Below are 115,343 nucleotides of genomic sequence, written 5' to 3'. Positions count from 1 at the left end.
CATAAAATCACCTCTTCACTCGACATAAATCGTTCTGTATTTTCTTCCCCAAACTAATTAATGTTAGGGAATTCAATCAATTAATTAAATAATTAATCGTGGGAGGAGATCATTAGCATCATTGTGTTAATATTGTGTCCAAATCATGGCTTTGAAGATTAAAGACATACAAGCACCCGTCGCAAATGAGATGACTGAATTCGAAAAGAGGTTCAGACAATCCATGAAAAGCAACGTGATGTTATTAGACAAAATCATGTCTTACATCGTCAAGCGGAAGGGCAAACAGATGCGTCCGATGTTCGTTTTTTTGACGGCCTCTACGGTCGGTCAGGTTCAGGACTCCACCTATCGCGGCGCTTCTCTCATCGAGCTCCTCCATACTGCCACCCTCGTACACGATGATGTAGTGGATGAGTCAACTTATCGCCGAGGTTTTTTCTCTGTCAACGCACTGTGGAAAAACAAAATAGCTGTCTTGGTTGGGGACTTTCTACTCTCTCGTGGCATGCTACTCTCCATCGATAACGAAGATTTTGATTTGCTCAAAATCGTCTCAGAAGCCATCCGTGAGATGAGTGAAGGAGAGATCCTACAAATGGAAAAAGCCAAACGCTTAGATATCACCGAAGAGGTCTACTACGAAATCATCCGACAAAAAACAGCCAGCCTCATCACGGCATGCTGCAAAGTCGGCGCGGCATCCACAGGGGCAGACAGCGATACCGTCCGCGCCATGGGTGAATTTGGTGAGAAAGTCGGTATGGCGTTTCAAATCAAGGATGACCTCTTCGACTATGGGACACAAGAAATCGGCAAACCTCTCGGGATCGACATCCGTGAAAAGAAAATGACTCTACCACTGATCCATGCTCTCAATCAGTCTAACTGGTCCGAGAAAAGACGCATCATCAATACCATCAAGAAGCACAACGAAAACACCAAAAAAGTCAATGAAGTCATTCGATTTGTAATCGAAAAAGGTGGACTCGAATATGCAGAAGGAGTCATGAATCGCTACCGTCAGGAAGCAATAGATATCTTACACACTTTCCCTGATTCTGAGGCGCGTCAGTCTTTGGAACAACTCGTGCAGTTCACCATCGAGCGCAACAAGTAATCATCCCGCCGCAGGTACGAGCTCTACCTGCAAGTCATCACTCACAAACACGATTCCATCATCCATCATCTTGCGAAGTGCCTCAGCAAACACAAACTCGTTGTACCCATAAGTTTGGCCCTTGAGTACCTTTACCATTTGAGGACCTGACTCTAAACTAGCCATAATCGCCCGTTTGACTTTGTCCAATTCTCCCTCAAAACCCTGCTCCTTTTTAGCACGGATGCAGACATCACACACACCGCAGTTGAGGTAGGCATGCTCGTCAAAGTACTCCTGAAAAATCCTCGTACGACAGAGTTTATTGTTATTGACATAATCAACCATCGCCTCAGTCTTCTCCTTGATCACGGCTTGCCGAGGTTCGGTCAGTCGATGATAACGCTTGAGAGCGGACTGCTCAAGTCGCGGTAGCAAATAGGTCAGTTGAGGCTTGGTTTTCATGGCATCATATACTACCAAATCGTGCTGCTCCAAAAAATGGAGTTTCTTGATCACTTCACTCTTGGCATCTTGACTCAGCTTGGCCAATTCGAACTCTGAGATGCTAAAAAAATCGTTGTACATTCCTCCGCCATACAAGCGAAGCATGGCCTTGATCAGTGGTTCGTATTTGGCATGCGAAATACTGAATTTATACACTTCACTCGGACTAGCGCTGATTTTGAGACTACTGGACTTGCTCGTATTTTCAGTTAGCAGAAGTAAACCCATCTCCTGCAGCTTTTTGATGGCATGATGCACCTCCATAGCTTGGAGCTTGTATTGATACGAGAACTCCTTGAGATCAAAATCAAAGCTCTGCCATTCGCTACTCCCGGTAGCGAGCTTGTAGTAATTGGCCAAAGCTTGATAGATCCGTTCGAGATACGTCAAAGTCGGGTTGCGCATCTCTTCGCTCCGCTGGAGGTTATAGATATCTGTCGACCCATAGAGCAATACGGCAAAGGCATTGCGCTCATCACGTCCTGCTCGTCCAGCTTCCTGATAGTAGGACTCTAGCGAATCAGGGAGATCCAGATGGATGACACAGCGTACATCAGGCTTGTCGATCCCCATCCCAAAAGCATTGGTACACACCATGACACGCCGTAGGTTGTTGATCCAATCGGCCTGTTTGCGCGACCGCACTTCAGGAGCTAGCCCTGCATGATAAAAATCCGAAGAGATATTGTGCTGATAAAGGAAGCGTGCGACGTTTTCGGTTTCTTTTCTCGAACGGACATAAACGATCGCACTTCCTTTCACATTCGTGAGGATTTCCAGCATCTTAGGTCCTTTATTCTCGAGTTGAAATACCGAGTACGACAAATTCCTTCGTGCAAAACTCTTCTGAAAAACCGCTACCTCCTTGAATGCTAACTTATCACAAATATCTACTTTGACCGCATGCGTAGCAGTAGCCGTCAAAGCAATCCGTTTGACATTCGGAAGCCACTCGTAAACTTGGTTTATTTCCGCATAGGAGGGACGAAAATCATAGCCCCACTGTGAGATACAATGCGCTTCGTCTATGGCGAGCAGACTGACATTCATCTGCTTGACACGTGCCACAAACAGCTCTGATCCGAGACGCTCTGGTGCAACGTAGAGAAATTTAACCTGCCCTTGCACACAATTGTCCAAAAGAATATCAATCTCACGATGTGGCATACCCGAGTACAAAGCAGCAGCCTTGATTCCACGCTTTTTCAACTGATAAACCTGATCATTCATCAGCGCCACAAGTGGGGAGACCACTAGGCACATCCCGTCTAGCATCAAGGCAGGAACTTGGAAACATATGGATTTTCCTCCACCTGTAGGGAGGAGTGCTAGCGTATCTTGTCCTGCCATCACCGAATCGATAATATCCAGCTGCATGGGACGAAAATCCTCATAGCCCCAATATTGATTCAGTATGTCATGCGCTGTAGCCAAGTGTCAAAAATAAATGTTTTGGATCAAGGCCAAACCTCTTAGAGCCCCAATGCATGGATCTTTTTGGCCAAAACCCGATTGATATTTTCATAGGACTCTATCGTCCAGCCACCTATGTGTGGAGAAAACAACACTTGCTCCATCTCAAAGAGTTCTGCATAGACCTGCTGCTGCTCGGTGGTGAGCGTTGCAAATTTTTCGTTTTCCAAGACGTCCAAGCCAGCATGCGTCACCTTGCCAGATTTGAGTGCGGCGAGAAGGTCTTTGGTACAGATCACCTCTCCTCTAGCACCATTGAGTAGAACAATTCTTTTCTTGAATTGATTCAGAAAACTAGCATCGACCAACTGGCGCGTTTCATCGGTCAGCGGGGTATGAAGACTAAAAATATCGGCTTGTGCAAAAACATCCTCAAGCCCCACTTCCTCCACGTAGAGATCCGAAAAATTGGTCTTGTACTTGTCATAGGCAATCACACGACAACCAAAGCCCGAAAGCTTCTCCGCGACTGCACTCCCCATATAGCCATAGCCTAGAAGTGCGACGGTCTTGCCACTCACTTCAAATCCACGATTGCCTTCACGATCCCAGACATAGCTACGTACCTCTCGATCTGCCTTACGCAGGTTATTGGATAGGCTGAGCAACATGCCAAGCATATGCTCTCCCAGCGCATCCCTGTTGCCTTCCGGAGCATTAACTATCATGATGGATTTTTCGTCCAAATAATCTACGTCCAGCTGGTCGATACCTGCTCCAGCTCTGGCAATAAATTTCAAACTGGGCTTAGAAGACAGCAGGTCTTGATCGATCGTAGTTTTGCTACGGACTATCATACCGATGTACTCATCTGCCGCGTCGATGATCTCCTGTCTCGAGATCTGCGGGAGATAGTCCGATTCGTACCCGATTTGGGTGAGTCGCTCGCCGATACTGGCGTGCATTTCATCTATGATGAGTATTTTTTTCATGTATATAATAGACTACAATCCGTACAGTTGATGCGCTACAAAAAAGTACACCCCTAGTCCCAACAAGTCGTTGGCGGTAGTAATGAAGGGTCCCGACGCAATCGCAGGATTGACACCAAATCGATTCAATAGAAGAGGTGTGACGGTACCCATGAAGGAAGCCAAAAGCACCACGCTAAAGAGTGCTACACTCACGGTGGTCGCAATCGCTTGGTCAGAAGTAGAAAAAATCACGATACCAAACACAATCAAAGCGAGAATCACACCATTGACAGCCGCTACCATGATCATTTTTATCAATTTTTTCCAAATAGAGTCACTGAAAACACTCGAATTGGCCAACCCCTGCACAATTATAGTCGAAGACTGTATCCCTACATTGCCACCGGTCGCGGTGATCAGTGGGATGAAAAATGCCATCGCAGGTACAATGGCGATATCCGCTTCAAACAAGCTGATGAACCGCGCACCTAGCAACCCGCCCACAAGTCCTATGACCAACCACGGCAAACGTGCCTTAGAGATGATCCATACACTGTCATCATCCTCTACGTCCGCGGAGATACCTGACATCCGCTGGATGTCTTCTTCGGCATTTTCGGTGATGACATCTAGGACGTCATCAATGGTGATTCGTCCTACGAGATTACCTCTTACATTCACTACAGGTAGAGCTTCCAAATCGTACTTCTGCATGATCTGGACCACCTCCTCTTCTTCGACATAAGTCTCGACAGACACGATATCTTCGTCGTAGATATCAGCAATCTTGGCATTGTCTTCGGACAAAATGATTTTTTTAAGAGACACCTTGCCCAGTAGTTTTTCATTGTCATCTACTACGTAGACTGAGTAGATTTTTTTTACATCTTCGGCTTGTTTTCGGATCTCCTCGATGCAACGCTGGATCGTCCAATTGTGGTTGGCCTTGATAAGCTCCTTGCCCATGAGTCCACCCGCTACATCATCCGCATAGCGCATGAGATCCAAGATATGGCCTGCCTTTTCTTCGTTTTCTACCTGAGCGATGACCTCTTCTCGCTTGGTGATCGGCAAGATATTGAGGATATTGACACCATCATCCGAATCCAAGTTATCGATATACTTAGCCGTCTCTTCGGACGAAAAATTCTCTAAAAACCGGCTCTGTATATCCTCCTCCAACTCGACAATCACACGAGCCCCAACTTGAGGATCCAGCAATTCCAAGACATACTTGGATTCCTCTGCATCAAACTCCTCTAGCAATTCGGTGATATCTGCAGGGTTAACACCCTCCAGAGTACCTTGGATAAAACTCTCCTCTTGATTTTCCACCGCCACGGTGAATCGCTCTAAAAACTCTTTAGACAGTTCGAAATCCATGATCTCAGACATTACTTTCAATCAATTTGGTGAGGACTATAAAATCTTGGACCGACAGCTGCTCGGCACGCTTGTCAAACACCGCTTGCTCTCTGATCGTATCCGGTAAATTTAGTGGTTTTAAGGCGTTGCGCAAGGTCTTTCGACGCATTTGAAACCCCGCTTTCACCACTCTTTTGAAGAGCTTTTCGTCACAACCAAGATTCGTCACCTTGTTTCTACGGAGCCTGATGACGCCTGAATTGACCTTTGGAGGAGGGGTAAACACATTGGGCGGTACCGAAAACAAATACTCAATATCATAGTATGCCTGCAGCAACACACTAAGGATACCGTAATCCTTGTTGCCTTCTTTGGAGGCAATGCGCTCAGCCACTTCCTTTTGGAGCATCCCTACGACCTCATCCACGTGATCCTTGATCTCCAATACTTTGAAAAAAATCTGCGACGAAATGTTGTAAGGGAAATTGCCAATGATGCTAAAACTCTTTTGTCCCATGAGCGTCATGAGGTCTTGCTTCAAAAAATCCGCATAGAGTATATCTACATTTTTTCCGTCGTACTTTTGATGGAGGTATTCGATGGATTCCTTGTCCAGATCCATCAACAACAAAGAGTCCACACCTTCATGATCGACCATAAAATCCGAAAGCACACCCATCCCAGGCCCTACTTCGAGCACGTTAGGATTGTGATCGGAATCAAGCAATGCCCCCACGATTTTTTCTGCAATAGACAGATCGTTGAGAAAGTGCTGGCCTAAGCTTTTTTTCGGCTTTACATGCGCCATAGAGTTATTGTTTTTATTTTAAATTGCAAGCCAATGCTGTGCCTCGGGCACAAACTGCATTGATCTAAATGTAACCACAAAAACATGGAGAAAGACAATAAGAACCAAATAAGAAAACCAATCATCGGTATTTCTATTGGGGACATCAACGGTATCGGTCCCGAAGTAATCATCAAGGCGTTGGGCAACAACAAAATGACCAAATTCTTTACTCCTGTCATCTATGGTTCGGCAAAAGTACTTTCATTTTATAGAAAGTCACTCAATCAAAACAATTTCAATTTCACACCGATATCTGACATCAAAGATGCCTACCACAAAAAGGTCAATGTGCTCAACTGCTGGGAGGAAGATGAAGACATCACTCCAGGAGTGAGCAACGAAACAGGTGGGCGCTACGCCTTTCTGGCCCTCGAAAAAGCCACCGAAGATCTCCGAGCAGGCCGCATCCAAGCGCTGGTGACAGCTCCAATCAACAAACTCAACATCCAAAACGACGAGTTCCAGTTCCCAGGCCATACGGAATACCTAGCCGAAAAAGCAGAGGTCAAAGATAGTTTGATGTTTATGATATCTGACACTCTCCGTGTAGGCGTACTCACTGGGCACGTCCCTCTCAAAGACGTAGCAGCGGGCATCACTAAGGACAAACTCGAAAAGAAACTCAAGATGATGGTTGGCTCGCTCAAAAAAGATTTTGGGATTCAAAAACCTAAGATTGCCGTACTCGGGCTCAACCCTCATGCAGGCGAAGACGGTCTCTTAGGATCAGAAGAAATAGAGATCATCAAGCCGGTCATCGACAGTCTTAAAGACAAAGGTCAAATCATCCTTGGCCCTTTTCCTGCAGACGGATTCTTTGGCAATGGCATGCAGCACAAATTTGACGCAGTACTCGCAATGTACCATGACCAAGGGTTGATCCCTTTCAAAAGCCTGACCTTCTCCAATGGCGTCAACTTCACCGCAGGGTTGCCCTTCGTCCGTACCTCACCAGATCACGGTACAGCTTACAGTCTAGCTGACAAAAATGAAGCAGACGAAAGCTCCATGCGTACAGCAATATTTGCTGCACTGGACATCTCCAATCACCGCCTGGACAACCCGTAGAATGATCAAGAAGCAAATCAAAGTATCCAACAAAATCATGCTTGGCATCTGGGAAATCAACGAGCCACTCGATCGACTAGAAGCCCAGTATCACGCCAAAGAACTGGAGCGCATCGCGCACTATCACCCTACCAAAAAGGCCGAACACATCGCTTCTCGCCAACTCATCGAGTCGATGTGCCAGGGATTGGACATTCCCTTTCATGGCATCTGCAAAGACGACCATGGCAAACCTCACCTGATCGACTCACCCTACCACATCTCTATCTCTCATAGCTACCCTAAAATCGTCGCTCTCATCAACCTAGAGAGGCCTGCAGGGATCGATATCGAAAAACCCCGCGAACAACTCCTGCGTGTAAAACGAAAATTCCTCAATGAGGAAGAGCTCGCTGCATGCAATGACAACCTCGACAAACTGTGTAGCTACTGGTGCGCCAAAGAATCAATCTACAAAATCCACGGTCGCAAGAACCTGAGTTTTGTACAGAACATCAAAATCCAAAAAATAAAAGACAGCCAAGTACTCTGTACCGTACATCGCGACGGGCAGCAGGAAGACATCATCCTCAATTTGCAAAAGGAGGATGAGTACATCATCACCTACAATTTGTAAATTGACCCTGTCACAAGACCTGCTCGATCCGACACCATGAAAAAACTACTCTTCTTTCTAAGCATCAGTCTTATTGCTCCTGCACTACAGGGACAAGACATAGACATGAATTTTCTCAAACTTTGGGACGTAGAAAAAGAAGATATCGTCACCTTACCGCTCCAACAATCCGTCAGCGTCTTGATATTCACCAGTAGCTCTTGCCCATACGATCAACTCTACGACGAGAGGATCCGTGCACTCCATACCCAATACAAAGACCGAGTAGACTTCATCCTCATCAATGCCTACACTCCTCGACAAGGCAAAGAACTAGCGTCCAAAACCAAAGCACAAGCTAAACAATTTGACATGCCCTACTTCATCGACCTCAATCAAGATGCAGCGAATCTGTTTCAAATCGAAAAAAGTCCAGAAGTAGCTATACTGGCAAAACCTCAAGGAAAATACACACTAGAGTACCATGGCGCCATCGACGACAGCCCTCAATCCGCCAGCAATAGCAAGCATCACTATGTAGAAGATGTGCTCAATAATTTGCTTCAAAACAAGCCGTCTCCGCACAGGTTCGTCAGACCTGCGGGATGTAGAATACGCTAGAACAATTAGCGTTTCGTATGATCCAATACCTGAAGAAGCACCTTCACATCGTCAGCCTTCTTGTACTCTCCAAGTTTCTCAAAAGAAGCGATGAGATTTCGTAGTGCTCGCATGACGATATCTAGATGCGAACACGGCTGATAGTACACCTCTAGTTTGGACAAATGCAACTGTTCAATGTAGTTATCTATATCCTCTTTGGTAAAGATGATCCCGTTGTTGAAAACGTTGATATAAAACTGAGTATCCTCTCTTTTGTATGTCAGAATGAACAGGTTAGGCAAATTGACTCCATAGATGGGCATCTTGAGTTTTTGGGCGATGAGCATATAGATCACACAGAGACTCAATGGGTTTCCCTTCTTGGACTCCATCACGAGATTGATCATCCCGTTAGACGGGGAATGGAAATTCTTGGAATTGGGACGAAACTTGAGCCGATTGTACATGATATCATTCAAAATCTTGACCTCCTGTATAGGCGTATACTCCCCATTAAACTCTTTCCACGCTTCGTAGTAAAACTGCTCCAGTTTGCGAGTCAAAAACTTCAGGTTGAGATCTGGGTATTGATAGTTGGCGACCAACATGAGTCCTTCGAGTAGGTCCTCAGCTCCATTGGTTTTCCACTCCAGAAGGCGTTCTTTGAGAAGCTCATATTGGAGGTCATGGATGATGTCCTCGATCTTGATACGCACATCTGGTATCAAACTATTTTTCATCCATTCCTTTTCCAAATAAGGAATAATGCTCGTCCCCAATGACATCAATTTCTCCTCCACATGATGTGTCACTTCGACATCCTCATCGTCGAGGAGCGATATGAGAGCGGTCAATTCCTTTTCGTTGATATCTATCGTATCCTCTGCCATTTATACTATTCCAATTGAGCTGCGAAGCTATCAAAGCCACGCTCCCATATCAATGAAGATAGGGATATTTGTTTCAAAAACATAGCGTACATACGCCAAAGACGACATCAGGTTTGGATCACTCCCACGTTGAATTTGTCCAATGGTGCATGATTGGCCGCCTCTATACCCGTCGAAATCACTCGTCTCGTATCCAATGGATCGATGATCCCGTCTATCCATAGACGCGCCGCTGCGTAGTAGGGGCTCAATTGTTCGTTGTACTGTGCTGTAATCTCCTTGAGAAACTCGGCTTTACTTTCTTCACTGACCTCTTCCCCCTTGCCCTTCATGGACGCCATCTTGATCTGTAGCAGCGTATTGGAAGCCGCCGCTCCACTCATCACGGCCATCTGTGCACTAGGCCAAGCATAGATCAGTCTCGGGTCATATGCTTTGCCACACATGGCATAATTGCCCGCACCGTAGGAGTTGCCCAGAATGAAGGTAAACTTGGGCACAACCGAATTGGCCATCGCGTTGACCATCTTTGCTCCGTCCTTGATGATACCGCCATGTTCCGCTTTGCTCCCCACCATGAATCCACTCACGTCATGCAAAAACACCAAAGGAATCTTACGCTGGTTGCAATTCATGATGAATCTCGCGGCTTTGTCTGCCGAGTCGGAGTAGATCACCCCTCCCATTTGCATCTCGCCTTTTTTGGTTTTTACCATCTTGCGCTGATTTGCTACGATCCCTACGGCCCAACCCTCGATACGCGCATGTCCACAAAGCAGCGTTTGCCCATAGTCTTTCTTGTATTCGTCAAATTCCGACCCATCGACCAATCTCTCAATCACCTCTCGCATGTCATAGGGTTTGACGCGATCTGTCGGAAACACCCCGTATAACTCCTCCTCGTCAAGCTTTGGAGTTTGGGCTGCTGCTCGGTCAAAACCTGCCACTTGAGGTTGGCCGATCTTGTCAAAAATCCGTTTGATCGCATCGAGACAGTCTTCATCCGAATCATACTTGTTGTCCGTCACACCCGATATCTCACAATGGGTCGTCGCACCTCCAAGGGTTTCATTGTCAACACTTTCGCCAATGGCCGCTTTGACCAAGTAACTCCCCGCCAAAAAAATAGAGCCTGTCTGATCCACAATCATTGCTTCGTCCGACATGATCGGCAAATAAGCCCCTCCCGCTACACAACTGCCCATGATCGCAGCGATCTGCACGATCCCCATAGCAGACATTTTGGCGTTGTTGCGAAACTGTCGACCAAAGTGCTCCTTGTCAGGAAATATCTCATCCTGCATTGGCAAGTATACACCTGCACTATCCACAAGGTAGATGATCGGTAGTTGATTTTCCATGGAGACCTCCTGTGCCCTCAGGTTCTTCTTGGCAGTGATGGGAAACCACGCTCCCGCTTTGACCGTCGCGTCATTAGCTACCAGGACACAAGTCCTACCCTGTACCTTGCCGATGCCCGTGACCACTCCGCCAGAGGGGCAGCCACCTTGTGCGATGTACATGCCTTCTCCAGCAAACAAACCTATTTCTACAAAATCGTTGGGGTCATCGAGCAAGTAGTCTATGCGCTCGCGTGCACTCAGTTTGCCTTTGGCATGTTGCGCTGCAATCTTCTTCTCTCCCCCTCCAAGCTTGACTTTTTTGGCTCGCTCGTGGAGTCTATAGATCATTTGCTTGTATTCGTCTTCATTTTTGTTGAATGCTATATTCATGCTATGCTGTTTTTGATTTCGAATGTCTCCATTCGTTGGGTTGTCGGACATAAGTTAAAAATTTAATTACTTGATCGACATGATTTGACATGAATTCTTGCACGACTCGCTGTGCTCTTCTCCTCGATTTTGACCAAGTTAATCACCGTCAACCCCACATTCCCAACACTTGAAGTCCTCCTAGCGCTACGCCTACAAATCCCCTCCAGCTCCACTCATTCCACTGATTTGATAGCGTATCAAAATCGCCACAGTGTACAAAATAGTATTAATTAATGTATAGATTGCAATAAATTCAGAACACCTAATCAACTCTATGTTTGAGTCTACAACACAAGTCAGAGTCCGCTATGGCGAAACCGACCAAATGGGCTATGTATACTATGGCAACTATGCCATGTACTACGAAGTGGGGCGTGTAGAATCCCTTCGATCACTTGGCTTGTCATACAAAGAGCTAGAAGATATGGGCGTCATGATGCCTGTCCTAGAGCACCGGTCCAAGTACATCGCTCCAGGCAAATACGACGAACTCCTCACAATCAAAGTCAAAATACCTAGCCTGCCTGGCGTGAGAATACGATTTGAATACGAGATATACAACGAACAAGATAAACTGATCAATATCGGTGAGACCACTTTGGTTTTTGTGGACATGCAAAGCAACAAGCCGTGCAGGATGCCGGAAGTAATGGAAAAACTACTAGCTCCTTATTTCAATGATTAGAACCTACGTCCATAAAAAATTCCTAGCGTACAATTGGTACAAGAGGTTTATCAAGCTACTCAAAACCACGCGACTCAACAAACGTCGCACCACCCTCTACAATGCCATCGTCATCTTCCTCGACAGCATCTTGGACAGCCGCCTGCTGACTATGGCCAGTGGTGTAGCTTTTAGCTTTACGTTGGCGATCTTTCCGTCGATCATATTCATCTTCACGCTGATCCCCTACATCCACAGTGTCTTGCCTCATATCGACGCAGATAGTATCATGAACTTCATGTCCAATGTCATGCCGGACAACATGTTTCGAGCAGCCACAGACACCATCGAAGATATCGTCAGCAACAAACGAGAAGGACTGCTCTCCTTTGGGGTACTCTTCGCACTCGTGCTCGCTACCAATGGCATGCACAGCTTGATGACTGCATTTAACAGCATCTACAAAACCGTCGATCGCCGGAGTTTTCTCAAAACACGATTGATCGCCACCGCACTCACACTGATGATGGCTTTTGTCCTCTTCCTATCCATTTTCTTGTTGGTCGTTGGCAAAGCTTTTCTCGCCCACCTCTCTGACACCTCTTTTTTCAGGGCCGAGTACATCTACCACCTCATCGTCCTGCTCAAGTATGGCATCATCGCTGCATCCTTCTTTATTGCCATCTCATTGATCTACTACTTCGCTCCAGCAATCAAGGATCGATGGACCTTTTTTTCTGCCGGCACTGTCTTTTCGGCAGGTTCATGTGTAGCAGCTTCCTACGCTTTTTCTTATTACATCAACAACTTCTCTACCTACAACAAATTCTACGGATCACTCGGGATGCTCATCGCATTGATGATCTGGCTCTACCTGCTATCGATCATTTTACTCGTCGGATTTGAGTACAATGCCAGTGTGGATCGAGCCGTCCATTCGGACAAAATAGAGGTGACTACCTCAGTGTTTGAATAATTTTTTACTTTTTTTCGTAGAGGATTTGACTAGATAAAATATTCTTCTACATTTGCACTCCCATTCAACGGAATGGCAATGTAAACGACCTAGAGAAGTGGCAGAGTGGTCGAATGCACCGGTCTTGAAAACCGGCGTACCGCGAGGTACCGGGGGTTCGAATCCCTCCTTCTCTGCAAAACTCCCTAGTACCAAAGTACTAGGGTTTTTTTATGCTCACTTTTTTCTCTCTACAAATACTAAAAAAATCATACTTTCGGATCGCTCTGTATTTCTAAGGAGATTGACCCAAGATCACTTCGTCATTCAAGGTTCATGAATCCATAATTCGTTACTGTTTTTTATATATGAATCTTTGAGGCAACATTTAGATGATTGGAATATCGAATGCACCATATAGAGCATTGATTTGCTCCCAAGTTTACAGACTGATCCATACTGATGATCATATATCAAACCTCCACCATCTGCTGAATTTCCGTTTCCAACTTCTGCATCCAGGCAGCCAACCTTGGTTCGTTCATGTCTCGCTGATTGTCTGAGTCCAACGGCAACCCGTAGAACAACCCGTCCTCAAACAACCCTTTGGACTCGTCAAAGTCATAATCTACATTAGGCCACATACCAATAATGTGTCCTCCATTGGCCAAGATCACCTCCCCCAAGATACCTAAACCATCGACAAAATACTGCGCATAGTCATATTGATCTCCCAAACCGAACATTGCAACTACTTTGCCTGAAAAATCAATGGTCTGAAATTGCTCAAAAAACCCCTCAAAATCACTTTGCAATTCGCCATCATACCAAGTAGACAAACCAATGATGATAAAATCAAAGCGAGCATAGTCTTCGACCGTCATACCCGATGCTTCTATTACATCCAGCTCCGATATGCTCCATGAATCTACGAACATTTTGACTACCTCTTCTGTATTTCCACTATCTGAGCCATAGAAAAGCCCAACCTCATTTTCTAAAAAAATCGACATGGTATTATTCGTTTTGTGTCCATAAAAAAACCTGTATTATATGAGTCATTCCTGCTTTTTGACACTGCATGTATCAAAAGCACATCATGAAGCAGTGCTTCATTAATTAGACTGATTCTAAATAAGGCAATTTTACATAGAAGTAATCCGGTATTCAATCGCTACTAGTAGCGAATTGTCAGTATTACACACTGATTGGGCATAAGAGTTCCTCATTGTCGCCGAAACGTCAGGCTAACTTGCACAATACTCCCTTTTACTCTACCACAAACTCATCGACCAATACATAGCCAGGAATCCCTTTGGATGAAGACCTTGTCGCGAAGAGCCCTGTCTTGGCACCTACCCATTTGCCCTCTCTGGCAGAAAACACCTCCCCCATCTCTCTGAATACTCTTCCATTGGTACTATAGGAAAACTGCACTTGAGCCCCTTCGGTCACCGTCAGTTTCAGCCACAATTCGGGCTCGCCCACTGACACACTGGTGAGTAGTTCTTCTGGGGTATTGCTTTCAGCTTCGATACATCGCTTGTAATTGACCTGATACCCCGTCATACTCCGCATGACCGATAGACTCCCATAATCCAAACCAAACACAACCAGCCCTGCTTCTTCTCCGTCTTTCAGCTGTTCCACATCCACTTTGACTGTGTTGCTAAACTCCTCTGCAGGAAACTTTTGCAAAAGCAGGTTAGGAGACATCCATAGGTTTGCAGCATGATCCGCTAATGGTTGTGCTGTCAATTGGAGTCGCCCTGGATGAGATTCCAGACTGTAGAAGCCCGGCTGAGGCGTGGCATTCCACTGCCATTGCAGTCCAAGTGCACTTCGCTCAAAATCATCTGTATCTACTGGATTATTTACTTCCTGCATCGGCAAATTGGGCTTGATATACTCAAGGTAAGGAAACCCTGTACCATCCCCGTCAGTATCTTCTCCAATGACTGGCCAGTCGTCTTGCCACGTGACCGGCTGTAGATGGACTACACGCCCATAAGGCCCCTTGTCTTGAAAATGCACAAACCAATCCTCACCATTGTCTAGCGAAACCCATCCCCCCTGATGCGGGCCGTTGATCGGAGTGTCTCCTTGTGCCAATACTATTTTCTCCTCATAGGGACCGTAGATATCCTTTGAGCGCAGCACCAGTTGCCATCCAGTCGGGACTCCTCCTGCTGGGGCAAAGATGTAATAATATCCATTGCGCTTATAGAACTTTGGCCCCTCGATGGTCGGATGCTCCTGATGTCCATCAAACACCACCACTCCCTTATCCAATATATATGCCCCGTCGGCTGATAGTTCTACCACCTGCAGCAAACTCTTGACACCAGCACGACTGTGCGCAAAAGCATGGACCAAATACACCTTACCGTCCTCATCCCACAGTGGGCTTGGATCGATATTTCCATAAGCTTTTTTGACGAGTATTGGCATAGACCATTCTCCTTTTGGATCCTCGGTCTGCACCATGAATATTCCCCGATCTGGGTCTCCCCAATAAATATAAAACAAACCATCATGGTAGCGAAGACAAGGGGCCCACACCCCATTGCCATGCTGAGGGATATCATAATAATCTCCAGGAAATGCAGGCACGGCATAGTTGATAAGCTCCCAATTGACCAAATCCTTGGAATGCAAAATTGGCAAGGCGGGAACCGAATTGAACGACGAAGAAGTCATGTAAAAATCCTCTCCTACCCGACATATGTCTGGATCAGAATAATCCGCATGAAGGATAGGATTGCGATAGGTCCCATTTCCTTGATCTGGAGACCAAGCTTGAGACACCCACGTAGTAGCCTGCCCATGAACCACTCCACTCATCGCCCCATTCCATACGAGGATACAGCATAAAATTTTAGATAAAAGTCTGCGACTTATCGATCCACACATTGAGCTTTTTATTTTCATAATTAAAGAATCTTTCCTCCCTACTCATAAAAATAACATAGCCACTCCTCACAGGACGTTTCATCTCCTATCCAATAAAACACAAATCCTATTCACCCCACCACTCTTCTACGACAAAGGCAGTCCCCACTCAAAACCCCATCTACATGATTACAAAGGGGTTAGACTCATTTTTTCTTTAAAAAATCAAATATTAACATAAAATTATCTTAATTTCATGGCTGCATGATTGGTCAACCATTCAATTGGGTATTCAATTAATTGATAACCAAATAATGGATTGATGATGAATTACTAAACATTAAAAGACTAAATTATTATGAAAACCATTCCCTCAACCTCAAGAGGACAGGCTTACTGTGTTCTTGTGTTTTTGTGGCTACTGTGCATGACCGTACCACAAACTTTTGCTGCAGACTACACGGTCAATTCAGCCAGTCAATTCAACGCTCTAAGTCTGTCTCCCGGCGATGTAGTCACATGGATCGACGGCACCTACAGCAACGACGCAAACATCACCTTCACTGCCAACGGCACAGCATCGAACCCTATCATTCTCAAAGCAGAAAGTCCAGGCGGTGTGGTATTTACAGGAGAAATGACCATGGACATCTCGGGTGACTATGTGATCGTCGATGGCTTCTACTGGAACGGCGGAGCAAGTGCCAACAACCATGTCGAATTCAGAAAAAGCAGTGCGTATGCCAACAATTCCACCATCCGCAACTGTGCCTTCAACAACTTGACCCCCAGCGGCACGGACAAACACCGCTGGATCGTATTCTATGGCACAAACAATACCGTAGAGAACTGTTCTTTCCTGAACAAAAATAGTCCGGGCGCATTGCTTTTGGTTGAGCTAGAATACAATGACTTCAGTCCCGTAGGGCATCAAATTCGCAACAACTATTTTTACAACTATGTCAAAAGAGACCCCAGTACGACTCACTCAGGAGATAGCGAAACCATCCGCGTGGGCACAAGTGAGTTTCAAGACAAAAGTGCAAGTGTGACCGTAGAGGGCAACTACTTCTACAAAGCAGATGGAGAAAACGAAATCATTACCAACAAAAGCGCAAACAACACCTACCGAAACAATACCTTCCGTAGATGCAGAGGTTCTCTAGTGATGCGTCACGGGGCAAGCGCTACAGTGGAAGGCAACTTCTTCCTTGGTGAAGGAGTCGAAGGCACAGGAGGCATCCGTATCACGGACAGCTACCACGTCATCACCAACAACTACTTCCAAGACCTAATCAGTACAGGTGACAAGTGGAACAACGGTATCACTCTTGTAGGGGGATCATCCACCTCTGGAGGCACAGACAATGGTTACCAAAAAGTAGACGATATCGTAATAGCATTCAATACGCTCTACAATGTCGAGTCCCCAATCTTCTACAACGACCGATCAAGCTATGACCCGACAGGAATACTCGCCTACAACCTCGTGTATTCTACACTATCAGACATCGTAGGGGGAGACATCTCCGGCACAGGGCAAGGCATGACCTATGAAGGAAACCTCTTCGGTGGTTCTACAATTGGCATATCCAACTCAGGCATCACCGAAGGCAATGCTAACTTCTCTGCCAGTGGCGAGATTTTCAAGCCCAACAGCTCCGGCCTAGCTGCCAACGCCGCAGGCAGCAGCTACAGCGCGACCGTCAACTTCGATATCGAAGGACGCACTCGTCCCAACTCCAACATGGACATAGGAGCACACGAAGTCTCTGGTGGCAGTGGCAGTGCCACATTTGCTCCGCACACCCACAATATGGTTGGTGTTTCAGTGGGTGCTTGTTTCTTGGATGCAACAGGTGGTTCGCTGAGTCAATGCGGAGTAGTGAGCGATTATTTGACAGTATCCACACTAGATGAATTCACCTCTGCAGCTGGAGACAAAACCGCCACCATCTCTGCCAATGTAAACTGGTCTGCGGTCACCAGCCAATCATGGATCACGATCAGCCCAAGTAATGGATCAAACAATGGCCATCTCACCGTATCCGTATCGGCCAACTCCTCTGCATCCCCGCGAACAGGCTCCGTAACTGTCTCAGGAACGGGAGTATCCGCCTCAACCATCCTCGTCAATCAGGCGGGGTATTCCGCTCCCATTGCAGTCACAGGAGTAAGCCTCTCACCAAGTACCGCTACGATAGGTATTGGCGGCACGCTGCAACTCTCGGCTGCTGTATCTCCAACCAACGCACTAAACCAACAAGTCAGCTACAGCAGTAGCAACACTTCCGTCGCTACAGTCAACAACGCCGGTGTGGTCGCTGCTGTATCGGTAGGGACTGCAACAATCACAGTCACGACCGATGATGGCTCCTACACGGACAATAGTACGGTCACTGTCACTGCTCCATCTACAAACACAAATCTCGCAGAAAGCAAACCAATATCAGGAACTGGCACGGCAGACGGATCCAATATCGTAGAAAACCTCGTCGATGGCTCTACAACTACAAGATGGTCCGTGTCCGGTTTTCCACAGACTGCCACCATTGACTTGGGGGCGATCTACAGCTTGGAAAGCACCGAGGTAACTTGCTACAATGACCGAGCGTACCAATACACTGTCTCCGTATCAACAGATGGGAGCAACTACTCCCAAGTGGTCGACCGCTCATCCAACAGTACTCCTGGTACCGACTCCAGTCCGATCATCGACAACTTCTCTGCCGTCAATGGTAGATACATCCAAGTGACCGTCACTGGCGCAGAGGTATACACAGGATCCTGGGTGAGTTTGACAGAGTTCAGGATATTTGGTGAAGCCGTGACAAATACTGTAGACGTATCTAGCGTGTCATTGTCCCCCTCTAGCGTCACGTTATTCGTAAACGATACACAGCAGCTGTCCGCAACAGTCAGCCCATACAACGCAAGCAACCAAGACATAAGCTACAGCAGCAGCAACACGGCTGTCGCAACCGTCAATGGCTCAGGTCTAGTCACCGCTCAAGGAACGGGGTCAGCAACGATCACCGTAACAACAGACGATGGAGGATACACAGCCAGCAGTACCATCACGGTAACTCCTGTCCAAACAAATTCTAACGTGGCACTATACAAGACCGCAACCTCCTCTAGCGAACAGTCACACAACCCCGCCTCCCACTTGGTAGATGGTGATCCAGACAGTAGATGGTCTGCACAGACCTACCCCCAATGGGTCGTAGTTGACCTAGGGTCAATACACACCATCAACGGCACAGAGGTCATCTGCTACAACGACAGGGCCTACCAATACACGATCGAAGCATCCTCGGATGGGAGCAACTATGCACAAATAGTCAACCGCAGCAGCAACACTACGGGCGGATCCAACTCCGCTCCAATCAGTGACTCATTTGCCAGTACCAATGCGCGATACATCCGTCTCTCCGTATCAGGTGCCAATGGCTACAGTGGAGATTGGGCGAGCATCGAAGAGTTGAGAGTATTCGGGTATTCTGCTGCACGAATCCTGTCCGACCATACAGAGTCCGTGAGCCTGGACTTGACCCCAAAGCTGAGCGCTTACCCAGTGCCTGCGACCAACGTACTCCACGTCGTACTCGCAACACCTGAGGACTTCCAAAAACTAGAAATATTAGACATGATGGGTAGGATTTTGCATGCGACCAAAGTCTCTAACGAAACAACCACGCTGGACGTCAGCAACCTACATCAAGGTATGTTCTTCGTCAGAGCATACAAAAACGACAACAGCATCGAAATACTAAGATTTTCAAAATAAGTCTTCTTATAATGATTGAGGGCGGGCGGATTCATTTCTGTCCGCTCTTATTATATTGAGTTTACACACTCCCATCTCTTCATGTTTTCTAGCAAAAAAGAAATCCAAGATTGATCATTCATTCGTTACTTTGCCGCACACTACACTTTGCGTCCAGCGAATATGAATCCTAAAAAGTCTAGAATATCTGTCAGCATTTTTTTCCTCATCCACGGTATCAACCTTGCCTCTTGGGCTTCTCGCATCCCAGACATCAAAGCAGCCATGGACATCAATGACGCTCAAATGGGCACACTACTCTTGGTCATGCCGATCAGTTCGCTACTCGGACTAGCCAGTGCAGGATGGATACTGAGGAGTTTTGACAACAAGGTTCCACTGATCTACGCCATGATTTCTCAGTGCATCGCTCTAGCTGCCATAGGTCTCAGTACAAACCTCATCGCCTTGGCTGCTTCATTATTTTTCATGGCTCTCTCCTTCCGAATTGGGGGCATAGCTATGAATACTCAAGCGGTCATCTTACAAAAATCCTATGCCAAACCCATCAACGGATCGTTTCATGCAATGTGGAGTTTTGGAGGCATATTGGCCGTTGGGCTTACCTCTCTGATGATTACTCTCCAGGTTCCTACTGCTTCTCACCTGACTTGGGCAGCCGTCGGCATGGGAGCGGTCTCATTGATTAGCTACCCATACTTACCCTCTGGAGACCGAGCTACTGAAGGATCAAAAATCAAAATGGGCAAACCAGACAAACCACTCTTTTTGCTGGGTATATTGATTCTCCTAGCTTCCTTTTGTGAAGGAGGTATGTTTGATTGGAGTGGTGTCTACTTCAAAGACGTTGTACACGTAGAAGTGTACACGGCAGGCTACTTCACCTTCATGGTTTGTATGACTATCGCCCGCCTGCTCTTGGATCAAATGATTGCAAGAGTCAATAAAAAAACCATCTATATCGTCAGTTCACTATCTATTGTGACAGGCATACTTCTGGCTGTACTCCTTCCATTCACTGTACCAGCTATGCTCGGCTTCTCTATTGTCGGGATGGGTACCGCAGTGGTGGTACCGACGACTTTCCTACTTGCAGGCGACTCCCCAAAATACTCTGCCGGCATGGCCATCTCGATCATCTCTAGCTACAGTATCGTCGGTATGCTCTTCGGACCGCCCTTGATAGGTTTCATGTCAGAAGCCTTTGGACTGCAATTCTCTTTTCTGTTCTTTGCTGCTATGGGGCTACTGATCCTACCTGTATCGCTACTCTACTTCTCGGCAGTACAAAAAGCAGGATCAGTCGCTTAGACGTATCATGTATTTGATCAAATCGGTTGTCGTCACGATACCCACGAGTTCATTGTGGTCCGTGACGGGCAATGCATGAAAATGCCCCTGCAAGAAAATATCTGCCGCCTGCTTGATCGTATGATGTACAGGTAGGGTCACTGGGTTGCCCTTCATCAATTGCTTCACAGTCATCACATCGAGAAGTGAGTCTACTTTGGAAAAATCCGTATCACTTGCATCCTGACTCAATCCAGCGATATCCGAATGACTAATAATACCCACCAAGGCGCGATCCTCCAACACCGGCACATGACGAATTTTGATCTGAGCAAAAACATTGAATACTTCGCGAATGGTATCTGACGCATCTACAGTGATGACATCTCGGGTCATGATGGTTGATATTGGCTCGTTTATGGACATAGCGTGTATTGAGTAGTGTTTAAACATGCTAAAACTAAAGCATTATGAATTGTCGCCTTTGATTTTTTGTACAAAAAATGAGTTTTCAGACCATAAGAACAGCCCTATTTATGAAAAAAAACGTCCCCCGCAAATACTAATGCGAGTGCTTCTCGGTCTTGACCTGCCTCCAACAAAGCTTGCACTTCGTGATGCATGGCCTTGAGTCTCGCCTCTCTAGTAGTGTGCTTTGCGAGCGCTGATTGTACTGATGCAGTACGCTGAGAATCCTCGATCTCCACTGCATTCGGGAGTCTCTCTTGGTTGCCCAGTCTCCCCAGATTGTTGCCGGTCAGCACCGTACTGTCCCGCGCACTGGCAGGCAATTGATCTACACCTATCCCCTGTCGCTGCAGTGGTTTGGGGATTTCGAAGAGCGCTTCTGGGATCATACGCCCGTACCAACTGCCTCCCATCCGAGCCACCAGATTCAATCTGGGGGTGTCAAGTTGACGGTTTTCATCCAAGTACTCTTCCCTTACATGCACATGTACCACTTCCGCAAAAACGAGGTTTCCAGCACCGGGACCATCACCCAGCGCCTTGACCTCCGTCACACGACACTCGAATGCCACAGGAGCCTCTCCCACTCTAGGCGGCTGGACCTGCACGCTAGGCCGCTGCGTCAACCCCGCCTTGACGAACTCATTGACTCCCTCGGCATACTCTGTGCTCGACAGAGACATCTGCTCCACGATGGGGTGATTGACAATATTGATCACTACCTCTGGTACAGCGAGTACATTCTCCAGCGTGTGCTTGGTCGTATTGTCTCGTCCTCTCCTAGACGGAGAAAAAATCATAACGGGCGGGTTGGAACTAAACACATTGAAAAAACTAAAAGGACTCAGATTGACTCGCCCCGTTGCATCTACCGTGCTGGCAAAACAGATCGGCCGTGGCGCCACGGCCGACAGCAAATAGTGGTGCAATTCGGCCTGTGACAAATCCTTAGGGTCAAAACTCAAATCAGCCATCTAATACGCTTTAGCAGGTAAAATCTGTGCAGACACTTCCCCAAAACCAACACGTACACCGTCCTTGTCCGCATATCCACGCATCGTGACGGTATCTCCATCCTCGATGAAACGACGCACCGTGCCGTCTCGCATTTCTATGGGTTTGGTTCCTGCCCATGCCAATTCCAACATGGATCCATAAGCATCTGGTGTAGGACCTGAGATCGTCCCAGACGCCATCATATCACCGACATGCACATCACAGCCATTCACCGTATGGTGCGCAAGCTGCTGCGCCATGTTCCAGTACATGTGTTTGAAATTGGATCGACTGACTACCTGCTCTTCGCTCCCTTCGGGGCTAATCGCCACTTCCAACTGGATATCGAAGTTGCGATCACCCGTCGCTTCAAGATACGGCAAAACTTTCGTTTCTTGCTTCGGTCCAGCCACCCGAAATGGCTCCAGTGCTTCCATCGTCACTACCCAAGGCGAAACAGACGACCCAAAATTCTTGGCCAAAAATGGCCCCAGCGGCACGTACTCCCATTTCTGTATGTCACGCGCCGACCAGTCGTTGAATAGCACCTTCCCAAAAATATACTCCTCTGCCTCAGCAGTCGACACCCGATCTCCCAGCGACGTATCTTTCCCGATGATGTAGCCCATCTCTAATTCAAAATCCACTCGTGACGATGCGGCAAACACCGGTTCGGTAGCATCCTTGGGCAGCACCTGCCCCATCGGTCTGTGGATCGGCACCCCGCTCACCACGATGGATGAGGCCCTGCCGTGATAGCCCACCGGGATGTGCTTCCAATTGGGCAGCAAAGCATGCTCAGGATCACGAAACATCACCCCGACATTGGTAGCATGTTCGATGCTAGAGTAGAAGTCCGTATAGTCACCTATGCGCACTGGCAAGTGCATCTGCACCTCCGATTGATCAATCAGCAACTCTGGAGATGCTCGCAATGGAGAGTCCTCCTCACACAGCAAGCGCTGTACATCAAGACGCACTTTCCTTGTTACGTTTTTTCCTAGTCGGATAAAATCGTTGAGATAGTCTTGCGCAAAAAAAGCAGACGCTACATCCAGCATCTGATTTTCGGACAGACCGAATAGGTTCACCACTTTGTCTCCTATGGCAACTCCTACATGCTTTTTTCCTCCTTTCTGAGAGTAGATCCCGAAAGGTAAATTGTATATACTAAAATCTGACTCTGCCGCTATCGGCAACCAGCTTTTCATTTCTATCATATGGTATTGTTGTTTTTCATTCGGGTTAAACCTAATAGCCTATCGGCTTCCGATTAAATGTTCATCTCGGGGATATCTCCTGTCACAATCAACTTGCCTGCTGTAGCAGCCTCGATCTCTGCGACTGTCACTCCAGGTGCTCGTTCGATCAGTACAAAGCCCGCTCCTGTCACCTCTAGCACCGCTAGGTTCGTCACGATTCGCTTCACACAACCTACTCCCGTGAGTGGCAGACTACACTGCGGCAAGAGTTTCGATTCCCCTGACTTACTCGTGTGCATCATCGCGACGATGATGTTTTCGGCCGATGCGACGAGATCCATCGCTCCACCCATCCCCTTGACCATCTTGCCGGGGATCTTCCAGTTGGCAATATCTCCCGTCTCGGACACCTCCATCGCACCTAGCACCGTCAACTGCACGTGTCTCCCGCGTATCATAGCAAAAGATGTCGCTGAGTCAAACAATACCGCTCCCGGCTTTAGCGTCACGGTTTGCTTGCCAGCATTGATGAGGTCGGCATCTTCTTCGCCCTCGTAGGGGAAATTACCCATCCCCAAGATTCCATTCTCGGACTGAAACTCCACCGCAATATCATCTGGCACATAGTTGGCGACTAACGTTGGGATACCGATCCCGAGATTGACATACCACCCGTCTTGCAGTTCTTGCGCGATGCGCTTGGCTATTCCATGTTTGTCTAGCATACCTATCGGGTTCTAATGGTTCGTTGTTCGATTCTTTTTTCATAGTCCTTGCCCTCAAATATCCGCTGCACGAATATCCCCGGCGTATGAATGTAATTAGGGTCTAGTTCGCCCGGCTCGACCAGATGTTCGACCTCTGCGATTGTGACCCGTCCAGCCATCGCCATTGGCGGATTGAAGTTTCGCGCTGTGCCTTTGTAGATCAGGTTGCCCAGTCTATCCCCCTTCCACGCCTTGACAATTGCAAAATCAGCCGTCAGTGCCGTCTCCAAGATATGCGGCTTCCCGTCGAAGACCCGGACTTCCTTGCCTCCTCCCACCTCTGTCCCATAGCCAGCGGGCGTATAAAATGCCGGTATGCCTGCTCCTCCTGCTCTACAGCGCTCGGCCAGCGAACCTTGAGGGATCAGGTCAACTTCGAGCTCTCCATTGAGAAGCTGTCGTTCGAATTCCGCATTTTCCCCGACGTAGGAGGAGATCATCTTTTTGATTTGTTTTTGCTGCAAAAGCAGCCCCAGGCCAAAGTCATCCACTCCAGCATTGTTGGAAATGCAGGTCAGCTCCTTGACTCCTGACTTCACCAGAGCGGCAATCGCATTTTCGGGTATCCCACACAGTCCAAACCCTCCCAGCATGAGCGTCATCCCGTCATGGATACCTGCTATGGCTTCCTGCGCATTGTTTACTATTTTATTCATCGTCTTTCGGTGTTCATCTGCTATTCTATCCAAGATTTATAATACTGCCTGTCATCGATACGCATAGCATTTTCGGTGAGCATCAGTGGGCGAAACGTATCGATCATGACTGCCAATTCTAGCGTTTCTTTTTGTCCGATACTCTTCTCGTAGGTACCCGGATGAGGCCCATGCGGTATCCCTGCAGGGTGCAGGCTGATGTTGCCTGGCGCGACTCCCGTACGACTCATGAAATCTCCATCCACATAGTAGAGCATCTCATCCGAGTCGATATTGGAGTGATTGTAAGGCGCAGGAATGGCCTGTGGGTGGTAGTCGTAGAGTCGCGGACAAAACGAGCACACCACAAAAGCCGAGGTCTCAAAAGTCTCATGCACGGGCGGGGGCTGATGCACCCGCCCCGTGATAGGCTCGAAGTTGTGAATCGAAAACCCGTACGGGTAATTGTAACCATCCCAACCTACCACATCGAATGGATGCGTTTGATAATGCAAGTGATGCAACATGCCCTGCTTTTTGATTTTGAGAAGGAAGTCTCCCGTCTCGTCATGTGTCTCCAGATCCTGTGGCAATTTGTAATCTCGCTCACAGTAGGGAGAGTGCTCCAGTAGCTGCCCAAACCAATTGCGGTATTTCTTCGGAGTATAAATCGGCGTGAAGGACTCAACGTAGAGCAGCCGGTTGTCGGTCGTATCAAATTCGATCTGATAGATCATTCCCCGAGGGATCACCAAATAATCCCCATACTCAAAAGGGATATTCCCTACGAGCGTATGCAGCGTACCCGATCCTCGGTGCACAAACAGCAGTTCGTCTGCCGAAGCATTCTTGTAGAAATAGTCACGCATCGACTGTTGTGGAGCAGCTACTCCGATGATCAAATCACCATTGACCATCAGTGGTTCGCGTGCCTCTAAATAGTCCCCTTTCGGAGCGACATCAAAAGTCAACAACTTTTTGGAATGAATGTTTTTGTCCACAGCGATCCGTGGACTTGCATCGATGGACTCAGCAATATCCGTCACCATCGTAGGTCGACGGTGGTGGTAGAGCAGCGAGGACATACCGTCAAATCCGATCGTTCCAAACAACTGCTCATAAAACAGCGAATCATCGGGCTTTCGAAATTGGGTATGCCGCTTAGGAGGTATCCTACCAAGTTTATGATAAATGGGCATATGTCTGTTGTTTTGGGTGTTGTAAGTCAAAGACTTCCTCTTCGAATCACTACCTAATTTTAATCATTTTTTAGCGAAAAAACTCAAGAATCTCTTCTCCAAAAACGTCCCGTTGTCTCTAGATACCAAGCCCCAAAACAGCAAAAGCCGTTCTCTCACAAGAACGGCTTTTTGTCTCATCTACTCACAAGCGAAAATTCGTCAGAACCTCACCATGAGTAAGTATATCTTATCGAATGCGGTCTGCGGACCTGACCAAACGCTCGTCTTTGCGAATGAAACGATTGGAAATCATATTGAACAACATCGCCGCTACGAACAGATAAAAACCAAAAAGGTAATTGCCCTGTACATTAGGCAAAAGTATATGCTGCCCTTCCATGATGAAGTACACAGACAGACCTAAAGCAATAGCCATAATCAAAGAGTTCAGTGCGTTCAATTTGATTTGCAACATTCGGTTGTTGAACTTCATCATAGAATACAACGCCAAACCAGCGGCCAAAAGAACCACAATAGCGATGTAATAGGTCGGTTGCTCCATGATCACCTGCTCTTCACCTGTATCGATATCCATCTTGGTATGCACCAGAGATAGGGCCGTCAAGGTTACTACTTCACTTTTCTCAACATCCACTTTATTCCAAAGCGGAAAAAACACGAGGGTAACTAAACTTGCTGCTACGAAAAACAGGAATACAGATTGAATGCGTTGTATCATAAGTTATTGACTTTCAAAATTTCGGCAAAGCTAAGAAAAGCCCTTGAATTATGCCTCGGTGATGGGTGTGATGTTCGAATTTGTTTCTTCTTCCTTGCTACTCGCCTTGCGTCGTTTGTCTGCCATAAAGTAGTCCGCGATTCGACTCTTGACTTCTTTGGTAGAGAGGTTGTGCTCAAATTCACCGTTGCGTGCAGAAGTAAGCTGACCCGTTTCTTCTGAAACGATCACCACCAGTGAATCCGTATTTTCGGACATTCCGAGGGCTGCTCTGTGACGCAATCCATACATCGCAGGTACATCATCGCGCTCGGACACCGGCAGGATGCAGCGTGCAGCTACGATTTTGTTACTGTTGACAATGATCGCTCCATCGTGTAGTGGTGACAGCTTGTTGAAAATCGCCAAAATGAGTCGCTTGGAAACCAAAGCTTCCAAGCGATCGCCCGAATCGGCAAAAAATTTCAACTCCGAATCTCTTGTAAACACAATAAGCGCACCTGTATTGGCTCCACTCATTGTCTTGATCGCATCTACAATAGGTGTCAATATGCTCAGATGATTCTCATCAAATTTTTCCTTCCAAAGGGATTTTACATTCTTAAAAATATTACCCTCCTCAAATATGGTCGTCTTGCCCAAAAGCAAGAGGAACTTGCGTATCTCCTGCTGAAACAGAATGATCACCGCGATGACTCCCACTCCCATAAACTGCCCCAAAATGATACTAACCAGCTCCATATCCGCGGCTTGCACGACCAAGTAGATCAAGTACAAAAACAAAAAGCCTAAAAAGATCTTGATCGCTACACTACCACGCATCAGCTTGTAGACTTGATACAACAGTACTGTCACGAAGAAAATATCAATTAGATCAACCCAACTGATCTCTAAAAAACCTATGTGAAATCCTAAAATCACGTTTATTTATCCTTTAATGCTTCAAACAATACGACAGCCTCTTTGGCTTCCTTGACGTCATGCACCCGAAGAATGGACGCCCCCTTCATCAAACTTACCATGTGCAACGCTGTGGTTCCATTGAGTGCCTCGCCTGGTCCACAATCCAGTGTCTTATAAATCATCGATTTGCGTGACACTCCACACAAGACCGGTACGTTGATCAACCGAAGGAGTTCCAATTTGCGCATCAATTCGAAGTTCTGCTCCGTTGTCTTGGCAAAACCAAAGCCTGGATCAATGATTACATCTCGGACCCCATTTTTCTGAAACAAATTGAGTTTTACGTTAAAATAATCAATAATATCTGAAACCAAATCTCCATAATCGGTCATTTGCTGCATGGTCTCAGGATTGCCCCGCATGTGCATCATGATATAGGGGACGTTTCGACTACTCACCAGTGCAAACATATTTTCATCCAGTTCACATCCTGATATGTCGTTGATCATGGCTGCTCCCTCTTCTAAACACGCCTCCACCACTGCGGCACGAAAGCTATCGATAGACACTACAGCTTCAGGAAACTCCTTCATGATACACCGCACCGCACTCACTGCACGTGCGCGCTCTCCCTCCATACTCACCTCTAGGGCACCGGGCCGACTCGAATAAGCTCCCACATCTAGGATATCTGCTCCCTGTTTGAGCATGTACTCCGTTTGCGTCAGTAAATCATGGTCAGATTGAATTTTGCCCCCATCATAGAACGAATCTTGAGTCACGTTGACAATCCCCATGATTTTGGGATGGGACAAATCCATCAGCTGACCCTTTACATTTATAAATTTAGGAGTAGGTGTTGCAATCAAAATGATTAATTTTAGCCGCTAAATGAACGTAGAAAATCACGGATAATTGGAAGAACAAACAGTAAGCGAATATAGAGAAGTTATCAAGGCTTGTAAAGATATTTTTGAAAAGAAAACCAAGGACTATGGTACGGCCTGGCGAATACTTCGCAGCTCCTCTCTGACCGACCAGATATTTATCAAAGCCAAAAGAATCCGATCGATTCAAGAAAAAGGTGAGCAGAAAATCCAAGAAGATATTCGAGGGGAGTTCATCGCCATCATCAACTACTGCATCATGGCAATCATCCAGCTCGACTCCCAGGACGAACAGCGCTTGGAGATCCCTTACGAAGAACTCGAACCACGCTACGACCAGATCGCCGACAGTACCATGCACTTGCTCATGAATAAAAACCACGACTATGGCGAAGCATGGCGCGACATGCGTGTCTCCTCCATGACCGACATCATTCTCATGAAAATCCTGCGTACCAAGCAAATCGAAGACAACCAAGGCAAAACCCTCATCTCTGAAGGCGTAGATGCCAACTACCAAGACATGATCAATTATTCAGTATTTTGCTTGATCCTGTTGGGCAAGTAGCTCAACACAAAGCACCTGAAAGCCGTACTAACACAGCACAACAATTCAAGCTATGAATCTAAAACACATCAATACCGTATTGAAATTCCTCGTCGGAGGGCTATTCATTTTTTCTGGTCTGATCAAAATCAACGACCCTGTGGGTACCTCCATCAAACTAGAAGAATACTTTGAAGTGTTCTCCGTGCAGTTTGCTGAATTCTTTCATCTGTTCGTGCCAATAGCCCTACCGCTAGCAGTAATCTTGGTCATATTAGAAGTCGTGTTAGGCATCGCACTCATCGTCAACTACCAACCGAAATTGACGCAATACACCATCCTTGGACTGATCATCTTCTTTACGTTTTTGACCGGATACTCTGCCATCACCAACACGGTGACAGATTGTGGCTGCTTCGGAGATGCTATCAAGCTCACTCCGTGGGAATCCTTCACCAAAGACATTGTGCTACTCCTGCTGATCGTCGGCATCATCGTACTGGACAGAGGCAACAAACGAAACGCTACCATGGCAGAACATGCAGCCATCGGATCAGCCAGTGTATTGATGCTACTCCTAGCAGTCATCGCCATCAACCACCTGCCCTTCATTGATTTTCGAGCCTACAAGATTGGTGACAACATCGCAACGAACATGAAACCTTCTGCGGATTTCATCTACGAGTATGTTGTAGAGAAAGACGGCAAGCAGTATACATTCAACGAATACCCCACAGACAAATCCTACACCTTTGTATCGATGACTCATGTCAATCCAGAAGCAGGGCCAAAGATTACGGATTTCGCCGTGTGGAACGATGAAGGAGACTACACGGAAGAAATATTGAAGGGCAACAAGCTTTTCATCATCCTCTACGATGTGAGCAAATCCAATGTGGAGTGTCTCAATGACATCAATACACTGGCCCAAGCTCTACATGGGAAAATAGACGTCTATGTCTTGACGGCCTCAGCGGCGGCTACCTACGACGCATTCGCAGCGGAGCACCATATAGACCTTCCGTATTACTACACAGATGCGACAGTATTGAAGACCATCACACGATCCAACCCCGGCCTCTGGCTACTCCAAAACGGTACGGTGAAAGGAAAATGGCACTACTATGACACCCCTAATTACTCAGAAGTGCTAGATTTGCTGAAACTATAAATCAAATTGTCATGAATTTTTCTACTCTAGTGCGTCATGCACTCCTACTGTGTACCCTTGCATCGGTACTAACCTCCTGTGACAAAAACAACAACATCTCCTTGTTTTCGGTAGCCAATGACCAAGAACTGGGCTTACAAGTTTCAGAACAAATCGCTGCGGATCCAGACAACTACCCTCTCCTCCCCGAAGAAGGCAATGAAGAGGCCTATGCCTACCTACGCGCCATGACTGACGAGATTTTGAACTCAGGCCAAGTGCAGTACAAAAGCGAGTTTGCTTGGGAAGTACACCTCATCGATCAAGATGTACTCAATGCCTTTTGTACACCAGGCGGATACATCTATGTCTACACAGGGCTGATCAAATATCTCGACAATATCGATGATCTCGCAGGTGTCATGGGGCACGAGATCGCACACGCTGATTTGAGGCACAGCAGTAGATCGCTACAAAAACAATATGGTGTAGGTATACTACTCAGTATCCTACTGGGCGATGAATCAAGCCAGCTGGCTGAAATAGCGGCTGGATATGCCAATGGGTTGGCTGCTTTGAAATTTTCTAGAAGTCATGAGTCAGAGTCCGACGATCGCTCTGTCGAATACCTCGCACACACTGACTATGCCTGCAACGGCGCAGCAGCATTTTTTGAAAAACTGCAAGAAGATGGCATGACCTCTGACAACTTGGAGTTTCTCAGCACACACCCGAGCCCAGACAACCGCATTGCCGACATCAACAGCAAAGCAAATGAGGAAGGCTGTGACACCCATCTCAGTGATGATAGCACTTATGGGATGACCTATGCAGAATTCAAGGCACTCTTCGAGACACCAGTGTCGACCCAATAATTAATCAATTTCGTCGATCTGCATATCTAAAAGACCCATCAAATCCCACGGCCCCTACTCAAGTCTAACCGTTGGATCAAGGGTAACCAAAGAACAAAACATCATGATTACTATCATCAGTGGCACCAATCGCAAAAACTCTGTCTCAAAAAAGATTGCACACATCTATCAGTCTATCCTGCAGGACAAAGGACAAAAAGCTGAAGTAATTTATTTGGAAGACCTGCCTGCGGACTTTGTCACCACAGCTCTCTACGAAAATTCAGGAAAAAATGAGCTTTTCAATCCGTTTAGAGAATTGATCATGCAGTCGCAAAAAATGATATTCGTCGTGCCTGAATACAACGGCTCTTTCCCAGGCGTGTTGAAGGCCTTCATTGACGGGATGCAATACCCTCATGCGTTTCGAGACAAAAAAGCCGCTCTAGTAGGTCTATCCTCTGGGGTTCAAGGCGCAGGATTGGCCCTTAGCCATCTCACTGACATCTTCAACTACTGTGGCATGCACGTCCTCGCTCAAAAACCCAAACTCGCCCGCATTGAGGACAATCTCAGTGAAAACAAACTCTCCAAACTCTACCATAGCCTCCTCGAAGAACAGGTAGAAAAGCTGTTGATATTCTAATCCATACGAGCCTAGTGCTCTACCATGATGAGGAGAGCTAAATCCTGAAAAAGGCACCGTCATGTCATGCATAGCGATTATATTGTATACTTGACTATGAATGCTCCGACTATGAAGAATCTCTTACTCATCCCACTCCTAGCTTTGCTTTTCCCCGCATGGGGTCAAACCACACCCCACGGCATACGTCGTGAAGAAGGTCTGCCCGTCGCAGCACTCCTCCTCAAAGAAAAATACAACGTAGATGTACTCAGAATCAACTACGGAGGAGAGGAGATACTCTCTGGATACTACGACTACAAACACAGCGGCAGACGATACCACGGCCTGTGGAGCATCCGGCTGGAGCATGGAGCAGAATTGGCTAGATTGGTTGATGTCCAGTATTATCAATCCAATAGTGGGCTCTGGAAAAATGTCATGGAAGAAGACCATAGTGCCAAAGAGCATCGCTTGGCCAACCATTTCATAGAAGAGCTCAAAAACGAGCTCTCTGATCCTAAAACCGTACAACGTGCGCAAGAATGGTTCTTTTATGGCGTAGAAACCAATGTCGTACTATACAATAACGCGACGGCTGCTATGGGCAAACAGTGGTTTGAAGACATCCTAAAAGGAAAGCAAATCAACTGGAAAATGAGTGTCCATGAAGTGAAAAAAGTAGACAATGGCTATGAAGTGGTATACATTCATCAACGCGCACCCAAGGAAAACACGATGAGTCACGAACTCATTCGTTTGTTCGTCACACAACTCACCGACAATCCAGATGTAGCCTACCACGCCATGGGACAGACCGTAGACCTACAGGGCACATGCCAATCCATTCGTTTCGAGTCAGGACTATTTGTCCTCAGCCTAGAGGCAGATGATTCGACAAAATAAGAAAATCTATCACGATAGTATCAGATGGATTTTCAACTATGGCGGGAAGTATGTGCTCGCTCAAAAGCCCAAACTATCCCGCATAGAAGAAAACTTGACAGAAAATAAACGTTCAGACCTATACCCAGCAGCTCGAAGAGCACGTGGATAAACTTCTGAAGTTTTAGGTTAAAAGCTCGAAGTGAAAGCACAGCAATCCTTAGATCACCAGCCACTTTTTACTTTTAGCTCCTAACGTTAGTCTACATTGTCATGCAAAAACTTGTTGCCACCTAGCTGGTGGTCTTCATTGAGGCTAAACTTGGAGACGAAACTTTCAGACGAAAGGGGCACATTCTTCAAATCAACTTGCTTACGCTGATACGCAGGCACCTCAAACTTCTCTTTGAACGAAGAGGTATCGACAGTCTCCTGATTGTCATTCAATCCGTTGAGTTTTTTGCGACGCTCTTCAGACTGCTCCATGAGTAGGATTTTGCGAGATGGTGGATGTGCCATCCCGTCGAGTTCCTCTAGAGGTTCATCTCCTGGATCTTGCTGAGCGATCTGCTTCGACTTCATAAACAACTCCCTCATCTCCATTTCAAAAGGATCTTCTTGCTTTGGTTGAGGAGATGGTTGCTCATTCGAACGATAAAATGTCTCTGGCTCTTCTCTACGCTCAGGCTTCTCAAATTGAAATGACTTCATTTTCAACTGAAAATCCTCTTCAAATCGGTCTTCACGACTTTGCTGTGCTCTCGTCTCTCCAGAAAACAACTCAAATTGCTGCTGTTGTTCGTCTCTCTCCAATTCGTATACTTTCTTCTCTGTCTCCTCAGGAGCAGCTTGAACTTGAGGCTGTGCGGGTGCTTGCGCTACGGGAGGTGCTGACTGTAGAGGCTGAGTAGTCTCCGTCGCAGTAGGTGCTGCTGCGGGGATTTCAATTTGACCATTCTTAGCTTGCTCGAATCCTGTCGCAATGATCGTCACACGAATGCTATCACCCAACGAAGCGTCGACACCATGACCAAAGATCACCTCTGCTTCATCTCCTGCGATGTCTTGCATAAAATCGGTAATCTCCGTCAATTCGTCCATCTTCAATTCGGCCTGATCACCAGAGATGATCGACAAGAGGATCTTATCAGCTCCTTCAATATTTTGGTTGTTGAGTAACGGGGAGTTGATGGCCTCCTCGATCGCACGGATCGCACGACTCTCTCCAGAGGTCTCTGCGGACCCCATGACCGCTCCTCCGCTGTCTTTCATGACTGTCTTTACGTCTTCGAAATCGACATTGACATACCCTGGTACAGTGATGATCTCTGCGATCCCTTTGGCCGCAGTAGTCAAGACATTGTCAGCTTGTGCAAATGCCTGATTGAGTGATAGATTACCAAACGCTTCGAGCAACTTGTCATTGAGTATGACCAGTACAGTGTCACAATTGGCTTTGAGTGAGTTGACCCCTTCCATCGCCTGACGCATTTTTTTCTTTCCTTCGAACTTGAATGGCACTGTCACGATACCTACGGTGAGTATACCGAGCTCTTTGGATACCTGAGCGATGACAGGCGCAGCACCTGTACCAGTACCTCCACCCATACCTGCCGTGATGAATACCATCTTGGTATCCTCATTGAGCATATTTCTAATTTCTTCTTTGTTCTCCAATGCAGCGTGCTTCCCCTTTTCAGGGTTGGCTCCTGCTCCAAGTCCCTCGGTGAGGTTGACTCCTATTTGGAGTTTGTTTGGAATTGGACTCACATTGAGCGCTTGTGAATCCGTATTGCACACGATGAATTCTACACCTGTGATGCCTTGGTTATGCATATGGTTGACGGCATTGCTACCGCCTCCGCCTACACCAATCACCTTGATGATCGATTTGTGGTGTGTAGGCAAATCAAATTTAAAACTTCCTTCTGTCATGTTTTTAAAGTTTAATTCTGTCAATTGATTTAAGTAGTCAGCTGATGGATAACACTGCATTGTTGAGCCTTGCAATGTCCAGCTGTATTATTTTCTTTCTTCGAAATCATCAATGAGGATACCTTTGGTTTTCTCCAATATCTTCTTGAAAATATTGTCAGATCCTGGCTCTCCTTGTTTTCTACGCTCATAGCTCTTGATAGCTGTGTCATCGAGCATGATGAATCGGTTGTCTCGGTCATCTAGTGCCTTGAAACCACACAACACCAATCCCACTGAAGTCGCGTACATTGGCGTCTTGATACTCTCGATTTTACTCTTGCCTAGGTGCTCGTTTGGAAATCCGATCCTCGCATCTAGTCCTGTCATGTATTCAAACAACTGCTTGATCGACACCAACTGCGAACCACCACCGGTGATCACAATCCCTCCAGCGAGTTTGTTTTCATAACCACTGGTGATCACTTTGGTATGGACCATCTCAATGATCTCTTCCATTCTCGCTTCGATAATTCGAGCAAGGTTCTTTACAGAGATCTCTTTAGGGTCACGGTTTTTCAACCCAGGGATAGATACGACTTCATTGTCGTTGGCCATCTCAGAAAGTGCCTGACCAAATTTGGTCTTCAATATTTCAGCCTGATGATTGAGTACATTGCACCCGTCTTTGATGTCTGATGTGATGATATTGCCTCCGAATGGTATCACAGAGGTATGACGAATGATGCTTTCGTGGAATATCGCGATGTCTGTAGTACCGCCTCCAATATCCACCAAACATACTCCGGCTTCTTTTTCTTCTTCACTGAGTACAGATAGGCTAGATGCTAGAGGTTCCAACACGAGGTTGTCAATCTCCAGCCCTGCCCGTCTCACACACTTGTTGATGTTTTGAATCGCATTGGTTTGTGCCGTGATCACATGAAAATCTGCCTCTAAACGCACGCCTGACATACCGACTGGATCTTTGATCCCTGCCTCATAGTCTACGATATAGTCCTGTGGCATCACATGGATAATCTCACTCCCTGGAGGAATCACAATCTTGTACATGTCATTGGTCAGTCGACTCACGTCCTCTATGGTAATCTCATCATCCGACGAATGTCTGATGATCGATCCATGATGTACCGAACTACGGATATGCTGTCCCGCGATACCGACGTTGACCACTCCGATATCAATGCCGGATTGCTCTTCAGCTTCAGACACTGCCTTTTTGATAGCATTGATGGTTTTATCGATGTTGGTCACGATACCACGGATGACACCATCCGATACCGCTTTCCCCATACCCAAAACTTCCAATTTGCCAAACTCATTTTTTCTACCGACGATGGCACAAATCTTCGTTGTACCTATGTCAAGACCTACGATAATGTCGTTGTTTTCCATACCATTTATTGTTTACAGACTATTTGATCCTTGTATTTCAGATTCACTGATTTATATGTATTCCAACCCTTATAGGGCAGAATCTTCTTGTAGAAGGTTTTCAACCTCCTGAACTTACTTTCTATTTCTTCGGCCTTGCCAAACTCAACCTCCTGTTTGGTGACCTGCGGATACAGCACGATATCTTGGTTCCTTTGGATTTTCATCCCAGCGATCTGCGTATTCCAAAACTCATCATGCACCAAGTACTCTAGTAGCCCAAACACCTGCTCTCCTCCTTTGGAATCCTTGATATTGAACTCCGACAACCAATATTCATCTTCTAGCTCTACAAGCAACACTCTCGCTGTATAGTGCTCCGATTCTGGCAGCACGTCTCCTTTGGTTCCAATGTAGTAGTCCTTGCCGCGTGGATTGATGATCCGTGCAATGGGTCGATTTTGCTTCACATCGATAGACAAATTGCCTCTGACATCCAGATATGCCTGTGCATCCTCGACGAACTGATGCGTCTCGATACGCTGCTCCAGTTCTTTGAGATCCAGAGCACCTATATCGCTATTGAGTAAGTAATCTCTCCCCGCAGCGTTGATCAGTGCCAAGACATCCTGCTGATCGATAAAATAATTTTCGTACTGATTGTCCACCGAGATCACCACATCGCTGATGTATCGGTCGCTATGTCTCGTACTCGTAAACCCAATAATCACCATCAAGCCGACGACAACCAAGCCATACCGAAACGGCTTCCCTATTTTGCTCAACGCTATGTTCATCGCATTCATCTCGCTTGCAGTTTATATTGAATGGGCTGTACCAATGTATCTATATCTCCAGCCCCTACCGTCAATACCAGTTCTGGGCTGTTTGTATCAAAGAATGCCATCACGTCCTCCTTCTGATAGGAGTACACGTTTTCCACGGTCAGTTTTTCCTTGATCACCGCTGAGGTGACCCCCTCAATCGGCAGTTCGCGTGCGGGGTAGATATCCAACAGCACCACTTGATCTGCCAACGACAAACTCTCTGCAAAACCATCCACAAAGTCCCGCGTTCGCGTAAAAAGATGCGGTTGAAAAATGACTGTCATCTGTTTGTCAGGATAGATCGCTCGTACTGACTCCAGCAATGCCTTGATCTCCTCAGGATGATGAGCATAATCATCAATAAACACACAATTTTCCGTCTTGATGATGTATTCAAATCTTCTCTTGACTCCTTGGTATGACGCGATCCCTGCTTGAATTTTGGCATTGGCTGAGTCAAACCCTGACACAGCAGACACAGCTGCCAATGCATTGGATACATTGTGAAAACCAGACATAGACAGCCTCAATCCTTGGATTGTGCGTCCTGCTGACTGATAATCAAAACAGAAGTCCCCGTCCTCAATGGTCAAATTTTCTGCATGAACTTCTCCATTTTTCAAACCATAGGTCACTACGGAAATATTGCTAAGCTGCTGCACTTCCAGATCAGCAGCTACTTTTTCCTCTACGAAGAGGATTCCTTGCTCTTTGATGTTTTTGATAAACTCCCGAAAGGAATCCTTGAGTGCATCTCTGTCGCCATAGATGTCCAAGTGATCTGCATCCGTCGCAGTGATGATGGCGATATCTGGGTGCAATGTCAAAAACGAACGATCGAACTCATCTGCCTCGACTACCATCACGTCATCATTTTTGCCAATGAGTAGATTCGAATCATAATTGGTCATGATCCCTCCGACAAATGCAGAACAATCCACACCTACCGATTTGAGCAAATGTGCCACCATCGATGATGTCGTGGTTTTGCCATGTGTCCCAGCCACAGCGATCGTAAACTTGGACTGGGTCAACATCCCCAACACCTGCGATCTCTTGTACAACTCATAGGAGTGATTTTGAAAATAATTCAACTCCTGCAAATCCTTAGGTATAGCGGGGGTATAAATGATCAAACTGCCCTTTTGGTCCTCTAGGACGCGTGCGGGGATCTGTGCGACATCATCAGTATAATGAATCGCAATCCCCTCGGCTTCTAGACGCTGAGTCAACACCGTAGTAGTCTTGTCATAGCCAGACACAGCGAATCCATTGGCATGAAACCATCGTGCGATGGCACTCATACCGATCCCTCCAATTCCGAGAAAATAAACGCTATGTACTTCTTCTAACTTCATTTTTTGATCAAATCAATGATTTCGTTTGCGATATCTATGGCTGCATTGGGCTTACCCAAGGGTTTCAAGTTTTCGGTCAATAGTTTCTGTCTCGACTCATCTTTGAGCAGTGAGATTGCTTCTTTGACTAGGTGCGCAGGTGCTTCGTCATCTGAGACGTGCTCCGCAGCCTCTTTGGAGACCATGGCCAAAGCATTTTTAGTCTGATGGTCTTCGGCGACATTGGGTGATGGCACAAATATCACTGGCTTAGCAACTAGACACAACTCGGAGATAGACGAGGCTCCTGCCCGTGAGATGATCACATCTGCTACCGCATAGGCCAAATCCATTTCTTTGATGAAAGGCAATACCTTCAAACCGTCGGACCCCTGCTCGGCAGTTCGTCTCTCCATTTCATTGATATAGAGTTTGCCAGTCTGCCATAATACCTGGAACCCTTCGTCCAACAACTGCTGCGTACCTTCTGCGATGGCATTGTTGATGGTGCGTGCCCCCAGGCTACCACCAATGATCAACAGCGTCTTTTTCGCAGCATCCAATCCAAAGTGAGCCATGCCTGCAGCTCTTTTGGAATTCACTTCGAGGATATCATTTCGTACTGGATTACCCGTTTCGATGATTCGATCCTTTGGAAAAAAGCGCGACATTCCTTCATAGGCTACACAAATCTTATTTGCACGCTTGGCAAGTAGCTTGTTGGTCAATCCTGCATAGCCGTTTTGCTCCTGGATCAGTGTCGGTATCCCCTTTTTGGCTGCCGCAAACAATAGCGGTCCGCTGGCATATCCTCCCACTCCCACCACTACATCTGGCTTGAATTTTCGCAACAGCGAGAATGACTTCCAAATACTCACAAGAACCTTCAAGGGGAACATAAGGTTGCTCAGGCGCAAGCTACGCTGCAAACCGCTGATCCACAGACCAACGATCGCATACCCTGCCTCCGGCACTTTCTCCATCTCCATGCGGCCCTTTGCTCCTACGAAGAGAAACTCTGTGCCAGGGTGCTGTGCTTTCAATGCATTGGCAATAGAAATCGCAGGATAGATGTGTCCACCTGTCCCTCCTCCACTGATCATGATGCGGTATGTTCTTTCCTCTGACATTAAGCTAATTCTAAATTTCCTTTTCTCACTTGATTGCCCGCTGGTGCACTGCTATTCGTCTCTTCGAGCTCTCCTCTACTCACGCTCAGGATGATCCCTATCGCCACTCCGACAAACAGCTGCGAAGTACCTCCCATACTGACCAATGGCAAGGTCAACCCTGTGATCGGTACCAAACCGACAGCTACAGCCATATTGACCAAAGCCTGTACGACCAGCGCAAAACTCAGTCCAGCAGCCAACAAGCCTCCGTACGTTTTTTCACTCAACGACACCATCCTCATCCCTCGATACAGCAGCGCGAGGTATAAAAACAAAACCACAGCGCCTCCAAGCATACCGTATTCTTCGATGATGATCGCGTAGATAAAATCCGAATACGGATGCGGTAAAAAATTCTTCTGCTGACTCTTGCCCGGTGCAAAGCGTACCAAGCCTCCGTTGGCAATCGCGATGTAGGACTGCTCAGCCTGAAAAGGAATATCGTCTTCTGACAAAAAGGACTCGATACGACTCACCGCTGTCCCAGCTCTCTGTCCGAGTGCCAAAGCTGTAGCTCCTGCAATCACTCCGATCAGTACAAGCATCGCTAGGTACTTGACAGGCACACGTCCAATGAACATCACGAGCATGCAGGTCACGAAAATCAAGGCTGCACTTGACAAATTGGTCATCGCTATCAAACCACAAATCACCCCGATCCACAGTAGCATAGGGACGAGTGATTCCTTGAAATTATCAATATTTTCTTGGCGCTTGGCCAACATGGAAGCCAGTGTCACAATCAAAGCAAACTTGGCCAAATCAGACGGTTGGAATGCTTGATTGATGAAAGGCACTGTAATCCAACGCGATGCATCATTGATATTCATCCCAAACTTCCAAGTAACAAAAAGTAACGGAACAGAAATCCACAATGCCAACCTTGAGAGTTTGGAATAGTACCTATAGTCAATCTTGTGTGCAAACCACATGGCTACCCAGCTCAGCATCACCAATAGCGAATGCTTGATCAAGTAGTGCTCTGTATTACCTTCCATACGATTGTACGCGAGGGTACCCGTCGCACTGTACACCACCAAAATACTCAGTACTGAAAGCACGATCACGATCAACCAAATCACGGGATCCCCTTTTATATGTTTATCGGTCCATTCCTTTATCAATGTCATGCCTTTATTCGTTTGGATTGAACTTCTTTCAGCTGCAAAACCGCCGCCTTGAACTGATCTCCTCGATCTTCATAGTTTTTGAACAGGTCAAAACTTGCACAAGCAGGTGACAGCAAAACAGTATCTCCCGCCCGAGCCATGTCAAAAGCTCGTGCGACAGCCTCCGATGCAGACTGTACCTCTGTCACCGCAGCTACCTCTGAAAATTCGTCGGTCAAATGCACGTTATCTTTTCCCATACAGACGAGGCCTTTGACCTTGTCTTTTACCAAATCACTGATCTGTTTGTAATCGTTTCCTTTGTTGACTCCCCCAGCGATCCAGATGACGGATGATTCCATGGCATCTAGCGCATAATACACTGCATCCACATTCGTCGCTTTGGAGTCGTTGATAAAAGTCACTCCCTCTACAGTCGCCACCTTCTCGAGTCGGTGAGGAGCATTGACGAAAGTCCTCAAACCTCCTAGCAAGTCACCAAAGGGCACCCCCATCTCAATAGCTACCAATACAGCCATCATCTGGTTGTAGTGGTTGTGTTTTCCTATCAGTGGCAATTCATCCGCAGGAATGATCTCAATATCCTTTTCGGTATCAAATATGAGGTGATCCATATCAAAATAAGCCCCTCCATACACACGCTCTTGGAGCGAGACGGGCTGGATTCGGCTGCTCACCTGCGTGAGACCTTGAACGACCAATGCATCGTCCGTATTGGCAATCACCAGTCCCTCGTCGGTCATGTTTTCAAACAAGCGATACTTGGCCGCTGCATAGCGTGCCATGTCGTACTGGTAGCGATCTAGATGATCAGGCGTCACATTGAGCAATACAGCAATATCGGGTTGGAATGTCACGATATCATCCAATTGGAAACTGCTCAACTCGAGTACAATCACCGCTGGACTGTGCTCCATCACAAGCTCCGAAAAGCTGTTGCCTACATTGCCAGCCGACTGTACGTCTATCCCTGCATGTCTCAACAAATGAGTCGTCAAGAGTGTCGTGGTAGTCTTGCCGTTGGAACCTGTGATGCCGACGATTTTGGCTGTGGTGTACCGGCTCGCAAATTCAATTTCAGAAATGACAGGAACACCAGCTTCCCGAACCCCTAAAATCACCGCAGCAGTCGTCGGGATACCTGGACTCTTGATCACCTCCACACACACACAGAGCGTATCGAGTGTATGCCCACCTTCTTCGAAGGCCACACTCAATGCAGCGAGTTCGATCTTTTTCTCTTCCGCGATAGCACCACCATCGGACAGAAATACAGACAAGCCTTGCTTCACAGCCAGGCGCACTGCACCCATGCCGCTTTCGCCGCTTCCCAATATTGCTACGTTATATATGCTACGCTTACTCAATTATCTCAATTTCAATGTCGCCAAAGTCAAAATCGCCAACAGGATACCTGTGGTCCAGAATCGGGTCACAATTTTCGTCTCGTGAATGCCCTTTTTCTGATAATGGTGGTGGAGAGGAGCCATCAAAAAGATCCTTCTACCCTCACCGTATTTCTTTTTCGTATATCGGAAATAGGTCACCTGTATGATGACCGATAAGTTTTCTATCACGAAGATCCCGCACAATACCGGTATCAACAGTTCCTTTCGGATGATGAAGGCCATCACAGCGATCACACCACCAAGAGACAAACTCCCCGTGTCTCCCATAAACACCTGAGCTGGATAGGAGTTGTACCACAAAAATCCTACACAAGCCCCTACAAAAGCCAGAGCAAACACCACAGTCTCTCCTGACCCTGGGATGTACATGATATTGAGGTAGTCAGCAAAAATCACGTTGCCCGACACGTAGGCCAGGATCGCCAATGCGATACCAATGATCGCCGAAGTCCCAGCAGCCAGACCATCGAGCCCGTCGGTGATATTGGCCCCATTGGACACGGCTGTCACAATGAATATCACGACCAGTACGTACAGTACATCTGTGTAAGGGTCTAAAAAGTCTGGCAAAAGCCACTCGTAATCGAACTCATTGTTCTTCACAAAAGGAATCGTCGTAATCGTACTCGCCTGATCCTCATAATCCGAAAAACGCTCCTCAAATTTCATCGTCGTATCTGCAGCGTTAGGAAAGTTCCTAACCCCAATATCCTCGTGCAACACCATCGTCAACCCTACGATCAAACCAATGGCGACTTGCCCAATGATTTTAAACTTTCCCGAAAGGCCTTCTTTATTTTTCTTTTTGATCTTGAGATAGTCATCCAAAAAGCCAATCAGTCCCATCCATAAAGCCGTCACTATCAATAGAATCACGTAGATATTGTCCAGCTTGGCCACTAGCAAAGTCGGGATCACTATTGCAGAGATGATCATGATACCTCCCATGGTAGGTGTACCTTTCTTCTCCAGCTGCCCTTGTAGACCAAGGTCACGTATTGTCTCTCCCATTTGCTGTCTTTGAAGCATCTCGATGATTTTCTTACCGAAGAAGATCGTGATCAGAAGAGATAGTGCTATCGCCAAGCCCGCTCTGAACGAGATGTACTGAAACACCCCTGCTCCGGCCAGGTTAAATTCGTTTTCGAGATAATCAAATAGATAGTACAGCATCCTCTAATCTTTGAATAATTCTAACATTTCCTTCACTATCGCTCGGTCGTCAAACGCATGTCTGACTCCTCCTATTTCTTGGTAGTTCTCATGCCCCTTGCCTGCTACCAAAATAATATCTTCACTGTTCGCCATCGAACAAGCGGTCTTGATTGCTTCTTTCCTATCGCGGATGACGAGAGTTTTCTTGATAAAACTCGGCCCAATCCCCCCCAACATATCTTTGATGATTTTGTCCGGGTTTTCGCTGCGTGGATTATCATCAGTAAAAATCACCTTGTCACTCCACTTGGCAGCTATGGATGCCATCACTGGACGTTTCTCTTTGTCACGATCTCCACCGCACCCCACTACTGTGATCACTTTTTCATTGCCAGACCGGAGACTATCGATCGTTTGGAGAACGTTTTCTAATGCATCCGGTGTGTGGGCATAATCGACAATCGCACGCACGGTACTCTCGGTATGCACTGCTTCGAATCTGCCCGGAGCGGTATCTATTCCCGAGAGCATCATCAGCACCTCACTAGATTCCTCCTCTAGGATATCTGCTACAGCATAGGCGGCTAGCAAATTGTATGCGTTGAATTTGCCAATCAAACGAAACCACACACTGTGCCCGTTGATATCTAGCTCCAAGCCCTGGTAGCTATTGGTGATGATCTTGGCCTTGTAATCCGTCATGAACTTCAAACCAAAAGCAAACTGTCTTGCTTTGGTATTTTGAAGCATGATTTGACCTCTCTTGTCGTCGAGGTTGACCAAAGCAAAAGCCGACGAAGGCAAGAAATCAAACAATTTCTTTTTGGTTTGGATGTAGTTATCGAAGGTCTTGTGGTAGTCTAAGTGATCATGACTGATATTCATAAATACTGCACCTGCATACTCCAGCCCTGCAATACGACCTTGGTCTATGGCATGCGAACTCACCTCCATAAAAGCCACTTGACACTTCTTTTCTACCATCTCACGAAGAAGTCTATTGAGTGACACCTGATCGGGAGTAGTGTGACTCGCCTGGATTACTTGCTCGTTGATTTGATTCTGCACAGTAGAGAGCAAACCCACATCATACCCTAGAGATCTGAAAAGCTTGAAAAGCAAGGTCACCGTAGTAGTCTTGCCGTTCGTCCCTGTGACACCAATCAACTTCAGCTTCTTCGATGGATTGTCATAGAAGTTGGCTGCTACCACTCCCAAAGCGATATGTGTCTCTGCCGTCTCAACGTATGTCACCGTCGGATCAGGCAACAATGGCATGTCCTCACAGACTATCGCTACTGCTCCCTTTTGGATTGCAATATCGATGTATTGATGACCATCGACCTGTGTCCCTTTCACTGCCACGAACAGACTACCCGGCTGGACTTGCCTCGAGTCAAAGCATACATCCGTCACATCGATATTCATGTTACCAGATACCGAAGTGAGTTTCACGTTGTACAATATGTCTCTAAGTAGCTTCACTTAACCTAATTTTAATGCGATGTGTTGTTTGTCATCGATTCTGCTGCCCGGCAAGATGGACTGATCAGTCACTCTACCCAAACCGCTAAATTCTACTTCCAAATTCTTATTTTCTAGGATGTACAAAGCATCCTTGAGTGTCATTCCTCGTACGTCAGGCACTATATTGTCGCTTACCTCCAAAGGTTTCCAAGCGATGGCATTGTTGGAAATTCGTGCTTTGGTCCAAGTAGCCTCACCCTCGAGGTGATTAGAAATCCCAAATTCATTGCAGATGTTTTTGAGTTCCTCTTGGTTGCCTGCTCGGATCACAGGAAATATACCGGCCATGACCTCTTGACCCTCAAACGGGTTGTTGAGCTCCATATCTATGGCGTAAATCTTGTCTGCGATGTTTTTGAACACTGGCGCAGCTACATCACTACCATATATCCTGTAGCCCTTAGGGTTGTCTATCACCACGATGGCACTATACTTGGGCTTATCCGCAGGAAAATACCCAGCGAATGAGGTGTAATACTTACTGGTATAGCGACCATTGACGACATGCTTTGCCGTACCCGTTTTGCCCGCGATCTGGTAGTACGAATCACTGATATTGTTGGCGGTCCCTTTCTGCACCACACCTTCCAGCATTTCTTTGACCTTGACCAGAGTGATGTCAGAGCAAATCTTCGGATTGATCACCTTTGACTCAAACTCTTCGACCACCTTGTCGGCCGTTTTGACCTGCTTGACAATCAAAGGCTGAATCATCTTCCCTTGGTTAGCGACTGCATTATATAATGTGAGTGTGTGCAAAGGTGTCATGGTCAACTCATAGCCATGAGACATCCAGGGCAAAGACACGCCTGACCAAGTCGAATCCTCAGGCGTCTTGATGTAAGGCTTGCCTTCTCCGATCATCTGAAAACCAAGTGGCTTGGTCAAACCCATACGCCCAAGCAGATCAGTAAATCTCTTCGGGTTGTCCCCAAACTCCTCCACTATCAACTTAGCAGTACCGATATTGGACGACTTCTCAAACACCTCCTTGACAGATAGCATTCCATACCCTCCTGGCTTGTGATCCTTCATCACTTGGTCGTAAAAAGCCATCTCACCGTCTCCGGTATCCACAGAATCCAACAGACCAATACGCGACTCTTCAAACAAAGCAATCATACTAGCCAACTTGAACGTCGACCCAGGCTCTCTTGACCCTTGACCTCCTACGGCATAATTGTAGTTTTCCCAATACTCTCCTCTGCTGTTTTTGCTGAGGTTGGACATGGCTTTGATCTCACCCGTCTCAACTTCCATCACTACCACACAGCCGTAATCTGCGTCGTTGGCGTAGAGAGCCTTGACGAGAGCTGATTCCGCTACGTCTTGCAAATCGACATTGATCGTAGAGACGATATCCAATCCATTTTGAGGCTTGACCTCTGTCCCGTCAAATACAGGCTTCCAGCTACCTCCCGAAAACTTCTGATACAGCGCCTTTCCATTGCGCCCCATGAGGTATTTATTGAAACTATACTCCAACCCCACCACGCCACGATTGTCCTCGTCAGTCGTCCCGATGGTCCTATAGCCCAAATACGAAAAAGGGTGAAATCTTTCATCCACCTTCTCAAACAACACCCCGCCTTTCATTCGCCCTTCCCTGAAGATGGGCCAATCTGCCATTTCTTTTTTAGCGAGGTAATTTATTTTTTGGCGACTGAGCCAGAGATACCTCCTTCCCTCAATTCGCGCATCATTGATTTTTCGCTTGTATTCCCTTGCCGACTGATCTTTGAAGTGTCGAGCGAGCAGATATGCTAGACTGTCTATGCCCGACTTGTATACTTTATCCTCAGCAATAGACGGATCCAAAGCCAATCGATAAAATGGCAAAGAGGTCGCGAGCAAACTCTCGTTGTCCGAATAGATATTACCTCTAGTTGATTTGACATTGCGGTACTGCAGCCCGATAGACTCTGCTTTTTTCTTCCACTTGCCCCCATCTACGGTCTGTATGCGCGCGATCTTGTACAAGATCCCTCCAGAGAAAAGAAGTACGACCAAGTAGGCCAACCTTACGCGTAGCAATATGGTTTTCCTATTAGTCATTGGCATGCAATACGATTTTGTATGGAGGATCGATACTTTCAGCCAAACCAATCTTCTCAGCCTTTTTTGCGACTTCAGATTGCTTGCTGGTGAACATGTAATCAGCCTTGAGCGTAGTATAATCTGCTCGTAAGTCTTCGACTTCTACACGTAGTTTTGAAATTTTCCGGATGTTTTTTTCGGCAAAATGAAGATTGCCAATATAAAAAATGCAAAGAACCGTCACATAAAGCAAAGGCATCAAAAACTGAATAGGCAGACCATTATCAAAGAGTTTCTCGACATTGATAAAACTCTCAAGCAGCGAAAAAAAACTTCTCTTACCAGTGGATCTGGTAGAGGCGGGGTTTTTGTAGGTGTTGGAAGCCATTTCTAGATTTTTTCTGCTATTCTTAATTTGGCACTGCGTGCCCGGTTGTTTTCATTTATTTCATTTTCACTTGCTATGACTGGTTTTCTAGTGATCGAGCGAAGGGGTTTGAGTTGATTCCCAAACAGATCCTTCTCTACCTCACCATAAAACTTCCCTTTATTTATATAGTTTTTCACCATCCTGTCTTCCAACGAGTGGTAGGACATGACGACTAATCTTCCATTCTCTTTGAGGACTTCGGTACTCTGTACCAAAAACTCCTCCAACGCCTTCAGTTCTTCGTTGACCTCTATACGGATCGCCTGAAAAACCTGTGCGAAGTACTTGTTTTCTCTTCCTCGTGGAGCCAATTTTCGAATCGCATCCAGAAACTCACCGATCGTATCAATCGAACGTTGACCTCTGGCATTGACGATGGCATTCGCCAAAGTCTTCGCGTTTTTCACTTCGCCATACTGTCCGAATATCTTATGAAGAGAAGACTCCTCGTATTCGTTGAGGACCTCTTTGGCAGACAAATCCTGCGATGTATCCATTCTCATGTCCAAAGGCCCATCAAATCGGGTAGAAAAACCACGACCAGGCGTATTGAACTGATGCGACGACACTCCTAGATCTGCCAGTATGCCATCTACCTGAGTAATCCCGTGTAGCTTGAGGTATTTTCTGAGATACCTAAAATTGGCTTGCACAAATGTGAAAGAACGATTCTCTATTTGATCGGCATTTGCTTTGGCATCATCATCTTGATCAAAACCAAACAACTGTCCGTTGGCACTCAAATTTTTAAGAATCTCTTGGCTATGACCTCCTCCACCGAAGGTGACATCTACATAAACTCCATCCGATTTGATATCCAACCCCTCGATACATTCACTCAGCATTACAGGGTTATGATACTCACTCATTCATCAAGGAATTTTTTAGCCAAATCCGAAAACTCCTCACTGTCGGCAATCAGATAATCGTCATACAGGTCGGGATTCCAGATCTCCACTGTGCTACCCATTCCAATGATCGTAACGTTCTTCTCCAGTTTGGCATGATCTATCCATGCTTTCGGAATCAATATACGTCCGGCACTGTCTAATTCTACGGGAGCAACACTGCGGAAAAAGTTTCTTTTCAATCTTCTCTGGGCGGCATCAAAATCACTCAATGCAGCGAACTTGCTCTGAATTTTTTTAAACTCAAGCATGGTGTACACCACCAAGTTCGGGTCAAAACCCTTCATCACAACGAGCTCATTGCCAGACACCTCGGGTAGGTTTGCCTTAATCTTTGCAGGTAAGGCCAACCTACCCTTAGCATCCAACTTACACTCATATTCGCTTGTAAAAAAAGCCATAGAGTTATAGAAAAATATAAACCACCACTACAAACCTAAAACATTTTCTACACAATTCACCACATTACTCCACTTTTTACCACAAGACTACAAAAATCACCCAAAACAAGAATATTTCGACCAAAAAACAACACTCCATACACACACGACATGTAGCCCTATCGAGAAAAAACGTAGAAAATCACGAAAAACAAGGAAAAGTGGAGAGATGTGGGATGATTGACCAAACCAGAAACAAATTGACTGAAATAGTGAAGATTTCTAGCGTTAACAAGGCCCTTTTCCTCCTGATTTGAGAAGTCATTTACTACATTAGAAACATGAAAAACAGCTCTATTTATTTACTATTTTCCACCGCCTTCTGGCTGTTCGGCATTTTACTAATCACGGAGTATAGGGTATGGAGCACAATATCAGTTCACAGTTCCTCCGTACTGTACATCTTCTTCCTTTTCCTCTACCTCAGACAAAAACCTAATAAAAACATCCCGGAAAAAGTGTCATTTTGGAACAAGTCAGCCCCCTCTCTGCATGGACTATTCGTTGGACGTACTCTTCGCAATCAGCTGTTGGTATTTCTCACGCCCATTGTTATTTGGTCAAACTGGTGGCCCTACACCTCTTCTCTTTCTCATCACAACTGGGGCCAACACGAACTAGAAGCCAAAAACTACCTCTCTGAAACCATGGGGGAGGGGGGGGGGGGGGGATACTCTGTACGCTCTCTCTACTACTCTGGAATCCTGACTTTGACCATCAACAAACAGGACTCTTTGCTCCAAATGAAATGGAAGAAATTTTGACCGAAAACCCCATATTGAGTCTGAGACTATTCCAGAGACAACAAGCCCCCTTTTCTACATGTAACCTAAGCTTTACCATGAATAACATTGAAAACATCACTTATCACACCCCGTCTTGAAAGATAAAGGGTCGGTAAAATTCTATGACAAACGTTTCGGTTTGTGACAAAGCCTCCAATTCTAGAGTAATTGGAATGTTCTTCGTTCGAATAAATTTCACGCAAATAAATACTCGTATCATCATCACTATAATGCGCCAAAATAAAATCAGAAACTGGGGTGTTCAATTGATCTTTCGAAACGTCCTCGTGACACGACAGCAACGAAAACACCGCCCATACTACTAGTATATTTTTCATAGAGACTCTCATTAATCAACTATTAAGAAAAACACACCAAAAAAAACTCCTGACAAACCCAAATATCAAGCTCGCATTAAAATCAAGCTGTGCTGCTTGGCCTTGTAGTGATTGTAAATGAGAATGTACTTGGGAGGTGTGTGCTGTCCCGCATACACCATCTCCGCGGGGACTTCACTGCGATTCAACAACTGTACAGCGAGCCAAACGGCAAAAGCAGTCGCGGTGGGATACTCGCCCACGAGATTTTTGAAACTATAGGTGGTCTGACTTGGAAACATCGCCGATTGAACCTCACGATACCATCCGTCATGGCGATTGTCCCCATTGAGTCCCAACATCAGCGCTACTTCAGACGCTTCAACCCCCTCCTGGTCCAACAATGATTGAATACTTCCTTGCAGCTGCACTGAATCCACAAAACTATACTGCTCCACCGCCATAATTTGCGCCAAAGCACCTTTTGGATCCATGTCCACGACCAACATTGTACTTCCTTCTCCTTTGACAGTGCCCTCTGTATCGCCATCCAATAAGTCAGCAGATGAGCTTTCGCTCATCTTGAACCAACCAGCTTGCTGATCCATGTTGTAGTTGTGATCAGAGATCTCCTCAAGTGCACCTACGAGTAGCGATTGAGCCTTTCCCTCCTCGAACAGCATCATAGCATCCAGCAATGCCATCTCAAAAGCCAACCCATAATGCACATGGGTATTGTTGTACCCAGTGTTTTTGGACATCATCGCAAGACTACCTGCCACGGCATTGGGGGTGCTCTGCACGAAGTTGGTAGGCGTCAAGGTCCCTTCGTCGTACTGGAGTATCTGCTGGAGAAACTTAAAACTATCGTCAATCCCTCCATTGGCCGTACCGAGGATCACCCCATCCTGGCTCATTCGGTCCTTGAGAGTCATCAGACCCGCCCCTACTCCCATCCGTACAGCCTTGTTCATTCGTCGTAGCAATGCCTTGGGGATCATCTCTACATAACTCGGTTCGGCAGCAAAATATTTGTTCCCCTCCAAAACACGTACCCGGCCTTCGAAAAGGCCTGTATCAGTAGTCAATTGTGGGGATATCGCGGTGACAGCTTTGATGTACATTTTATTTCACTTTGGTAAACACCACAGAGGTGCAGTTGCCGCCAAATCCAAAGGAATTGGAAAGAACAGCATTGATTTCTTGTTGAGACTGGTAGTTTGCAATCGGCAACTGCCCCACAGGCGCGATCGGCTCCTGACAGTGCAACCCAGGGTACAACTCCCCATGACTGATACTAAGCAAACTGTACACGGCTTCTATTCCTCCAGCGGCTGCCAAAGTATGCCCTGTATAGCACTTGGTCGAATTGAAAGGTGGTAGCTGTGCAAACAACTTGTCAAACCCTGTAATCTCAGTCAGGTCATTGTTGCCCGTAGCTGTACCATGAGCATTGATATAGTCTATCTGATCAGGAGCTAAGCCTGCTTCCACGAGTGCAGCCTCCATGGCGGCCAATACGCCTACCGCATCTTCGGACAAGGATGAGGCATGATAGGCATCATTGCTATTGCCATAGCCGGCTACTTCACCATAGATCCTCTTGCCAGCTGCGAGCTCTGCCGATTCGAGTACGAGGTAGGCTGCTCCTTCCCCTAGGTTCAGACCTTTTCGATTTTCATCAAAAGGCTGACACAATTCATCAGACAGTATCTGTAGCGAATTGAACCCGTTGACTGTAAACTTGGCCAAACTATCCGTACCGCCGACAATCATCCGTTGAGCTCGTCCCGACCGGATCAATCGAGCTCCGAGCATGATGGCATTGGCCGACGAAGAACAGGCCGTATTGATGGTATCTGTCACTCCCTGTATCTGATAGGACTCTATCAGTCGCAGTGTATGCGAGCAGTAGTCGTATGACTCCAAAAACTCCTTGGATTGTGCACGCAAACTGCCATCTTCGAAGACTTGATCAGTAAGCACCATGCCTCCCACTGTACTCCCCGAAATCAAACCAGTCTTAGGGTTGGACCACTCTTTGGCAGTCAAGCCAGCGTCATGAATCGCCTCCTCAAATGCCCTAAAAGCCAGCAAGTCAGTGCGTGTCAATCCATGAGTATCGTGAGTGGTGAGACTGCTACGCAGCGCATCATCCGAGAGTCTGACTTCCCCGAAAGGGTGGCTCTCCGTGTACTTTGAAGAAAAATATTGTGCGTTTTTGCAGAGACCCGTCTTGCCCTCGATCAAGCTTTGGCGATTTTCCGCGACATTGTTGCCAATCGCCGAAACCACCCCCATACCGGTCACATACACTTTGGTCATATTTTGGTCGAGTTGGCTAAGATATAATCGGCCATCACGTTGACATCCACCAATATCTTTCTGCCCTCTGTCGGGTTATTGATTTTGATACCATATTCTCTTTCGAGCAACACGACCATCTCGATAGAGTCAATTGAATCCAACCCTAATTCAGGACCAAAAAGTGGTTCATCATCCTTGATATCCTCAGGCTTCATGTCCATCAAATTGAGGTACTGAATTATCTTTTCTTTCAACTCTATTTTGAGTGTATCCTTATCCATGACTAATAATTTAGAGTAATTTCTCCGTTCGTAATCTGCTCAACATGATGCCTTGACACACCAGTACGAATACAGATATGTATACAATAATAGGAAATAGTTCTTTCCAACTCCCTCCTTTTAAAAATAAAATGTAGAAGCCCTCTAAGCACCAATGCAGGGGTGAAATCGCCGTAAGGGCCTGCATATAACCAGGCATCACGAAGGTCGGCACCCAGATCCCTCCGATCGCACCAAAGATGATCACCGATATCGCTCCCATCCCGATACACTGCTCCAGCGTCTGTGCCAACGTACCGATCATCAATGAGAAACTCACAGCTGCCATGCTCGATAAGAGCACAACTACAAAAAACGCCCCCATCGCGTCGGGCATGACCAGCTGCGGCAAATCCAACCACGGGAAGACCAACATGCTCACCCCAAAGATCATTGCAATCTGCAGCATCGCGACCCCTACGTAAACCAGCATCTTGCCCATCAGTACCATCAAAAAACTAGTCGGCATGGTTTTTAGACGCATAAAACTACCATTGATACGTTCTTTGACTACATTAGTCCCTAATGATACTACCATGAAAAACATGGCGAATAGCGTCCATGCTGGAACATTGTGCTGAGTCGAATTCGGCAATATTTCTTTGTCTGAGAGCGAAGCGGTATGTCGCTCAATCTCGATGGGATTGGCCTGCATCTCACTCATCAGCGCTTCCTCATCAAAATCCTGTTCCATCAATACATAGACCGACTCTATCATCAATTTGTTTTCGATGAGCTTGAGATAGGATGACAACATCCGAGAAATAGATGCAGAAAATGTCTCTTGTAGGATCGGGTCGATATACAATGCGATCTTGGGAGCAGTCACCTGTACGACACGGTCATACTCCATGACCCCCAGCTGGGACATCATTGTACTGCTGACATGATTTGCTTTGCCCTTCATGCTTTCGCTAAATGCCTTCGGGATATATAGAGCCGTCAATTTGTCATCGCTCATTAGACTTGCCTTCAAGGCGTCTTGCTCTAACGCATCGTTTTGCTCGACCATGAAGAAACCCGATTCGACCAACAGCTGGACCAATTCTCCCCCTTGCTCTCCTTCATCCTGATTGGAAACGAGGATACTCACCTTGTTTTCGTTGACAATCTTGTAAGCACTATCCTGAATGATCGTAATGATAAATACGAGCAACATCGGCATCACAAACATGACCGTCAAGCCGAGTTTGTCACTGAGCAAAATGATCAGTTCCTTTTTTATAGAAATTAAAAATTTGAACATATTAGTTGCGATACTCCTCTCCCGTCAATTCGATAAACATGGAATGCAAATCCTCTGCCTTGTGCTTGTCTAGCAACTCTGTGGTTTTTCCTTGAGCAACGATACTCCCATGATCTATCAGCACCAGCTCGTCACAAAACTCCTGTGCCTCATTCATGTGATGCGAGGTATAGATGATCGTTGTTCCTTGGTTGTTCAATTCATTCAAAAAGCGAATGATCGCATGTTTGCTCTGCACATCTACCCCTACTGTAGGCTCATCCAAAAACAAGATAGCAGGATCATGAATGATTCCAATGGCCAAATTGACTCGACGCTTCATCCCTCCCGAAAAATCCCGGGTAGGTTTCTTGGCGACTTCTGACAACCCGAGTACCTCTAGCAGTTCTCTACTCCGCCGACGAATATGCTCCGATGACATTCCATAGAGCGCACCGAAATACTCTAAATTTTGTAATGGAGTGAGTTCCCCATACATCGCATATTCCTGTGGCACAAACCCAATCATAGTCTTTAGTTCTTTGCCAAGTACAGCACCTCCATCCTGAGTACGGTAGATCACCTCACCACTTGTCGGCTCCAAAAACCCACACATGATCGAAATCAAAGTCGTTTTACCCGCACCATTGGGCCCAAGCAAACCGTACTTCATTCCTGCATCGATATGAATAGATACACGCTTGAGACTCTCCTCCATTGCACGAGGATATCGCTTGCTCATCTCGGAGATATTGATGTGTGCTATCGCGGGCATTACTTGAGTTTGATCTTGCCTAGCTTGGCAAAGGTTTCCTTTTCTTTGTGGTAGATATCGATCATCATGTCAGCAGTCTGATCAAAATCCTTTTGTTCGGTGATGCGGCCTTTGTAGATACCCGCCATCTGCACAGCAGTATTTCTCCACATGTCTCCTGCTGCTGTGATGTCTTCAGAGATACCCATCAGCTGATCGTTTTGCAGGATCTCCGCCGCTTGCTCCAAGAAGGCTCCGTAGATGAATCGAAAACCACCTCCTCCTGTACCGATCTCCTCCTGCATACGCACGATCTGCCCAAGGTACAGCCCTGCCTTGCGCACGCCGAGTTTGTCTCTCCACTTGCGTACTTTACCAGCAGTATACTTGATCCCTGATACCCCGGCAATATTGCCCGGAATCCGAAGCATATCTCTTACATTTCGTTTGATACCTGTAGCGACAGCTTTGCGCAGCATTTCGTCCGTCACCGTACCTATTGCTTCAGGGTAGTACAAGTGCCCGTTTGGGGCAAGAGCACCTTTCGCAAAACGCACTTTATTCAGTTCTTCAGTAGTCAACCGATTGGTCCCTTCCATGACTGGATCACTTACCAAGTACTCACCGTTTTCATAACCGTAGATGATCAGATTGTGCGCATTGAAGTGAAAGCGGTATTCCTTAGGAAAATACGGCAAATGAAACACCCCCACCTGACATCCTACAGGCTTGCCCTCATCGATCAATTTCTTCAAATAATCATCCGCGGCTTCTTCGGATCTAAATTTTTTGCGCTTCACCTTGACGTTGAGTGCTTTGGCTGTACGCTGAAATATCGCTCCCGGCATGGTACGAAACGACAGTGCTGGTCCTCCATTCACCTGCATGAAAGGGATATGGATATAGAAGAGACCTGAGCCGATTCCAAATGCCAAAGGTTCATTGATGAAATCAATGCCATGGTGTTTGAACAGGCTAGTCGTCACTCCGTTTTCACAGTGTGCAGATTGGATATGATTGAATTCGTTGATCACGATAGGTCAGGGGATTTTAATTCTTCGATAGTGACATCAAAAGCCTTGGCATACTTTGCCAATTTGGCCTCACTTAATTTATTGAACACACTCGGTTTGAAATGCCGCTTGACTGTGATAGCCCAAAAACCAGTGTACCCAGTGATTGTTGGCATATCCATCAGCGTTTTTTCTTTGTAGTAATATACTGGGCTTTTCTCCCCATTGAGGACTGCCTGCTTGGCCTCCTCTATTTTTTCGTTGACATCATCCCAAGCATTGTCAAGTGCATCCTTCTTCACGTCCCAGCCCTGACTCAGGGCGGAGGTGTACTTTCCTTCTTCGTCCTTGGCATAGACCACTTCTCTCAACACATTCTTGAGAGGGCCTTCATCTTGGGGGATATCTTCTTTTTTCATCGTTTAGGTGAGTTTAGTATGCATTTAGCAGACCGTCAGATAGCAAAACACATAAGAAAATCGAGAACTCTCAGGCACTGCCAAGAGTATCTTCTGTCCTTTCTTAAGTTTGCCACTCTGGATCAGTTCGTCCACCATGAGGTAAATCGACCCTGCCCCTACGTTCCCTTTCTTGTCCAAGTTGGTGAACCACTTTTCCTTTGGGATCCCCATACCATTAGACTCCAAGATATCTGCTATTTTATCTTCGAAGAAGAAGCTCGACAAGTGAGGCAAAAAGTAATCTACCTCATTTACATCTTGATTCTTTTCTTTCAGTATTTTAATCAAATGATTGAATCCCAAAGCCACAATATTCTTATCCAGCAAACGAGTATCCTGCTTGATCGTCAAGACAGACTCGTGCATGATATCCTCTGGTGCATAGTCCATGTAGCTCTTGAGTGTGCCGTCCTCCTTTTTCTCAGAAGCCATATACATACAAGCTTCTTCCTGGTTGGCATAGGATATCCCGTCGATCCATTCGATGCGCAAGCTCGTCCCATCCTCGCTAGGTTGATCCTCTAGTAGAAACGTAGCTGCACCATCCGAGAGCATCCAACGTAGAAAATCCTTTTGGAATGCTACAATGGGGTTTTGTTCCAGCTCCACAAGATGCTTCACTTCATCTTCAAACTGCTCAGACCTCAATACACGAGACAAACGCTCCGACCCTGTCGTGATCGCTTTTTTCTTATCCCCTATTTTGATGGCCATGTAGGCGTACTTGAGTGCATGCATTCCCGAACAGCACACACCTGACGGAGACACCACTTCGATCGAATCCATCTCTGGTAGCCACCCATGCACCATCACCGCGTGTGAAGGCATCATCTGATCGGGTGTAGAGGTTCCACAAGAGAGAAGGTCTACCTCCTTTATTTCTTCTGGATTTCTCTCAAACAACCTTTTGATGGCCAAAGAGACCATCTCCGAATTCGTATGTGTCGCTACTCCATCCTTGGTGATCGCATAGTATCTCCCCTTGATCTTATTGTTTCGCAATACAATGGCTTTTGATCTTGATTTTGCGCCATTGACATAGCCCAAATAATCTTCCATCTCTTCATTGCTGATCAGATCATTGGGCAAAAAACTTGACGTTCTCGTAATATAAACTTCCGGCATCTTTCTTGTCAGTTAACCCCGCAATAATACTCTTTTTTCCGTTTAATGGAACCGAGCTCAAAGGGTCTTAAAAATAAATTAAAAATCACAAGTACTATAGGTGACACTACAAATAGTGCAAAAATCAAATAGTACTTGAACCCTACCAACCACCTCTTTCTCTTTGCTACAGTTGTTCCTTTTTTCTTGATGATACGTGCCCATATCCGAAAGAGCTTTTTGGCTCTCATTTCTATGAACAAAATATTGGTAGGAATTCGAATTTCATCGAGCGACAATACGTCACGCTGAAGATCGTCATACTCACCTGTTTCTAACGCTTTTTTAGCGAAAGCGCCATAGCGATCCGCTTGCCAAATATCCTCATCACTCACTCCCGGCTTGGGAAATATCCCCATCGGCCGGGTCTTTTTGCCATTGAGCATCCAATGCAATATAGAAACAGCACTGGTCAAGTTATTGGATCGATCAATCAAGGGTATATTGGCTACTTGTCTCGCACCTGCTGCGGAGAGCAAAGCCCGGATACTGTCCTGTGCATTGAGCCACATGTTGCGCGCGCCGATGACTGTGACTACTGGTTTCCCTTGTATCACTGCTTTGAATTTCTCATGCTTGAGCAAAGAAGTAGTCGGTATGGAGGGGGACAAAAACCATGGCTGATACCCCAATACGATCAAGTCGTACGCATCGTGTGTCAAGTCAAAATCCTGCAACTCGACGACCTCCTCCATGACTGATTCAGGCATGACTTCAAAAAACCGATCACTGTCCCAGGGGAAACCGTATGGCACTTTGAGCTGAATCTTGACTCTATCTACATCCACGCCAACCATCGGCGATAAAAATCGCTCCATGATTTCATCCAGTTGCCCGGTTTGGGAATAGTTGATGGCTAGTACTTTTTTCATTAAATCAATTGGGTTCTAATCAGCGAAGGTCATCCACAGTCAAATACTCCGACGTGGCAGCATAATGTTTGATTTGCTTGCGAAGTGTCGAAGGCAACTTAGAATAATAATCGACTATCATGGCCTTGTCCTCTTCTATGTTGTCTTTGTAGCCCAATATCGCTGGACTCTCCTCTTGTATCGCTAGTCGCAAAAACCTAAACTCTACCTGTGTTGGATCATTTTTTATCTCCGTCTCGAGCATCTCAGCTCCTGTCTTGAACGCCCGCACCTTGTCCCCTACACCTTTGAGCAATCCTGCTTCCTTGGCTGTCAGTGCACCGATGTAGGCTCGATTTTTAGGCGTATCGGGCTCCTGACCTAGCACCTTCAAAGCTGCCTGAATCTTCTCCATCGAATCTCCTTCCAATGCTTGGTATACCTGTTTGGCATCAAATCCAGGGCCGAAATTCATGGCGAAAAACATCGCCCAATACATGATCAAAAATTTCATCAGTTTGTTGTTTGCTCCTCCTTGTGCGCCTCATCCCGCACCTTAATAATAGGTAAGCTTCGGTAAATATTTGCAATATATTTAATTGAGATTCTAAAATTAAATGTGGGTGATCTTAATAGTTAAATTAAATTTAAGCCGTCCAAACAAGGAACAATCAAAACTTGAACAAACAAAACGCAATGACTAACGATCAATATGATGTAATCCTCATGGGAGGTGGCCTAGCTGGCTTGACACTTTCCTTGCAATTGAAACAAGAGAACCCCAACATATCCATATTGATACTCGAGCAGCGCAAAAACGAAGCTCCCAATGCTGCACACAAAGTCGGTGAATCCACCGTCGAACTAGGTACCTACTACCTGCGAGAAGTGCTCAATCTCAAGGACTATCTTGACGCAAAACAGCTCCCCAAGCACGGCCTGCGATTTTTCTTTTCGCCCCAGCACAAAGACAACCTCTCCAGAAGAGTAGAGCTCGGACCGAGAGAACGTCTCCCCGTCCCCAGTCACCAACTAGACCGAGGCAGTTTCGAAAACGAACTCATCCAACGCTCAAAAGCAGCTGGCAATGAATTGCAACTCGGGTGCCGTGTCAAATCGGTAGAATTTGGCACCCCATTGCATACGGTCACCTATACGATCGCTGGGCAAGAACATACCGTCCAAGCCAAATGGACCGTCGACTGTACCGGCCGAGGTGCTATCCTCAAACGACAGATGGGATTTCAAAAACCTGTCGATCACAACATCAATGCCGCATGGTTTCGCATCAAAGGCGAAATCGATGTACAGGAATGGGCCGCTGACTCTGCATGGTCCGCCACGCTAAAACCTGGACTAAGACGACTCGGTACGGTACACCTGATGGATACTGGCTACTGGCTATGGTTCATCCCACTCTCTTCAGGCAACACCAGTGTTGGGATCGTAGCAGACCCTCGCTTCCACGACTTTACAGAATACAACACCAAGGACAAGGCCTTCGAATGGATACGCAAAAATGAACCCCAAGCCTTCGAAAAGATTGGCCCACGCAAGGACGACGTACTTGACTTCTTGTTTCTCAAACACTACTCCCACCACAGCGGCAAACTCTACTCCGAAGATCGATGGGCTGTCACTGGAGACTCGGGCGTATTCTTGGACCCGCTATACTCTCCTGGTACAGATTTCATTTCTATGAACAACAGTTGGATCACCGACCTGATCACACGTGACTTAGCAGGTGAGCCAATATTCATCCATGCGGATGTCTATGAAAAAACACACTTCGGCATCTTCGAACATTGGATACCAACCTATCTGGACAAGTATCAGCTCATGGGCAACACCCAGATCATGGTTGCCAAGATATTTTGGGATTGGGCAGTCTATTGGTCCTTTTTTACCCTACTTTTCACCAACAAGGGCTACACCAACTTGCGCGTACTCAAAACACTGTTTGCCAACCCTGATAGTCTCGGTAGACAAGTAGGAATCCTCAATCAAAAAGTCCAAGACCTATTCATCGCTTGGAGGCCCCACGACACTCATCCAATTGCCGATCGCTATGTCGACCCCTTTGACTTGGCATGCTTGCGTGATTTTCACCATGGATTGGAAATACAGTATGAAACTCCAGAACTCCTCGACAAATTAACCAGCAATATTCGAGTCATCGAAAACTTCGCAGCGGAGCTATTTAGACACATAAGCCATGCAGTACATGGGACACCGATAGACATGCCTGTCGATCCCTATACCATGAATCTAAATCAAATAGATACGGCACCAGACAAAGGCCTATTGCCTGATCCTGCAATCAAAGCAGATATCGAAGCACTGTGGCTATACAACCTCTCCAATGCATAAGCTCTATCAATCATGCCTCTCAGCGACAAACTAAAAAAGCGACTCAAGGCCATAGTCATCCTGGCGTTGACCACATCTGGATTGGTGATAGTATGGCTGGCTTATTTTTTCATTGCCAACGAGGCGCCCATCTTACAGGGCGAAGTACTACACCATATCCAATATAGTGACACGCACAAATTGGACATCTATTTGCCTACAACTGTCGTACATGACGAGTCACCTGTCGTGGTATATTTTCATGGAGGAGCATGGGTCATGGGACGCAAAGAAGCACTGAATGTCAACCGCTACCATGGAGCCATCAACACCCTGCGCAATCGAGGCTATACAATCATCTCTCCTGACTATACACTAGCTGATGGTACACATTCACCTTTTCCAGGTTGTGTATTGGACGCTTATTCGGCACTGATATGGATACAGGAGCACGCAGACACCTATGGTTTGGACATGGACAATTTGGGATTGATGGGAGAATCAGCTGGGGCACACATCGCAATGATGGCTGCCTATGGGCAACCACAAGATTTTTCGTTGGAACTAGAAATACCACACATCAACTACGTAATCGACGTATACGGCCCCTCAGACCTGGAGCTTCTCTACCAATCACAAATGCTCGACAGTCTCCAGTCCTTGCTCGAAAAAGCCCCTACGGCTATTCGTTCAGAGCTGGACATTACGCGTCAGCTGTTTGGCTTTGATCCAAGGAGTGACAGTCTCAAAGCGGTCCAATTCATGCAAACCTACTCGCCGATGCAGTACATTACGGCACAAGCGCCACCGACGCTCATCATTCACGGCAACATCGACAAGATCGTCCCCTTCCCTCAATCTATCGCCTTGAAAGAAAGACTAGACACACTCGGTATCCCGTATGAATTTCATGAACTAGAGGGGACAGGCCACGCCTTTCGTCAAGCTACTCCAAGTCAAAAGGACAGCGTACAATTATGGCTGGTAGATTTCATCCAACGACACTACCTCCTCCAAAACTAGAAGCAATCAGGTAGAAGCAATCAGTAGAATCACAAATGCCCCTACCATCATCCAAAACTTGTACGTAACCAGGAAAGGGATAATGACGACATTGAGTTGCATGAGTACCATCAATAGGACGATGACGATGGCGATTAGTTTTAAAGTAGATCGTGTTTGACTGCTCATTTTTAGCTGATATAATTTGGGCTCAATATTACTGACAAATTAAGAAAATCCATATCCGAGTAGTTTTAATTCTAATTTAAAATTGACTCCTCCCCTTTACGAGCAAAATTAAATATCTTGGCGTCATGAATCTAGACGACAAAAAAACCATCAACGCATGGTGCTCTTATGACTGGGCCAATTCAGTGTACAACCTCATCGTCACTACGGCCATTTTTCCAATTTATTACACCAATGCCACCGAAGCTGCTTTTGGAGGTTCACTTGTCGAGTTCTTCGGTCTCCAAATCGAAAATTCTGTACTCTATTCCTATGCGATCTCTCTCTCCTTTTTGGTCGCGGTACTGCTCTACCCCGTCCTATCTGGGATCGCAGATTACCGAGGTGCCAAAAAATCCTACATGCGCTTCTTTACCTATCTCGGATCGGTGGCCTGCATGGGCTTGTTCTTTTTCGACGGGAGCAACATCGAGCTCGGCATCCTTCTAGCAATGACCGCTAGCATCGGCTATGCTTCTTCCGTAGTATTCTACAACGCTTTTTTACCTGAAATCGCCTCAGAATCAATGATGGACAAAGTCAGTGCTCGGGGATTCTCCATGGGATACATTGGCAGTGTCCTCTTGCTCATCGTGAGTTTGGTACTCGTCCAGATGCCTGAGACCTTTGGTTTTGACGGAGCAGGGAGTGCCACCAAATTCGTCTTTCTCATCGTCGGGCTGTGGTGGTTTGGCTTTGCTCATATCGCTTTCGCTAAACTCAAAGATCAACCGACCAAAAACAAAATCACCTCCGCAGTCCTCAGCTCAGGATTTCGAGAACTCCAAAAAGTCTTTAAAAATCTCAAACAAAACATTCATTCAATACGGTTCCTTTCGTCCTTCTTCTTCTACAGCATGGGGGTCCAATCCGTCATGCTCCTCGCTCCACTATTCGCTGCACAAGAGATCGGTATGGAATCCGTCGAGATGATTCTTGTCATCCTCATCATCCAACTGGTGGCCATAGCGGGGGCTTACCTCTTCTCGGGGATCTCCAGCAAAAAAGGAAACAAGACCTCAATCATCATCGCTGTAGTGATCTGGCTCAGCATCTGTGTGATTGCCTATTTGATCCACGACAAGACTGCCTTCTATGGCTTGGCAGCATTGCTTGGACTCGTCATGGGAGGGATCCAATCCATCTCTCGATCGACCTACTCCAAACTCATCCCAGAAGGCACCAGAGATACCGCGTCTTACTTTAGTTTCTACGACGTGACTGAAAAGCTCGCCACCGTACTGGGGACCTTCACCTACGGATACATCCTCAGCCTCACAGGCACGATGAGAAATTCTATCCTATTCATGACGATCTTCTTTGGTATAGGGCTTGTGACCTTGATCACTACCCAGCTCCAAGGCCCCACCAAACAAACTACAAATGACTAAAATATATCACAACCCCCGCTGCGGAAAAAGCAGAAACACCCTCTCCCTACTCCAAGAACACAACGAGGATATCGAAATCATCGAATATCTCAAAACCGTACCAAGCAAGGAGGAATTGTCAGAGGTCCTATCGCTGCTCGGTCTCACTCCTCTAGAGCTCATCCGAAAAGGTGAAAAAATATTCAAAGAGCAATATAAAAACCAAAAACACAACGACGAGGAATGGATCAATATCATGGTCCAAAACCCAATTTTGATCGAACGTCCGATTGTGATCAAAAATGGAAAAGCGATCATCGGACGACCACCTGAAAACGTACTCGAAATTTTGTAAGAACAGTAAAATCAACGGAATCAAAGGCTTATAAAATATTCTCTCTTTTTTTGGCCTATTTTTCAATTCCGCTTTGCAGTTCTCGAAATTGTTATGCTATATTTGCATCTCGTTTTTGAGAGGTACACAAAACTTCAAGGAAAACGAGGGAGATTATTGTCCCGGAGAGGTGGGTGAGTGGCTGAAACCACATGTTTGCTAAACATGCGAACGGGTTAAACCGTTCCGGGGGTTCGAATCCCCCTCTCTCCGCAAAAATGATCACGGTCTGCTAGCTCAACTGGATAGAGCAACTGCCTTCTAAGCAGTAGGTTTCAGGTTCGAGTCCTGAGCGGATCACAAAGATTGCCAACAATAACCGGTGGCAGTCGGTTTCGGGGCGTAGCGCAGTCCGGTTAGCGTACCTGGTTTGGGACCAGGGGGTCGCAGGTTCGAATCCTGCCGCCCCGACTTTGAAAGCCACTCTCTAGAGTGGCTTTTTCTTTTTCATTTCGCTTGTAGATTAGCCTTCGATCACTATAAATTTACAGCCTCATGAAAAGAACCTTTTCATAGTTTCGGGATGTGGCTCAGTCCGGTAGAGTACTCGCCTGGGGGGCGAGGGGTCGCAGGTTCAAATCCTGTCATCCCGACAAACAAAAAAGCTCGGCATGTGCCGAGCTTTTTTGTTTGTCGCTTTGTGAATCGACCGCCACATAGGATCACTCTGTATTTCTGAGAGATTGATCCAAAATCACTGCGAGATTCATGGCCCAAAATTCGTCAATGCTTTTGTGATGTAGCGACCCCTCACATCTTTCTAAAACAGGATCTAAACGGTCGGAATAAGGAATATCAAAAAGCAATTTCGACATCCCTTATTCCCTCATGAAATCCACAGGAAAAACATGGGGATCAATACCCCAAACATGAGGAAGCAGAAAGTAAACAAACAGGGTAATCAACAAAACAGACAGTAAATTGAGCCAGATGCCCGCTCGCAGCATATCTTTGATCTGTAGATATCCTGCCCCAAACACTACGGCATTGGGTGGGGTAGCCACGGGCAACATGAAGGCACAAGATGCGGCGATCGTCACAGGCACCATGATCATCAATGGATGCAGGTCAAACGCCAGCGCCATCGGTGCAAGCACAGGCAGGAGCATCGCAGTAGTAGCTAGATTAGAAGTCACCTCTGTGAGGAAGTTGACCATCGTCACAAGGATCAGTATCAGCACCAACAAAGAAACCCCGTCTAGCTGAGTCATTTGCGCAGCGATCCATTGAGCAAGTCCCGTCACAGCAAACCCCTTGGCCAACGCCATGCCTCCCCCAAAGAGTAAAATAATACCCCAAGGCAACTTCACCGCTTCTTCCCACACAATCAATCTTCGGTTCTCACTACCAGCGGGAATCACAAACAGCACCAAAGCAGCTATCATCGCGATGATCGTATCATCGAGTGCCGGAACCCATCGCTGCAACAGCGAACGAAACATCCACGCCGAAGCGGTCAACACAAACACCACGAGTACGCGCTTTTCTTCGGTACTCATCCTGCCCAGGGCACCACGCATACGGTTGACTTCCTCTCTACCTCCTGGAAATGATTTTTGCGAAAAGCGAAAAGCATGATGAGTCAAATAACACCAACAGATTACCAACAGCAATACCGATATCGGTAACCCAAGCTGCAACCACTGAAAAAAGCTCAGCTTCACACCATAGGTTTGTTCGAGCACACCAGCTAGCACTAGATTGGGCGGTGTACCGATCAGAGTAGCCACTCCTCCTATCGATGCACTGTATGCGATCGCCAGCATGAGTACCTTGCCAAAGCGCTGGGTATCGGGATGATCTTCACCGGCATTGTGTTTGAACTGCGACACAATCGCCATACCAATAGGCAGCATCATCACAGAGGTGGCCGTATTGGAGATCCACATAGACAAAAAAGCCGTCGCAACCATAAACCCCAATACTATACCTTGTACATTGGTCCCAATCAAATGGATCAAAAACAAAGCGACGCGACGGTGTAGCCCCCAGCGTTCGATGGCAATAGCCAACACAAAACCTCCCAAATACAAGAAGACATATTTGTGTCCAAACGCAGCAGTCGTCGATGCAATATCCATCGCTCCAGTCATTGGAAACAAAACAATAGGCAGCAGGGCTGTCACAGCAATCGGTACAGCTTCGGTCACCCACCAACTCGCCATCCACACCGTCACACACAGCACCGCAAAAGCCTCTTCGGTCATGGTCTCTGGCCGACCCATTACCCACAAAACCAGTACAGCGCCTGGTCCCAACAAAAGATATATGACCTGTCTAATTCTCATCTCCATAGTCTGTCAGTTTGACGCCTAGCGCCTCCTCAAACCAACAAGCTACTAAGACTTTACAAATTTTTCTAATTCGCTGACCGTGATATGATCACGAATATGTCCCCCGTAGTGAGCAGTATGAAGCATTTGTTTTTCATCGATCAAAAAGTCTGCAGGAATCAAAGTCATACTCGCTTTATCTTTGGTCTGTGCCACCTCTATCGTTGCACCATCTTTCATGGCCGATATCGCACCAGTTTGAAAAAACGTCTTCATCATCTTGAGCGCTGATGATTCGACACCATACTGCGCATAGATGGCCTTGTCAGGATCTCCTACCAAAGGTATCGGAGAAGCCTTCTGATGCAAAAGACTGTTGGTCAATACCTCCGCCGAGCTCTCAAAAAAGAAAATCATCTGAAGCCCCTCTGCCTCCAGTTGCTCACGCCGATTGGAGAGATCTCGCACCCTCAAATTACAAAAAGGACAACTCACATCCCTAAAGAAACTCAAGAGCACCTTCTTCCCCTTAAAATCCGACAGTCGCACTGTCTTGCCATAAATATCTTGTACGTTAAAATCAGGTGCTTTTTGTCCTTGCTCTACTTTCATCGTGTTTATTTGGATTGAATTATAGTTTTTATCAATGTGCGACTTGCGCAAATCACTGTTTCAACCCCGTCGTAGCGAGAATAGTTCCATATGACTGATCAACATATGACAGCTTCCCTTTATCCTTCTTTTTAGAAACTTTGAAAACGATACTTTATATTCGACACGATATATCACAAAACAGAGCCTAGCAACATTTACCCCCTTCATGCCCCTACGACTACTACATATCAGCCAATCCATAGGCGAAGAAGCCAAAGCACTACTCGCCCAAAATCGAATCGGTACGCCCAATGAATCTCCTGTCTACCAGCAATTGTCCACACGTGACAAACTCAGCCATATCACTCGACCACACCTGCTATCCCTCTCCAAATCACACCGCACCTTGGGCGTTTGCTGCTTTTGTGAGCGCAGCAGCAGACTCGACCAACAGCCCGTCACTAGTTTCTACGTACGCTATTTCTCTTTTTTGGACCAGCTGCGTGTCAATCACCGCAAAACGACCGTCCACTCCAAAAAAAACAGCATCAAAACAGAAGTGCACAGCGTGCTGTCTGGGCAAGAAATCATGCCAAATCCATCCCATCCCAATTACTTCTATGCCTATGTCGACCCCAACAATGTCCGATCCGCCCTCTTGTGCGAAGAATTTGGCTTTGAAAAAATTCGAAGTTTCAACACACACATGCTTGGTCGCCTCTTCCCAAAGGAGCGGCTCAACTGCCAGCGAATCGACTCCATCGATCACGAAGAGGTAAAAAAACTCTTACATACCTACTACGCCCGCTACTCTTCCTACTCTACTGAGAATCTATTTTACCGAGAGCAATACTACGTCGTCCGTGACGCATCAGGACAAATCCTCGCAGGCGCACAAGCCAACCCTGAATCTTGGATCGTACACAGTCTTCCCGCCCTTTCGGGCAAAATACTCCTAAACATCCTCGGCAAACTCCCCCTCTTTAATCGACTGATCTGCCGCAACTATCGCTTCCTTGCTCTAGACTACCTCTACATACGACCTGGTCATGAGCATATTCTTGCACCATGGATTGAGACCCTTCTGGCCAAAACAGGAACCTACACCGCGATGATTCTAGCGGACAAAAAATCCCCACTTCGCACACTCCTATCCAGCGTTCGACCTGGCCTTATCGGTCGTGCCAAAAAACCTCTTTCGATCGATATCATCATCAAAGACAACCATTTGACCCCAAATCAGAAAAAAGAACTAAAAAATCACCCCTTTTTCTTGTCTTCTTTCGATACTACTTAGTCTATTGGCCTTGATTTTTTTATTCGACCATTATATTTGTGCTATCTATAATGCCACGACCGATTGAAGTATGAGACTGAGTTCCCTAGCAAGAAAAATAAAACTAACGCCCAAGCAACTTTCCAAGTTCCTAACCGAAAAAGGGATTGATGTATCCAAAGGGAGCAACTCCAAATTATCCGAAGAAACAGTGGCACTCGTTCAGGAAGCCTTTCAGTTTGCCAAAGAGGAAACACCCGTAATCGATGGGCAGGACATCCCCGTCACTGAAACTGTAGCTACCAACCCCGCGATTGACGAACAGCACGTCGCTGCTACAGCAGCCCCCCTACCCATAGAAGACAGCCCTACGGTAGACCCCACTGCTAACGAAAACCCTCCCATACCTGAAGAAACACACCCCTCCCAAGAAATCGAAGAAGGCCTGGATTCTATAATACAAGAGCAAGAGCCTGAGGAAACAGAGGAGACATTCGCTGGATCCGATACACAAGATACCACAACTCAAAACGAAGAGGAACCCAAAGAATACGAGCCAATAGAGCAAGAAGACGGCACATTCATCGAAGCACGTGCAGAATTGGCCGCACACGACGAGTCCGTACAACTGATCCGAGCGGCCAAAGCCAAACCGCTACAAGGCTTGACGATCAAAGGAAAAATAGAATTGCCTAAACCCAAGACCCCAGAAGAAATCGCCAAGAAAAAGGCAGAAGCAAAAAACAAACCTCTCGATCCAGACACCATCCTCTACACAAGTGGTCCCTCACGTGAAAGCTCTCGCAAACCGCGACGCAACAACCGAACAAAGAACCAACAAAGGAAAAAACCGCAAATCAACAGCGTAGAAGCAGAACGCAGACGAAAAGAACAGGCAGAAAAAAAACAACTCGCCCACAAGCTCAAAAAGGAAAAAGAGGCCAAGACACAATACTACCAATCCAAGGTGTCCACTGCTCCCAAAAGCCAGGTCGTCAAAAAAAAGAAAGCCACCCCTAAAACATCCAGCCAAAAAAAACCAAAGAGCGCCAACATCGTACAAAAATTTTGGCATTGGCTCAATACCTAAAATCACCCAACCCCCAGATATTTGATCATTTAGCAAACAACATGAACTAGAACATCCCCACCATTCACCAAACCACACCAAAATGGCATAATTTTTTCTTAGTAGTGCTTCGAAAAAAACATACTCACGAAGCAAAACATTTTTGTACCGAAAGACTCATGATAAAATTTAGATTACTCGCATTAATCAACCTGTTATTTTTATCGAATTTCCTGTCCGCTCAAAGCAACGATAGCCTCAAACTCATTCTCGAGAACAACTTCATCGTCACACAGGCAGGCCGAACGGTACAATTTCAAATCCAAAAAACTACACAAGCCGGCACAGTCAGCATGCAAAATGCACCCGAAGGAGCTACTCTTGACGATCAACTTCGCTTCTCTTGGGCCGTCCCAGCCTACTACAACCAACCCAACACAGCCATTACATTCTACCTCTATGTAGATGACACCATGGTCGATGCTCAATCCCTATTCGTCATGCTGCAGCAGCCCAACACTGCGCCGGTCATTGACATCAAAAGCAGTGCTACCTTACAAAATGGAGTCTACCGCATCAACCCCACCATGGACTTCCACCTAGATGTTCGTGCTCACAGTACCCTGACCAACGACTCTTCAGACGTCACACTAGACTACTACTTCAACGAAAACATTGACCTCAAGTCACTGCATAACGTCAAACTGGACACGACCAAAAACAGTCTCAAACTGAAATGGTCTCCCAATCAGGATCAAATCAATGAAAAATACTATCGTTTGACGCTTGTCGCGAAAAACAAAAACAACATCAAAACACAGAAAGTACTACTCTTTGCGCTCAGCAGCAACAACCACCTGCCCTACTTCAAGTTTCCCGTGCTCGACGAGTACTACATCAGTGATGGTGAGCAACTCTCCATCGACCTCTCTGCCCAGGATATGGATCATGATTCACTCCTATACAGACTCATCATCCCCAGCAAAATAGGAAACCCAAGACTCTCCGAAAAGGGCCTATTCACCTGGAAAGTCAACAGTGACGAAATCCACCGCCTACGCAGCTACTTCCCTATGGAAGTCACCGTGGAGGTGACCGAGCGAGGGCCCGAAAACCCAAACACCATTTCCAAGACTTTTTTGGTCCGAAAAAGCATCCGAAACGAACCTCCAAAAATCCTCAACCTACAAAATGAAAAATTGTACGAAGGCATCACCTTGGACAAAAAAGTATTCATTCAAGATGGAAACGACCAATTCTCCGACCTAGAAGTAGACATCATCGGAGCACCCGAAGGCATGGTATGGGACTTTCAAAACAATCTCCTATCCATCCACTGGACTCCCAGTTTTGATATCGTAGGAATAGAAATGCAGCCTCGCAAGTTTGACATGCTCCTCGTCGTACGAGACCCACATGGCTATGTCGATCAAAAAGCCTTCACCATCACCGTAGAACACCGCGAAAACACAGAAGTCACCTACGAGACCTACCTCGACTACCGCAATGATGCTGTCCACCTCATCGAGCTGCTGTCTCAGATCCATACACAGATGGAAGACCGAGAAAACAAAGTACAAAGTCTCAAAAAAGGTCTCTCCGTGACCTCCATGTTTTTGGCCGTATATACAGCCAGTGGCAATGTCTTTGAGGACGGTTCGACGGCCAGCGAACTGGTACCTTTCGTCGGTATCATGGCAGCCATCACTACCGGTATCAACGCCTTTGGTTTCAACGACCTAGGCAAGTTTGGCTCGATTCGAGAACAAACCTTCATCCTTCAGCAAAAGCTCATGTACATCCTAGCCATCCTCAACGAGTACAAAATCGAATCCCCCAACAGTCCCAATTTGGAAAACAAGGAATTCAGAGACAACCTCGCTACCTACGAACAATGGATGGTACAAGACAAGCTCAATTTCAAGAGCTACTACAGCAAGTATAAGAGCTTGAACTTCATCAAAAAAAGAACGCAAAAAGCCAAAAAGAAAGCCCAAAAAGCGGGAGTCGAACCCACAGGAATACTGTTTCTCAATCTCACCGAGATCTAGTCGTCTGCGGTATATTGACGAATGCTAAAATTTGTTAAATAGGACGCTGCAATTGGGTCTTGGCGCTTGGCTATTTATATTTGTTTGGTTCTAAAATTGGCAACAGCATATGGTATGGACAGGTACACTCGGTACCCTCGAATTGATCTTCATTGCGCTCTTTGCGCTATTCTATTTGGCCTATTTGGCCCGTACCATTCGTGCGGCTAGAGCGTTGCGTTCTGGGTACCGCCGTGTCTTCTACAAAATCCTATTGAGAAGCACCTATTTTGGACTATTCATTGCTGCGCTCATGGGGCCTTCTTTTGGCCAAACCAAGAAAGAAGTCAAGTCCATCGGCAAGGACATCTTCATGTGTGTGGATCTCTCCGAATCCATGAACGCCTTTGACGTGCAGCCCAGCCGACTAGAAAAAATCAAATTCGAACTCAAGGAGATCGTCGAAGCGTTCAACTCTGACCGCATTGGGTTGATTATGTTTTCCAATGAGGCATACATCCAGTGCCCATTGACCTACGACAAAAGCGCCCTCAACCTGTTCATTGAGACACTCAATACCAACCTTGTCCCCAACACGGGCACGGACTTTGGCCCTCCACTCGGCCTAGCTTTAGAAAAAATCACCGACGAAGAAAGCTCTGTCACGCGTCAAAAATCCAAGATCATCATACTCATCAGTGATGGAGAAGATTTCGGTGAAAACACCGAGTCCATCGCCAAAAAAATAGAAGACAAAGGCATCAAGCTATTTACCCTCGGCATAGGCACCTCTCACGGCAGCAAAATCATGACACGCAATGGCTTCAAGAAAAACAACCAAGGACAAGATGTCATATCGAAACTCAACCCTGTATCTCTCAAACAACTCGCTACAGCGACAGACGGAAGTTATTTTGAAATCAATGACAAGCGAAACGATGTAGAAAGACTCATCAACACCATCGGAGACATCGAGGGCGAACTCAGAGATGCCAAACAAGTAGACGTCTCAGCCAACAAGTACTACTACTTCCTCGCACTAGCCCTCCTACTCCTACTCATTGATCTATTGGTAAAAACAAAAACACTAACAGTATGATGAATTGGCTATTGGTACTTTTGGTTTGGGTCAGTATCGGAGATCAAGATATCGCTAAGATCAACTCCCTCAAAAAGGAAGGAGAAAAAGCCTACCTCAAAGGAGACTTCCCATTGGCCGCTGAGAAATTCTCCTACCTCATCGATTCTATGCACATCGAAGATGAAAAAGTAGTGCTCAACCTCGGGCATAGCTACTTGCAGATGGATGACAAAGAAAATGCGCAAAACCAATACCTCAAGCTGATCTTGTCCAAGGACAAACACTTGAAATCAGTCGCTTATCAACAACTCGGCATATTGTCAAATGACCCAAAAACACTTGAAAAGGCACTGAACTTTTTCAAGTCCTCCTTGAAGGCAGACCCTACCAACGATGATTCTCGCTACAACTACGAGCTGCTCAAGAAAAAACTGGAAGAACAAAAAGACCAAGAACAAGAGAACCCTGACAACCAAAACCAGGACGAGCAAAACCAAGATCAAGAAAATCAAGATCAAAAAGAAGACGAAAAGAAAGACGGAGACCAAAACGAGTCTGAACAAGAAGACTCCGAAGAAAAAGAGAACGAAGACGGAGAAAAAAGTGAATCAGAGAAAGAGAACTCTGAGAACCAAGAACAAGAAAATCAAGATTCAGAGCAAGGCGAACCCAACGACGAAGAGAATCCTCAAGACCAACAGCAAGAGCCGCAAAATGAAGACGGAAAAGAAGGCGATGAAGAGGAGCAGCAAACTCAACCTCAGGAAGGTGAGGAAGGCGAAGACCAAGAAGGTCAGACACCTCCCAAACCAAGTACTGCAGACAAACTCCAAGAAATGAATATCTCCGAAGAGAAAGCCAAAATGATTTTGGAAGCTCTCAAAAATGGTGAGATACAATACATTCAACAAAACCAAAGACGTCCTACCAAACAGCAGGACGATGGCAAACCGGATTGGTAGTCTAGCGAAGTGCTAGACTCTTGTCTCGCATACGCAAAATAGAAGCTTCTCCATCTACATAGCTTTCCAGTTCGGTTAGAGGTATCCACGCCAGCTCATTGGACTCTTCGTTTTTGAGGAGCTGATCGGGCTGACGTGCCACGAAAGCAAAACGTACATCATAATGCTCATGTGCTGGATCCGCCTTGCGTGCAGGTATCCTATGAATGTCCAAATCAAAAATCCCTTCTCTCAACCAATCGACATCTGTCAGTCCTGTTTCCTCTTCCAGCTCCTTCAAGGCGACACGCACCACATCTTCATCTCCATCGGCATGCCCACCAGGCTGTAGCCATCGATTCAGTTTCTTGTGATGCAGTAGCACTACGGATTCCTCCTCTGGGTGCAGCACCCAAGCAGACGCTGTGATGTGTCCATGAGACAAGCTTCGCTCAAAACAATCTACATGAAAAAGGAGGTCCAAAAACCTCCTTTTATACTCCAATTCCTCTACATGTGTCGAGTCATAACTTATGATCTCAGCCACCAATTTTTCTCTATTCAATGATCGTATTTACTTTATTGATTCGGCCTTCGAGGAGTTCTGATGTCAAAACTCCCGCACCGATGTTGCTTTTATCTTCTTTGATAGCGTGGATATAATACTGCTTTGGATCCAATTTTTTGAACACCACACGTCCATCTTCGTCCGTCGTATCTGTCGGCGCAATCGGATTGAGCTCGGCTCTGTAATCTTCTTTGGAGCCGTATAGAGTCACTGCAGTACCAGGCGAGGGATTTCCCAATTCATTCAAAACTGTGATTTTCAACGAAGTTGGCAAAAACTTCAACTGAGCCGGCTGAAAAGAAGCCGAAAGCATCAGTACCGAAATCCATAAAACACTTTTCGAAAAATACTTTTCCATAAAACTATTCAATTGTTGCTCCCCCCAAACAATCATTTACCATGCCAAACCCATAACACTCTGAAAAATAATCATTTAACGAACAATCATGACCCCTCCACGCTGTACTATCTTGCCGCGCTCAGGCTGGAGAGAACTCTCAAAGGTCATCACATAAGCATAAGTACCCATCTGAAGCAGTTGCCCTCGGTAGTAGCCATCCCAATGAAAATTGAGATCTGATGACTGATACACCAACTCCCCCCATCTCGAATAGATTTTGATCTCAAAATCACTTACATAATCATTCGGATAGACAAAGAAAGTGTCATTGACACCATTCGGAGCAAAGGCGTTGGGTGCATGGATGATCGGCGCACAATTATCAAACACTTCCACTACATCACGTATACACGTAAAGCCATTGCCTAAGGTCACTTCATATATCCCAGCATCACTCGTGATGTAGATACGGTCGGTACTCAGGATTTGCGTATCGTTGATGACCGTCCATTCGTACGAACTAAAAAAGCCTGGGTCCAAGTAAGCTTGGTTGTTTTGTGGGTCGGCATCTTCACTACAAAATGAGGCATTGGGCGAGAGCAACAGCTGATCCTCCTCAATCGGAATCACTGATACATCGATACTCGCATCGGCCTCACAAGCACTCACATCAGAGACTACATGCACCGAATAATTGCCACTTTCCGCTATAGATATCTCCGCACTCGTTGTTGGAAGTACTGCCCCACTTAGATCGGTCCAAGTGAATGTCACATCCTCCGTGATGTTCGCATATGCACTCAAAAACACCTCCGCATTGTCGTCACAGTTGGGATCAGCCACTACGAACACCGTCAAATCATCGTAGACCGATACGTCTCTACTTGTACTGCTCGTACACCCCGTACCTTGATCCAGTACCGTCACCGTGTAGGTGTCCGTCGCACTGACAGAGATCTGAGAGGTTAGGCTACCTGTACTCCACTCATAGGCTGGATTCCCTACTAGGGTATTCGTAATGTCCGCCTGCAAGATCAGCGAACCGTCACATTCATTGCCTTGGACATTGATGGCTACCGTAGGCAGAGCATTTTGAGTCACGACGACTTCTTGGGTATAATCACAATACCCAGTCCCCGATGAAGTCACAAAATAACTTCCCGCAGTAGCTACGACGATAGAGTCGCCTTGGGCAGAGCCTATTATACTCGGACCTGTCCATGTATATAGGATAGGGTCTGCCGCATTGACAGTCACTGGGAGAATCCCAATTTGACCTTCAGTCCCACAGATATATTGCGCATCGACGAGGAAGTCCGCACGCTCATTGCCGTCCAACTGGATATCATCCAACGTCCCCGTACAGGTATTCACTCCGTCAAAACCTTCCACTACCAAAGCGTAGGTTCCCGAATCTAGGTTCGTAATCGAAAATTGATTCAACGCATCCAAAGTCGCCGTAGAAGCAAAAATAGACACCCCAGCTTGGTCAAAAAGCTCATAATCTACACCCGCAGAAATAGGTGCATTGACAGTCACATCGAGGGTTCCATCTCCTGGACACCCTGGTACTGGTGTGACTCCCAGTGTAAAAGTCCCTCCATCTGCGACTGTAGCCACTTCAGGATTGTCACAGCCACTGACCGTATTGGTGACATTGATGGTATAGGCTCCTCCGCTTAGGGCATTGGACAACTGTGTATCTCCAGATGGTCCTGCGATAGCGGTCGATGGGATCGAAACTGGTCCCGCCAAACTATAAGTAAAACTCCCTGCATCAGTGATATCGATATGAATCGCTCCATCCGTGGCACCACACCCCGTAGTTGCAACCGTCCCATAAGAATAGCTCGGTCCCGCCTGAACCGTCAGCTCTATGTCATCCACCGTGCTACAATTGAACAAGTCTACAACCTCTACCTCATACACGTAGGTCCCTGGCACACTCGTATCTACATCCAGTGTACTCAGTCCGTTGCCCACAGGTGCTCCATTGAGCGTCCAAGTGTACTCTGAGCCTGGGTTGGCTGCATCCAAAGGTCCAAACACCACGTCTTGACATATCAACTGGTCAGGACCAATATTGACAATAGGAGTCGTGTCATCCACAAAAGAATCTCTAGGGTCTGACTGACACCCCGTCGTATCGGTGATGAATACCGAAACAAAACTCGCCTCATCTACCGTGATCTCACGAGTCGTCTCTCCCGTCGACCAAGTATAAGTGAACGCCGCTGTATCTCTAGGCCATGCAGCCAATGTCACCGGCCCCTCGCAAAGTGTCGCCGCATCCAATACGGTAGGTGCACTTGGAATAGCAAAAACAGGAACCGCCGCTGTAAACGTCGTATCCAAACCACAGCGATTGACAACTTGCAAAGTCACGTTGTAGGTATCTGCCAAATTGTAGGTATGTACCGTATCTTCTACATCTGCCAAAGTGCCGTCATCAAAAGTCCACAAATAGGTATCAATAATGGATGTCCCCGTCCCATCAAACACCGTCTCCTGACCGAGACAAGCATTGGTATAGGCAATCCCAGGCTCCATCGCTACCAGTGGAACTGTCTGCGCAAAGTTGGGCAAACCCAAACGACTGGTTCGTCCCTCCAAATCAAAACCATCCTCCACAAAGCCTGCACTCATATCATCCGCAGCTGGACTATTGATCGTACCTACGGCTGTTTGTCCATCAATCGCCAAATAGATGATTCCATCTGCCCCCGTCTGAAGCGCCCCATATTGCAGCGTAGCATTCGCTCCCAGCTCAAATTTGCTCGCCATGATATCCGCCTCAGCAGTCGGGGCCTGGATGCTGTCCAGATCGTACTGCAAGAGTTTCGAACCATTCGAATTGGTACTCACGTAGAGTCGCTCTGTCCCAGACGAAAACTCTACGCCGTAAATCAGCGCAGGCACAGGCTCTTCAATGTCTATTTTAGCAATCTGCTCGACCCCTCCTGTCAGACTATCGATTTCGAAGAGTTCGATGAAATTCTCGGTTGTTTCTTGGACGGCCATGGCAATATAGTTGCCCGACTGAGCGACTTGCAATTCCGCTGTGGCATTCTTCTCCTCGTCAAAACGCAGCACACTCCCTGCCGAGGACGTGATCGGTTCGCCTATTCCGCTAGGCAACAGACGATACGACCGAAACTGATTGTTGCCATACTCGTGCGTGATCAACCAGGACATGTTTTGTCCCAAGCCCAGTCCGGTCATACGCTCCGAACTATTCGTGAAAAATGGCATATTCTTTTGTACGACAGCTCCACGCATCAAATCTCTCCGCATATCGACCACTGTATAACGCATGTCGTAGGTATTGTCCCCATACACAGGATCACTGGTGAAAATGTAAAAAGTCGTCGTATCCCCAGGCAGAGGCATGATCATCACGCCCTGCATCGAAGTATTGTCTCCACCTATATTGTCTCCATTGAGCATGACTTGATGTTCTTTGTTCCACACGGTCACCCCGTCGGTATAGAAGAGTAGTTCTCCGTTGAGATCAGAGACTGATGAGGCCCCTTGCGGAGAATTGATAAGGTTGGCATCCGTGATAGCCGAGGTACCTGCGGGATCATTGAAGTCGATACCTGCCATCTCTCCGAAGTACCATTGATTTCTAAACTGCGAAGCGTCCTCGTATGTCACCACTTGCACATAGCCATAGTTGAGGCAGCCTGCTGCCGTCTCCACCGCTACCGAAAACACCCCAGTCGTATCTACGTCGATGCTTTGCGTTGTTTCACCGGTATTCCAAGCATAACTAATGCCCCCATCGCCCGCATCATATGTAAACACCTCTCCCGGGCAGCGTACCGTATCCATCCCTAGATCGATGGTCATGTCGTTTTCGTTGATGGTCACCATCCGTGTATATGTCTCCTCTATGCCGTTGAGCGTCACGGTCAAGGAGACAGCGTAAGTCCCCGCCATATCAAAGGTATACACCGGTGCAGGCCCTCTCAATGAATCTCCCGTCCCAAAATCCCAACGGTAGCTCTCAGGAGTCGGTTGGACAACCGAAAAGAACTTAGTGCTTTGGCGTGTACAGGTATCCATAAACACAAAGCCCACAGAATCGAAACTTTCGAAATGTGGCGCAGCAAAAGTTGGAAACTGCCATCCATTGATCCCTGACGGGTCAAAAGCCAAACTGTCATAGCCCACGTTGAAAAAGGCACTGTCTGCATGATAGGTACTGTCTGCTTCGGTGATTCGCCCGAGTTCTATCGCATCGCTACTCGTCTGCTGATAGAGGTGGTAAATATTCTGATCTGGAGCGAGCTGTATACCATAGCTACGAAATACCGGTTGAAACAATATCGAATTGACCGTTTCTATTGGGTCATTGAAGTCAAACTGATACAAATCACCAAATTCACCAGCTCCTCCAAAACGTGAAATATACAATTGATCACCACTCGGAGACCACGCCACATCATAGACGGCCTCACCTGCTCCATCACTATTTCCTGTATTGAGAATCGAGCGATTGAAGCTCATGGTGCCAGTCACCACATCAAAATCAAAAACGTACACGTTGCGATTGGAAGCTCTAGGAGCAATGGCCAGACGCCCATGAATGGAATCATAGGCAAAACTCGCTGCTTCGTACGCGGGGTTGGTGACCGAGCCAATTGCAAAGGAGGTGGTTGTCCCCACTCCGGTTGTGCTATTGAGGGACGTAACTTGATAGGCTAGTGTGGCACTGTTTTGTGAGATCAGCCAGTAGTTGTCCAAATCTTGCTTGATGATCGCCATGGCCTCAGAGGGATCTACCAACCCTGTCGGGTTGTTGAGAGAGGCCACATCTCCGAGAGTAGGCTCCCCAGCTAGGGCATTGCCGGTCATCGTACGATCAACAATCGTGTATTGAATTTCGCTCACTCCTGCGGCACCCGAATTGGTAAAGACATAATACTGTCCAGTAGAATACGGCAGAGGAAAAACCACCGCTGACCGATTGATCGAAGGAGTTCCATTCAACAAGGGGTTGCCTGGCAGTGGGTCGTGATTGGCATCATAGATCCGCTCTCCATCGGTATAAAAGAGTAGGTCTCCAGTCACTGGATTCGAAATCACCGCTCCTCCACCAATCCCATAAGGTGTGACCTGTACCTGATCCAACTGTGCTCGGGCATCTGACTTGTTGAAAGTCATGGAAGTAACAGAATTGCCAAAGAACCAGTTGTACTCCGAATAATTTTGGTTTTGGGCAGAAATGGAGCCTGCACATAAGCACAGGGAAATCACGAACAATCCGTAACACACGCGTCCCATTCTTTGTACAAACGTTTCTATCATCACCGGTCTCAAAATGCGAATGAATTCAAATGTTTAAATAATCAAATTCCGCCTAAAAATAAGGCAATTCCTTGAAGTAACGAGAAAAAAAGACATTTCTATACCATAGATGTCAACAAAAAATAAAACCTTTCTTTATTGCTGCAATATTTTCTATTTTGCATCGATTCTATTAAAGCAGGTGTAGTCTCGAATAACAATTTTCAATGTTGAAAAAAATCTTCTTTTTGCTCTTCGTCGTAGCGCTATTCATTCCAGAGGATTCGTATGGGCAAGATCCGCAGTTTTCACAATACTATGCGGCTCCACTGTACCTCAACCCCGCTTTGGCAGGAATCAACCAGCAAGGTCGGGCAGGACTCAACTACCGGAGTCAGTGGCCTTCTATCGATGCTAGCTTCGAGACCTTTTCGGCTTATGCGGACAACAATTTCGACGAAAAAAACAGCAGTGTGGGGCTGTTGATCACTTCTGACAAAGAAGGAATCGCAGGCCTCACATCAACCGAAATCGCGCTACAGTATGCCTACCAAGTGGACGTCAATTACAAATGGACGTTTCGCCCTGCGATCGAAGCATCCTACACTTTTAGAGACCTCAACTTTAACCGCCTCACCTTTGGTGATCAAATCGACTCCAACGGCCCCAATGGAAACCCTACTGCCGAACAATTTGACAGTTCTGGAAAAATCCGATACTTCGACTTGGCCTTAGGCGGGCTCGTCTACTCCAAGCGTATCTGGCTCGGTGCAGCGATGCATCACCTCCGCGAACCAGACCAATCCTTCATCGGCAATGGCAGCCCTCTGCCACGCAAACTATCCATCCATGGCGGATACAAAATCCCCCTCAATACCCCCTACAAAAAAGGAGAAACAGCCAAAGGCATGGAAAGAAGTATCTCTCCAACCTTCAACTATCGCAATCAAGGGGAATTTGACCAACTGGATCTAGGCATGTACTTCACACTACAACCGGTGATTTTCGGAATGTGGTACCGTGGGATTCCACTCAAGACCCCCAAAGGAAGTGGCAGCAATTCTGAATCGCTCATTTTCATGTTTGGCGTCACCCAAAAGAAAGTCACCTTTGGCTATAGCTTTGACTACACTCTTTCCAGTCTCGGAATCAATAGCGGTGGAGCACACGAAGTATCGATCACTTACACCTTCAAATTGGGAGACCCCCGCAAACCCTCGCGTGACGTTCGCGAACTCAAATGCCCGGTGCCCTACATGTTTTAGACCTCCATGCCAACCCCACTCCGCAACGAGTTTTTCAAACCCATTGACAACAGCCCCATCGTCGTATTCAGAGTCCTGTTTGGACTACTGATGGCCGTCGAATCCTTCGGAGCGATCGCTACTGGCTGGGTCGGTCGAGTCTTCATTGAGCCTTCGATGCACTTCCCTTTCATCTGGACAAACTGGCTCTCCCCCCTTCCGGGTCATGGGATGTACTACTACTATGTGGTCATGGGTGTAGCAAGCTTGATGGTCGCAGCTGGATACCGCTACCGTTGGAGCTCACTGGTTTTGGCCCTTCTCTGGTCTGGATGCTACTTCATGCAGAAGACCAGCTACAACAACCACTACTATTTCGCCGTGCTTCTATGTTGGTTCATGGCGATGATCAACCCGCAGTACCGATTGTCACTGGACAGCCAGCGCACAGGGATCGTCCAAGAATACATGCCCAACTGGTACCGACTTTTCTTCGTTCTACAAGTTTTCATCGTGTTTACTTTTGCCTCTGTGGCCAAACTCTCCGACAGCTGGATCTCGGGAGACTTCATCCAGTACAAGTTTGCCAGCAAGGCCAGTTATCCCATCATCGGGGACCTACTCGTCACGCCTTGGTTTCAATACCTCATCACCTACTCAGGCATTGTCTTTGACGGACTGATCAGCCCGTTGCTGCTGTGGAAGCGTACACGAAAAATTGCATTTGCCGCACTGATTGGTTTCAACCTCTTCAACTCGGTTATTTTCCAAATCGGCATCTTCCCTTACATGATGGTGGCATTGGCGATCTTCTTTTTCGAGCCGGATCAGATACGAAAGTTCTTTTTCAAGAAAGGCCCCGACAAACAGCCCTCCCAAGTATCTACCCCCTCTTGGGTACTCTACCTCTTCACCGCATACTTTGCCTGGCAAATTTATCTCCCCCTACGTCATCACTGGATCGAGGGAGATGTACTCTGGACAGAAGAAGGCCACCGACTGAGCTGGCGCATGATGCTGCGTTCACGTTCAGGATCGGCATCTTTCAAGGTCGTCGATAGCCAAACAGGCCAAGAGTTTAGTGTCAGAAAAAAGGACTATCTCACGAGCAAACAATCCCACAAGGTCTCCGCTCACCCTGATTTTGCTTGGCAATTTGCCCAGTTTCTACACCAAGAATACCTCGCCAAAGGAGTCTCGGACCCACAGGTCTACTGCCAAAAGAGTCGTTTGCGCATCAACCAAGGCCCCTACAAAACACTGATTGACCCTAGCGTAGACCTAGCTCATGTCCCCTGGGACTACCTCGGACACAACGCTTGGGTACTGCTCGATGGAGAAAGGAAGCACTAGCTGCCGTTCTTTCTTTACTTTTGTACCAAATCACTCCGTATGAACAGCGACACGATACTCTACCTCATCCTTGGCATCACCCTTTTTGACTTTGTGTTTGCCAAGACCCTTGGCATCCTCAACAACCGCAGCAGAAAACAACCTATCCCTACAGCACTCGAAGGCATCTACGACAAACAGAAATACCAAGAATCGCAACGCTACCAAACGGCCGTCTTCAACTTCTCCTTGCTCAGCTCTACTGTGAGTTTTGTGGTCATGCTGGCACTACTCTGGTTTGGTGTCTTCGGATGGCTCGATGCACAAGTACGTGCCATCGCTCCCGTAGAATACCTCGCTTCACTCTACTTCTTTGGCATTTTGTACTTTGTCTCTGACTTGATGAGCATCCCTTTTGACCTGTACGGCACCTTCGTGATCGAACAAAAATTCGGTTTCAACAAAACCACGCCCAAAACTTTCGTCCTAGACAAACTCAAAAGCTGGCTCATGACTGTCCTCATCGGCGGACTGATTGTCAGCATCTTCATTGCGCTCGTCGCGCTATTCCCACAGACGTTCTGGCTCTATTTCTGGCTCGTGGCAGCCATACTGATGGTATTCCTCAACATGTTTTACACTTCTCTGATCATCCCGCTATTCAACAAGCTCACACCCCTGGGTGAAGGAAGCCTCAGAGACGCCATCACCGACTACAGCCAAAAAGTTGGTTTTTCACTCAACAGCATCTTTGTGATCGATGGCTCCAAACGCTCCTCCAAAGCCAATGCGTTCTTTAGCGGGCTAGGCAAAAAGAAAAAAGTAGTCCTCTACGACACACTCATCGATCAACACAGCGAAGAAGAACTAGTCGCCGTACTCGCCCACGAAGTAGGGCACTACAAGAAGAAACACATCGTCTGGTCTATGATCCTGAGTGTGGCTCAAATTGGTTTCATGCTATGGTTGCTCTCGCTGATGATCTCTAGCTCCGAAGTGTCCTGGGCGCTAGGAGCCAACTCCACCAGCATGCACATCAACGTACTGGCATTCGGCATGCTGTTCTCGCCAGTCTCAACCGTCATCGGTATCTTGATGAATCTACTGAGTAGAAAAAATGAGTACGAAGCAGACGAATATGCCGTACGCACCTACGACCGTCAACCACTCATCAGCGCCCTCAAAAAGCTCACCGCTACCAATCTAGGCAACCTGACTCCACACCCAGCCTATGTCTTCGTGAACTACTCGCACCCCAGCCTACAGCAGCGGATAGAAGCGATGGAAAAGGTAGCCTGATTTGAGGGTAAGGCTTACGGGAAAAACTCTGATCTTAGTCGACACTCAGACCAGAGGGGAGAGCACTTCATTATTCAAGATTCATAGCTCCTATCATTTGAATAATGAATACCGAATGTCCAATGTTGATTTGTAGCCCCCAAAATACCGACCAATCCATATCCACCACAGTAAATATCAGAAAGTATATTGCTTGTGTATTTATCTCCTTCCCCCTGCTTTTGAACGCATTGCAAATGCTCTACTACAGCATCCTCGTCTGTGACGAGGATGATTGGGGTATTGAAACATTAGCGACAGCTTGCTCTTCTATAACTTGGTCAAATTGAACAACTATGGTCGTTGTGTAAGGATCAATATTATCAGACCCTATACTTTGTGAACTTGTAGTTCCATCGAAAACAGGGGCGTTAGCAAATAAATTTGCAATCGTTAACAATTGAAAACTACATATTAGAATAATATCTATTGTAAACAGTATTTCTTCTCTCAGAATTTACCTCGACCATAGCTGAACTTAATTTTATAACTATTCCTTCACTAACCGGGTGGACATGTAGGCTTCTTTATTCAGTTTTCTATCAAAAAGCACGTCATTATCTGCCTGTATATTAAAGTAATTGGCCTCTAACTCATCAATTTCTGTGATTGTCCAATGATAGGCATCAGTATCTTTTCCTAGAAATAATTCTTCATAATATGCTCCCCCCTGAACTGCATTAAAGCCACTTGTACCTCCTGGGTTCAGCTTTTCACCTGGGTTAGCCCCAATTTCAGTCTCTAAGGTTTCTACATCGATTTTAGTGCAAACCCTCCATCCCTCTGGGGCGAAATCATCTTCTATTACCATTGCCCAAGTGTATAGTTTGCCGTATTCCTCACAATTGGCTGCATCGTCATCGTAGCATAGCGATCCGGTGTAGTCGTAGTTGAAGTTTTCTGCGAGCCAGGTCTGTGTGCCGATGGTGACGATTTGGTATCTCTGTCCGTCTCGGGTATCGAGTAGGGACGTCAAGTCGTCTGCGCTCACTGTAGTCTCTGTGGTACAGAAGTCTGCATCGGTGAGTACGAGGGTGGCGTCTTCGGACTGATCCGCAGTGATCGTCGCGCTCTCGTCTGTGAACTGTCCCTCCTGTGTGCTGCCTCCTGCATAGGTGATCACATAGGTGTAGGGAGTGGTACCCTCTGCTACAGTGAGTGTGATCTCCCCGTCCGAAGCTACTGCAGTAGCGGTGAGTGCACAGGCGGCTAGCTCAGCGGTCGCGCTGCAGTCTGTCTCGTCGGTGACGGTGATGGATTGTGCCTCTGCGGTCTCTGTGAGAGCGATGGTGACGGGTGATTGGCTGGTCTCTCCGTCCTGAGTCGCCCCTCCCTGGTAGGTGACGGTGTAGGCATAGGGAGCTGATCCCTCAGTGATGGTCAGTTGGATTTCATTGGCAGCTGTACGTACTGCGCTGGCTGAGAAGTCGTCACACGAAGGGACTACATCGTCTCCATCGCTATCGTCATCACCGCCACAGGCGACCATGAGAGTAGTCATGATAGCGAGCAGCAGGAGTTGAGAGGTCTTTGTCATGAGTTCATAAAAATTTTGAGTAAGGCGCATAATCCTAGTGTTTATTGTGGTTGAAAATGAAAATGTTTGGTAGTAGAGAATGGGATGGTTAGGTGGTTGATTTTGGTTGGTTATGGTTGATTCTAAAGCAAGAGGGCTGTGTTCGCTCTTGCATACCGTGAAAGTAATTTATTCAAGTATAAATATTGATATTCCAAGCGAAAAATATTCGCATTAGAGGCAGAGTTTCGTGAGGGGACTCGAACCAAACACAGGGAGAGCACTTCATTATTCAAGATTCATAGTTCCTATCATTTGAATAATGAATACCGAATGTTCAATGTCGAATGTTGATTTGTAGCCCCCAAAATACCGACCAATCCTTTGGTCTTGGTGGGCACTAAGGGAAGAGCAAAGAGATCAACATTGAGAGCTAAAAGTTGCGGATGAACCGACTACAAGTACTCGTCAAAACAAACACGTGTGTTTGACCGTCGAAGCACGTGTGTTTGGCGCTCGAAACACGTGTGTTTGATCGATCAAACACACGTGTTTCAAAAAGAAGGATAAAAACCCTCTCCAGGCGTCCTAAACGGCACTTTTGAGAAGGGATTGCTACGCTCTCCTCTATTTGTAAATAACACCGTCCCACAACCTTTTACTCTCTAAATCATCAAAGAGAATTACCCCATTGTATTCCAAATAATAAATTTCAGGCCAAGCGTTTCGCTCTCTTGTTTTAGCAACTATAGTATCAACATCGATGGCACTTAATTGAAGGTAGTAACTAACATCTCCAACATTCCCATTCAAACTTGCGTCAAGATAAACCCAGTACCATTGTGAACCTGATGTTTCTGGAGGTATAACAAAGTCCCTATCCCCTGTAAATTGTGTAGTAATATCCTGTGACCTTTCTGGGTCCAAATAAACTCTGACCTGCTCATGAGAATAATATCCATCAGTATTAGGATTCAATAAATCTGCTTCTTCCTTGTTTCTGAAAGAAAATTCGAACGTTGAATCAGGGCCTGTAGCTTGAGAGTCACTTTCTAAAGCACTCTCAGAATCACAACTTACAACCAAAATAAAGCACACAAATAAAATAACAAGTTTTCTCATCTTAGTACGGTCTACTATTTGTAATATATCTTCTATAGTTGTTGGCCAATCAGGCATTATTTACCAATTGTACTTATTCGAAGGGTACTCATGATATCTCGCTATTTGAGCAATAGCAGTTGCTATACAGCCCTGTCGATCAGATAATCCTACGCCACACCACACCTAGCAGACGCTACGACTCAAATAAAATCAATCTCCGCACGAAACGGAAACTTCATAAAGTAGGTGTGTGATTCGGCCATTGTCATCTTGCCGTGGATGATTTTGTGCAGGGTCTCTGTGATGGGCACTCGAATATTGAGGCTGTCGGCCAATTGCTTGATGATGATCGTCGTATTGATACCTTCGGCGACCTCTTCCATCGAGGCTTTGATCTCATCGATGGTCTCTCCTTTGGCCAATCGATAGCCTACCGTATAGTTTCTACTCAAGCTAGAACTACAGGTCGCAATCAAATCTCCCACGCCCGCCAGCCCAATGAAAGCCTTGGTATTGCCTCCTAGGGCATTGCCGATGTGGATCATCTCTACCATGCCACGACTGATGAGCAGTGAACGCGTATTTTCTCCCAGGCCCATGCCACTGACGGCACCAGAACCGATCGCAATGATGTTTTTGAGCACGCCACAAAATTCGATTCCAATCAGGTCATTGCTCCCATAGACCATGAACCGGTCGTTTTTGAGCAACTTCTGTCCCTCATCAATCACTTCTTCGAAGTGGCTCGCGACGACAGTAGCAGCCGGTTGTCGTTCTTGAATTTCCCTGGCCAAGTTAGGCCCCGCCAGACACCCCACCCGCAGTACAGAGGTCTCTTCGAGTATGACCTCACTCATAGTTCGCACGTATTTGCGAGACAGCGGATTTTCCTTGCTGAGTACTTCTCCCTCGGGTATGTTTAGGTCCAATCCTTTGGTGCCATGGATCAATACGTGATACGGTTTGAGGTATGGAGCCAACTTTCGAATCATGGTTCGAAAATTAGCCGAAGGCACAATGGGAAATATAATCTCACAGCGATTGCCGATATCGGCGAGATTGGTGGTGATTTCTATGTTCTCTTCTATCTTTTGCGAGGAGCTCACTCTCGTGGTAGCGATCTCTTTGGCTTTGTTTTCATCCCGTACATAGAGCAATACATTGCTCTTTTCCGCAAGGATATTGGCGATGGCAGTACCAAAACTACCCGCCCCGATGACTCCTACCAGTTTCTTAGAAGAGGTTTTCGAGCTCATAGCCTAAGAGTTTGTTGTGGTAAAAATAGAGCAGATTCATGCTCTGCACTTCAATGTTCCCTTTTTTGTTTTTGACCACTGGGAGCGAGGCATGATACATCCCGACGTTTTTCAAACCATGGGTGATCACCTCATCCACGTCCATAAACAAATGATCTGCCAAGCCCACTTCTTGTTGCTTTTGCAATTTTTTGAGCGCATTGAGCACTACGACGAACTGTTTTTTGAAGTCCTCGTAGGGAATGATCAAATCTTCGTCTTGCAGTCTCAATAAGCCATAGAGGTCCAAGTGCTTGTGTATTCTCCCCAACATACGAAACGCTACATACGCCACCATGTGACTAGAAAACACCCGGTTGTGTTTGTGAAACTCTTTGACAATCTGCCTCCCTAGTATGCGATTGTATTCTTGTTCACGCTGATGGTTTTCGGTGACCTCCCCATTGGACTTGAAATAATCCTTGATATCAATCACCTGACCATTTTTGTCCAAGCTATTTCCTTTGGTATCGACACGGTTGCCCAGTACATCGAGCGCATCACCTATCGACACAGAGATATCCGACCCTTTGGTAAAGAACTTGAGCAAAAACTTAGAGATCTTGTAGGAGGTCGTGTATTCGTCGTTTTCCTCATAGTATCGCTGCTGCCCTTTGCGTTTGAGGTAATCATTGATCAAACTAGGAGCTTCGAGCACAAAGTGGTAATTGATCGTGACGGGCACGATAAACACTTTGTTTTGATCGTCCTCCTCGGACTGAAACACTTGGCGCTGTGCCTCAATAGCGGTACCAAGCAGACCTAGTTTCAATTGCTTCTCGATCTTGCCACTGCGCGAACGCGTCCCTCCAGGGAAAAACAAACTGTGGCAGCCTTCGCGAATCGCGATGGTCGAGTAGGACTTGAGCGTCTCCAGGTACAGTGGATTTTTCTTTCGTCGATCGACTTTGTATGCCCCCACACTGTTCATGAAGTAGGCGAATATTTTGAGATTGAAGAGATTGAGTCCCGCTCCATAGATGAATGGCGGTAGGCCCAAATGCTGGATCACCCAACCAATCAACACCGAATCCATGTTGCTATAGTGGGTCGGCACCATCACGACAGTGCCAATTTTAGCCAACTTGCGCAGTTCATCCGTGCGTCCCTTGATATGAATCTTGTCATCCAAGTCCAGCTGATTGCTAAAAATAGACCAAGGGCCTTTGACACGTGCAGCATTGAGCAATCGGCTAAAACCAATCGTCACCAAAGTCCGGGTCACGTTGTAATGTGAATGGATGAAATTACCAGCGATCTCGTTGCTGTAGCGGCTGACGATGTCTCGGAGAATACCTCGGAGCGCCCCATCTTTTTCCTCTTCGGGCAGGTTCTCCACCTGCATGAGTTTTTCGTGTTGTTCCTCCCAATACGCAAAATCATCGGCAGGGTCGACCTTCCAGGGGTTGTTTTTGACTCGCTGTTTTTCGCGAAAAATGGTCATTTCCAGCTCTTCGCGCAACGATTTGCCCCTTCTCAATTCGAGCAAATTATCGTAACTCTCCTCAGTCACCAACTGCACAAACTCCTTCCGCTTTTTTGCCATCTGCATCACCGGCCAGGTTTTGGCATTTTTCAGAATCGGTTTGTACTTTTTTTTGGTCTTTCTTTTTATTCCTAAGGACTTCATATAGTTACAATAGAAAAGGATGAATTATTCACTCATCCCTTTGAGAGCGCAAATTAACTAAATAAATAGGGAATAGAAGAAAGTGGATTTTAATAAATGAGAAAAGGTACGTCACCTATATATTTGCACAAAATTTAACACATGCAAAAACAGATTCAAATAGCCCCATCGATACTTTCTGCAGACTTTTCTCAGCTCGGCGCAGACATCCAATTGGTAGAAGCTGGTGGAGCCGACGTGATTCACTATGACGTGATGGACGGCCATTTCGTACCCAACATCACCATCGGACCCCTGGTACTCAACAGCATCCGAAAGTGCACCCAGCTGCCCATCGATGTGCATTTGATGATCGAAAACGCAGACCAATATATACCGGCCTTTGCTGAGGCAGGGGCAGATTGGATCAGTGTCCATGTCGAAGCATGTCCTCACTTGCACCGTAGCATCCAGCTCATCAAGAGCCTAGGCAAGCGAGCAGGAGTCGTCCTCAACCCACACACTGCACTGTCTGCGATCGAGGACATCCTACCCGATGTAGATTTTGTACTCATCATGTCTGTCAATCCAGGCTTTGGTGGACAAAGCTTGATCCCCTCGACCCTAGACAAAATCGCTCGTCTCAAAAATCTACTGATCCAAAAGCACCTTGAGCACATCGAGATCGAAATCGACGGTGGCGTCAAATTAGACAACATCAAACAAGTCATCGATGCGGGCACAGACATCATCGTATCGGGTTCAGGGATATACAACACTCCAGACCCAAAAGAAACCATCCGCCAGATGAAAAGCCTCTAAGGAGGAAGAACCACCTGACCCGAACGACATCAAGATTTTATTCTCTAAAATTGCGCTTTAATAAGTAAGCCTATGAGTACCGAAAAGGAACCGCTCAATTTCATTGAGCAAATGATCGAAAAAGACATCAAGGAAGGAAAAAACGAATCGCGTGTGCATACTCGTTTCCCTCCCGAACCCAATGGATATCTCCATATCGGACATGCCAAGTCTATCTGCTTGAATTTCGGTCTAGCCGAAAAATACAACGGACTTTGCAACCTACGATTCGACGACACCAACCCTGAAAAAGAGGACACCGAATACGTCGACTCGATCAAAGAAGACATCAAATGGCTCGGCTATGACTGGGGCGACAGAGAATACTACGCTTCGGACTATTTTGACCAGTTGTACGCCTATGCAGTCCAACTCATCCGAGAAGGCAAAGCCTACATCGACGACCAGTCCGCTGAGGAGATCAGTGCTCAACGAGGTACACCTAACCAACCGGGTCAACCGAGCCCCTTCAGAAGCAGATCAGTGGAAGAAAACCTCCAGATATTCGAAGACATGAAGGCCGGCAAATGTGACGAAGGGTCGCACGTACTCCGTGCCAATATCGACATGACTTCATCAATCATGCAGATGCGTGACCCAGTCATCTACCGCATCAAAAAAATGGCACACCACCGTACCGGTGACAAATGGTGCATCTACCCTACCTATGATTTTGCTCACGGGCAATCTGATTCGTTGGAGAAGATCACGCACTCACTCTGTACGCTGGAGTTTGCAGCACACAGGCCACTGTACGATTGGTTTATCGAAAACCTAGGCATATACAAATCTGAGCAGACGGAGTTTGCCCGACTCAACTTGGGCTACACCATCGTCAGCAAAAGAAAACTTCGCGAACTCGTAGAGGAAGGCCATGTAGATGGCTGGGACGATCCCCGCATGCCTACTATCTCGGGCATCCGCAGACGAGGGTACACTCCTGAGTCTATCCGCAGCTTCGCAGACAAGATCGGGGTAGCCAAGCGCAACGGCATCAGTGATGTGGCTTTGCTGGAATTCAGCGTGCGTGAGGACTTGAACAAGAAAGCCAACCGGGTACTCGGCGTATTGGATCCGATCAAACTGATCATCACCAACTACCCTGAGGGACAAACCGAAGAACTCGATGCAGTCAACAACCCAGAAGACGAATCAGCAGGCAAACGCAAGATCCCATTCTCACGTGAGATCTACATCGAGCGTGGCGATTTCATGGAAGAGCCCCCCAAGAAGTTTTTCCGTCTAGGACCAGACAGAGAGGTTCGCCTCAAATACGCTTACATCGTGAAGTGTACAGGATTCAAGAAAAATGAAGCTGGTGAGATCGAAGAAGTCTACTGTGAGTACGATCCCGCAACCAAAAGCGGACAAGATAATACAGGCAAAAAAGTCAAAGGAACACTCGGATGGGTGGATGCAGCCAAAGGGATACAAACAGAGGTTAGACTCTACGATCGATTGTTCATGACCGAAAACTTGAACACGATCGAGGACGACTACCGCAACCATCTGAACCCTGAGTCGCTGACCATCATGCCCAATGCCGTCGCTGAGCCATCGGTCCAAGACATGGCTCCAGGCACACAGTTTCAGTTTGAGCGCATGGGCTACTTCATCATCGACAAGGATTCCGAAGCAGGCAAACCTACAATCAACCGTACGGTGACACTACGAGACAACTGGGCCAAAAAGAACGGCTAAACACCAATAGTCAAAATACAGAAAAGGCGCACACTTGCAATGTGCGCCTTTTTATTTCATCTTAGCGAATGCAAATGCACAACCTATGACAACACTCTCCCACAAATGGATATTGATCACTGGAGCTTCCTCTGGTCTAGGATTGGAAATGGCCAAATACCTGGCGACTAAGCATCAAGCCAACCTCATCTTGGTTGCGCGGAGAGCGGACCGGTTGGCTGCACTTCAAGAAGAGATCCAAAACACATCAGGTGTCGAAGTATCTACAATCACAGCTGACCTGACACATCCCGAGGAGACACATCGGGTCGCAGAGCAATGCACTGCCAAGGAGGGGTTTCACGGTGCAATCCTCAATGCCGGCATGACCTACCTCGGTGAGCATGCCCAACTAGAAGAGTCACAAATCGCTCAAATCCTCAACCTCAACGTAATCAGTACGACCAAACTCGCCAGCCACTTTGTCCGGCACTTCGAACAGACACAAAAACCCGGCAAGATCATGGTCATCTCCAGCCTAGCAGCTCACTACCCTACACCCTACCAAGCGCTGTACTCTGGTACCAAAGGCTTCATCACCAATTTCATCAACAGTGTGGCCTTAGAAATCAAAAACCCTGAGCTAACCCTCAGTGTATTTAGTCCCGGTGGGATCGTCACTGACATGACTGCCAGTGAGGGGTTCAAAGATCTCCAAAAATGGCTCATGCCTGTACAGACCGCTACCCGAGAAGCCATACACTGCTTCGTCACTGGCAAGCACAACTACGTGCCTGGATTCATGAACCGAGTAGCCTTTGCCTTCATGAAAATCCTACCGCTCAAATTGATCACGACCATCCTCGGAAAGCAGTATCGCAAGTCACTGGGGTTGTAAAAATCATAGCCCCCAATTGCAGTCTTTGACAACACATAAATTCAACCCAATTTCGATTTTGACCTAACAAATTATGGAGGTAATAGCCCTTATATTATTGATTGTACTGGTAGTGATGGTATACAGCCTCAAGGGGCATGTAAAACAACTCGACCTAAAACTAGAAGAACTAAAGCGTGAATTGCAAGGCCATGGCTCTCCTGCTTTGGACAAGACTCTCAAGCCCCCGATCGATTCCAAAGACATCATAGCTAGCAGGGCACATGAGCACAAGCTCGCAAAACCTGTCCCTGAAGAAGCAAAACAAAAACCGCAAGAGATCCAAGAAAAGGTCCCTCCATTGGCAATCAAAAAGGAGGCCGTCACTGAAGTGGCCAAGCCCAAAACAGTCGAGCCTAAGAAAGCAGCTCAGCCCCCTAAACCGTCATTCATGGAGCGAAACCCTGACCTAGAGCGGTTCATTGGAGAAAATCTATTGAGCAAAATCGGTATTGTGATATTCGTGATAGGCATGGGCTTCCTTGTCAAACTAGGGATTGACAGTGGTGTCATCACCGAAGGGTTGAGAGTCGCCATTGGTGTATTGATCGGTGGAGCTATGATTGGGTTGGCTCATTATCTCAGGCACTCCTTCGCTAAATTCAGTTCCATACTCATTGGAGGTGCTTTGGCCGTCTTATATTTCACGATTGCCTTGGCATTTCATCAGTATGGCCTGCTGCCTCAGGCCGCTGCGTTTGTCATCATGGTACTGATCACCGCATTTGGCGTCCTACTTTCGGTCTCCTATGACCGCAAATCCCTGGCTGCATTGGCGCTCATTGGAGGTTTTGGCACTCCGTTTTTTATCAGCACAGGTTCGGGAGATATAGTCACGCTGTTCGCCTATATATTGATCCTTGATGTCGGCATGTTGACTTTGGTTTACTTCAAGAAATGGAACATCGTCAATTACCTCACCTATGGGTTTACTTATATTTTATTTTCGGGTGTTTATATCAATAATGAGCTCAACTACGTCACCACAGCAAACGGAGAACTATTCCTGTTTCTCACAGCCTTTTACCTGATCTTCTTTGTCATGAGCATTGTCTACAATGTGAAAAACAAAAGAGCATTCAAATGGCCTGAAATCGGAATGCTTTTGAGTAATTCCTCCATCTATTTTGGCTTTGGCCTTGCTCTCTCACAGGGCTACAAAGACGGATTGTACAGTGGACTATTCACAGGTCTGGTTGCGCTATTCAATTTTGGATTTGCCTATGCGCTATACAAGCGAAAAGACATAGACAAAAACCTCATCTATCTATTGATCGGACTTGTCCTCACATTTTTGACACTAGCCGCTCCAATCCAACTCAAAGGGAATTTCATCACCTTGTTTTGGGCACTCGAAAGTGTACTACTACTATGGCTCGCTCAGAAGTCCCAGATCAAACTCATGAACTTGGCCTCTGTCCTCATTTCTCTACTTATGGTAGTAAGCCTACTGATCGATTGGCAACAAGACTACATCATGTACTCAGACACGCCTTTGCGCCTATTTTTGAACAAGACCTTTGTCACTTCTTTCGTATCCATGGGAGCTCTTTTCGCCACGCTCCGCTTGATGAAAGGACAGCCCGATTTTGTAATCCCAAAAGTACAGCTGGTATGGAAACCCCTTTATGTCAAGGTACTTTTCATTTTGGTCGTATATGGTGGTCTATTTCTAGAGCTTGACTATCAGTTTTACAAATTCGAGATGGCACACTCACTTAGACTCATCCTGCTAGGTATATTCAACTATAGCTTTGTACTGGCTCTGATTGCCTATCAGCATTTCAAACCAAGCGACCTACAGCGCAAAGTAATAGCTGGCCTATCTGTGGCCATTGTGATTTCGTATTTGACCGCCTACCTACATCACATCTCCATGGCCAGAGATCATTATTTGGCTAGCCAAGGCGCGGCATCCACAGGGTACTTTGCACATTATGTTTTGCTCGTGCAATTCATCCTGATACTCATCCATCTCTACCGAGAGATTCATTTCGAATTCGGGTTCAAATCCAAAAACGGCACCATTGCACTTTGGATACTCGCATTCGTTTCTCTTTTCGTATGCTCAACAGAGATAGGACACCTCTCAGTCCTCAGCCAACACAACACGGGAGACACCGGAACCTCGATCGCCTATACACATGCGGTCAAGCATGCCTATCCTATCGTGTGGGCTCTTTCTGCTTTGGTACTGATGATTTTGGGTATGAAGTTTAAACTTAAAACACTCCGTTTGGCGTCTTTGGTTATATTCTCCATCACGACCCTCAAGTTGTTCTTCTACGATCTAGCGGGAAACTCTACAGGAAAAATCATATCATTTATACTCCTAGGAGTGATTCTATTGTTGGTCTCATTTCTATATCAAAAACTAAAATTCATAATTCAAGATGATGAAAAGAAAGATTAGTTGGGCAATCTGCATGCTATGTACCTCGGTGATCTATGCACAAGATTTCACGCATAGCGCAGAGGTAGCCCCTGTTTCGACCAGTGGGTTTCATAAACTCCTATTGTCGCCCGAGCTGCTCGGAAAAGCCAACAGTGACCTCACTGATTTGAGAATATATGATGAAAAAGGTGTACAACAGCCGTATTTGATCCAGCAAGAGGCCGCTCGTGCTTCTCATCGATCGTTCCATACCTATGACATCACGCAGCGCGAAAACCCAGAAGACAGCACGTCTTACCTGATATTCCAAAACCACACAAAGCAGGCGATCACTGAAGTGCACATCATCGTCGAAAACACCGAGGTAAAAAAGCGAGCCCGATTGAGCGGTAGCCATGACCAAAAGAAATGGTTTGCCATCAAAAATGACTACCTGCTACAGTCGATGCATAGCGCTGACCATACGACAGATTCGAATGTCCTTCGTTTTCCACTCAGCAATTACCCCTATTTCAAGTTAGAGATTGATGACAACCTAAAGGACCCAATACATATCTTGAAAGTAGGATACTACGCCACTGAGGTAAAAAAAGGACGCACTACGAGTTTTGACTTCCCTATCGTGAGTCAACTCGACAGTGCCAACCACTCCTACGTCAGGCTGGTTCTGCCAGACACCACCTACCTAGAAAACCTCCAATTGGAGGTCAAAGGAGCTGACTACTACGCAAGAGACATTCAGGTATTCCTCAAAAAAAAGAACACAAACAACAAAAATCAAACTAGCCACATACTGCAACAGATCGGCAGTGCAACGCTCAGTTCCTCAGGTAGCAGGGCCATAAACCTGGGCAACATTCAAGCCCAAGAGCTACTCCTCAAAATCAATAACCAAGACAATCAAGCACTCCAAATATCGAAGGTCACAGGCTCTTTTCTGAATCAATACGCCATCATCAACCTGTCTCCTGAGCACTCCTACCAAATCAAATTTGGTGACCGAAATCTCCATGCACCCAACTATGACCTTGCGGCGTTTATAGATCAGATTCCTAGCGAGCTAGCACTCACTCACCTCTCCGCGATCCACCGTATCTCAGACAACACTCCGACTACCCAGAAGTCTACAAGCCTGTTTGAAAACATATACTTCATCTGGAGTACCATCGGGTTAGTGGGACTAGTGCTCGCTCTTATCTCCATCAAAATGATCAAGGAAATGGGAAGCAAATGAGGGTTTCTCTACAAACCCAAACGGATCAGTCTGTAAACTTGGGATACTAATCGACATTGAGCATTCGATATTCATTACTCCAATCGGTTAAATATCACCTCAAATCCCCATAATAGGTGGCTACTTTAAAGACCCAATGACGAATATCGAACAATGAACCTTGAAATACGGAAAGATCCACCAAACAGGTATAAAAAAGCCCTTCTCATATCTATGAGAAGGGCTTTTCATTGCACTTCAAAACCTTATTTTGCGTAACTGATCGATCTCATTTCACGAATTACCGTCACCTTGATCTGCCCTGGATACTGCATGTCATTTTCGATCTTGGATGAGATATCAAAGGACAAATCACCCGCCTGCTTATCAGACACATTGTCTGCATCGACCAAGACACGCAATTCACGCCCCGCTTGGATTGCATAGCACTTGTGTACTCCATCAAAACTCAACGCCAAAGCTTCCAAGTCCTTGAGACGCTTGATGTATGATTCCATCACTTCACGTCGAGCTCCTGGCCTAGACCCTGAGATCGCATCACAGGTCTGTACGATCGGCGAGATCAATGAAGTCATCTCTATCTCATCATGGTGCGCACCGATGGCATTGCATACCTCTTTGTTCTCTTTGTATTTCTTGGCTAGCTCCATTCCCAGGATAGCGTGTGGCTGCTCTGGCTCTTCAGGCCATACTTTCCCAATGTCATGGAGAAGCCCTGCACGCTTAGCCAACTTGGCATTCAAACCCAATTCGGAAGCTAGTGTAGCACACAACTTTGCCACTTCTCTCGAGTGCTGCAGCAAGTTCTGTCCATAGGATGATCTGAATCTCATACGTCCGACCATCTTGATTAGCTCTGGATGCAACCCATGTATTCCAAGATCAATCACGGTACGCTCACCGATCTCTACGATCTCTTCTTCGATATTCTTGGTCGTCTTTGCTACGATCTCTTCGATACGTGCTGGATGGATGCGTCCATCAGTCACGAGTCTATGAAGGGACAACCTCGCCACCTCGCGTCTCACCGGGTCAAACCCAGAAATAATGATTGCTTCTGGTGTATCATCAACTATGATCTCCACTCCAGTCGCCGCTTCGAGCGCGCGAATATTTCGACCTTCTCTACCGATGATCTTTCCTTTGATATCGTCGCTTTCGATGTTGAATATTGACACACAATTTTCGATTGCATGCTCAGTAGCAGTTCGCTGGATTGTCTGGATCACAATCTTCTTGGCTTCTTTGGTAGCCGTCAGTTTTGCTTCCTCGATGATATCCTTGATGTGTGAGGATGCTTTGGTCCTTGCTTCGTCTTTTAGCGTCTCTTTGAGCTGCTCTATCGCTTCACTCGCGGACAGGTTAGAAATCTTTTCCAACGCTATGGTCTGCTCTTCCTTTCGCTTGTCGAGTTCCTCTTTGCGGCGTTTGACGATCTCCATCTGCGCTTCGAGGTTTTCCTTTTGGCTTTCTAACTCTGCCTCAGCACGCTTATTCTGTTCGATCTGCTTAGAGATGTTTCCCTCTCTTTGCTTGACCTTATTTTCGTTGGCTATGATTTGATTTTTCTTGCGAGTCGTCTCTTCTTCAAACTCAGATTTGAGTTTCAAAAACCGCTCTTTGGCCTCTATGGCTTTTTCTTTTTTTATGTTTTCCGCATCTATCGTAGCTTCCTTCAGGATGATTTCCGCCTTACTTTTTGCTTCGTTTATTTTCTTACCTTCGGCTCGTTTAGCCAAAAATTTGCTGATAGCGAATCCTACTAAGAACCCACCCAGAGCTATGACAATATAAATTGTACTTTCCATGATGTATATATATAATTAATCATGGCAGGAGCAATCGGGACACTATTTAGAAATGAATACAAAGATTAAAGGGCATCTGAAATCAGCTGATTGAGTTTACTAATATGTTCCATAGCGGTTTCATCCGTCACTTGTCGAGTTTCGGATGACTGCAGTAGCTGGACATAACTGTCTATGGCTACCATTGCCAAGAGGTCTTGCTTATCATCGATCTGAAATTGCTCTTGATAAAACCTCAGCTTTTCATTTATTCGTTTACCCGCTTCACGTATCCTAGCCTCTTCTTCGGCCGGTACCTTCATCGGATATTCTCTGCTTCCAATCTTTATTTTTATTGATAATTCTGTCATTGAGACTCTTTATTCACTCAGTTGAGCGATACACTTATCAACTTCTTTTATATATTCATTCAGCAAGTTGCCTAACGCATCAGTGTCATTTTCGTCCACTACCATGCCATTCACAATTTTACTAATTTTATCTTGATTTTGAAAGTTATCAATTTGGCTGTTCCTTTCTTCAATCTGAGCCCGCAATCTATCGTTTTCGTCTCGCAGTAGAGAGACTTCTGATTCTTTCTTTTTATAATCATTCAACAACAGCACCAACTTCCTTTCGAGTTGGTTGAGTTCTGATCTCAGTTGGTTATCAGCCATTTTACTTTCTTATTATTGCATTCAAATTCTTTTCAAAACTGGCCATCAAGGCATTCATCGTCTTGTCTATCACTTTGTCATTGAGTGTCTTCTTTTCATCTTGAAGGATAAAACTCAAAGCGTATGATTTCTTCCCTTCTCCAATATTCTCCCCCTCGTAGACACTAAATACATTGATACGCTTGACCAGTTTTCTACCTTCGGTCTTGGCAAGTTCCATGATCTGATTAAACTGTACATCCTTATCGATCACCAACGACAAATCTCTTCTGACCTCTGGAAACTTCGAAACCTCTTTGTACAAGCTTGTCTTTCCATACTGCTTGAGCATCTTCGTCCAATTGAACTCAGCGAAAAAGACCTCCTGATTCACTCCAATGATCTTCGTCAACTTGGCTTTTAGTTTCCCAAAACTCACCAAGACCACTCCATTCACCCTAATATCCAAACCGTACTCAAACACTTGGTTTTCAGAAGGAATCGAATCAAAATCCAGCACACTAAATTTATCCAATAATTTATGAACCACGGCAGACATGTCGTGAAAATCAACGGACTTTTTATCCACACTCCAGCTCTCCTCGGATTGCTGCCCAGTAAAAAACAACCCCAATTGAGGCGTCTCTTTGTACTTGTCTTCTACCTTGTGATACACACGTCCAAACTCATAAAACTTGAGATTGGTCTGCTTTCTATTGATGTTGTGCTTGAGTGATTCCAAGCCTGAGAAAACCAAAGTTTGTCTCATCACCCCAAGTTCCTCACTCAACTTATTGAGCACCTCTACATTGTGATCCATAGACCAAACACCTCCTTTGGCTACATAGTCAGGATTCGTGAGCGAATTGCTCATAATTTCGTTGAGACCAAGTGCCGAAAGGTACAGACCTGTCTTCTCTTGTATTTTCTCTTTGTCCGGAGCTGGAAAATGAGCCAAATATCCCGCAGTGGAATACGCTCCCAACCCAATGTTGTTGTACCCATAGATTCTTAGAATCTCTTCGATCACATCGGCCTCACGCGTCACATCAAAGCGATACGGGGGTACAACCGCCACAAACCCAGTTTCTGACACTTCGGCCACCTGAATATCCAGATGTTCCAAAATGCTTCTGATCTTTTCTTTTGGCAATGACACTCCTATCAGGCGATCAATATTCTTATAGGACATGACGACACTTTGATTTAGAATCTCTTCTGGGTACACATCCACAATTTCCGAGCTGATTTCGCCTCCTGCAAGTTCTTTGATCAATAGAGCCGCCCACTTAAGTGCATCTACTGTCATGCGAGGATCTGTCCCACGCTCAAATCGAAACGATGCATCGGTTTTCAAACTGTGCCGAGTTGCTGTATTTCTTACATAGTCTGACGAAAAATAAGCAGACTCCAAAAAAACATCTGTTGTAGTCTCTTTGACACCCGAATCTATCCCGCCAAACACCCCTGCTATGCACATCCCTTCTGAAGCATTGCAAATCATCAGATCCTTAGAAGACAGCTTCCTTTCCTTTTCATCTAGCGCCAAAAAAGGCGTCCCTTCTTCCAGTGTCTTTACAATTATTTTATCTCCTTTGATCTGACTGAGATCAAAAGCATGCATTGGTTGTCCCAAGGAGTGCAAAACATAGTTGGTCACATCCACGATGTTATTGATCGGAGCGAGCCCAATACTATTGAGTCTTGCCTTGAGCCATTTTGGTGATTCCGCTACTTTGACATTGGATATAGTCAAGCCAGAGTACCTTGGGCATGCTTCAGAATTTTCCACGATTACTTCAACAGGACGCGAAGTATTGTCGATTGCAAATGTCGACAAGTCAGGAAACTTCGTCGAGCGCTCATAGGCGGCTTTTAGGTCTCGAGCTACCCCATAATGTGACGCTGCATCTGCCCTATTGGGGGTCAACCCTATCTCAAAGACCGTATCTACGGTCGGGTTGAAATACTCCGCAGCAGGTGTCCCGTTGGCCAAGTCGGTATCGAGCACCATGATCCCGTCATGCGAACTCCCCAAGCCAATTTCATCTTCGGCACAGATCATACCTAGAGACACCTCTCCACGTATTTTAGCTTTTTTGATTTTGAAAGGCTCCCCCTCTCCTGGGTATAGCGTAGCTCCTACTGTAGCTACCACGACCTTTTGACCTGCCGCCACGTTGGGAGCGCCACAAACGATCGGAGACAATTCTCCCTCTCCAATATCTACCGTAGTAAGGCTTAATTTATCCGCATCAGGATGTGGTACGCAGCTCTTCACTTCGCCGATCACAAGTCCTGCTAAACTTCCTTTGATTTCTTCGACTTCCTCTACTCCTTCTACTTCTAACCCTGTATTGGTCAAGGTTTGTGAGATATCTTCTACCCCTTCTTCCAGATCAATATATTCCTTTAACCAATTAAGTGAAATCTTCATTTATAAATAGCGTTTTAGCTTTGGACAAAACAAGCCGTAAAATTAAGAAAATAAGGGAGTCAGAAAAGCAGAATCATCGTCTTCTTTTTCCGAAAAAAGATGAGGTAAGAACGATCAGCATCCCAAAAACCATCACCAGATACATCCATTTGGGATCCCCCAACCGATAAGAGCGTAAGAATTCGGTAGTAGCCAAAAAAATCAGTAGAAACCCTCCAGCTACACCGAGTCTGTTGAGCCACTTAGGATTCATCGTCCAACTCTAAAGCCAACGTACTTTCCCAATCCCGAAATCGTTCGATATCCTCTTTCAGACTGTTGTATACCCAAAACACTATCGCAAGATCATCCGTCAGACCTAGTGCCGGGACAAAATCAGGAATCATATCCAATGGCGTCACAAAGTACAGCATCGCTGCAGCCAACAGCAAAACGGTCCGCCACGGCAGTTCCCTGTATTGCCCTGTAAATTGTGCTTTCACCATTCTCAAAAACACTTGGATTTTCTCGACCAAGTCTTTTAGTTTTTCATTGCTAGCGACAATTCCTCTCAACTTATCTGCAGTGACCTGCATCAGACCGTTGACACGGTCGTTGTCTTTGAGCAAATTTTCCGCCTTGGCTTTATATTTTTTAAATACTTTTTCTTTAATCATCCTATCTGGTTTAAAAGTTCTGTTGAATCTCCTCCTTCACAAATGCACGCGCGTAATCCACCTGCAAATGTTCTCTCTCCATTACTTTTTCAAATACACTGCGTGCCAAATCCATACTGGTAGCATCTTCGTTCATTGTCCCTGCACAGTCATTGACCATCATCACGATCTCCTCCATCGCAGAATTTACTACTTCCCACGCCTGTATGCTCATATAGACTTGCTGAGAAAGGTTATGAGAAAATTCTTCCCGCACTTCGTTGAGTATGACCTGATGAAACTCAGCAGCACTCATTTGTCCAACGTTTAATCGGACAATCAAGTTTTTTGGGGTGATCCTCTCGAGATACAGACAGATACGCTCATAGGCCTGCAAACGAATGGGCAACACCAACTCTGTGTTCTTCAATTTGATATCGATAAGCTTGCTATCGTACTCTTTTCTTACAAATAGTCTGACGACCAAAAACATGGCGTAAAGTACTGCGCCAGCCGGTAGGATAATTTTCCCAAATTCAATAAGTGCTTCCAACGAGAAATTCTTTTAAAGTGTAATTCAAAAATAAGTAATTTTGCCTTATCAAAGCAGTAAACAATTCATGGATATAGAACCGGTAAGCATCACTCCAAAAGCACTTGAAGAAGTCCAAAACATCATGGATCACAAAGGCATTCCTGCAGACTACTCGTTGCGCATTGGAATCAAAGGTGGTGGATGTGGTGCAATGGGGTACGTGATAGGGTTTGACAAGCCCAATGAAAGCGACATATCTTACACCATCGAACAAATACCAGTCGTCGTAGACAAGAAACACGTCATGTATTTGATTGGCCTTGAGGTAGATTTTGTGGAAGAAGCCGACGCTAGAGGATTCAGTTTCAACAAACCTGAAACTGTCTAGCGGCTCTCTGTCTTGAGTGTGACGGAGGCTTTGTGACAGACTCCTTTGATCGGCGGGTTATGTTTACTCACGGTAGTTTGCACTGATACGATATATGGAAACTCTTGGATTATCTGTTGATTGATTTTTTGAGACAGTGTTTCGAGCAGTTTAGTGGGTACTTTCATTACTTGCTCAACAATACTATATACGATCTCGTAGTTGACTGTAGCCCCCAAATTATCATCATCAATTTGTATTGGATCATTCAGTACTACTTCTACGTCTATCGTGTATTTATTGCCTATCTCTCTCTCCTGCGCATAATATCCGTGATGCGCAAAAAAATCAAGCCCCTCAAGCTTTATGGTCATCTAACTAATCGTCTAATTGATCAAAAAAAGAAAGGTCCTTGTTCACTGGTCTTTTTTCTGTATTCTTCGCCTTGGGAACAGACTCACGAGCGATTGGATTTTTATCCGAGATGTAGTTTTTCTTCACTTGTTTCTTATCCGCTTCTGAGAAGCCAAAACCATCGTCAGGCATCTCGAGTTTTGCTTTGGGAATTGCTACTGGCTCAGGGCGTTTAAATTCATCTGCATCGAAATTAATCTCCTCCGCCTTGCTCTCGACGCGCTCACTTGTATCCCGTAGCATCTGTTTGACCTTCTTGAGATGTGCTTCTATCCCTGACTCTTGGTGTCTCACCTTATCTACCTGAGCCATGACGTCATTGGAGAGCATTTTAAGCTGCGTCACGACATTATCTCTTTGGTTTTCAATGATCCGGTAATTTTCCTCTAGCTCTTTGACCTCATTATTCATCTCTTCGATGATCTCTTTCGCTTGATCTTCCGCCTTATCTAGGATTGCTCTTGCTCTATTCTTAGCTTCATTGAGCATGGCTTCTGTATTGATCTGAGTTTCTTTCATATGAAGCTCAGCCGTACGATTGGCCTGATCTATGACATTGGCACCTGTATCTTCTGCGGTTTTCAGTGTTCTGAAAAGAGTGGTCTCCACTTCTCGAAGTTTCTGTACTTCTTGCTCCAATTTGCTGATATCGCCTTTGAGATCTTTGTTTTCATCAAGCATTCGCTCCCATTCATGGGACAGGGAGATCAGAAAAGCGTGAACTTCTTCTTTGTTGATGCCGCGAAATGCCTTTTCGAAAGACTTTTGTCTAATTTCTAGAGGAGTAATTTTCATAATTTAAACTTTTAACCATCCCCACAATATGGTATTGCAAGGTTGTTTAATTAACGCAAACCACTCAATCGAATGATCTCCACTTAATTAAATTACATAAATATAGTACGTAAAAATTGGTAGTTTATTTACTCTATAGACGGCTTACTATGCAATAATACGCATTATTTTGCAATATTAATATCCCACACGGAGATAGAGCGGTCGTCACTACACGAAATCAAATAATCGTCAAATTTAGTCCAAAGCAGTTTATTGACTGAGGACAAATGTCCTCCGTGCCGTGCTTTGTCTATCACCTTGATGAGTCTGCGCTGTGCATAATCCCACACCTTGATCGTCTTGTCCATGCTGGCTGTGGCAAAATACTGATGATCGGGACGAAAGACTATATCGTTGATCGCGTACATGTGTGCATTGATACTTTCCAGAGTGGACAACTCGACCCCTTTCCAGTATTTGAGCTTCGCATCCCTACTCCCTGACAGCAACACTTGATCCTGAGCATGCCAAGCCATCCCAAACACTGAATTGTCATGAACGACAGTATGATTTTCGATAAGATGAGTTGTGAGATCAATCGTCACGATCTGTCCGTCGCTAACTCCTACCTGACACTTTCCCTGCTCTGTCACAAGTATTTTTCGAAGGTTTTTTTCCGACAGAACCGAACGCTTGAGCACCTTTAGACTTTTGAAATCAATGATATAAAACTCGCCCTCGGCCATCGCCACCAGTATGAGCCCTTTGTATACTTGAATATCAAAAATGGCCAGTTTACCAAGATTAAGCGAGCCGAGTTCCTTCTTGTCCGAGAGCTGAATGAGATGAATCCCTTCGTAATTTTGCCCCACAATCAACACGTCTAACTCCGGCACATAAGACAGTGCGTAAACGGAGGTAGGCACTTTGGCGATAAGCCTCCCGCTCTCGAAGTGATGCAAATCCCACTCGATGATGTGTCCATCCCCTCCTGCAGAGTAAAACAAGTTGTCTGTCGCTCCGGCTTCCAAAGTATACACTGCATCTTGGTGCCCTGTATAGCTGTGTACTTTACGAATTTCTACTTGGGGTAGAGACGGCATAGATTTAGAGCGAAATGGCTTCCTTGATTTTAATAGCCGTTTGAGCCAAGTCTTGCGATCCAGGGCACAACTTCGGACGAGAGAAATTCATATCGTCCATCACTTGTATAGGAATCAGGTGCACATGTGCATGTGGCACTTCCAAGCCAATCACAGTCACTCCGATTCGCTCGCAGGGGATCACTTGCTCGATTCCCCTAGCTACCTTTTTCGCAAAGCGATGCAAACCCAACATGGTCTCATCAGGCAAGTCAAAAATGTAATCAATTTCCTCTTTTGGTACAGCGAGACAATGCCCCTCTACGAGAGGATTGATGTCCAAAAATGCAATAAAATCATCCGTCTCAGCAATAATGTGTGCTGGGATTTCTCGGTTGATGATTTTCGTAAATATACTTGCCATTCTTACATTCCTATATCTAGGATTTCAAATTCAATGTCTCCAGCGGGGGCCTTGACAATCGCCTTCTCTCCTACCTTTTTACCAAGCAGCCCTTTACCCAACGGAGACTCCACTGAGATTTTACCCGCCTTTAGATCTGCCTCAGATTCAGCCACCAACGTGTACTTCATTTCCATACCATTCTTGACGTTCTTGATCTTTACAGTACACAACACGGATACTTTGGTCAAATCGATCTGCGACGCATCCATCACTCTCGCATCTCCTACGACAACCTCGAGCTTAGCAATTTTGAGCTCTAGCAAGCCCTGAGCATCCTTTGCTGCGTCGTACTCCGCATTCTCACTAAGGTCTCCCTTATCACGCGCTTCCGCAATTTGCTTTGCGATGTCCGTCCTTCCTTTTGTTCTTAGGTCATTGAGCTCATCCTTGAGCTTTTTCAATCCCTCTGCCGTATAATATGAAATTGCCATTTTTCAGTATGTTTATAAATAAAAAAGAACGGTCTCGTTTCTGAAACCGTTTCTTGTTTTTTGTAGTATCTAGTACGCAAACTTAGACAAAAATGATGCGCCAATCAAATCCTAAAATAGATTGGTCGTCAATTCGATCTATGCGTTGTTTTGCTTCTTGATCAAGTTCAAGGCAGAACCCGCTTTGAACCATTCGATTTGTCCTGCATTGTAAGTATGATTAGCCATGATGGTGTCTTCCGATCCATCAGCATGCTTCGCTACGAGAGTCAGCGGTTTGCCTGGTGCAAAAGAGGTCAAATCGATAAAATCAAACGTATCGTCCTCTTGGATTTTGTCATAATCCGCTTCATTGGCAAACGTCAGTCCCAACATACCTTGTTTTTTGAGATTTGTTTCGTGGATTCTGGCAAACGATTTCACCAACACCGCGATCACTCCCAAATGTCTCGGCTGCATGGCCGCATGTTCTCTCGACGAACCCTCACCATAGTTTTGATCTCCTACCACAATCGTCGGGATACCCGCTGCTTTGTACGCTCTCTGCACATCAGGCACTGCTCCGTATGCTCCATCCAATTGGCTCTTGACACTGTCTGTCTCACCGTTGAATGCGTTGACAGCACCTGTGAGTGTATTGTTGGCGATATTGTCCAAATGACCTCTGAATCTCAGCCACGGGCCGGCCATCGAGATATGATCTGTCGTACATTTGCCTTGTGCTTTGATGAGCAACTTCGCTCCTGTGATGTTCTTGCCATCCCAAGGGGCAAATGGCTCCAATAATTGTAGTCTCTTGGAATCGGGGCTTACCGCCACTTCGATACCTGTACCATCTACCGCCGGCTCTTTGTAGCCTGCATCTTCTACATCAAACCCTTTGCTTGGCAACTCCTCTCCCTTTGGTGGGTCCAATTTCACCTGTTCTCCCCGATCATTGGTCAGAGTATCTGTGATGGGGTTGAACCCTAAATCTCCAGCGATCGCCAAAGCGGCCACCATCTCAGGTGAAGTCACAAAGGCATGGGTATTGGGGTTGCCGTCTGCTCTCTTTGCAAAATTTCTGTTGAAAGAATGCACGATGGTATTCTTTTCCTTTTTGTCGGCACCTGCACGATCCCACTGACCGATACACGGGCCACAGGCATTGGTAAATACCTTGGTACCCAACTTCTCAAAAGTATCAATGATTCCATCTCTTTCGATGGTATATCTCACCTGCTCCGATCCGGGGTTGATTCCAAATTCCGCTTTAGGCTTGAGGCCTTTGGCGACAGCTTGCTCGGCAATTGATGCAGCTCTAGACATATCCTCGTACGAAGAGTTGGTACACGATCCAATCAAGCCCCACTCTACTTTCGTAGGCCAATCGTTGGCTTTGGCTTTTTCGGCCATCTCAGCGATAGGTGTCGCCAAATCCGGCGTAAACGGACCATTGACATGAGGAGAAAGTGTATCAAGATCAATTTCTATCACTTGATCAAAATATTTTTCGGGGTTGGCATATACTTCTGCATCACCAGTCAAATGCTCCTTGATTCCATTGGCCAAGTCAGCAACTTCTGCACGACCCGTTGCTCTCAGATAGCGCTCCATCGAATCGTCGTAACCGAAGGTGGAAGTCGTAGCACCGATTTCTGCCCCCATGTTACAAATAGTCCCTTTCCCTGTACATGACAAGTTTTTCGCTCCTTCGCCAAAGTACTCAACGATAGCACCCGTACCCCCTTTTACAGTAAGGATACCAGCTACTTTGAGTATGACGTCCTTAGCAGAAGTCCAACCATTCATTTTCCCCGTCAGCTTGACGCCAATGAGCTTCGGAAATTTCAATTCCCAAGCCATGCCTGCCATGACATCCACAGCATCTGCTCCTCCTACGCCTACTGCGACCATTCCTAGTCCGCCTGCATTGACAGTGTGCGAGTCCGTACCGATCATCAGTCCTCCAGGGAACGCATAGTTTTCCAGTACCACTTGGTGGATGATACCTGCTCCTGGCTTCCAAAAACCTATGCCATACTTGCTCGATACCGAATCAAGGAAATTGAATACCTCGTTAGAGGTATTGATTGCGTTTTGTAAATCTGCAGCTGCACCAATTTTAGCTTGGATCAGGTGATCACAGTGTACCGTCGTGGGCACAGCTACTTTGAGCTTTCCTGCCTGCATAAACTGCAACAACGCCATCTGAGCGGTCGCATCCTGACAGGCGATTCTATCTGGCGCAAAATCCACATAAGATTCCCCCCTCGTATACGTCTCCGTCGGACCTCCATCATAGAGGTGCGAATAGAGGATTTTCTCCGAAAGAGTCAATGGTTTACCAGTCAATTCCTTCGCCTTGTTGATTCTATCCCCCATTTGAGAATAGACCTTTTTTATCATATCGAGATCAAATGCCATAGAATGTGTTTTTTTTCGTCCTAATTAATGTTCAATTTAATAAACGATAATTTATTAAGGTAGTTATTGATACGACAACTAAAAAAATGATTCCAAAAAGGTGGTCAGACCAAACCTCCATGATTTTCCACTCTGTGCATACCCTAAGGTGAAATCCTACCTCTGTTCATTCGTATAAATAGGCTGTCCAAATAGGGCTCTTTGCGTTGAGACGATCTTCATAATACTCCATTCGTCATTTTTGATTTTCTCCTGACGAATTCAAACACCACTATTCTGAGTATTCATAATATCCCTCTAACAAGGCAGGAAGCAATTGTTTATCTGCGACAAATGGAATCCCAAAGGTTCTCTGGGCATGATTGGACTGAATGGCCTGTATAACGTCCGTTTCATTACTGGCTCTACTTTTCAACAAAGGATCTGAAATACCCGAATGCATAGAAAGACTTTGGTTAATTAACCAAGCGTAAGGACTTATCCCTGCTCTTTTCAGGTCCTCTTGCAGGGCAACTGCTTCGCGCATTGGAGTTGTTTCGGGCAATGACACGAGAATGGTCTTGGCTAGCTTGGGATCTTGCAAAGACATGTATGGTGTCTTTATGCGCCTCATGTTCAGGTTATTTCGCATGATGTCTCTATGATAGCTTCCGGCCGTATCGAGCAACAACAAGGTGTGCCCCGTAGGTGCGGTATCCATGACCACAAACTGTCTTTTTGCCATACTGATGGCTTTAGAAAAAGCATGAAAAACGGCTACTTCTTCAGTGCAAGGGGACTTTAAATCTTCTTGAATTAGTTTTTTAGCCTCTTCCGATTTCCCCTTTCCTTTTTGTGACAAAACCTTTTCCATATAGCGCTGTGTTTCTACCTTAGGATCTATGCGTTCTACCGTCAGTGTTTTGGGGATTTCGCCCAATTGATCCATAAAATCCTGAATATGCGCGGCAGGATCTGTAGTGGTCAACAAGACTTCAAAGCCTTTGTTTGCCAACAACACAGCAATGGCCGATGCGGCGATGGTTTTGCCTACCCCACCTTTACCCATAGTCATGACAAGGCCACTTTGCTGCTCTTGGCAAAGTTCGGCAACCAAGCGATCGATTCCTTTTAGACCGGATGGAGATACCGCGACATCTGCAACGATCTTTTCTGAAATTGTTCTTTGCAATGCACTATCGAACAGTGAGCGCAGTTTTTCTATACCCAGTACGTTGTAAGGTAAAAGTGGATAGCTTGTGAATGGCAACCCGCCCAAGTTCTGAGGAATCGTTTGGAGTTGTTCGGCTGCCATATCCTCCATCCTAATTGCAAGTGGATCTTGTTTGTCTATGGCTTTGTAAACCCCATTAATGTGCAACCGTTGATTGGTCATTCCCAACTCCTTCAATTCCTTGCTTGTCCTAGCGGCTTCTTTCAAAGAGGCTTTTTCTGCTCTCGAGACAAGGTTAAAGGTCGTCAGCTTAGCGTCTCGCAACCTTTCTACAACCAAATGATACCTTGCTTTTCCACTTTTAAGTGCAGAGGTTGGACCAAGGCAAGAAGCACCGTCGGGATTTTCGTCTGTAAAACTAGACCAAGCCGCAGGCAACTCGAGCAATCGCAAGGTATGCCCCGTGGGTGCAGTGTCGAAAATAATGACATCAAATTTTTCTCCTTCGGATTCGCTAGACACAAAGCGCGAAAACTCATCAAAAGAAGCGATCTCTGTGGTACAAGCTCCCGAAAGGTCTTCTCTGATTTTGTTGATTTCTGCTTCTGTAGCCATGCCCTCTATAAGTTCTATGACTCTTCTTCGATACTCTTCGGCCGCAAATTCGGGATTAATATTAATAGCATAAAGATTGTCCACCCCACGTATCGTTTGGATCGTTTCATCCACTGGGCTGTCTAAAACATCTTTTAGATTAGATGCAGGATCTGTACTTACGAGTAATACGGTTTTTCCTGCATCTGCCAAGTCAACGGCTGTTGCACAGGCCAAAGAAGTTTTTCCCACGCCTCCTTTTCCTGTAAAAAACAAATATGAAGTTGGATCAGTCATTTGTACGATGGTTTTGTATAAAAGGGGTTTCGGTTCGTCTGACAGGGGCCCAAGGGGTAAAGGTCCAAAATTCACTTCTCCCCGAAGGTCGCTTGCCTAGGAACAGCCCCCCAAACAGTTTCTAGAAAAAGAAAGGTAACCGAATCTCGACAAAAGCACAAAAAGACATAGAGGACTTTTCATAGGAGCGAAGAATGCTGTTTACCCAAGTTTTACTTTGGCATAACCAAGTAATACCCGTTGATTCGGTTCACTTACTCGTCGCTCGCTCGATCATGTATTGGTAATTGTACATTTGCAAAAACATGCTGAGAATAGCATAGAGGGGATAATCGTCGTACTTTTGATATATGAGGCCCCATATTCATAAACCGACTCGAAGTAAATGTCGGCACGCAGATGCCAGCGGCGAAACACGGGCTTGCGCAAACCCTCTTCGATCCAAAAAGTATAGGCACCTCCATACTCGGAGCCTGTTTCGTCCATACTAAAACACCCCTCACGATCCACTCCCTTGAACGTCTGCTGTTGGTGCTCTGTCGCAAATGGCTCAATGTCATAGACTGGATTTTTGGCTTGGACTTTGACTAAACCAACCTGCGCCAGCGTTTCTTCTTTTAATGCATCAAAGGGTTCACCCAATTGACTAAATGCTGTGGATAAGGCTGCTAACGTCATGCTCCATTAGGCTTTGTTCTGGATGTAAGCTTCCATCTCTGCTAAAAATTCATCGTCATTCACCGCATCGATATCGCAGGCATAGACGATGAAATTGTCCGTACGCTCAAAGCTGGCAGAGAAGTCCGTATCGTAGAGTCGCTGACAGAGACGCAGATACATGGCTTTGACTTTGTTTTCCCAACGTATAAAATGACTATCAGCATTGTCACTAGCACCGCTGTAATCATAGTCGCTCATATCCATCTCGTCATATTCTCTTCGGATATAGTTGTCAGCATCCTGGATGACTGAGTGGTCGAAGCTGACCTGTAGCAAGTCATCATCTTCCGAAAAATATTTCATATCGGGAGCGCCCAACATACAATCCGCATCGTACTCTGACTCCAGACCTATCCCTATGGTAGGCGGTATCGCTCCTTGGATGCAGTACTCCAAGAGGATGCAATAGATCTTTTCGTCAGTGATGCGCAGGGACGCTTGCATCTGTCGGGTGATCTCCAGATAGAGAACCTCTTCGGCCTCCGCCAATACTGACTCAGTAGTTTGACTTTCGTCCGGCCGTTTGAATAGCTGCACTTCGCTACCGCTGGCAATATGGAGCTGCAAGATGCGCTCCAATACTTCACCAGACTCATCATATTCGAAATCTACCGTCCAGTTTTGTTCAGCCGACTTCATCTCATACCCGAGCAGCTGCCCCTCGTTCGAAGCACGATAGGTCTTAGTCACTGCGCCGTGTTCGATCGCTTCATGATAGGTCTGAGGCAAACCGTCTTGGAAATAGATGTAGGCGATCTTGATCGGCTTCACCTGATCTGGTCCGAAAAATACCGTCGTACTCTTGTAGTAGTCATCGTGGTATTCAAACAGCGTGTCATAACTCGTGTCGGCCCCCAAATACCATCGGCGAAAAAGCGTCCTTCTCTCCTGCATATCCACCCAGTGATAGTAAAGATCATCTGTAACGGGATCGAAATCCTCTTCTCCGAAAATCAAGTAGGATTTGTTAGGGTCTGTCACTTCATTATTGTGCTCCATGAAGAACGGTTCTATCTCGTAGAGGTAGTGCTTGGCCGACATTTGGGTCAAGTCTTCCCGTTCCGTTATTTCAGCCGCAGTGGCCCGAAACCGTTCGATATCCAGCTGCTCAAATTCTTTTTTGATCTTTCCCTCAGTCATTAGTTGATTGTTTCGTTTTTGATTTTTATAATTTCTTCTCTTAGTTCCTCAAACTCTGGTGCGTCCATTATTTCCCTAAAATCATGGGTATGGTATTCGCTGGAGAAAATTCCACGACATATTCGAAGAGAGTCGAGACAAGCCTCACTGCCCTCCAGCCTTAGCAGTACGCGAGCCAGTTCATAATAAGGCTGGGTATAATGCTGCTGCCCCAGATCTATGCTTTTTTCGAGGTGTGCTTTGGCTTTTTCGAGCGTACCACAATTTGAAAATTTCTCAAAATCGCGTGCATAGGCATAACACAACTCTCCTTGAAGGAGGCTCAACTGAAAATCTTCTACGTTGGCTTCTGCTCTGTAGAGAATTTCCTGCCCCTGTGCCAGTGCCACTTTTGCCATTTCTTGTTCTCCCTTCTCCAGCAACCACAGATATTTATTCCATGCCGCCTTTCCTGCCAGATAGGGAGCATTCCAATCTTTGCGATTTAGACCAGATGCCTGTTGATAGTAGTCAATCGCCTGATCGAGGTAAGCCATAGACTGATCAGGAGTTGCCAATTGGCGAAACAAATGCCCCAATGCAGAGAGAAAGTGTTCATCCTTTAGTATCAGTTTTTGCAAATGAGGAATCAGCAAATTGAGGTCTTTGGTGAGGTTCTCTGTCATGTCGTCTATGAAACTAGCAGGAATGCCCTTTCTATCTACCGACCAACGGGCAATTCGCAGCAGGGTATCCACCCAATGATAGCCAACCATAGGGTTGTGCTTTTGAACATGAGGCATGAGTGCGTCACGCATGGCTTGCAAAAACTCGTCATGATACCTGCGACTGGTCGGATCCAGCAAGAGTTCGTAGCTGGTGATCAGATAGCTGTGGATAGCCGAGCCTTTGAATCCATAGAACCCCGGCTGGTCGTCTCGCTTACGCTCCAGCATCAGCGCAGACAGCAAGTATTCTCGCAGTTCCATCATTTCCTCCCTAGGGAATTGTCCTTTGATTTGGCATACCCGAAAAAGGCTCTTGGCGATGTCTTCCAGCACATCACTATCCTCTGGTGTCTGGATCAGTTGTCGTTTGAAATCATTTATGGCCTGATCTGCCCATTCCCGTTTTTCCTCTGGATCGTCACTCACTTCCGACAACATATTGTGCACATGGGCCAAAAAATAGTAATAGTGGGACATCTCCACAGACAATGCCCGCATTTTGTCCACCCAATCCAGCAACAGCAAGACGTCCTCCCTCTCGTTGAACTTGCCACAAGCATAGTCATACTGACACTGCGAGAAGATACTCATATAGGCATCTGCCAGCGCGTCCTTTTCTTCTTGCGTGCCCTTTTCCCTCAACTCCTCAAACAGTCGATCCAGGCCGTTGAAATTCTCCAGCCGTTGGGCTTCTTCTATGCGCTGCTGTATGTCTGTCATTTCAAATTCAAACTTTTCTTATACGCCATCATTTCTTCATGCATTGCCTCGGCGGTCCAGGTATCTATCTCGCAGTTGTAGACGATGAAGTCATCCGTTTTCTCAAATGCTCTAGAAAAATCCATATGATAGAGTCGCTTGCAGACGCGGAGATAGAGCTGTTCTACGGTTCCACTCCACTCGATCCATTCGTCTTCGGGGACTTCCATAAATCTGCGCTGTTGATCCACTCGCAGATACAAGGTCTCAAGGATTTCCGAATACAGGTCTATGTCGAGGGTATCTTCTTCCGTGAAATACTTCATATCTGGCGCGCCAGTCAGGTACTCGGTATCACGCTCCCTCTCCAAACCAATAGCAACCGCAGGAGGAAAGGCATGCTGCATCCCGTACTCCAGTAGCAGACAGTAGACCTTGTCTTCGCTAATGCGAACTTTCTCTTGTATCTGACGGGTAATGTCCTCGACAAAATGCTCTTCGATAGCTTCTAGTGTTTGCTCCATTGAGAAATCAGGTCCCAATCGCTCATACGCGAGACGAATACGGTCTTCACTTTTTCGTGTGTACGTGATGCGCTCCAGCACGCTGCTCCCAGGCAGATAGTGAAAGGTGTACGCGAATGGTTCGGCATCTGCATTGTCCCTGTATTCTGTAAAACCTGTGAGCACCCCTGCTTCCAGATGATATTTCTTTTGGGTCACGCCATATTCCAACCCCTCCAGATAGTAGTCGGGTTGACCTTGACTGAAAACCAAATAATCTATCGATATCAGTTTCGTTCCAGCAGTGCCACAGTAGTGCGTGGTACTTTTGAAATAGTCCTGATGATACTCAAAAATCGTATCATAGGACGTATCCGAGCTTAGCTGATACCGCCTAAAGATGATTTTTCGGCTATTTGGGTCGAGCCAATGAAAATAAAGTTTGTCTTCCGTTGGATTGTAGTCAGTGATGTCATCGATGAGCAGGTTACTGATATCCCCGACATATTGATTGCCCAGTTCGAAAGCAAAAGGCTCAATCTCAAAAATCGCATGCCGCGCCGTACGCTGCAACAATCTCTTATCAGCCATCAATCCCTTTGCTTTCCAGAGGAAAGCATTGCTATCGAAATGCTCAAATTCATCCTGTACTTGCTGTTGGGTGACTTCCATGACTAAGCGTTCAGTTTTAATCCCCACACTTCAGTCAGGCTTTGGTAAAATAGTTGGTCTAGGGTTTGCACATCGTGCGCTTTGAATTCATGGGTATCCAGTCCATTCAATCGAGCGATTTCGGAAGAAATAAAGTTCTGAAGAACAGGAATAGGCTCTGCCCGATCGAGCTCGTCTCCTGCCATCTTTCGTTCGAGGAGTTCGGCGATGACTTGCTTCAATTTCGGATCTGACACCTGATCCTCCACCAACTGCTCAAACTCCATCGGCACAGAACTGCCTCGCTGCTCGATCCAGCGACAGGCCAGTATCGGGCGCAGTGCATAGAAATACTTTTTGAGTTTTACGCTATCCCCCTGCAGATAATCATCGTAATGCCGCTCAGCCATGTGCAAATAGTGGTACATACTGGCCTTGGGACTAAAATAGTCTGCGGCTAGCTCCCTGAGCCGATCCATGGTACCGTACTGCTCCCAATACACGATGGGACTTTTGATCCATTCGATCAACGAGGGGTTTGATTTATGAAAGAGCAATAGGGCCTTTTGCAAATCCCATCCTGCCATATCCAAGTCATCGGGCAGCATTCTTTCGATCGTGTCTCGCCCGGCCACTATGGACAGGTACCACGCTGGTCTGCGGATATAAACAAAGCGCACATCCCAGTCACTGTCCCGTGAAGCAAAGCCCCAGGCACGACTGCCCGACTCTACCGCAAACAGCACTTTGATGTCCTCATCGGTCTCCAATTGGGCAATTGCCTCTTTAATTTGTGTTCTCATCTTTTGTCAAAATATTGTAAGCACTCCCGGGCCATCTTAGCCCCTACATATTTTTCATCCCCCAGACGGCCTCCATCGACCAACTGTCGAAGGAGCTCTACCACTGCCTTCTCTTCTTCCGAATCAACTTTCATCCGGTACTTATCCACAAACACCCTACGCAAGCGCATCCACTCTTCGGGATAGTCGCGATCCGCAGAATCGAAAGTGGGTAGAAAATCAATAGGATGTTCCCTTCCTTCCCCGTCTTTCAAAGTCAGCATCAGGCTACTAGGCTGTGGAGGCTGCCAGTAGTCCACATGGACTATCGATTCGTAGGGCGGTATGGTTACATTCATATAGGACATTACACAGCTGCTTTAGACCTGTCAGGATTTTAGAAATTGGTTACTCTTTACGCTTAAACCTCCACCTCCCAAGGTATATTCTTCCATGGCGAGTCCTGATGGGTCATCAGGCTCAAGTATTGCCTTTTGTAGCGATAGACTGCATCGGGAGTATAGCTATTTCGCTTCCAGTATTGCGCTCCCATCATATAAGACAGTCCAAAGTCAGCCCAAGACGAAAAACGCTCCTTGATCTTTTGCCCGTTATCTTCCATCAATGCCCACGCCTCTGCTTCGTTGATATAATCGAGAAAGTAAGACATACGAATGAGCCAGGTACAGCGACCGTAGTGCCATGCAAAATCACTGGATCGCTCGTATGCACGATAGTTTTTTATCATGTCCATCACATTTCTGTAGGAACCAATGGAATCATTCTGAGCGGCGGATTCTAGCTCCAATCGACTCAGCACCTGCCAACTATGCTGGTCCTGTGCCAAGGTCACTTTCTCGTGCAGGTACTTGACTGTATCGCTCAGGTCGGCTAGGTTGCTGATCTCCCAGTCGCGAGTGAGTACATGCTGGATGTTTTCGACCAACTCAGGATGTGTATAATCTCCCTTTGGATTGATCGTGTCGTGTCTCTGGTCGTTGAGCTGAGCCAGCATGGCCGAGGTGCCCAAGAGCCAAAGCTGTTTCTCACTGAGTTGGTCGGGGTTTTCGTATTTGAATACCATAGTTCGTTAATTGAGCGGGTTGAGTTTCATTTGAGCCATACTGATCAGGTTGCCGTACTTGTATGGAAATAGTGCGCCTGCTTCTAAGCAGCGTTTCCAGTAGGCTTTGGCCTTTTCGGGGTTTTCGGTCTTGACATGTGCATCGGCCAGCCAAAAAGCCATGAACACATCGTCCTCTCCTGGCTCCTGATAAAGCTCGAAATAGCGGGTACCTGTCGCTA

Annotated in this window: 104 protein-coding genes and 5 tRNA genes (2 of these 109 cut by a window edge); 37 read left to right on the top strand and 72 right to left on the bottom strand. The window is 46.3% G+C overall.

Annotation, left to right across the window (positions count from 1 at the left end):
• Positions 1 to 26: the beginning of a DUF952 domain-containing protein gene (locus BFP72_RS03010; RefSeq protein WP_099597694.1), read on the bottom strand. The gene continues 736 nt to the left of window position 1, outside the view; 26 of the gene's 762 nt are visible here — the first part of the coding sequence; its start codon is at positions 24 to 26; the stop codon falls past the left edge of the window.
• Between the two features lie 119 nt (positions 27 to 145).
• Between BFP72_RS03010 and BFP72_RS03005 the strand changes: the two genes are divergently transcribed.
• Positions 146 to 1,120, top strand: coding sequence for a polyprenyl synthetase family protein (locus BFP72_RS03005; RefSeq protein WP_099597693.1), 975 nt, complete (start codon positions 146 to 148; stop codon positions 1,118 to 1,120).
• Here the strand turns inward: BFP72_RS03005 and BFP72_RS03000 are convergent, their stop codons facing one another.
• Genes BFP72_RS03000 through rsmA form a run of 4 tightly spaced genes read right to left on the bottom strand, consistent with a single transcriptional unit; the run spans position 1,121 to position 6,166 of the window.
• Positions 1,121 to 3,040, bottom strand: a complete 1,920-nt coding sequence (locus tag BFP72_RS03000) for an ATP-dependent DNA helicase RecQ (RefSeq protein ID WP_255397147.1) — start codon at positions 3,038 to 3,040, stop codon at positions 1,121 to 1,123.
• Positions 3,041 to 3,078: 38 nt separating this feature from the next.
• A complete protein-coding gene (locus tag BFP72_RS02995; protein ID WP_099597692.1) occupies positions 3,079 to 4,011 on the bottom strand; it encodes an NAD(P)-dependent oxidoreductase in 933 nt (310 codons plus the stop codon).
• A gap of 12 nt (positions 4,012 to 4,023) precedes the next feature.
• Complete coding sequence (mgtE, locus tag BFP72_RS02990; RefSeq protein ID WP_099597691.1) at positions 4,024 to 5,388, bottom strand: magnesium transporter; 1,365 nt, start codon at positions 5,386 to 5,388, stop codon at positions 4,024 to 4,026.
• Positions 5,381 to 6,166 (bottom strand): 16S rRNA (adenine(1518)-N(6)/adenine(1519)-N(6))-dimethyltransferase RsmA, encoded by a 786-nt coding sequence (gene rsmA, locus BFP72_RS02985; RefSeq protein ID WP_099597690.1) that lies wholly within the window; start codon positions 6,164 to 6,166, stop codon positions 5,381 to 5,383. Before rsmA ends, mgtE begins: the two co-directional genes overlap by 8 nt.
• Positions 6,167 to 6,250: 84 nt before the next feature.
• On the opposite strand from rsmA, the gene pdxA reads away from it, so the two are divergent.
• From pdxA to BFP72_RS02970, 3 genes are read left to right on the top strand one after another with little or no spacing between them, the layout of a single operon-like run.
• A complete protein-coding gene (gene pdxA, locus BFP72_RS02980; protein ID WP_099597689.1) occupies positions 6,251 to 7,276 on the top strand; it encodes a 4-hydroxythreonine-4-phosphate dehydrogenase PdxA in 1,026 nt (341 codons plus the stop codon).
• A gap of 1 nt (position 7,277) precedes the next feature.
• Positions 7,278 to 7,892, top strand: coding sequence for a 4'-phosphopantetheinyl transferase superfamily protein (locus BFP72_RS02975; RefSeq protein WP_158233255.1), 615 nt, complete (start codon positions 7,278 to 7,280; stop codon positions 7,890 to 7,892).
• Positions 7,893 to 7,928: 36 nt separating this feature from the next.
• Positions 7,929 to 8,492 (top strand): redoxin domain-containing protein, encoded by a 564-nt coding sequence (locus tag BFP72_RS02970; RefSeq protein ID WP_099597687.1) that lies wholly within the window; start codon positions 7,929 to 7,931, stop codon positions 8,490 to 8,492.
• A 5-nt stretch (positions 8,493 to 8,497) separates the two neighbouring features.
• Here the strand turns inward: BFP72_RS02970 and BFP72_RS02965 are convergent, their stop codons facing one another.
• Both BFP72_RS02965 and BFP72_RS02960 read right to left on the bottom strand, forming a co-directional pair.
• Entirely contained in the window at positions 8,498 to 9,364 is an 867-nt protein-coding gene (locus tag BFP72_RS02965) for a transglutaminase-like domain-containing protein (protein WP_255397146.1), read from the bottom strand.
• Between the two features lie 107 nt (positions 9,365 to 9,471).
• Positions 9,472 to 11,097, bottom strand: coding sequence for an acyl-CoA carboxylase subunit beta (locus tag BFP72_RS02960; protein WP_099600665.1), 1,626 nt, complete (start codon positions 11,095 to 11,097; stop codon positions 9,472 to 9,474).
• A 316-nt stretch (positions 11,098 to 11,413) separates the two neighbouring features.
• Between BFP72_RS02960 and BFP72_RS02955 the strand changes: the two genes are divergently transcribed.
• From BFP72_RS02955 to BFP72_RS02945, 3 genes are all read left to right on the top strand, one after another.
• The gene (locus BFP72_RS02955; protein WP_099597686.1) at positions 11,414 to 11,824 is read left to right on the top strand and encodes a thioesterase family protein; all 411 of its coding nucleotides are present in this window, start codon (positions 11,414 to 11,416) and stop codon (positions 11,822 to 11,824) included.
• Positions 11,817 to 12,779 carry a YihY/virulence factor BrkB family protein gene (locus BFP72_RS02950; protein ID WP_099597685.1) on the top strand — a complete coding sequence of 321 codons (963 nt, stop codon included), beginning with the start codon at positions 11,817 to 11,819 and terminating at the stop codon, positions 12,777 to 12,779. Before BFP72_RS02955 ends, BFP72_RS02950 begins: the two co-directional genes overlap by 8 nt.
• A gap of 91 nt (positions 12,780 to 12,870) precedes the next feature.
• A tRNA-Ser gene (locus BFP72_RS02945) sits at positions 12,871 to 12,955 on the top strand.
• 276 nt (positions 12,956 to 13,231) lie between these two features.
• On the opposite strand, the gene BFP72_RS02940 is transcribed toward BFP72_RS02945, so the two are convergent.
• Together BFP72_RS02940 and BFP72_RS02935 are read right to left on the bottom strand one after the other, a co-directional pair.
• Positions 13,232 to 13,771 (bottom strand): flavodoxin, encoded by a 540-nt coding sequence (locus tag BFP72_RS02940; protein ID WP_099597684.1) that lies wholly within the window; start codon positions 13,769 to 13,771, stop codon positions 13,232 to 13,234.
• A 256-nt stretch (positions 13,772 to 14,027) separates the two neighbouring features.
• Positions 14,028 to 15,671 (bottom strand): glycoside hydrolase 43 family protein, encoded by a 1,644-nt coding sequence (locus BFP72_RS02935; RefSeq protein ID WP_221406462.1) that lies wholly within the window; start codon positions 15,669 to 15,671, stop codon positions 14,028 to 14,030.
• A gap of 337 nt (positions 15,672 to 16,008) precedes the next feature.
• On the opposite strand from BFP72_RS02935, the gene BFP72_RS02930 reads away from it, so the two are divergent.
• Together BFP72_RS02930 and BFP72_RS02925 are read left to right on the top strand one after the other, a co-directional pair.
• On the top strand, positions 16,009 to 19,440 hold the full coding sequence (locus BFP72_RS02930) for a chondroitinase-B domain-containing protein (RefSeq protein ID WP_099597682.1): 3,432 nt from the start codon (positions 16,009 to 16,011) through the stop codon (positions 19,438 to 19,440).
• Positions 19,441 to 19,602: 162 nt separating this feature from the next.
• Positions 19,603 to 20,751, top strand: a complete 1,149-nt coding sequence (locus tag BFP72_RS02925; RefSeq protein ID WP_099597681.1) for an MFS transporter — start codon at positions 19,603 to 19,605, stop codon at positions 20,749 to 20,751.
• Here the strand turns inward: BFP72_RS02925 and BFP72_RS02920 are convergent.
• From BFP72_RS02920 to folP, 9 genes are all read right to left on the bottom strand, one after another.
• A complete protein-coding gene (locus BFP72_RS02920; protein WP_221406461.1) occupies positions 20,740 to 21,126 on the bottom strand; it encodes a CBS domain-containing protein in 387 nt (128 codons plus the stop codon). The two genes, BFP72_RS02925 and BFP72_RS02920, sit on opposite strands and share 12 nt — an antisense overlap.
• A 134-nt stretch (positions 21,127 to 21,260) precedes the next feature.
• Positions 21,261 to 22,172, bottom strand: coding sequence for a flavin reductase family protein (locus tag BFP72_RS02915; protein WP_099597679.1), 912 nt, complete (start codon positions 22,170 to 22,172; stop codon positions 21,261 to 21,263).
• On the bottom strand, positions 22,173 to 23,405 hold the full coding sequence (gene fahA, locus BFP72_RS02910) for a fumarylacetoacetase (RefSeq protein WP_099600664.1): 1,233 nt from the start codon (positions 23,403 to 23,405) through the stop codon (positions 22,173 to 22,175). It abuts the gene before it with no gap.
• Positions 23,406 to 23,467: 62 nt separating this feature from the next.
• Positions 23,468 to 24,121: a 3-oxoacid CoA-transferase subunit B gene (locus BFP72_RS02905; protein ID WP_099597678.1), complete on the bottom strand. Its 654-nt coding sequence runs from the start codon at positions 24,119 to 24,121 to the stop codon at positions 23,468 to 23,470.
• A 2-nt stretch (positions 24,122 to 24,123) separates the two neighbouring features.
• On the bottom strand, positions 24,124 to 24,819 hold the full coding sequence (locus tag BFP72_RS02900; protein ID WP_099597677.1) for a CoA transferase subunit A: 696 nt from the start codon (positions 24,817 to 24,819) through the stop codon (positions 24,124 to 24,126).
• Between the two features lie 20 nt (positions 24,820 to 24,839).
• Positions 24,840 to 25,997, bottom strand: a complete 1,158-nt coding sequence (locus BFP72_RS02895; protein ID WP_099597676.1) for a homogentisate 1,2-dioxygenase — start codon at positions 25,995 to 25,997, stop codon at positions 24,840 to 24,842.
• Between the two features lie 229 nt (positions 25,998 to 26,226).
• A complete protein-coding gene (locus BFP72_RS02890) occupies positions 26,227 to 26,718 on the bottom strand; it encodes a DUF4293 domain-containing protein (protein ID WP_099597675.1) in 492 nt (163 codons plus the stop codon).
• Between the two features lie 48 nt (positions 26,719 to 26,766).
• A complete protein-coding gene (gene cdaA / locus BFP72_RS02885; protein WP_099597674.1) occupies positions 26,767 to 27,639 on the bottom strand; it encodes a diadenylate cyclase CdaA in 873 nt (290 codons plus the stop codon).
• A gap of 2 nt (positions 27,640 to 27,641) precedes the next feature.
• The gene (folP, locus tag BFP72_RS02880; RefSeq protein ID WP_099597673.1) at positions 27,642 to 28,442 is read right to left on the bottom strand and encodes a dihydropteroate synthase; all 801 of its coding nucleotides are present in this window, start codon (positions 28,440 to 28,442) and stop codon (positions 27,642 to 27,644) included.
• 94 nt (positions 28,443 to 28,536) lie between these two features.
• On the opposite strand from folP, the gene BFP72_RS02875 reads away from it, so the two are divergent.
• The 5 genes from BFP72_RS02875 (at position 28,537) to BFP72_RS02855 (ending at position 32,590) form a co-directional block, all read left to right on the top strand.
• The gene (locus BFP72_RS02875) at positions 28,537 to 29,076 is read left to right on the top strand and encodes a DUF1599 domain-containing protein (RefSeq protein WP_099597672.1); all 540 of its coding nucleotides are present in this window, start codon (positions 28,537 to 28,539) and stop codon (positions 29,074 to 29,076) included.
• Positions 29,077 to 29,128: 52 nt separating this feature from the next.
• Entirely contained in the window at positions 29,129 to 30,226 is a 1,098-nt protein-coding gene (locus BFP72_RS02870; protein WP_099597671.1) for a BT_3928 family protein, read from the top strand.
• An 11-nt stretch (positions 30,227 to 30,237) separates the two neighbouring features.
• On the top strand, positions 30,238 to 31,080 hold the full coding sequence (locus BFP72_RS02865; protein WP_099597670.1) for a M48 family metalloprotease: 843 nt from the start codon (positions 30,238 to 30,240) through the stop codon (positions 31,078 to 31,080).
• Positions 31,081 to 31,183: 103 nt separating this feature from the next.
• Positions 31,184 to 31,705, top strand: a complete 522-nt coding sequence (locus BFP72_RS02860; RefSeq protein WP_099597669.1) for an NADPH-dependent FMN reductase — start codon at positions 31,184 to 31,186, stop codon at positions 31,703 to 31,705.
• Between the two features lie 111 nt (positions 31,706 to 31,816).
• Positions 31,817 to 32,590 carry a hypothetical protein gene (locus BFP72_RS02855; RefSeq protein ID WP_099597668.1) on the top strand — a complete coding sequence of 258 codons (774 nt, stop codon included), beginning with the start codon at positions 31,817 to 31,819 and terminating at the stop codon, positions 32,588 to 32,590.
• A gap of 237 nt (positions 32,591 to 32,827) precedes the next feature.
• Here BFP72_RS02855 and ftsZ read toward each other — a convergent pair whose 3' ends face one another.
• The 13 genes from ftsZ to mraZ form a co-directional block, all read right to left on the bottom strand.
• Positions 32,828 to 34,504 carry a cell division protein FtsZ gene (ftsZ, locus tag BFP72_RS02850; RefSeq protein ID WP_099597667.1) on the bottom strand — a complete coding sequence of 559 codons (1,677 nt, stop codon included), beginning with the start codon at positions 34,502 to 34,504 and terminating at the stop codon, positions 32,828 to 32,830.
• 87 nt (positions 34,505 to 34,591) lie between these two features.
• The gene (gene ftsA, locus BFP72_RS02845; protein WP_099597666.1) at positions 34,592 to 35,899 is read right to left on the bottom strand and encodes a cell division protein FtsA; all 1,308 of its coding nucleotides are present in this window, start codon (positions 35,897 to 35,899) and stop codon (positions 34,592 to 34,594) included.
• 5 nt (positions 35,900 to 35,904) lie between these two features.
• Positions 35,905 to 36,684 (bottom strand): cell division protein FtsQ/DivIB, encoded by a 780-nt coding sequence (locus tag BFP72_RS02840; protein WP_099597665.1) that lies wholly within the window; start codon positions 36,682 to 36,684, stop codon positions 35,905 to 35,907.
• Positions 36,681 to 38,063: a UDP-N-acetylmuramate--L-alanine ligase gene (gene murC / locus BFP72_RS02835; protein WP_099597664.1), complete on the bottom strand. Its 1,383-nt coding sequence runs from the start codon at positions 38,061 to 38,063 to the stop codon at positions 36,681 to 36,683. The genes BFP72_RS02840 and murC overlap by 4 nt, the downstream gene beginning before the upstream one ends.
• Positions 38,060 to 39,172, bottom strand: coding sequence for an undecaprenyldiphospho-muramoylpentapeptide beta-N-acetylglucosaminyltransferase (gene murG / locus BFP72_RS02830; protein ID WP_255397145.1), 1,113 nt, complete (start codon positions 39,170 to 39,172; stop codon positions 38,060 to 38,062). Before murG ends, murC begins: the two co-directional genes overlap by 4 nt.
• Complete coding sequence (locus BFP72_RS02825; protein WP_099597663.1) at positions 39,172 to 40,344, bottom strand: FtsW/RodA/SpoVE family cell cycle protein; 1,173 nt, start codon at positions 40,342 to 40,344, stop codon at positions 39,172 to 39,174. Before BFP72_RS02825 ends, murG begins: the two co-directional genes overlap by 1 nt.
• Positions 40,341 to 41,711 carry a UDP-N-acetylmuramoyl-L-alanine--D-glutamate ligase gene (murD, locus tag BFP72_RS02820; RefSeq protein ID WP_221406460.1) on the bottom strand — a complete coding sequence of 457 codons (1,371 nt, stop codon included), beginning with the start codon at positions 41,709 to 41,711 and terminating at the stop codon, positions 40,341 to 40,343. Before murD ends, BFP72_RS02825 begins: the two co-directional genes overlap by 4 nt.
• Complete coding sequence (gene mraY / locus BFP72_RS02815; protein ID WP_099597661.1) at positions 41,712 to 42,926, bottom strand: phospho-N-acetylmuramoyl-pentapeptide-transferase; 1,215 nt, start codon at positions 42,924 to 42,926, stop codon at positions 41,712 to 41,714.
• A 3-nt stretch (positions 42,927 to 42,929) separates the two neighbouring features.
• Entirely contained in the window at positions 42,930 to 44,393 is a 1,464-nt protein-coding gene (locus tag BFP72_RS02810) for a UDP-N-acetylmuramoyl-L-alanyl-D-glutamate--2,6-diaminopimelate ligase (protein WP_099597660.1), read from the bottom strand.
• Positions 44,394 to 46,490: a penicillin-binding protein gene (locus BFP72_RS02805; RefSeq protein WP_099597659.1), complete on the bottom strand. Its 2,097-nt coding sequence runs from the start codon at positions 46,488 to 46,490 to the stop codon at positions 44,394 to 44,396. It abuts the gene before it with no gap.
• A complete protein-coding gene (locus BFP72_RS02800) occupies positions 46,483 to 46,860 on the bottom strand; it encodes an FtsL-like putative cell division protein (protein ID WP_099597658.1) in 378 nt (125 codons plus the stop codon). The genes BFP72_RS02805 and BFP72_RS02800 overlap by 8 nt, the downstream gene beginning before the upstream one ends.
• 2 nt (positions 46,861 to 46,862) lie before the next feature.
• Entirely contained in the window at positions 46,863 to 47,771 is a 909-nt protein-coding gene (gene rsmH / locus BFP72_RS02795) for a 16S rRNA (cytosine(1402)-N(4))-methyltransferase RsmH (protein ID WP_099597657.1), read from the bottom strand.
• Positions 47,768 to 48,211, bottom strand: a complete 444-nt coding sequence (gene mraZ / locus BFP72_RS02790) for a division/cell wall cluster transcriptional repressor MraZ (RefSeq protein ID WP_099597656.1) — start codon at positions 48,209 to 48,211, stop codon at positions 47,768 to 47,770. The genes rsmH and mraZ overlap by 4 nt, the downstream gene beginning before the upstream one ends.
• A 497-nt stretch (positions 48,212 to 48,708) precedes the next feature.
• Here mraZ and BFP72_RS18940 point away from each other — a divergent pair, with 497 nt between their 5' ends.
• The gene (locus BFP72_RS18940; protein WP_143519913.1) at positions 48,709 to 49,014 is read left to right on the top strand and encodes a hypothetical protein; all 306 of its coding nucleotides are present in this window, start codon (positions 48,709 to 48,711) and stop codon (positions 49,012 to 49,014) included.
• Between the two features lie 424 nt (positions 49,015 to 49,438).
• Here BFP72_RS18940 and BFP72_RS02780 read toward each other — a convergent pair whose 3' ends face one another.
• From BFP72_RS02780 to BFP72_RS02735, 10 genes are read right to left on the bottom strand one after another with little or no spacing between them, the layout of a single operon-like run.
• Positions 49,439 to 50,476, bottom strand: a complete 1,038-nt coding sequence (locus tag BFP72_RS02780; RefSeq protein WP_099597654.1) for a beta-ketoacyl synthase chain length factor — start codon at positions 50,474 to 50,476, stop codon at positions 49,439 to 49,441.
• Between the two features lies 1 nt (position 50,477).
• Positions 50,478 to 51,677: a beta-ketoacyl-[acyl-carrier-protein] synthase family protein gene (locus BFP72_RS02775; RefSeq protein ID WP_099597653.1), complete on the bottom strand. Its 1,200-nt coding sequence runs from the start codon at positions 51,675 to 51,677 to the stop codon at positions 50,478 to 50,480.
• Positions 51,674 to 51,940 carry a phosphopantetheine-binding protein gene (locus BFP72_RS02770; protein ID WP_099597652.1) on the bottom strand — a complete coding sequence of 89 codons (267 nt, stop codon included), beginning with the start codon at positions 51,938 to 51,940 and terminating at the stop codon, positions 51,674 to 51,676. Before BFP72_RS02770 ends, BFP72_RS02775 begins: the two co-directional genes overlap by 4 nt.
• Before the next feature lie 10 nt (positions 51,941 to 51,950).
• A complete protein-coding gene (locus BFP72_RS02765; RefSeq protein WP_099597651.1) occupies positions 51,951 to 53,225 on the bottom strand; it encodes an ABC transporter permease in 1,275 nt (424 codons plus the stop codon).
• Between the two features lies 1 nt (position 53,226).
• Positions 53,227 to 53,979, bottom strand: coding sequence for an ABC transporter ATP-binding protein (locus tag BFP72_RS02760; RefSeq protein ID WP_099597650.1), 753 nt, complete (start codon positions 53,977 to 53,979; stop codon positions 53,227 to 53,229).
• Complete coding sequence (locus BFP72_RS02755) at positions 53,979 to 54,992, bottom strand: BtrH N-terminal domain-containing protein (protein ID WP_185123717.1); 1,014 nt, start codon at positions 54,990 to 54,992, stop codon at positions 53,979 to 53,981. Before BFP72_RS02755 ends, BFP72_RS02760 begins: the two co-directional genes overlap by 1 nt.
• Complete coding sequence (locus BFP72_RS02750; RefSeq protein ID WP_099597649.1) at positions 54,989 to 55,390, bottom strand: hypothetical protein; 402 nt, start codon at positions 55,388 to 55,390, stop codon at positions 54,989 to 54,991. The genes BFP72_RS02755 and BFP72_RS02750 overlap by 4 nt, the downstream gene beginning before the upstream one ends.
• Positions 55,391 to 55,414: 24 nt before the next feature.
• Complete coding sequence (locus tag BFP72_RS02745; protein WP_099597648.1) at positions 55,415 to 56,557, bottom strand: beta-ketoacyl-ACP synthase III; 1,143 nt, start codon at positions 56,555 to 56,557, stop codon at positions 55,415 to 55,417.
• A gap of 8 nt (positions 56,558 to 56,565) precedes the next feature.
• The gene (locus tag BFP72_RS02740; protein WP_099597647.1) at positions 56,566 to 57,468 is read right to left on the bottom strand and encodes a hypothetical protein; all 903 of its coding nucleotides are present in this window, start codon (positions 57,466 to 57,468) and stop codon (positions 56,566 to 56,568) included.
• Between the two features lie 19 nt (positions 57,469 to 57,487).
• A complete protein-coding gene (locus BFP72_RS02735) occupies positions 57,488 to 57,961 on the bottom strand; it encodes a hypothetical protein (protein WP_143519912.1) in 474 nt (157 codons plus the stop codon).
• A 182-nt stretch (positions 57,962 to 58,143) separates the two neighbouring features.
• On the opposite strand from BFP72_RS02735, the gene BFP72_RS02730 reads away from it, so the two are divergent.
• On the top strand, positions 58,144 to 59,817 hold the full coding sequence (locus tag BFP72_RS02730) for an NAD(P)/FAD-dependent oxidoreductase (protein WP_143519911.1): 1,674 nt from the start codon (positions 58,144 to 58,146) through the stop codon (positions 59,815 to 59,817).
• 12 nt (positions 59,818 to 59,829) lie between these two features.
• The gene (locus BFP72_RS02725; RefSeq protein ID WP_099597644.1) at positions 59,830 to 60,819 is read left to right on the top strand and encodes an alpha/beta hydrolase; all 990 of its coding nucleotides are present in this window, start codon (positions 59,830 to 59,832) and stop codon (positions 60,817 to 60,819) included.
• 6 nt (positions 60,820 to 60,825) lie between these two features.
• Here BFP72_RS02725 and BFP72_RS19085 read toward each other — a convergent pair whose 3' ends face one another.
• A complete protein-coding gene (locus tag BFP72_RS19085) occupies positions 60,826 to 60,987 on the bottom strand; it encodes a hypothetical protein (protein ID WP_158233252.1) in 162 nt (53 codons plus the stop codon).
• A gap of 125 nt (positions 60,988 to 61,112) precedes the next feature.
• On the opposite strand from BFP72_RS19085, the gene BFP72_RS02720 reads away from it, so the two are divergent.
• The 6 genes from BFP72_RS02720 to BFP72_RS02695 all read left to right on the top strand — a co-directional run bounded on the left by BFP72_RS02720 (position 61,113) and on the right by BFP72_RS02695 (position 63,383).
• Positions 61,113 to 62,417 carry an MFS transporter gene (locus BFP72_RS02720; protein ID WP_099597643.1) on the top strand — a complete coding sequence of 435 codons (1,305 nt, stop codon included), beginning with the start codon at positions 61,113 to 61,115 and terminating at the stop codon, positions 62,415 to 62,417.
• A complete protein-coding gene (gene arsC / locus BFP72_RS02715; RefSeq protein WP_099597642.1) occupies positions 62,410 to 62,751 on the top strand; it encodes an arsenate reductase (glutaredoxin) in 342 nt (113 codons plus the stop codon). The genes BFP72_RS02720 and arsC overlap by 8 nt, the downstream gene beginning before the upstream one ends.
• Before the next feature lie 163 nt (positions 62,752 to 62,914).
• Positions 62,915 to 63,003: transfer RNA gene (locus BFP72_RS02710), tRNA-Ser, on the top strand.
• Between the two features lie 13 nt (positions 63,004 to 63,016).
• Positions 63,017 to 63,090: transfer RNA gene (locus BFP72_RS02705), tRNA-Arg, on the top strand.
• Positions 63,091 to 63,126: 36 nt separating this feature from the next.
• A tRNA-Pro gene (locus BFP72_RS02700) sits at positions 63,127 to 63,201 on the top strand.
• A 108-nt stretch (positions 63,202 to 63,309) separates the two neighbouring features.
• Positions 63,310 to 63,383 (top strand) — tRNA-Pro (locus BFP72_RS02695).
• Positions 63,384 to 63,608: 225 nt separating this feature from the next.
• Here the strand turns inward: BFP72_RS02695 and BFP72_RS02690 are convergent.
• Both BFP72_RS02690 and BFP72_RS02685 read right to left on the bottom strand, forming a co-directional pair.
• Positions 63,609 to 65,084, bottom strand: a complete 1,476-nt coding sequence (locus tag BFP72_RS02690; RefSeq protein ID WP_369824007.1) for a DASS family sodium-coupled anion symporter — start codon at positions 65,082 to 65,084, stop codon at positions 63,609 to 63,611.
• A gap of 45 nt (positions 65,085 to 65,129) precedes the next feature.
• Positions 65,130 to 65,675: a redoxin domain-containing protein gene (locus BFP72_RS02685; RefSeq protein WP_099597641.1), complete on the bottom strand. Its 546-nt coding sequence runs from the start codon at positions 65,673 to 65,675 to the stop codon at positions 65,130 to 65,132.
• A gap of 208 nt (positions 65,676 to 65,883) precedes the next feature.
• On the opposite strand from BFP72_RS02685, the gene BFP72_RS02680 reads away from it, so the two are divergent.
• The 5 genes from BFP72_RS02680 (at position 65,884) to BFP72_RS02660 (ending at position 72,075) form a co-directional block, all read left to right on the top strand.
• Complete coding sequence (locus BFP72_RS02680) at positions 65,884 to 66,954, top strand: hypothetical protein (protein WP_099597640.1); 1,071 nt, start codon at positions 65,884 to 65,886, stop codon at positions 66,952 to 66,954.
• A 70-nt stretch (positions 66,955 to 67,024) separates the two neighbouring features.
• Entirely contained in the window at positions 67,025 to 68,023 is a 999-nt protein-coding gene (locus tag BFP72_RS02675) for a translation initiation factor IF-2 N-terminal domain-containing protein (RefSeq protein WP_099597639.1), read from the top strand.
• 158 nt (positions 68,024 to 68,181) lie between these two features.
• Positions 68,182 to 70,053 (top strand): hypothetical protein, encoded by a 1,872-nt coding sequence (locus tag BFP72_RS02670; protein WP_099597638.1) that lies wholly within the window; start codon positions 68,182 to 68,184, stop codon positions 70,051 to 70,053.
• A gap of 109 nt (positions 70,054 to 70,162) precedes the next feature.
• Positions 70,163 to 71,131 (top strand): VWA domain-containing protein, encoded by a 969-nt coding sequence (locus BFP72_RS02665; protein WP_099597637.1) that lies wholly within the window; start codon positions 70,163 to 70,165, stop codon positions 71,129 to 71,131.
• Positions 71,128 to 72,075: a hypothetical protein gene (locus BFP72_RS02660; RefSeq protein ID WP_143519910.1), complete on the top strand. Its 948-nt coding sequence runs from the start codon at positions 71,128 to 71,130 to the stop codon at positions 72,073 to 72,075. Before BFP72_RS02665 ends, BFP72_RS02660 begins: the two co-directional genes overlap by 4 nt.
• A gap of 1 nt (position 72,076) precedes the next feature.
• Here BFP72_RS02660 and BFP72_RS02655 read toward each other — a convergent pair whose 3' ends face one another.
• The 3 genes from BFP72_RS02655 to BFP72_RS02645 form a co-directional block, all read right to left on the bottom strand.
• Entirely contained in the window at positions 72,077 to 72,619 is a 543-nt protein-coding gene (locus BFP72_RS02655; protein WP_158233251.1) for an NUDIX hydrolase, read from the bottom strand.
• Positions 72,612 to 72,980, bottom strand: coding sequence for a carboxypeptidase regulatory-like domain-containing protein (locus tag BFP72_RS02650; protein ID WP_143519909.1), 369 nt, complete (start codon positions 72,978 to 72,980; stop codon positions 72,612 to 72,614). The genes BFP72_RS02655 and BFP72_RS02650 overlap by 8 nt, the downstream gene beginning before the upstream one ends.
• A gap of 75 nt (positions 72,981 to 73,055) precedes the next feature.
• Complete coding sequence (locus BFP72_RS02645; RefSeq protein ID WP_099597633.1) at positions 73,056 to 78,275, bottom strand: gliding motility-associated C-terminal domain-containing protein; 5,220 nt, start codon at positions 78,273 to 78,275, stop codon at positions 73,056 to 73,058.
• A gap of 206 nt (positions 78,276 to 78,481) precedes the next feature.
• On the opposite strand from BFP72_RS02645, the gene BFP72_RS02640 reads away from it, so the two are divergent.
• Genes BFP72_RS02640 through BFP72_RS02630 form a run of 3 tightly spaced genes read left to right on the top strand, consistent with a single transcriptional unit; the run spans position 78,482 to position 82,129 of the window.
• The gene (locus tag BFP72_RS02640; RefSeq protein ID WP_099597632.1) at positions 78,482 to 79,519 is read left to right on the top strand and encodes a type IX secretion system membrane protein PorP/SprF; all 1,038 of its coding nucleotides are present in this window, start codon (positions 78,482 to 78,484) and stop codon (positions 79,517 to 79,519) included.
• A gap of 6 nt (positions 79,520 to 79,525) precedes the next feature.
• Entirely contained in the window at positions 79,526 to 80,851 is a 1,326-nt protein-coding gene (locus tag BFP72_RS02635; RefSeq protein WP_099597631.1) for an HTTM domain-containing protein, read from the top strand.
• A gap of 39 nt (positions 80,852 to 80,890) precedes the next feature.
• The gene (locus BFP72_RS02630) at positions 80,891 to 82,129 is read left to right on the top strand and encodes a M48 family metallopeptidase (protein WP_099597630.1); all 1,239 of its coding nucleotides are present in this window, start codon (positions 80,891 to 80,893) and stop codon (positions 82,127 to 82,129) included.
• 529 nt (positions 82,130 to 82,658) lie between these two features.
• On the opposite strand, the gene BFP72_RS02625 is transcribed toward BFP72_RS02630, so the two are convergent.
• From BFP72_RS02625 to BFP72_RS02610, 4 genes are all read right to left on the bottom strand, one after another.
• Positions 82,659 to 83,735 carry an FISUMP domain-containing protein gene (locus BFP72_RS02625; protein WP_099597629.1) on the bottom strand — a complete coding sequence of 359 codons (1,077 nt, stop codon included), beginning with the start codon at positions 83,733 to 83,735 and terminating at the stop codon, positions 82,659 to 82,661.
• A gap of 576 nt (positions 83,736 to 84,311) precedes the next feature.
• On the bottom strand, positions 84,312 to 84,863 hold the full coding sequence (locus BFP72_RS02620; protein WP_099597628.1) for a hypothetical protein: 552 nt from the start codon (positions 84,861 to 84,863) through the stop codon (positions 84,312 to 84,314).
• Between the two features lie 125 nt (positions 84,864 to 84,988).
• Entirely contained in the window at positions 84,989 to 86,044 is a 1,056-nt protein-coding gene (locus BFP72_RS02615; RefSeq protein WP_099597627.1) for an NAD(P)H-dependent glycerol-3-phosphate dehydrogenase, read from the bottom strand.
• Positions 86,022 to 87,713, bottom strand: coding sequence for a 1-acyl-sn-glycerol-3-phosphate acyltransferase (locus BFP72_RS02610; protein ID WP_099597626.1), 1,692 nt, complete (start codon positions 87,711 to 87,713; stop codon positions 86,022 to 86,024). The genes BFP72_RS02615 and BFP72_RS02610 overlap by 23 nt, the downstream gene beginning before the upstream one ends.
• 141 nt (positions 87,714 to 87,854) lie before the next feature.
• Between BFP72_RS02610 and rpe the strand changes: the two genes are divergently transcribed.
• From rpe to BFP72_RS02585, 5 genes are all read left to right on the top strand, one after another.
• Entirely contained in the window at positions 87,855 to 88,514 is a 660-nt protein-coding gene (rpe, locus tag BFP72_RS02605; protein WP_099597625.1) for a ribulose-phosphate 3-epimerase, read from the top strand.
• A gap of 72 nt (positions 88,515 to 88,586) precedes the next feature.
• The gene (locus BFP72_RS02600; RefSeq protein WP_099597624.1) at positions 88,587 to 90,254 is read left to right on the top strand and encodes a glutamine--tRNA ligase/YqeY domain fusion protein; all 1,668 of its coding nucleotides are present in this window, start codon (positions 88,587 to 88,589) and stop codon (positions 90,252 to 90,254) included.
• 85 nt (positions 90,255 to 90,339) lie between these two features.
• Positions 90,340 to 91,131 (top strand): SDR family oxidoreductase, encoded by a 792-nt coding sequence (locus BFP72_RS02595; protein ID WP_099597623.1) that lies wholly within the window; start codon positions 90,340 to 90,342, stop codon positions 91,129 to 91,131.
• Positions 91,132 to 91,204: 73 nt separating this feature from the next.
• The gene (locus BFP72_RS02590; RefSeq protein WP_099597622.1) at positions 91,205 to 93,583 is read left to right on the top strand and encodes a DUF2339 domain-containing protein; all 2,379 of its coding nucleotides are present in this window, start codon (positions 91,205 to 91,207) and stop codon (positions 93,581 to 93,583) included.
• Complete coding sequence (locus BFP72_RS02585; protein ID WP_143519907.1) at positions 93,564 to 94,799, top strand: DUF3999 family protein; 1,236 nt, start codon at positions 93,564 to 93,566, stop codon at positions 94,797 to 94,799. Before BFP72_RS02590 ends, BFP72_RS02585 begins: the two co-directional genes overlap by 20 nt.
• Before the next feature lie 245 nt (positions 94,800 to 95,044).
• Here BFP72_RS02585 and rny read toward each other — a convergent pair whose 3' ends face one another.
• The 6 genes from rny to BFP72_RS02550 all read right to left on the bottom strand — a co-directional run bounded on the left by rny (position 95,045) and on the right by BFP72_RS02550 (position 100,867).
• Entirely contained in the window at positions 95,045 to 96,607 is a 1,563-nt protein-coding gene (gene rny, locus BFP72_RS02580) for a ribonuclease Y (RefSeq protein WP_099597620.1), read from the bottom strand.
• A gap of 65 nt (positions 96,608 to 96,672) precedes the next feature.
• Entirely contained in the window at positions 96,673 to 96,957 is a 285-nt protein-coding gene (locus tag BFP72_RS02575) for a cell division protein ZapA (protein ID WP_099597619.1), read from the bottom strand.
• A 9-nt stretch (positions 96,958 to 96,966) separates the two neighbouring features.
• Positions 96,967 to 97,263, bottom strand: coding sequence for a hypothetical protein (locus tag BFP72_RS02570; RefSeq protein ID WP_099597618.1), 297 nt, complete (start codon positions 97,261 to 97,263; stop codon positions 96,967 to 96,969).
• Between the two features lies 1 nt (position 97,264).
• Positions 97,265 to 99,679 (bottom strand): phenylalanine--tRNA ligase subunit beta, encoded by a 2,415-nt coding sequence (gene pheT, locus BFP72_RS02565; protein ID WP_099597617.1) that lies wholly within the window; start codon positions 99,677 to 99,679, stop codon positions 97,265 to 97,267.
• 242 nt (positions 99,680 to 99,921) lie between these two features.
• A complete protein-coding gene (locus tag BFP72_RS02555) occupies positions 99,922 to 100,335 on the bottom strand; it encodes a YkvA family protein (protein ID WP_099597615.1) in 414 nt (137 codons plus the stop codon).
• Positions 100,336 to 100,345: 10 nt separating this feature from the next.
• Positions 100,346 to 100,867, bottom strand: coding sequence for a hypothetical protein (locus BFP72_RS02550; protein WP_099597614.1), 522 nt, complete (start codon positions 100,865 to 100,867; stop codon positions 100,346 to 100,348).
• Between the two features lie 67 nt (positions 100,868 to 100,934).
• Here BFP72_RS02550 and BFP72_RS02545 point away from each other — a divergent pair, with 67 nt between their 5' ends.
• On the top strand, positions 100,935 to 101,237 hold the full coding sequence (locus tag BFP72_RS02545; RefSeq protein WP_099597613.1) for an iron-sulfur cluster assembly accessory protein: 303 nt from the start codon (positions 100,935 to 100,937) through the stop codon (positions 101,235 to 101,237).
• On the opposite strand, the gene folB is transcribed toward BFP72_RS02545, so the two are convergent.
• From folB to BFP72_RS02470, 15 genes are all read right to left on the bottom strand, one after another.
• The gene (folB, locus tag BFP72_RS02540) at positions 101,234 to 101,590 is read right to left on the bottom strand and encodes a dihydroneopterin aldolase (protein WP_099597612.1); all 357 of its coding nucleotides are present in this window, start codon (positions 101,588 to 101,590) and stop codon (positions 101,234 to 101,236) included. The two genes, BFP72_RS02545 and folB, sit on opposite strands and share 4 nt — an antisense overlap.
• A gap of 4 nt (positions 101,591 to 101,594) precedes the next feature.
• Positions 101,595 to 102,425: a DivIVA domain-containing protein gene (locus tag BFP72_RS02535; protein ID WP_099597611.1), complete on the bottom strand. Its 831-nt coding sequence runs from the start codon at positions 102,423 to 102,425 to the stop codon at positions 101,595 to 101,597.
• Between the two features lie 164 nt (positions 102,426 to 102,589).
• Entirely contained in the window at positions 102,590 to 103,510 is a 921-nt protein-coding gene (locus BFP72_RS02530) for a WD40 repeat domain-containing protein (protein WP_099597610.1), read from the bottom strand.
• Between the two features lie 4 nt (positions 103,511 to 103,514).
• Positions 103,515 to 103,913, bottom strand: a complete 399-nt coding sequence (locus tag BFP72_RS02525; RefSeq protein WP_099597609.1) for an HIT family protein — start codon at positions 103,911 to 103,913, stop codon at positions 103,515 to 103,517.
• Between the two features lie 2 nt (positions 103,914 to 103,915).
• The gene (gene greA / locus BFP72_RS02520) at positions 103,916 to 104,386 is read right to left on the bottom strand and encodes a transcription elongation factor GreA (protein ID WP_099597608.1); all 471 of its coding nucleotides are present in this window, start codon (positions 104,384 to 104,386) and stop codon (positions 103,916 to 103,918) included.
• 138 nt (positions 104,387 to 104,524) lie between these two features.
• Positions 104,525 to 106,792 carry an aconitate hydratase gene (locus BFP72_RS02515; RefSeq protein ID WP_099597607.1) on the bottom strand — a complete coding sequence of 756 codons (2,268 nt, stop codon included), beginning with the start codon at positions 106,790 to 106,792 and terminating at the stop codon, positions 104,525 to 104,527.
• A gap of 271 nt (positions 106,793 to 107,063) precedes the next feature.
• The gene (gene arsA, locus BFP72_RS02510; protein WP_099597606.1) at positions 107,064 to 108,836 is read right to left on the bottom strand and encodes an arsenical pump-driving ATPase; all 1,773 of its coding nucleotides are present in this window, start codon (positions 108,834 to 108,836) and stop codon (positions 107,064 to 107,066) included.
• Between the two features lie 273 nt (positions 108,837 to 109,109).
• Complete coding sequence (locus BFP72_RS02505) at positions 109,110 to 109,514, bottom strand: hypothetical protein (RefSeq protein ID WP_143519906.1); 405 nt, start codon at positions 109,512 to 109,514, stop codon at positions 109,110 to 109,112.
• Positions 109,515 to 109,520: 6 nt separating this feature from the next.
• Positions 109,521 to 110,696, bottom strand: coding sequence for a hypothetical protein (locus BFP72_RS02500; protein WP_099597604.1), 1,176 nt, complete (start codon positions 110,694 to 110,696; stop codon positions 109,521 to 109,523).
• Positions 110,696 to 112,123, bottom strand: coding sequence for a hypothetical protein (locus BFP72_RS02495; protein WP_099597603.1), 1,428 nt, complete (start codon positions 112,121 to 112,123; stop codon positions 110,696 to 110,698). Before BFP72_RS02495 ends, BFP72_RS02500 begins: the two co-directional genes overlap by 1 nt.
• A complete protein-coding gene (locus BFP72_RS02490; protein WP_099597602.1) occupies positions 112,120 to 113,277 on the bottom strand; it encodes a hypothetical protein in 1,158 nt (385 codons plus the stop codon). The genes BFP72_RS02495 and BFP72_RS02490 overlap by 4 nt, the downstream gene beginning before the upstream one ends.
• A gap of 2 nt (positions 113,278 to 113,279) precedes the next feature.
• Positions 113,280 to 114,059, bottom strand: coding sequence for a nucleotidyltransferase domain-containing protein (locus BFP72_RS02485; RefSeq protein ID WP_099597601.1), 780 nt, complete (start codon positions 114,057 to 114,059; stop codon positions 113,280 to 113,282).
• On the bottom strand, positions 114,056 to 114,397 hold the full coding sequence (locus tag BFP72_RS02480; RefSeq protein ID WP_143519905.1) for a hypothetical protein: 342 nt from the start codon (positions 114,395 to 114,397) through the stop codon (positions 114,056 to 114,058). The genes BFP72_RS02485 and BFP72_RS02480 overlap by 4 nt, the downstream gene beginning before the upstream one ends.
• Before the next feature lie 62 nt (positions 114,398 to 114,459).
• Positions 114,460 to 115,122 carry a DUF1266 domain-containing protein gene (locus BFP72_RS02475; RefSeq protein WP_099597599.1) on the bottom strand — a complete coding sequence of 221 codons (663 nt, stop codon included), beginning with the start codon at positions 115,120 to 115,122 and terminating at the stop codon, positions 114,460 to 114,462.
• A gap of 6 nt (positions 115,123 to 115,128) precedes the next feature.
• A protein-coding gene (locus BFP72_RS02470; protein WP_143519904.1) for a tetratricopeptide repeat protein crosses the window boundary here: on the bottom strand, positions 115,129 to 115,343 show its 3' portion. Its footprint extends 2,266 nt past the window's final position; 215 of the gene's 2,481 nt are visible here — the last part of the coding sequence; its start codon lies off the right edge, out of view; the stop codon is at positions 115,129 to 115,131.

Source organism: Reichenbachiella sp. 5M10 (genome assembly GCF_002742335.1).
GTDB lineage: Bacteria > Bacteroidota > Bacteroidia > Cytophagales > Cyclobacteriaceae > Reichenbachiella.
Note: the sequence above shows the minus strand (reverse complement) of the source record. Positions and strands in the feature narration are given on the sequence as shown.

Bases quoted from the DNA above. Each gene is read 5' to 3' on its own strand.
- BFP72_RS02725 (WP_099597644.1), top strand. From the start codon at position 59,830: ATGCCTCTCAGCGACAAACTAAAAAAGCGACTCAAGGCCATAGTCATC.
- BFP72_RS02610 (WP_099597626.1), bottom strand. From the start codon at position 87,713: ATGAAGTCCTTAGGAATAAAAAGAAAGACCAAAAAAAAGTACAAACCG.
- BFP72_RS02615 (WP_099597627.1), bottom strand. From the start codon at position 86,044: ATGAGCTCGAAAACCTCTTCTAAGAAACTGGTAGGAGTCATCGGGGCG.
- BFP72_RS02665 (WP_099597637.1), top strand. From the start codon at position 70,163: ATGGTATGGACAGGTACACTCGGTACCCTCGAATTGATCTTCATTGCG.
- murC (WP_099597664.1), bottom strand. From the start codon at position 38,063: ATGAAGTTAGAAGAAGTACATAGCGTTTATTTTCTCGGAATTGGAGGG.
- BFP72_RS02855 (WP_099597668.1), top strand. From the start codon at position 31,817: ATGAAGAATCTCTTACTCATCCCACTCCTAGCTTTGCTTTTCCCCGCA.
- BFP72_RS02570 (WP_099597618.1), bottom strand. From the start codon at position 97,263: ATGGCTGATAACCAACTGAGATCAGAACTCAACCAACTCGAAAGGAAG.
- BFP72_RS02720 (WP_099597643.1), top strand. From the start codon at position 61,113: ATGAATCTAGACGACAAAAAAACCATCAACGCATGGTGCTCTTATGAC.
- BFP72_RS02930 (WP_099597682.1), top strand. From the start codon at position 16,009: ATGAAAACCATTCCCTCAACCTCAAGAGGACAGGCTTACTGTGTTCTT.
- BFP72_RS02505 (WP_143519906.1), bottom strand. From the start codon at position 109,514: ATGACGTTAGCAGCCTTATCCACAGCATTTAGTCAATTGGGTGAACCC.
- BFP72_RS02960 (WP_099600665.1), bottom strand. From the start codon at position 11,097: ATGAATATAGCATTCAACAAAAATGAAGACGAATACAAGCAAATGATC.
- BFP72_RS02590 (WP_099597622.1), top strand. From the start codon at position 91,205: ATGGAGGTAATAGCCCTTATATTATTGATTGTACTGGTAGTGATGGTA.
- BFP72_RS02825 (WP_099597663.1), bottom strand. From the start codon at position 40,344: ATGACATTGATAAAGGAATGGACCGATAAACATATAAAAGGGGATCCC.
- folP (WP_099597673.1), bottom strand. From the start codon at position 28,442: ATGGATTTGTCCCATCCCAAAATCATGGGGATTGTCAACGTGACTCAA.
- BFP72_RS02625 (WP_099597629.1), bottom strand. From the start codon at position 83,735: ATGCGCCTTACTCAAAATTTTTATGAACTCATGACAAAGACCTCTCAA.
- BFP72_RS02545 (WP_099597613.1), top strand. From the start codon at position 100,935: ATGGATATAGAACCGGTAAGCATCACTCCAAAAGCACTTGAAGAAGTC.
- BFP72_RS02600 (WP_099597624.1), top strand. From the start codon at position 88,587: ATGAGTACCGAAAAGGAACCGCTCAATTTCATTGAGCAAATGATCGAA.
- BFP72_RS02670 (WP_099597638.1), top strand. From the start codon at position 68,182: ATGATAAAATTTAGATTACTCGCATTAATCAACCTGTTATTTTTATCG.
- BFP72_RS02690 (WP_369824007.1), bottom strand. From the start codon at position 65,084: ATGGAGATGAGAATTAGACAGGTCATATATCTTTTGTTGGGACCAGGC.
- BFP72_RS02630 (WP_099597630.1), top strand. From the start codon at position 80,891: ATGAACAGCGACACGATACTCTACCTCATCCTTGGCATCACCCTTTTT.
- BFP72_RS02495 (WP_099597603.1), bottom strand. From the start codon at position 112,123: ATGACAGACATACAGCAGCGCATAGAAGAAGCCCAACGGCTGGAGAAT.
- BFP72_RS02650 (WP_143519909.1), bottom strand. From the start codon at position 72,980: ATGGAAAAGTATTTTTCGAAAAGTGTTTTATGGATTTCGGTACTGATG.
- BFP72_RS02660 (WP_143519910.1), top strand. From the start codon at position 71,128: ATGATGAATTGGCTATTGGTACTTTTGGTTTGGGTCAGTATCGGAGAT.
- ftsA (WP_099597666.1), bottom strand. From the start codon at position 35,899: ATGGAAAACAACGACATTATCGTAGGTCTTGACATAGGTACAACGAAG.
- BFP72_RS02480 (WP_143519905.1), bottom strand. From the start codon at position 114,397: ATGAATGTAACCATACCGCCCTACGAATCGATAGTCCATGTGGACTAC.
- BFP72_RS02890 (WP_099597675.1), bottom strand. From the start codon at position 26,718: ATGATACAACGCATTCAATCTGTATTCCTGTTTTTCGTAGCAGCAAGT.
- BFP72_RS02490 (WP_099597602.1), bottom strand. From the start codon at position 113,277: ATGGAAGTCACCCAACAGCAAGTACAGGATGAATTTGAGCATTTCGAT.
- BFP72_RS02535 (WP_099597611.1), bottom strand. From the start codon at position 102,425: ATGAAAATTACTCCTCTAGAAATTAGACAAAAGTCTTTCGAAAAGGCA.
- fahA (WP_099600664.1), bottom strand. From the start codon at position 23,405: ATGAAAAGCTGGTTGCCGATAGCGGCAGAGTCAGATTTTAGTATATAC.
- BFP72_RS02905 (WP_099597678.1), bottom strand. From the start codon at position 24,121: ATGCTAGACAAACATGGAATAGCCAAGCGCATCGCGCAAGAACTGCAA.
- BFP72_RS02675 (WP_099597639.1), top strand. From the start codon at position 67,025: ATGAGACTGAGTTCCCTAGCAAGAAAAATAAAACTAACGCCCAAGCAA.
- BFP72_RS02860 (WP_099597669.1), top strand. From the start codon at position 31,184: ATGATTACTATCATCAGTGGCACCAATCGCAAAAACTCTGTCTCAAAA.
- BFP72_RS02730 (WP_143519911.1), top strand. From the start codon at position 58,144: ATGACTAACGATCAATATGATGTAATCCTCATGGGAGGTGGCCTAGCT.
- BFP72_RS02770 (WP_099597652.1), bottom strand. From the start codon at position 51,940: ATGGATAAGGATACACTCAAAATAGAGTTGAAAGAAAAGATAATTCAG.
- BFP72_RS02685 (WP_099597641.1), bottom strand. From the start codon at position 65,675: ATGAAAGTAGAGCAAGGACAAAAAGCACCTGATTTTAACGTACAAGAT.
- mraZ (WP_099597656.1), bottom strand. From the start codon at position 48,211: ATGGCTTTTTTTACAAGCGAATATGAGTGTAAGTTGGATGCTAAGGGT.
- BFP72_RS02750 (WP_099597649.1), bottom strand. From the start codon at position 55,390: ATGAAAAAAGAAGATATCCCCCAAGATGAAGGCCCTCTCAAGAATGTG.
- BFP72_RS02525 (WP_099597609.1), bottom strand. From the start codon at position 103,913: ATGGCAAGTATATTTACGAAAATCATCAACCGAGAAATCCCAGCACAC.
- BFP72_RS02760 (WP_099597650.1), bottom strand. From the start codon at position 53,979: ATGCCCGCGATAGCACACATCAATATCTCCGAGATGAGCAAGCGATAT.
- BFP72_RS02765 (WP_099597651.1), bottom strand. From the start codon at position 53,225: ATGTTCAAATTTTTAATTTCTATAAAAAAGGAACTGATCATTTTGCTC.
- arsA (WP_099597606.1), bottom strand. From the start codon at position 108,836: ATGACTGATCCAACTTCATATTTGTTTTTTACAGGAAAAGGAGGCGTG.
- mraY (WP_099597661.1), bottom strand. From the start codon at position 42,926: ATGCTGTACTATCTATTTGATTATCTCGAAAACGAATTTAACCTGGCC.
- BFP72_RS02970 (WP_099597687.1), top strand. From the start codon at position 7,929: ATGAAAAAACTACTCTTCTTTCTAAGCATCAGTCTTATTGCTCCTGCA.
- BFP72_RS02555 (WP_099597615.1), bottom strand. From the start codon at position 100,335: ATGATTAAAGAAAAAGTATTTAAAAAATATAAAGCCAAGGCGGAAAAT.
- BFP72_RS02895 (WP_099597676.1), bottom strand. From the start codon at position 25,997: ATGCCCATTTATCATAAACTTGGTAGGATACCTCCTAAGCGGCATACC.
- BFP72_RS03005 (WP_099597693.1), top strand. From the start codon at position 146: ATGGCTTTGAAGATTAAAGACATACAAGCACCCGTCGCAAATGAGATG.
- BFP72_RS02900 (WP_099597677.1), bottom strand. From the start codon at position 24,819: ATGAATAAAATAGTAAACAATGCGCAGGAAGCCATAGCAGGTATCCAT.
- BFP72_RS02870 (WP_099597671.1), top strand. From the start codon at position 29,129: ATGAATCTAAAACACATCAATACCGTATTGAAATTCCTCGTCGGAGGG.
- BFP72_RS02805 (WP_099597659.1), bottom strand. From the start codon at position 46,490: ATGACTAATAGGAAAACCATATTGCTACGCGTAAGGTTGGCCTACTTG.
- BFP72_RS02485 (WP_099597601.1), bottom strand. From the start codon at position 114,059: ATGAGAACACAAATTAAAGAGGCAATTGCCCAATTGGAGACCGATGAG.
- BFP72_RS02620 (WP_099597628.1), bottom strand. From the start codon at position 84,863: ATGCCTGATTGGCCAACAACTATAGAAGATATATTACAAATAGTAGAC.
- BFP72_RS02840 (WP_099597665.1), bottom strand. From the start codon at position 36,684: ATGAATGCGATGAACATAGCGTTGAGCAAAATAGGGAAGCCGTTTCGG.
- BFP72_RS02935 (WP_221406462.1), bottom strand. From the start codon at position 15,671: ATGTGTGGATCGATAAGTCGCAGACTTTTATCTAAAATTTTATGCTGT.
- BFP72_RS02515 (WP_099597607.1), bottom strand. From the start codon at position 106,792: ATGGCATTTGATCTCGATATGATAAAAAAGGTCTATTCTCAAATGGGG.
- BFP72_RS02595 (WP_099597623.1), top strand. From the start codon at position 90,340: ATGACAACACTCTCCCACAAATGGATATTGATCACTGGAGCTTCCTCT.
- BFP72_RS02530 (WP_099597610.1), bottom strand. From the start codon at position 103,510: ATGCCGTCTCTACCCCAAGTAGAAATTCGTAAAGTACACAGCTATACA.
- rny (WP_099597620.1), bottom strand. From the start codon at position 96,607: ATGGAAAGTACAATTTATATTGTCATAGCTCTGGGTGGGTTCTTAGTA.
- BFP72_RS02925 (WP_099597681.1), top strand. From the start codon at position 19,603: ATGAATCCTAAAAAGTCTAGAATATCTGTCAGCATTTTTTTCCTCATC.
- rpe (WP_099597625.1), top strand. From the start codon at position 87,855: ATGCAAAAACAGATTCAAATAGCCCCATCGATACTTTCTGCAGACTTT.
- BFP72_RS02955 (WP_099597686.1), top strand. From the start codon at position 11,414: ATGTTTGAGTCTACAACACAAGTCAGAGTCCGCTATGGCGAAACCGAC.
- BFP72_RS02745 (WP_099597648.1), bottom strand. From the start codon at position 56,557: ATGCCGGAAGTTTATATTACGAGAACGTCAAGTTTTTTGCCCAATGAT.
- BFP72_RS02575 (WP_099597619.1), bottom strand. From the start codon at position 96,957: ATGACAGAATTATCAATAAAAATAAAGATTGGAAGCAGAGAATATCCG.
- pdxA (WP_099597689.1), top strand. From the start codon at position 6,251: ATGGAGAAAGACAATAAGAACCAAATAAGAAAACCAATCATCGGTATT.
- BFP72_RS02950 (WP_099597685.1), top strand. From the start codon at position 11,817: ATGATTAGAACCTACGTCCATAAAAAATTCCTAGCGTACAATTGGTAC.
- ftsZ (WP_099597667.1), bottom strand. From the start codon at position 34,504: ATGACAGAAGGAAGTTTTAAATTTGATTTGCCTACACACCACAAATCG.
- rsmA (WP_099597690.1), bottom strand. From the start codon at position 6,166: ATGGCGCATGTAAAGCCGAAAAAAAGCTTAGGCCAGCACTTTCTCAAC.
- folB (WP_099597612.1), bottom strand. From the start codon at position 101,590: ATGACCATAAAGCTTGAGGGGCTTGATTTTTTTGCGCATCACGGATAT.
- BFP72_RS02645 (WP_099597633.1), bottom strand. From the start codon at position 78,275: ATGATAGAAACGTTTGTACAAAGAATGGGACGCGTGTGTTACGGATTG.
- pheT (WP_099597617.1), bottom strand. From the start codon at position 99,679: ATGAAGATTTCACTTAATTGGTTAAAGGAATATATTGATCTGGAAGAA.
- rsmH (WP_099597657.1), bottom strand. From the start codon at position 47,771: ATGAGTGAGTATCATAACCCTGTAATGCTGAGTGAATGTATCGAGGGG.
- BFP72_RS19085 (WP_158233252.1), bottom strand. From the start codon at position 60,987: ATGAGCAGTCAAACACGATCTACTTTAAAACTAATCGCCATCGTCATC.
- BFP72_RS02585 (WP_143519907.1), top strand. From the start codon at position 93,564: ATGATGAAAAGAAAGATTAGTTGGGCAATCTGCATGCTATGTACCTCG.
- BFP72_RS02500 (WP_099597604.1), bottom strand. From the start codon at position 110,696: ATGACTGAGGGAAAGATCAAAAAAGAATTTGAGCAGCTGGATATCGAA.
- BFP72_RS02995 (WP_099597692.1), bottom strand. From the start codon at position 4,011: ATGAAAAAAATACTCATCATAGATGAAATGCACGCCAGTATCGGCGAG.
- greA (WP_099597608.1), bottom strand. From the start codon at position 104,386: ATGGCAATTTCATATTATACGGCAGAGGGATTGAAAAAGCTCAAGGAT.
- BFP72_RS02475 (WP_099597599.1), bottom strand. From the start codon at position 115,122: ATGGTATTCAAATACGAAAACCCCGACCAACTCAGTGAGAAACAGCTT.
- murG (WP_255397145.1), bottom strand. From the start codon at position 39,172: ATGTCAGAGGAAAGAACATACCGCATCATGATCAGTGGAGGAGGGACA.
- BFP72_RS02780 (WP_099597654.1), bottom strand. From the start codon at position 50,476: ATGTACATCAAAGCTGTCACCGCGATATCCCCACAATTGACTACTGAT.
- BFP72_RS02940 (WP_099597684.1), bottom strand. From the start codon at position 13,771: ATGTCGATTTTTTTAGAAAATGAGGTTGGGCTTTTCTATGGCTCAGAT.
- BFP72_RS02740 (WP_099597647.1), bottom strand. From the start codon at position 57,468: ATGAAAAAAGTACTAGCCATCAACTATTCCCAAACCGGGCAACTGGAT.
- BFP72_RS02640 (WP_099597632.1), top strand. From the start codon at position 78,482: ATGTTGAAAAAAATCTTCTTTTTGCTCTTCGTCGTAGCGCTATTCATT.
- arsC (WP_099597642.1), top strand. From the start codon at position 62,410: ATGACTAAAATATATCACAACCCCCGCTGCGGAAAAAGCAGAAACACC.
- BFP72_RS02865 (WP_099597670.1), top strand. From the start codon at position 30,238: ATGAATTTTTCTACTCTAGTGCGTCATGCACTCCTACTGTGTACCCTT.
- BFP72_RS02735 (WP_143519912.1), bottom strand. From the start codon at position 57,961: ATGAAATTTTTGATCATGTATTGGGCGATGTTTTTCGCCATGAATTTC.
- BFP72_RS02965 (WP_255397146.1), bottom strand. From the start codon at position 9,364: ATGGCAGAGGATACGATAGATATCAACGAAAAGGAATTGACCGCTCTC.
- BFP72_RS02680 (WP_099597640.1), top strand. From the start codon at position 65,884: ATGCCCCTACGACTACTACATATCAGCCAATCCATAGGCGAAGAAGCC.
- BFP72_RS02775 (WP_099597653.1), bottom strand. From the start codon at position 51,677: ATGACCAAAGTGTATGTGACCGGTATGGGGGTGGTTTCGGCGATTGGC.
- BFP72_RS02975 (WP_158233255.1), top strand. From the start codon at position 7,278: ATGATCAAGAAGCAAATCAAAGTATCCAACAAAATCATGCTTGGCATC.
- BFP72_RS02635 (WP_099597631.1), top strand. From the start codon at position 79,526: ATGCCAACCCCACTCCGCAACGAGTTTTTCAAACCCATTGACAACAGC.
- mgtE (WP_099597691.1), bottom strand. From the start codon at position 5,388: ATGTCTGAGATCATGGATTTCGAACTGTCTAAAGAGTTTTTAGAGCGA.
- BFP72_RS02800 (WP_099597658.1), bottom strand. From the start codon at position 46,860: ATGGCTTCCAACACCTACAAAAACCCCGCCTCTACCAGATCCACTGGT.
- BFP72_RS02915 (WP_099597679.1), bottom strand. From the start codon at position 22,172: ATGGCTGATTTGAGTTTTGACCCTAAGGATTTGTCACAGGCCGAATTG.
- BFP72_RS02920 (WP_221406461.1), bottom strand. From the start codon at position 21,126: ATGACCCGAGATGTCATCACTGTAGATGCGTCAGATACCATTCGCGAA.